This is a genomic window from Synechococcus sp. H55.10, assembly GCF_047502715.1.
In the GTDB taxonomy this organism is placed as follows: Bacteria; Cyanobacteriota; Cyanobacteriia; order Thermostichales; family Thermostichaceae; genus Thermostichus.
Map to the genome: position 1 here is coordinate 1 of NZ_JANSJJ010000040.1, position 113056 is coordinate 113056.

General features: G+C 61.0%; 105 protein-coding genes, 1 tRNA gene, 1 pseudogene and 1 riboswitch (1 of these 108 cut by a window edge). Of the genes and pseudogenes, 64 read left to right on the plus strand and 43 right to left on the minus strand.

Translation table 11 applies throughout. From position 1 onward, the window contains the following. Nucleotides 1-150: 150 nt before the first annotated feature. The 3 genes from NW858_RS03230 to ndhN form a co-directional block, all read right to left on the minus strand. Nucleotides 151-2043: a R3H domain-containing nucleic acid-binding protein gene (locus NW858_RS03230; RefSeq protein WP_414519774.1), complete on the minus strand. Its 1893-nt coding sequence runs from the start codon at nt 2041-2043 to the stop codon at nt 151-153. A gap of 15 nt (nt 2044-2058) precedes the next feature. After that, nucleotides 2059-3087 (minus strand): LdpA C-terminal domain-containing domain, encoded by a 1029-nt coding sequence (locus tag NW858_RS03235; protein ID WP_414333648.1) that lies wholly within the window; start codon nt 3085-3087, stop codon nt 2059-2061. Nucleotides 3088-3179: 92 nt separating this feature from the next. Then, a complete protein-coding gene (ndhN, locus tag NW858_RS03240; RefSeq protein ID WP_414333646.1) occupies nt 3180-3623 on the minus strand; it encodes an NAD(P)H-quinone oxidoreductase subunit N in 444 nt (147 codons plus the stop codon). A 428-nt stretch (nt 3624-4051) separates the two neighbouring features. Between ndhN and msrB the strand changes: the two genes are divergently transcribed. Both msrB and NW858_RS03250 read left to right on the plus strand, forming a co-directional pair. Continuing rightward, nucleotides 4052-4462, plus strand: coding sequence for a peptide-methionine (R)-S-oxide reductase MsrB (gene msrB, locus NW858_RS03245; protein ID WP_414333661.1), 411 nt, complete (start codon nt 4052-4054; stop codon nt 4460-4462). Between the two features lie 49 nt (nt 4463-4511). Next, the gene (locus NW858_RS03250) at nt 4512-5303 is read left to right on the plus strand and encodes an FTR1 family iron permease (RefSeq protein ID WP_414333644.1); all 792 of its coding nucleotides are present in this window, start codon (nt 4512-4514) and stop codon (nt 5301-5303) included. 219 nt (nt 5304-5522) lie between these two features. On the opposite strand, the gene NW858_RS03255 is transcribed toward NW858_RS03250, so the two are convergent. From NW858_RS03255 to NW858_RS03275, 5 genes are all read right to left on the minus strand, one after another. Beyond that, entirely contained in the window at nt 5523-5735 is a 213-nt protein-coding gene (locus NW858_RS03255) for a CP12 domain-containing protein (protein ID WP_414333643.1), read from the minus strand. A gap of 236 nt (nt 5736-5971) precedes the next feature. Then, the gene (locus tag NW858_RS03260; protein ID WP_414519776.1) at nt 5972-6664 is read right to left on the minus strand and encodes an energy-coupling factor ABC transporter ATP-binding protein; all 693 of its coding nucleotides are present in this window, start codon (nt 6662-6664) and stop codon (nt 5972-5974) included. 35 nt (nt 6665-6699) lie between these two features. Beyond that, nucleotides 6700-6969, minus strand: coding sequence for a hypothetical protein (locus tag NW858_RS03265; RefSeq protein ID WP_414333639.1), 270 nt, complete (start codon nt 6967-6969; stop codon nt 6700-6702). A gap of 115 nt (nt 6970-7084) precedes the next feature. Further along, nucleotides 7085-7543 carry an MAPEG family protein gene (locus NW858_RS03270; protein WP_414337694.1) on the minus strand — a complete coding sequence of 153 codons (459 nt, stop codon included), beginning with the start codon at nt 7541-7543 and terminating at the stop codon, nt 7085-7087. 118 nt (nt 7544-7661) lie between these two features. Next, entirely contained in the window at nt 7662-8090 is a 429-nt protein-coding gene (locus NW858_RS03275; protein ID WP_414509501.1) for an SHOCT domain-containing protein, read from the minus strand. 126 nt (nt 8091-8216) lie between these two features. Between NW858_RS03275 and glmU the strand changes: the two are divergent. From glmU to NW858_RS03305, 6 genes and pseudogenes are all read left to right on the plus strand, one after another. Beyond that, nucleotides 8217-9566 (plus strand): annotated as a pseudogene (glmU, locus tag NW858_RS03280) (bifunctional UDP-N-acetylglucosamine diphosphorylase/glucosamine-1-phosphate N-acetyltransferase GlmU); the annotation flags it as partial. Next, complete coding sequence (locus NW858_RS03285) at nt 9549-10082, plus strand: PPC domain-containing DNA-binding protein (protein ID WP_414519881.1); 534 nt, start codon at nt 9549-9551, stop codon at nt 10080-10082. The pseudogene glmU and the gene NW858_RS03285, both read left to right, overlap by 18 nt. A gap of 125 nt (nt 10083-10207) precedes the next feature. Further along, a complete protein-coding gene (locus NW858_RS03290; protein ID WP_414333636.1) occupies nt 10208-10675 on the plus strand; it encodes a pentapeptide repeat-containing protein in 468 nt (155 codons plus the stop codon). A 22-nt stretch (nt 10676-10697) separates the two neighbouring features. Beyond that, on the plus strand, nt 10698-10973 hold the full coding sequence (locus NW858_RS03295; RefSeq protein ID WP_414333634.1) for a lipopolysaccharide assembly protein LapA domain-containing protein: 276 nt from the start codon (nt 10698-10700) through the stop codon (nt 10971-10973). Nucleotides 10974-11137: 164 nt separating this feature from the next. After that, nucleotides 11138-12397 carry a 4-hydroxy-3-methylbut-2-enyl diphosphate reductase gene (locus NW858_RS03300; RefSeq protein ID WP_414519778.1) on the plus strand — a complete coding sequence of 420 codons (1260 nt, stop codon included), beginning with the start codon at nt 11138-11140 and terminating at the stop codon, nt 12395-12397. Nucleotides 12398-12446: 49 nt separating this feature from the next. Continuing rightward, nucleotides 12447-13409: an AEC family transporter gene (locus NW858_RS03305; protein ID WP_414333630.1), complete on the plus strand. Its 963-nt coding sequence runs from the start codon at nt 12447-12449 to the stop codon at nt 13407-13409. Here NW858_RS03305 and NW858_RS03310 read toward each other — a convergent pair. Both NW858_RS03310 and NW858_RS03315 read right to left on the minus strand, forming a co-directional pair. Continuing rightward, on the minus strand, nt 13406-13600 hold the full coding sequence (locus tag NW858_RS03310; protein ID WP_414333628.1) for a hypothetical protein: 195 nt from the start codon (nt 13598-13600) through the stop codon (nt 13406-13408). The genes NW858_RS03305 and NW858_RS03310 overlap by 4 nt on opposite strands. Nucleotides 13601-13841: 241 nt before the next feature. Next, nucleotides 13842-15368, minus strand: coding sequence for a hypothetical protein (locus tag NW858_RS03315; protein WP_414333626.1), 1527 nt, complete (start codon nt 15366-15368; stop codon nt 13842-13844). Between the two features lie 93 nt (nt 15369-15461). Between NW858_RS03315 and NW858_RS03320 the strand changes: the two genes are divergently transcribed. The 3 genes from NW858_RS03320 to NW858_RS03330 all read left to right on the plus strand — a co-directional run bounded on the left by NW858_RS03320 (nt 15462) and on the right by NW858_RS03330 (nt 18634). Continuing rightward, nucleotides 15462-16421, plus strand: coding sequence for a YgfZ/GcvT domain-containing protein (locus NW858_RS03320; protein WP_414519781.1), 960 nt, complete (start codon nt 15462-15464; stop codon nt 16419-16421). A 569-nt stretch (nt 16422-16990) separates the two neighbouring features. Continuing rightward, nucleotides 16991-17404, plus strand: a complete 414-nt coding sequence (locus NW858_RS03325) for a PH domain-containing protein (RefSeq protein WP_414333622.1) — start codon at nt 16991-16993, stop codon at nt 17402-17404. Between the two features lie 18 nt (nt 17405-17422). Beyond that, entirely contained in the window at nt 17423-18634 is a 1212-nt protein-coding gene (locus NW858_RS03330) for a glycosyltransferase (RefSeq protein WP_414337703.1), read from the plus strand. Here NW858_RS03330 and NW858_RS03335 read toward each other — a convergent pair. Further along, the gene (locus NW858_RS03335; RefSeq protein ID WP_414337705.1) at nt 18628-20223 is read right to left on the minus strand and encodes a hypothetical protein; all 1596 of its coding nucleotides are present in this window, start codon (nt 20221-20223) and stop codon (nt 18628-18630) included. The genes NW858_RS03330 and NW858_RS03335 overlap by 7 nt on opposite strands. Nucleotides 20224-20389: 166 nt before the next feature. Here NW858_RS03335 and NW858_RS03340 point away from each other — a divergent pair, with 166 nt between their 5' ends. Continuing rightward, the gene (locus NW858_RS03340) at nt 20390-20806 is read left to right on the plus strand and encodes a hypothetical protein (RefSeq protein WP_414333616.1); all 417 of its coding nucleotides are present in this window, start codon (nt 20390-20392) and stop codon (nt 20804-20806) included. Between the two features lie 42 nt (nt 20807-20848). Here the strand turns inward: NW858_RS03340 and panB are convergent, their stop codons facing one another. Continuing rightward, nucleotides 20849-21634, minus strand: coding sequence for a 3-methyl-2-oxobutanoate hydroxymethyltransferase (panB, locus tag NW858_RS03345; RefSeq protein WP_414333614.1), 786 nt, complete (start codon nt 21632-21634; stop codon nt 20849-20851). Nucleotides 21635-21754: 120 nt separating this feature from the next. Between panB and NW858_RS03350 the strand changes: the two genes are divergently transcribed. Then, nucleotides 21755-21841, plus strand: a tRNA-Ser gene (locus tag NW858_RS03350). Nucleotides 21842-22068: 227 nt separating this feature from the next. After that, on the plus strand, nt 22069-22818 hold the full coding sequence (locus tag NW858_RS03355) for a phycocyanobilin:ferredoxin oxidoreductase (protein WP_414519783.1): 750 nt from the start codon (nt 22069-22071) through the stop codon (nt 22816-22818). A 31-nt stretch (nt 22819-22849) separates the two neighbouring features. Here the strand turns inward: NW858_RS03355 and NW858_RS03360 are convergent, their stop codons facing one another. After that, a complete protein-coding gene (locus NW858_RS03360; protein ID WP_414509496.1) occupies nt 22850-23677 on the minus strand; it encodes a hypothetical protein in 828 nt (275 codons plus the stop codon). 425 nt (nt 23678-24102) lie between these two features. Here NW858_RS03360 and prmA point away from each other — a divergent pair, with 425 nt between their 5' ends. The 6 genes from prmA to NW858_RS03390 all read left to right on the plus strand — a co-directional run bounded on the left by prmA (nt 24103) and on the right by NW858_RS03390 (nt 31570). After that, nucleotides 24103-25038: a 50S ribosomal protein L11 methyltransferase gene (gene prmA / locus NW858_RS03365; RefSeq protein ID WP_414337713.1), complete on the plus strand. Its 936-nt coding sequence runs from the start codon at nt 24103-24105 to the stop codon at nt 25036-25038. Then, nucleotides 25011-25811, plus strand: coding sequence for a 16S rRNA (uracil(1498)-N(3))-methyltransferase (locus tag NW858_RS03370; protein WP_414509495.1), 801 nt, complete (start codon nt 25011-25013; stop codon nt 25809-25811). Before prmA ends, NW858_RS03370 begins: the two co-directional genes overlap by 28 nt. A gap of 95 nt (nt 25812-25906) precedes the next feature. Next, nucleotides 25907-27166 (plus strand): histidine--tRNA ligase, encoded by a 1260-nt coding sequence (gene hisS, locus NW858_RS03375; protein ID WP_414509494.1) that lies wholly within the window; start codon nt 25907-25909, stop codon nt 27164-27166. 6 nt (nt 27167-27172) lie between these two features. Further along, on the plus strand, nt 27173-28666 hold the full coding sequence (locus NW858_RS03380; protein WP_414333603.1) for a hypothetical protein: 1494 nt from the start codon (nt 27173-27175) through the stop codon (nt 28664-28666). Nucleotides 28667-28781: 115 nt separating this feature from the next. Continuing rightward, nucleotides 28782-30251 carry a glutamate-cysteine ligase family protein gene (locus tag NW858_RS03385; RefSeq protein WP_414519785.1) on the plus strand — a complete coding sequence of 490 codons (1470 nt, stop codon included), beginning with the start codon at nt 28782-28784 and terminating at the stop codon, nt 30249-30251. Between the two features lie 281 nt (nt 30252-30532). Then, nucleotides 30533-31570: a M14 family metallopeptidase gene (locus NW858_RS03390; protein ID WP_414347911.1), complete on the plus strand. Its 1038-nt coding sequence runs from the start codon at nt 30533-30535 to the stop codon at nt 31568-31570. Here NW858_RS03390 and NW858_RS03395 read toward each other — a convergent pair. Continuing rightward, nucleotides 31544-31639: a DUF924 family protein gene (locus NW858_RS03395; RefSeq protein ID WP_414335655.1), complete on the minus strand. Its 96-nt coding sequence runs from the start codon at nt 31637-31639 to the stop codon at nt 31544-31546. The genes NW858_RS03390 and NW858_RS03395 overlap by 27 nt on opposite strands. A 164-nt stretch (nt 31640-31803) precedes the next feature. On the opposite strand from NW858_RS03395, the gene recN reads away from it, so the two are divergent. Further along, on the plus strand, nt 31804-33531 hold the full coding sequence (gene recN / locus NW858_RS03400) for a DNA repair protein RecN (protein ID WP_414335653.1): 1728 nt from the start codon (nt 31804-31806) through the stop codon (nt 33529-33531). A 75-nt stretch (nt 33532-33606) separates the two neighbouring features. Here recN and NW858_RS03405 read toward each other — a convergent pair whose 3' ends face one another. Together NW858_RS03405 and NW858_RS03410 are read right to left on the minus strand one after the other, a co-directional pair. Further along, complete coding sequence (locus NW858_RS03405) at nt 33607-34314, minus strand: ABC transporter ATP-binding protein (protein ID WP_414335651.1); 708 nt, start codon at nt 34312-34314, stop codon at nt 33607-33609. Beyond that, nucleotides 34311-35129, minus strand: coding sequence for an ABC transporter ATP-binding protein (locus NW858_RS03410; RefSeq protein ID WP_414335650.1), 819 nt, complete (start codon nt 35127-35129; stop codon nt 34311-34313). Before NW858_RS03410 ends, NW858_RS03405 begins: the two co-directional genes overlap by 4 nt. 288 nt (nt 35130-35417) lie before the next feature. On the opposite strand from NW858_RS03410, the gene NW858_RS03415 reads away from it, so the two are divergent. From NW858_RS03415 to NW858_RS03430, 4 genes are all read left to right on the plus strand, one after another. Further along, nucleotides 35418-36671 carry an ABC transporter substrate-binding protein gene (locus NW858_RS03415; RefSeq protein ID WP_414335648.1) on the plus strand — a complete coding sequence of 418 codons (1254 nt, stop codon included), beginning with the start codon at nt 35418-35420 and terminating at the stop codon, nt 36669-36671. 158 nt (nt 36672-36829) lie between these two features. Continuing rightward, nucleotides 36830-37165 (plus strand): hypothetical protein, encoded by a 336-nt coding sequence (locus tag NW858_RS03420; protein ID WP_414335647.1) that lies wholly within the window; start codon nt 36830-36832, stop codon nt 37163-37165. A 181-nt stretch (nt 37166-37346) separates the two neighbouring features. Beyond that, nucleotides 37347-39233: a BamA/TamA family outer membrane protein gene (locus NW858_RS03425; protein WP_414519788.1), complete on the plus strand. Its 1887-nt coding sequence runs from the start codon at nt 37347-37349 to the stop codon at nt 39231-39233. Between the two features lie 64 nt (nt 39234-39297). Beyond that, the gene (locus NW858_RS03430; RefSeq protein ID WP_414336073.1) at nt 39298-39666 is read left to right on the plus strand and encodes a hypothetical protein; all 369 of its coding nucleotides are present in this window, start codon (nt 39298-39300) and stop codon (nt 39664-39666) included. Here NW858_RS03430 and NW858_RS03435 read toward each other — a convergent pair. Further along, nucleotides 39663-40745 (minus strand): Mrp/NBP35 family ATP-binding protein, encoded by a 1083-nt coding sequence (locus NW858_RS03435; protein ID WP_414336074.1) that lies wholly within the window; start codon nt 40743-40745, stop codon nt 39663-39665. The genes NW858_RS03430 and NW858_RS03435 overlap by 4 nt on opposite strands. Nucleotides 40746-40919: 174 nt before the next feature. Between NW858_RS03435 and NW858_RS03440 the strand changes: the two genes are divergently transcribed. The 6 genes from NW858_RS03440 to NW858_RS03465 all read left to right on the plus strand — a co-directional run bounded on the left by NW858_RS03440 (nt 40920) and on the right by NW858_RS03465 (nt 47779). Continuing rightward, nucleotides 40920-41204: a DUF6464 family protein gene (locus NW858_RS03440; RefSeq protein WP_414519791.1), complete on the plus strand. Its 285-nt coding sequence runs from the start codon at nt 40920-40922 to the stop codon at nt 41202-41204. A 163-nt stretch (nt 41205-41367) separates the two neighbouring features. Beyond that, nucleotides 41368-41631, plus strand: a complete 264-nt coding sequence (locus NW858_RS03445; RefSeq protein WP_414347920.1) for a CsbD family protein — start codon at nt 41368-41370, stop codon at nt 41629-41631. Between the two features lie 216 nt (nt 41632-41847). Further along, nucleotides 41848-43701, plus strand: a complete 1854-nt coding sequence (locus NW858_RS03450) for an alpha-amylase family glycosyl hydrolase (RefSeq protein ID WP_414519794.1) — start codon at nt 41848-41850, stop codon at nt 43699-43701. A 17-nt stretch (nt 43702-43718) separates the two neighbouring features. Beyond that, nucleotides 43719-44219, plus strand: a complete 501-nt coding sequence (locus NW858_RS03455) for an N-acetyltransferase family protein (RefSeq protein ID WP_414519796.1) — start codon at nt 43719-43721, stop codon at nt 44217-44219. A gap of 80 nt (nt 44220-44299) precedes the next feature. After that, complete coding sequence (locus NW858_RS03460; RefSeq protein ID WP_414334410.1) at nt 44300-45619, plus strand: competence/damage-inducible protein A; 1320 nt, start codon at nt 44300-44302, stop codon at nt 45617-45619. Between the two features lie 33 nt (nt 45620-45652). Continuing rightward, entirely contained in the window at nt 45653-47779 is a 2127-nt protein-coding gene (locus tag NW858_RS03465) for a M48 family metalloprotease (protein WP_414519798.1), read from the plus strand. A gap of 7 nt (nt 47780-47786) precedes the next feature. Here the strand turns inward: NW858_RS03465 and typA are convergent, their stop codons facing one another. The 4 genes from typA to glpX form a co-directional block, all read right to left on the minus strand. Beyond that, complete coding sequence (typA, locus tag NW858_RS03470; RefSeq protein WP_414509294.1) at nt 47787-49604, minus strand: translational GTPase TypA; 1818 nt, start codon at nt 49602-49604, stop codon at nt 47787-47789. Nucleotides 49605-49790: 186 nt separating this feature from the next. Then, complete coding sequence (psb30, locus tag NW858_RS03475) at nt 49791-49898, minus strand: photosystem II reaction center protein Ycf12/Psb30 (RefSeq protein WP_011433833.1); 108 nt, start codon at nt 49896-49898, stop codon at nt 49791-49793. Between the two features lie 104 nt (nt 49899-50002). Then, nucleotides 50003-51298: a glutamyl-tRNA reductase gene (locus NW858_RS03480; protein ID WP_414334406.1), complete on the minus strand. Its 1296-nt coding sequence runs from the start codon at nt 51296-51298 to the stop codon at nt 50003-50005. 314 nt (nt 51299-51612) lie between these two features. Continuing rightward, entirely contained in the window at nt 51613-52656 is a 1044-nt protein-coding gene (glpX, locus tag NW858_RS03485; RefSeq protein ID WP_414349313.1) for a class II fructose-bisphosphatase, read from the minus strand. A gap of 258 nt (nt 52657-52914) precedes the next feature. On the opposite strand from glpX, the gene NW858_RS03490 reads away from it, so the two are divergent. Next, nucleotides 52915-53190: a DUF1830 domain-containing protein gene (locus NW858_RS03490; protein WP_414338064.1), complete on the plus strand. Its 276-nt coding sequence runs from the start codon at nt 52915-52917 to the stop codon at nt 53188-53190. A gap of 6 nt (nt 53191-53196) precedes the next feature. On the opposite strand, the gene NW858_RS03495 is transcribed toward NW858_RS03490, so the two are convergent. Continuing rightward, nucleotides 53197-53460 carry a hypothetical protein gene (locus NW858_RS03495; RefSeq protein WP_414519801.1) on the minus strand — a complete coding sequence of 88 codons (264 nt, stop codon included), beginning with the start codon at nt 53458-53460 and terminating at the stop codon, nt 53197-53199. A 153-nt stretch (nt 53461-53613) separates the two neighbouring features. Between NW858_RS03495 and NW858_RS03500 the strand changes: the two genes are divergently transcribed. Continuing rightward, entirely contained in the window at nt 53614-54222 is a 609-nt protein-coding gene (locus tag NW858_RS03500) for a peroxiredoxin (protein WP_414334399.1), read from the plus strand. Between the two features lie 257 nt (nt 54223-54479). On the opposite strand, the gene NW858_RS03505 is transcribed toward NW858_RS03500, so the two are convergent. Further along, nucleotides 54480-54914: a photosystem I reaction center subunit II PsaD gene (locus tag NW858_RS03505; RefSeq protein ID WP_414334398.1), complete on the minus strand. Its 435-nt coding sequence runs from the start codon at nt 54912-54914 to the stop codon at nt 54480-54482. A gap of 222 nt (nt 54915-55136) precedes the next feature. On the opposite strand from NW858_RS03505, the gene NW858_RS03510 reads away from it, so the two are divergent. Continuing rightward, nucleotides 55137-56021 (plus strand): arginase family protein, encoded by an 885-nt coding sequence (locus NW858_RS03510; RefSeq protein ID WP_414334396.1) that lies wholly within the window; start codon nt 55137-55139, stop codon nt 56019-56021. A 76-nt stretch (nt 56022-56097) separates the two neighbouring features. Here NW858_RS03510 and NW858_RS03515 read toward each other — a convergent pair whose 3' ends face one another. Continuing rightward, nucleotides 56098-56418: a hypothetical protein gene (locus NW858_RS03515; protein WP_414367864.1), complete on the minus strand. Its 321-nt coding sequence runs from the start codon at nt 56416-56418 to the stop codon at nt 56098-56100. 510 nt (nt 56419-56928) lie between these two features. On the opposite strand from NW858_RS03515, the gene NW858_RS03520 reads away from it, so the two are divergent. Both NW858_RS03520 and NW858_RS03525 read left to right on the plus strand, forming a co-directional pair. Then, complete coding sequence (locus NW858_RS03520) at nt 56929-57429, plus strand: cytochrome c oxidase assembly factor Coa1 family protein (RefSeq protein WP_414509298.1); 501 nt, start codon at nt 56929-56931, stop codon at nt 57427-57429. A gap of 80 nt (nt 57430-57509) precedes the next feature. After that, the gene (locus NW858_RS03525; RefSeq protein ID WP_414519803.1) at nt 57510-59030 is read left to right on the plus strand and encodes a YcjF family protein; all 1521 of its coding nucleotides are present in this window, start codon (nt 57510-57512) and stop codon (nt 59028-59030) included. Here the strand turns inward: NW858_RS03525 and NW858_RS03530 are convergent. After that, entirely contained in the window at nt 59027-59350 is a 324-nt protein-coding gene (locus NW858_RS03530; protein WP_414334389.1) for a hypothetical protein, read from the minus strand. The two genes, NW858_RS03525 and NW858_RS03530, sit on opposite strands and share 4 nt — an antisense overlap. A 183-nt stretch (nt 59351-59533) precedes the next feature. Between NW858_RS03530 and rpsN the strand changes: the two genes are divergently transcribed. The 4 genes from rpsN to NW858_RS03550 all read left to right on the plus strand — a co-directional run bounded on the left by rpsN (nt 59534) and on the right by NW858_RS03550 (nt 62334). Further along, the gene (gene rpsN / locus NW858_RS03535; protein ID WP_414334387.1) at nt 59534-59839 is read left to right on the plus strand and encodes a 30S ribosomal protein S14; all 306 of its coding nucleotides are present in this window, start codon (nt 59534-59536) and stop codon (nt 59837-59839) included. Between the two features lie 59 nt (nt 59840-59898). After that, on the plus strand, nt 59899-60531 hold the full coding sequence (locus NW858_RS03540; RefSeq protein WP_414334385.1) for a ribonuclease D: 633 nt from the start codon (nt 59899-59901) through the stop codon (nt 60529-60531). Between the two features lie 99 nt (nt 60532-60630). Further along, nucleotides 60631-61491 carry an ABC transporter ATP-binding protein gene (locus tag NW858_RS03545; RefSeq protein WP_414519806.1) on the plus strand — a complete coding sequence of 287 codons (861 nt, stop codon included), beginning with the start codon at nt 60631-60633 and terminating at the stop codon, nt 61489-61491. Between the two features lie 69 nt (nt 61492-61560). After that, nucleotides 61561-62334 carry an ABC transporter permease gene (locus NW858_RS03550; RefSeq protein ID WP_414519808.1) on the plus strand — a complete coding sequence of 258 codons (774 nt, stop codon included), beginning with the start codon at nt 61561-61563 and terminating at the stop codon, nt 62332-62334. A gap of 33 nt (nt 62335-62367) precedes the next feature. On the opposite strand, the gene ald is transcribed toward NW858_RS03550, so the two are convergent. The 3 genes from ald to NW858_RS03565 form a co-directional block, all read right to left on the minus strand. After that, entirely contained in the window at nt 62368-63456 is a 1089-nt protein-coding gene (gene ald, locus NW858_RS03555; RefSeq protein ID WP_414519810.1) for an alanine dehydrogenase, read from the minus strand. A 176-nt stretch (nt 63457-63632) separates the two neighbouring features. Further along, nucleotides 63633-64769 (minus strand): LptF/LptG family permease, encoded by a 1137-nt coding sequence (locus NW858_RS03560; RefSeq protein ID WP_414519812.1) that lies wholly within the window; start codon nt 64767-64769, stop codon nt 63633-63635. Between the two features lie 149 nt (nt 64770-64918). Further along, complete coding sequence (locus NW858_RS03565; RefSeq protein WP_414519814.1) at nt 64919-66124, minus strand: pentapeptide repeat-containing protein; 1206 nt, start codon at nt 66122-66124, stop codon at nt 64919-64921. A gap of 163 nt (nt 66125-66287) precedes the next feature. On the opposite strand from NW858_RS03565, the gene NW858_RS03570 reads away from it, so the two are divergent. The 13 genes from NW858_RS03570 to NW858_RS03630 all read left to right on the plus strand — a co-directional run bounded on the left by NW858_RS03570 (nt 66288) and on the right by NW858_RS03630 (nt 84550). Beyond that, the gene (locus tag NW858_RS03570; protein ID WP_414519815.1) at nt 66288-68108 is read left to right on the plus strand and encodes a DUF1565 domain-containing protein; all 1821 of its coding nucleotides are present in this window, start codon (nt 66288-66290) and stop codon (nt 68106-68108) included. Between the two features lie 91 nt (nt 68109-68199). Beyond that, nucleotides 68200-68341, plus strand: a riboswitch (cobalamin riboswitch). Nucleotides 68342-68380: 39 nt separating this feature from the next. Continuing rightward, nucleotides 68381-70327 (plus strand): TonB-dependent receptor plug domain-containing protein, encoded by a 1947-nt coding sequence (locus tag NW858_RS03575; RefSeq protein ID WP_414519817.1) that lies wholly within the window; start codon nt 68381-68383, stop codon nt 70325-70327. Nucleotides 70328-70416: 89 nt separating this feature from the next. Further along, entirely contained in the window at nt 70417-70827 is a 411-nt protein-coding gene (locus NW858_RS03580; protein ID WP_414334715.1) for a DUF1636 domain-containing protein, read from the plus strand. A gap of 9 nt (nt 70828-70836) precedes the next feature. Continuing rightward, nucleotides 70837-71706 (plus strand): (2Fe-2S) ferredoxin domain-containing protein, encoded by an 870-nt coding sequence (locus NW858_RS03585; RefSeq protein ID WP_414519820.1) that lies wholly within the window; start codon nt 70837-70839, stop codon nt 71704-71706. Between the two features lie 3 nt (nt 71707-71709). Then, nucleotides 71710-72387 carry a hypothetical protein gene (locus tag NW858_RS03590; RefSeq protein ID WP_414338036.1) on the plus strand — a complete coding sequence of 226 codons (678 nt, stop codon included), beginning with the start codon at nt 71710-71712 and terminating at the stop codon, nt 72385-72387. A 26-nt stretch (nt 72388-72413) separates the two neighbouring features. Further along, nucleotides 72414-74507 carry an ArsA family ATPase gene (locus NW858_RS03595; protein ID WP_414519822.1) on the plus strand — a complete coding sequence of 698 codons (2094 nt, stop codon included), beginning with the start codon at nt 72414-72416 and terminating at the stop codon, nt 74505-74507. Between the two features lie 31 nt (nt 74508-74538). After that, nucleotides 74539-76575: an NAD-dependent DNA ligase LigA gene (ligA, locus tag NW858_RS03600; RefSeq protein WP_414519824.1), complete on the plus strand. Its 2037-nt coding sequence runs from the start codon at nt 74539-74541 to the stop codon at nt 76573-76575. Nucleotides 76576-77125: 550 nt separating this feature from the next. Further along, nucleotides 77126-78478, plus strand: a complete 1353-nt coding sequence (clpX, locus tag NW858_RS03605) for an ATP-dependent protease ATP-binding subunit ClpX (protein WP_414334720.1) — start codon at nt 77126-77128, stop codon at nt 78476-78478. A 77-nt stretch (nt 78479-78555) separates the two neighbouring features. Further along, nucleotides 78556-79215 carry a potassium channel family protein gene (locus NW858_RS03610; RefSeq protein ID WP_414334721.1) on the plus strand — a complete coding sequence of 220 codons (660 nt, stop codon included), beginning with the start codon at nt 78556-78558 and terminating at the stop codon, nt 79213-79215. A 95-nt stretch (nt 79216-79310) separates the two neighbouring features. Next, the gene (locus NW858_RS03615) at nt 79311-80684 is read left to right on the plus strand and encodes a TrkH family potassium uptake protein (RefSeq protein ID WP_414519826.1); all 1374 of its coding nucleotides are present in this window, start codon (nt 79311-79313) and stop codon (nt 80682-80684) included. A 65-nt stretch (nt 80685-80749) separates the two neighbouring features. Next, nucleotides 80750-81850: a phosphotransacetylase family protein gene (locus NW858_RS03620; protein ID WP_414334723.1), complete on the plus strand. Its 1101-nt coding sequence runs from the start codon at nt 80750-80752 to the stop codon at nt 81848-81850. Between the two features lie 441 nt (nt 81851-82291). Continuing rightward, on the plus strand, nt 82292-82795 hold the full coding sequence (locus NW858_RS03625) for a ribonuclease H family protein (protein ID WP_414519828.1): 504 nt from the start codon (nt 82292-82294) through the stop codon (nt 82793-82795). 108 nt (nt 82796-82903) lie between these two features. After that, nucleotides 82904-84550, plus strand: a complete 1647-nt coding sequence (locus NW858_RS03630; protein WP_414519830.1) for a DUF3352 domain-containing protein — start codon at nt 82904-82906, stop codon at nt 84548-84550. 45 nt (nt 84551-84595) lie between these two features. On the opposite strand, the gene NW858_RS03635 is transcribed toward NW858_RS03630, so the two are convergent. From NW858_RS03635 to NW858_RS03665, 7 genes are all read right to left on the minus strand, one after another. Further along, nucleotides 84596-85327: a response regulator gene (locus NW858_RS03635; RefSeq protein WP_414336233.1), complete on the minus strand. Its 732-nt coding sequence runs from the start codon at nt 85325-85327 to the stop codon at nt 84596-84598. 67 nt (nt 85328-85394) lie between these two features. Next, a complete protein-coding gene (locus NW858_RS03640) occupies nt 85395-86156 on the minus strand; it encodes a sensor histidine kinase (protein ID WP_414349328.1) in 762 nt (253 codons plus the stop codon). 102 nt (nt 86157-86258) lie between these two features. After that, nucleotides 86259-87770: a sensor histidine kinase gene (locus tag NW858_RS03645; RefSeq protein ID WP_414336157.1), complete on the minus strand. Its 1512-nt coding sequence runs from the start codon at nt 87768-87770 to the stop codon at nt 86259-86261. 98 nt (nt 87771-87868) lie between these two features. Further along, nucleotides 87869-88855 (minus strand): pentapeptide repeat-containing protein, encoded by a 987-nt coding sequence (locus NW858_RS03650; protein ID WP_414519832.1) that lies wholly within the window; start codon nt 88853-88855, stop codon nt 87869-87871. Between the two features lie 247 nt (nt 88856-89102). Beyond that, nucleotides 89103-90581 carry a hypothetical protein gene (locus NW858_RS03655; protein WP_414519834.1) on the minus strand — a complete coding sequence of 493 codons (1479 nt, stop codon included), beginning with the start codon at nt 90579-90581 and terminating at the stop codon, nt 89103-89105. Nucleotides 90582-90728: 147 nt separating this feature from the next. Then, nucleotides 90729-91646, minus strand: a complete 918-nt coding sequence (locus tag NW858_RS03660; protein WP_414347329.1) for a CoB--CoM heterodisulfide reductase iron-sulfur subunit B family protein — start codon at nt 91644-91646, stop codon at nt 90729-90731. A gap of 66 nt (nt 91647-91712) precedes the next feature. Next, entirely contained in the window at nt 91713-92165 is a 453-nt protein-coding gene (locus NW858_RS03665) for a hypothetical protein (RefSeq protein WP_414335488.1), read from the minus strand. A 164-nt stretch (nt 92166-92329) separates the two neighbouring features. On the opposite strand from NW858_RS03665, the gene NW858_RS03670 reads away from it, so the two are divergent. After that, the gene (locus NW858_RS03670) at nt 92330-93613 is read left to right on the plus strand and encodes a D-alanyl-D-alanine carboxypeptidase (protein ID WP_414347332.1); all 1284 of its coding nucleotides are present in this window, start codon (nt 92330-92332) and stop codon (nt 93611-93613) included. Nucleotides 93614-93668: 55 nt separating this feature from the next. On the opposite strand, the gene NW858_RS03675 is transcribed toward NW858_RS03670, so the two are convergent. Together NW858_RS03675 and hpf are read right to left on the minus strand one after the other, a co-directional pair. Further along, nucleotides 93669-94397, minus strand: a complete 729-nt coding sequence (locus NW858_RS03675) for an urease accessory protein UreF (protein ID WP_414335491.1) — start codon at nt 94395-94397, stop codon at nt 93669-93671. 12 nt (nt 94398-94409) lie between these two features. Continuing rightward, the gene (hpf, locus tag NW858_RS03680; RefSeq protein ID WP_414335493.1) at nt 94410-94982 is read right to left on the minus strand and encodes a ribosome hibernation-promoting factor, HPF/YfiA family; all 573 of its coding nucleotides are present in this window, start codon (nt 94980-94982) and stop codon (nt 94410-94412) included. Nucleotides 94983-95816: 834 nt separating this feature from the next. Between hpf and NW858_RS03685 the strand changes: the two genes are divergently transcribed. The 4 genes from NW858_RS03685 (at nt 95817) to NW858_RS03700 (ending at nt 99009) form a co-directional block, all read left to right on the plus strand. Beyond that, nucleotides 95817-97043, plus strand: coding sequence for an aminotransferase class I/II-fold pyridoxal phosphate-dependent enzyme (locus NW858_RS03685; RefSeq protein WP_414335499.1), 1227 nt, complete (start codon nt 95817-95819; stop codon nt 97041-97043). 78 nt (nt 97044-97121) lie between these two features. After that, nucleotides 97122-97928, plus strand: a complete 807-nt coding sequence (locus NW858_RS03690) for a PPC domain-containing protein (protein ID WP_414519837.1) — start codon at nt 97122-97124, stop codon at nt 97926-97928. A gap of 451 nt (nt 97929-98379) precedes the next feature. Continuing rightward, nucleotides 98380-98586, plus strand: a complete 207-nt coding sequence (locus tag NW858_RS03695) for a hypothetical protein (RefSeq protein WP_414335497.1) — start codon at nt 98380-98382, stop codon at nt 98584-98586. Between the two features lie 105 nt (nt 98587-98691). After that, complete coding sequence (locus NW858_RS03700; RefSeq protein ID WP_414347896.1) at nt 98692-99009, plus strand: TMEM14 family protein; 318 nt, start codon at nt 98692-98694, stop codon at nt 99007-99009. An 11-nt stretch (nt 99010-99020) separates the two neighbouring features. On the opposite strand, the gene hypA is transcribed toward NW858_RS03700, so the two are convergent. Genes hypA through argJ form a run of 3 tightly spaced genes read right to left on the minus strand, consistent with a single transcriptional unit; the run spans nt 99021 to nt 101804 of the window. After that, complete coding sequence (hypA, locus tag NW858_RS03705; RefSeq protein WP_414347894.1) at nt 99021-99389, minus strand: hydrogenase maturation nickel metallochaperone HypA; 369 nt, start codon at nt 99387-99389, stop codon at nt 99021-99023. Nucleotides 99390-99392: 3 nt separating this feature from the next. Continuing rightward, nucleotides 99393-100571, minus strand: coding sequence for an agmatinase (speB, locus tag NW858_RS03710; RefSeq protein WP_414347891.1), 1179 nt, complete (start codon nt 100569-100571; stop codon nt 99393-99395). A gap of 15 nt (nt 100572-100586) precedes the next feature. Continuing rightward, complete coding sequence (gene argJ / locus NW858_RS03715) at nt 100587-101804, minus strand: bifunctional glutamate N-acetyltransferase/amino-acid acetyltransferase ArgJ (RefSeq protein WP_414347946.1); 1218 nt, start codon at nt 101802-101804, stop codon at nt 100587-100589. A 249-nt stretch (nt 101805-102053) separates the two neighbouring features. On the opposite strand from argJ, the gene NW858_RS03720 reads away from it, so the two are divergent. After that, complete coding sequence (locus tag NW858_RS03720; protein WP_414333849.1) at nt 102054-102860, plus strand: ABC transporter ATP-binding protein; 807 nt, start codon at nt 102054-102056, stop codon at nt 102858-102860. Between the two features lie 64 nt (nt 102861-102924). Beyond that, entirely contained in the window at nt 102925-103911 is a 987-nt protein-coding gene (locus tag NW858_RS03725; RefSeq protein WP_414519840.1) for an ABC transporter permease, read from the plus strand. A 96-nt stretch (nt 103912-104007) separates the two neighbouring features. Here the strand turns inward: NW858_RS03725 and NW858_RS03730 are convergent, their stop codons facing one another. Continuing rightward, nucleotides 104008-105021 (minus strand): phosphate ABC transporter substrate-binding protein, encoded by a 1014-nt coding sequence (locus tag NW858_RS03730; protein ID WP_414333846.1) that lies wholly within the window; start codon nt 105019-105021, stop codon nt 104008-104010. Between the two features lie 92 nt (nt 105022-105113). After that, the gene (locus NW858_RS03735) at nt 105114-107165 is read right to left on the minus strand and encodes a ribonuclease catalytic domain-containing protein (protein ID WP_414519842.1); all 2052 of its coding nucleotides are present in this window, start codon (nt 107163-107165) and stop codon (nt 105114-105116) included. A gap of 515 nt (nt 107166-107680) precedes the next feature. Here NW858_RS03735 and NW858_RS03740 point away from each other — a divergent pair. Next, nucleotides 107681-108313 carry a response regulator transcription factor gene (locus tag NW858_RS03740; RefSeq protein WP_414337924.1) on the plus strand — a complete coding sequence of 211 codons (633 nt, stop codon included), beginning with the start codon at nt 107681-107683 and terminating at the stop codon, nt 108311-108313. A gap of 189 nt (nt 108314-108502) precedes the next feature. After that, nucleotides 108503-109711 carry a Coenzyme F420 hydrogenase/dehydrogenase, beta subunit C-terminal domain gene (locus NW858_RS03745; protein WP_414347951.1) on the plus strand — a complete coding sequence of 403 codons (1209 nt, stop codon included), beginning with the start codon at nt 108503-108505 and terminating at the stop codon, nt 109709-109711. Between the two features lie 109 nt (nt 109712-109820). Here the strand turns inward: NW858_RS03745 and NW858_RS03750 are convergent, their stop codons facing one another. Beyond that, nucleotides 109821-111017: an aspartate aminotransferase gene (locus NW858_RS03750; protein WP_414519845.1), complete on the minus strand. Its 1197-nt coding sequence runs from the start codon at nt 111015-111017 to the stop codon at nt 109821-109823. A gap of 163 nt (nt 111018-111180) precedes the next feature. Here NW858_RS03750 and der point away from each other — a divergent pair, with 163 nt between their 5' ends. Continuing rightward, complete coding sequence (der, locus tag NW858_RS03755; protein WP_414519847.1) at nt 111181-112557, plus strand: ribosome biogenesis GTPase Der; 1377 nt, start codon at nt 111181-111183, stop codon at nt 112555-112557. A 35-nt stretch (nt 112558-112592) separates the two neighbouring features. Next, nucleotides 112593-113056: the 5' portion of an SsrA-binding protein SmpB gene (gene smpB / locus NW858_RS03760; protein WP_414333835.1), read on the plus strand. The gene runs 1 nt beyond the window's last position; the window shows 464 of its 465 coding nt (coding positions 1-464); its start codon is at nt 112593-112595; the stop codon is cut by the window's right edge — 2 of its three bases fall inside, at nt 113055-113056.

A 113056-nucleotide genomic window follows, 5' to 3' on the forward strand; every position in this document is an offset into this window, starting at 1 on the left:
ATCCCTAACTCCCCTCTCCCTCAGGGAGAGGGGCCGGGGGTGTTCGCGCTAGCGGCGCGGAGCGCTTGGGTCGTTCCTCAGGGAGAGGGGCCGGGGGTGAGGGCAGCGGCGCAGAGCGCTTGGGCTAGCCGGCTAAGTTGTCGAGTTGCTCTAGTTGGGATAAATGCGCAAGCGGCGGTTGGGCTCTTCCCCAAAGCTTTGGGCCCGCAGGTGATAATGTTCCACCAACTGGTGTTGGAGCTTGCGGATCAGAGGCGAACGGGGCAAAAGTTCCACCGGCTGAGACTTGGGAATGACGATCTGCTCCACTGCCAAGCGGGCCTCTTCCAGAGCTTCCGTTTCGTCGCCCGAGCTGGCGCGAATGAACAGCTCCAGGTCGGAATCAGATCCGTCTTCGCTTTCGATGTTGAGGATGTGGCGCAGGGCGCGGGCCAGGGCGATCAAAGTATTGGCCTTAACAGTATGAATCGGGATCTGGCGGGAGTGGGCCAGTTGCTGGATCTTGGAGCGGCTGCGCACCTGGGATCGCAAAGCCAAGACAATATCTGCCCCATCCAGGTCTTTGGTGACCTCCGCCGGCAGTTTCAAAGTCTGGATCACCTGCTCCAGATGGAAGCGGCTCACTCCGTAGGGGTAGATCATCAGCGGCTCATCCGGATCCCACTGCCGCTCTGCTGGAGCCAGAGCGGATCCCTCCCAGTCCAAATCTTCTTCCTCTTCGGCTGCTCCGGATTCAGCCACGACCTGAACCGCAGGATGGGATCCCGCCGGCGTCGGCGGGACAGCGTCCTCCCGCTTGTCCAAGAGCAGGCTTGGCTCTCCTCGCTGTCGCGAACAACCTTCGAGCGGTTCTGATCGCGTTAGCGGGACGGAGTCCTTGGGCAGAGATTCCATCCGTCCAGAGCGCCGCCATCCACCTCGCTCCCGTGCTGCACCTGCAGGGGGCCATTGGGGGCCGGCTAGAGCCGGGCGCTCGATCACCACCTGGCCGTGTTCGTCCAGGCTGCGCGTTTGGGTCAGGGGCTCGCGGTTGCGCAGGAGGCGATCCACGGTGGCGGCCACATCTTCATGGATGACCCAGCGGGATCGCTCCAGCATTTCGACGGCAATCTCAAACGTGGGTGGGGCTTTGCGCTCCAAGACACTCTTTTGAGAGCCCCGTCGCCGTGCCTCCTCATCTCCCAAGGTGACGGATTGGATCCCGCCTACCAAGTCCGAGAGGGTGGGATTTTTGATCAGGTTGTCGATGCGGTTGCCGTGGGCGGTGGCCACCAGTTGTACCCCCCGTTCGGCGATGGTGCGAGAGGCCAAGGCTTCCAATTCGGTGCCGATCTCGTCGATGACCACCACCTCGGGCATGTGGTTTTCCACAGCCTCGATCATCACCTTGTGCTGCAGCTCTGGGCTGGCCACCTGCATCCGTCTGGCTCGGCCAATACCCGGGTGGGGCACGTCGCCATCGCCGGCGATCTCATTGGAGGTGTCGATAATAACCACTCGTTTGCCCAGCTCATCCGCCAGCACGCGGGCAATTTCCCGCAAAGCCGTGGTTTTACCCACCCCCGGTCGGCCCAGCAACAGCATGGAGCGACCCTGCTCCACCAAGTCGCGGATCATGCTGATGACGCCGATAACGCAGCGACCCACCCGACAGGTGAGACCGATGATCGTGCCTTGGCGGTTGCGAATGGCACTGATGCGATGCAGGGTAGAGGCGATGCCCGCCCGGTTGTCACCGCTGAACTCTCCAACCCGACTGATCACTTGATCCAAGTCGGCTCGGGTGATCACCTCTTCTGAGAGGTAATCGGCAAAGCCAAGGAAGCGGGCTTCGGGGCGGCGACCCAAATCCATCACCACTTCTACCAATCGATCCAGGTGGGGATGCTGCTCTAGGCGCTCGCGAATCGGAGCCGGCAGGATATCCAGAAGTTTGCTCAAGTCGTCGCTGTATTGAACCTGGCCGGGAAAGCCAGTGTGTTCGCGTAAGCGGTGCGGATCCGCCAACGGATTTGGGGTTGAGGGCTGTGCGGGAAAACTCATGGCTGAGCAAGGTCACTAAACGCAGGAAAAACAGGTTTGTTTGCAAGCAATGGATCGCCGCTTCACTTGCTGCACCAACTGCTTGGCCAACGGGATCCCCGCCGCCAATCCAGGATTGCATCCTGGCTCCGCTGGGCTCGGCCCTTCCAGATGGGCCGCTACCAACTGTCGTGCGTAGCTGCCAAAGGCCACCCCCGCCACCGGCCAATCGGGATCCAACAGCGACACCGTTTGGGCATTGGTTCCGCCCGCCAGTTGCACATAGCCGGGCAAACCCATGGCCAGCACCTTTTGGGCCAACTTCAGGGTGGCTTTGCCGGTGCCAGCGCCAATATCGCCACTCATGGGCCGGCCATCCACCTGCCAGATCAACACCTCCGGCAAGGGATCCATCAGGGCCAGCAGATCCCTCAAGTAGGCCTCCAGGCCCGGGCCATCGTTAAAGCTAATCGAGATTGCCTGGAGGTGAGGTAGCCAGGGCTTCAGGGATCCCCACAGTTGCTCGAATGACCTCTGACGACCGATGCAGGTGTGGATCTCCACTGCCTGAATGCCCAACTCGAGCAAAGGCGGCAACACCTCTGCCAAAGCAACTTGATAGCCGCAGGTGGCAATGCGCCGGTGGGGGCAAACCGGCTCACAGCGCCCACAGCCATAGCACAGCTCTGCCTGAATGTGGACTTGGGCAGGAAGGGCTGCCGGTGTCAAAGCATGGGGAGGACAGACGGCCAGACACGGCTGGGGGCAGTCGGCAGGACAGACCGGAGCCGTCAGCACCGCCTTACGGAAGTGCACATCTTCCCCGTCATTGACACTGACCATCACCCAAGGGGAGCGCGCCCGGGGATCTTCGGCTTGGGCCCATTGGATCCCTTGTTGAGCAGCCCGCACAATGGCGGGATCGGCAGCGACGTCAATGCAATCTGCCCCAGCCAGCGTGTAGAGAAAAGCCAGCTCGCGAACCGAGGGCAAGTGGTGAAAACTTGCGCCACAGATCAGCTTAAACCAAGTACCCTGTTGCAGCGAGGCGGTTGGCAAGGTCACAGGTGAGAGAAGCCGCTAGCAGGATGGTTCTGAGCTGCAGGCCATCTATCTGAGATGGTAGCAGAGAATTTTCCAGGATCCTGAGAAGATGCTCAGGCGCTTTGCAGAGGTTGCCAGCGAATGGAGCGCTCTCGGCCCAGCTCCACGACAAATTTGACCCCCTTGTCTTCCCGGCTCAGCTTCACCAGGTAAGAGAGTTCCTGTTGGCTGAGCACATGCCCCTCGTAAAACCAAAACACCAATCCTTTCGCCTTCGCGGGCAAGGTGGCTCGATACTGCTCGATCAACGCCGGGAAAAAATAGGTGCGCCGCTCCGATTTGCCCAGCGTGGCAGGCCGTACCCCATGACTGCACGTCAAATAGCTCGCCAGATCTCCGATTCCTTTGCTGGAGAGCGTGACCACCTCATACCCGGCTCCGCGCAGCCGCCGCAGGTAATGCCCTTCGGATCCCCCTTCTGGGGTCACAAAGATGGCCAGAGCCCCAGATTGCTCCAGTTGCTGCACAAACCGTGCGCCTGAGCCGACCAGCAGCATAGGAAGAACTCCATTACTCGTCTAGAGTTGGACAAGCAGCTTGCTCGAGCTTAATTGTAACGGGATTACGCCTCAGGCTGAGGATAAAAGCTGCCGATAGAACCCATAGATGGATACCTGCTCAGCTTTCGGGAAGAGGGGAAAAGGACTGGACACTCCCCCGGTTGGAAACCGGAGGCTTTACGCGGCTGTTCGTAAAGAAGAAGAGTTAAGATAAAGACAATCTGCTGGCAATCCTCCAACAACAGCCAGCGGACAAAAGCGGACAGATCCCCCTCAGCCAAGTAGAGAACGGGTTGGCGATGGCTTCTTCCGCTGTTTAGACGGTGAGGATGGATGAACCTCTCATGCGACGACGCAAGCTATTGACTTTGACCGTGGCTGGGTTCATCCCAGGATCCCTTAGCTTGGTAGGAGAGCAACGAGCAATGGCTCAACAGACCTATCCCGTCACCAAAACCGATGCCGAATGGCGGCAACTGCTCACCGAAGAGCAGTACTATGTGCTGCGCCAGGAGGGCACGGAGCCTCCTTTCCGCAATGCCTACTACGACAACAAGGCCGCAGGCATTTACGTCTGTGCCGGCTGTGGGCAGGAGCTGTTTTCCTCGGCAGCCAAGTACGACAGTGGCACCGGTTGGCCCAGCTTTTGGGAGCCGATTGCTCCCCATGTGATCGGTACCAAGACGGATTGGAAGTTGTTCGTGCCCCGCACAGAAGTGCACTGCTCTAACTGCGGTGGGCATCTGGGGCACGTGTTTCGGGATGGCCCCCCGCCCACGGGTTTGCGCTACTGCATGAACTCTGCTGCCCTCAAGTTCATTCCGGCCACCACCTAGAAACCCTCTTGGCTCCGGACAGAATCGAGCCGCCTGTCTGGGTGAACTGATGTCCGACTACACCTTCCTGGATGCCGCTTCGATTTTGCTGCGGGAGGGCCTGGAGGCTCTCCTGGTGTTGGTGGCGCTACTGGCGCTTTTGGGCAAGAGCGGGCAGTCGGCTCAGCAGCGCTGGGTGTGGCTGGGAGGATCCGCAGGCTTGCTGGCAGCGGTGATGCTGGGTCTGCTGGTGAAGCTGTTTTTCCAGCAGTTGCTCACCCACACGCGGCAAGAGGTGCTGGAGGGGATCACTGGGCTGGTGGCGGCAGGCTTGTTGTTTTCGGTCAGCCTTTGGTTGCACCGCCGGGCTGCAGTGGCTTCTTGGCAAACCTTTGTGCAAGAACAAGCGCAGGCGGCACTGGCCACCGGCCAGGTTTTTTCTTTGGCTTCCCTGGCGTTTATGGCGGTGTTTCGCGAGGGGGCGGAAACGGTGTTGTTTTATGTGGGGTTGGCCCCCGCCCTGCCGGCAAAAGAATTTTGGCTGGGGATCGGACTGGGATCCCTGATGTTGGTGGGGGTGGCGATCCTGCTGCTGCAGGTGGGGCTGAGATTGCCGCTGCGAGCTTTTTTCCGGGGCCTCAGTCTGCTGGTTTTCTATTTGGGCTTTAAGTTTTTGGGTAGTGGCCTGCACGCTTTGCAGGTGGCGGACTGGCTGCCGGTCACCCCTCTCATCGGGATCCCAAAGTTGCGCTGGCTGGGCCTGTATCCCACTTGGCAGACGCTGCTCCCCCAACTGGTGCTGCTGGCGCTAGCCTTTGTCTTGTGGGTTCGGGCTCATTCGGCCCAAAAACTTTCTTCGTGAAAAGACGCTCCTGCAAAGGCGGTGGGGATCCCATCGACCTTCTGGAGAGTTCCGATCCTAGCTTCGATGGATGGCAGCCAAAAGTGGCCTTCTAGCCGCGAAGGGCAAAGCCTACCGGCAAGGATCCGGCAGGCTGGTGAATCTGGCTAGGGATTCCCAGCAGCAAACCCCGTCGATCGCTACGCAATCAACCGAGATCATCTGCAGGGCTCCCAGGAACTAGGTGTCGTAAACCCGGCACTCGACGGCATCTGGGTTTTCGGCGCAGTGCTGCTCCAGGCTGCTGGGAGTTTTGGGCTGGTGGCTGCGGGCTGCCAGCACCTCCTCAACGGCATCCCAAGCGGCACGGCAGTGGGGATCCCCTTCGCCGTACTCAGAGCAGACGTTGCGAGCATTTTCCAGTTCTTTGGCGATGACTTCAGACAGTCCCATGGTCTCAAGGCTCCTTTAGACTAGATGGGGCCGATGGCCCGCTGGATAGCCGATTGACGCAGGTCAGCAGGGATCGGATGTGGCTGAGGATCAACTGGTGGGAACCAGCCAATCCAAGTGGGGAATGAGTCCAGGATAATGACCCTGTGTCAATCGAATTGAACACGTGCATACATTACCTATTCTAGACAGGGGCGCCGGCGAGGTGCAGCCACCCTTTTGCGATCTCTTCGGGATCAGTGAGACCTGAAGGCGCCGAACAGTTGTCCAAGCTGTTGCCGCACCTGCTCTGGGGATCCCTGATAGCGCACCCGTCCTTCGGAGAGGAAAATTACTCCGTCCGCCCACTCCAGTTCCGCCAGCCGATGGGTGACCCAGAGGGCGGTGATGCCCTCTTGATCCACCAGTTGACGGATGCAGCGCAGCAACTCCGCCTGGCTATCGGGATCCAACAGAGCGGTCGGCTCGTCCAAAAGCAGCACTTCGCTGCGTCGGGCCAAGGCCCCCGCCACCGCCACCCGTTGCTTCTGTCCGCCGCTGAGGCCGTGGATGGGCCGGCGGATCAGGTGCTTGAGTCCCACCTGTTCCAAGGCTGTTTCCACCCGCCGGTGAATTTCCGCCCAAGCCAGAGCCTCTGCCCCCAAGCCAAAAGCCACATCGGCCCCCACTGTGGGCATGAACAGTTGGTGATCCGGGTTTTGAAACACATAGCCCAGCCGACCACAAATTTCCAGGTGACCTGAAAGAGGCTGGGGATGGGTCAGGGATCCGGACAACAGTTGTAACAGGGTGGACTTGCCGCTGCCATTGGGCCCCAACAGCATCCACAACTGGCCCTTGGGAATGGCAAAACTGCACCCCTGCAAGACCGGCGGACGTTCCGGCCAGGCAAAGGTCAAGCTCTCCACCCGAATGGCCACCTCAGACATGGGGATCCCTGGCGGTAGAGAGAAAAGAGCCGTCCTCAGCCTTGCAACTGGGCCAAAAAACCGGGACGGGCTCCCATGGGGCTGGCGCCACCCGACTTAGAGGTCATTTGCACACCACACAGCTCGCCGGTGAGCAGGAACACCTTTTTGCCGGTGCGGTCGCAGGTCAGCTCCAAGCTCTGAGGGGAGCCGTTCTGCAAAGCATTGACTATGCTTTGGTAGGCCCGGTTGGCCGCTTCCTCCTCTTTTTGGTGGACAACGATGGGGGCAGGGTTCCCTTTCAGAAGCAATTCCAGAGTATACATGGCTGACCGTTGCGTAGTGGGCCGTGGATAGGGGACGCCATCCTTTTCCAGTATTGCAGGTTGAGCCAGGGTACCGGCAGGATCAAAAAATGACGGGGGAACTTCCCTCGCCAGCTTAGGCCAAGCTCCCGCCGAGAAAAGGCAGCAGGCTGATCAGCAACAGGCCCAAGGTGGCCAGGGATCCGGCCAAAAAGGAGAGGGATCGCCCGATGGGGATGTCAGCGATGTAGAAGAAGTTGTAGAGCAGCCGTGCCAGCAGAAACACCCCACACAGCACAGCTACCCCTTCGTCGCCGCTGAGGCCAAAAGACCAGGGATCCGGGTGAGGGCCGGTGATGTAGGCGATCAACGCCGCTGAGGCAAACATCCCAAAAGTCTCAAACCCGTTGGCATGGGCCCAGGTGGCCCGCTGGCCGTAGGGGGGTAGCCTATCGAACATAGCCCGAGGCGCATGCAGGTCGTAGCCGACGCGGGCCCGCGCATAGCCCACCACCCCCATGGGCAAGTAGACCAAGAGCATGGCTGCCGCGATGGAGAAGAGGGGAACGGCTGCGAGAGGAAGACTTGGCAACATACAGACAGGCAGAAGAGTGGAAAAAGCCCGACTTGGGTAGGGGCTACTGCTGAGAAAATAACACCCAGACGATTATCCTATCGGACTTGCGGCCTGAGCAGAAGCTGGAATGCTCGACCTAGGAGATCCTGCGGATTTGTCGGCGGCGCTCCTCATATTCAGCGCGGGTGATCAAGCCTTGCTGCAACTGACTTTGCAACTGCTGCTCGGGATCCCGGACTTCCCGATCTTGCGCACTGGTCCAGTCCAGCTCGATGAGATCCCGGTTGAAGCGAAAATCGAAGTCCTCATTGGTCATGGTGAGCAACCATAGCCCTTCCAGCAAACAAAGGGCGCGTACCCCGTAGCTGAGGATCTGCAGCGGGATGGAAGGAACGAACACCATCAACCCCAGCACCAAATAGCCCCAGCCCCAGCGTCGGTGGCCCATGTAAAAACGCTGCAGCCCTGGGATCAGCACCCCCAGCATCGCCAGCCAGCCGGCTGCCTCGCGAACCAAGCGCTGACGTTTTTGAAGAGGGGTATTGGAGCCTTCGCTCTCGGCCATACTCTGCCCTACCTACGCCTGGCCCCAGGCTAGCTCAAGTTTACGCAGCTCTGCAGAGGGGGAGGCAAGCTACAGTTGAGCAGGATTCTGCCGCATATACTTTATGGGGGCAGATCTGGGGGGAACATGGCGGAGCGGGAGCTGGCGGTGGCAATCTTGGCAGCGGGCAAGGGCACCCGCATGCGGTCGCAATTGCCCAAGGTGCTGCACAAGCTGGGATCCCTGTCTTTGATCGAGCGGCTGCTGCGCACGGTGCTGTCTCTGAAGCCCCAGCGCTGTCTGGTGATCGTGGGGTATGGGCAGGAGCAGGTGCGACAGACCCTGCGGGAGTACCCGGTCGAATTTGTGGAGCAGGCCCAGCAACTGGGCACCGGACACGCGGTGCAGCAGCTTCTACCCGTCCTGGACGATTTTCAGGGGGATCTGCTGTTGGTCAACGGGGATGTGCCTCTGTTGCGGGTGGAAACCCTGCAGGCGCTGGTGGAACGCCACCGCCAAGTCCAGCCGGATGTGACCTTGCTCTCGGCTCAGGTGGTGGATCCCTATGGCTATGGGCGGGTGTTTTGCGATGCTCAACAGCGGATCCTGGAGTTGGTGGAAGAGCGGGACTGCACCCCGGCCCAACGGCAAAATCGCCGCATCAACAGCGGCGTCTACTGTTTCCATTGGCCGGCCCTGGCCCGGGTGCTGCCGAGTTTGGAGCGGAACAACGCCCAGCAGGAGTACTACTTAACCGATGCCGTCAAGCGGGTGAGCAAAGCCATCGCCCTGGATGTTGCCGACCCGCAAGAAATTGTGGGCATCAACGACCGCCGCCAACTGGCCCAGGCCCACCAGATTTTGCAGGATCGCCTTAAGGAAGCTTGGATGGAAGCCGGGGTCACCTTTGTGGATCCCGAGAGCAGCAGCCTGGAAGAGACGGTGGAATTGGCCCCCGATGTGGTGATCGAAGCCCAAACCCACCTGCGCGGGAGGTGCCGCATCGGGCCGCGCACCCGCCTGGGGCCGGGCAGTTGGATCGAGTCCAGCACCATCGGCTCCGATTGCCACATTCTCTACTCGGTGGTCAGCCACAGCCAGATTGGGGATCGCGTCTGGGTAGGCCCCTACGCCCATGTGCGTCCCCACAGCCAGATTGGCGACGGCTGCCGCATCGGCAACTTTGTGGAAGTTAAAAACACCCAGATTGGCTCCCACACCAACGCCGCCCACCTGGCCTACCTGGGTGACGCCAAGCTGGGATCCCAGGTCAACATCGGCGCCGGCACGATCATCGCCAACTACGACGGCCAGCAGAAGCACTTTACCGAAATCGGCGATCGCAGCAAGACCGGCGCCAACTCGGTGCTGGTGGCCCCCCTCAAGGTGGGATCCGATGTCACCATTGCCGCCGGCTCCACCATTCCTGCCCGCTACCCTGTGCCTGACGACTGCCTGGTGATTGCCCGTGCCTACCCGGTGGTCAAGCCCGGCTGGCGACCGGGGAGCGCTGCTGCTGAGCGCCAACAGCCTCTACCCACGGGATCCCTCAAGATCTACCCCCTACGCCTGCTGCCCGGCCAAGACCTCAAGCAGGAGCTGGAGCGCTTTGCCCGCCAACAACCTTTGCAGGCAGCCTTTGTCCTCAGCGCCGTCGGCAGCCTCAGCCAAGCCACCCTGCGCCTGGCTGACCAAACAGAGGATCACCTCTTGTCGGAATGCCTGGAGATCCTGTCCCTGAGCGGATCCCTGTGCCCGGACGGCGTCCATCTCCATCTGGCTGTTGCCGATGCCCAAGGCCGAACTTGGGGAGGGCACCTGCGCCCCGGCTGCCTCATCTACACCACCGCCGAGATTGTCCTTGCCGACAGCCCGGAGTACCGCTTCTCCCGTCAGCCGGATCCGGCCACCGGCTACTTGGAGCTGCACATCCAAAGGGTGGCAGAAGCAACCCCGCCCTCTCCCCAGAGGGCAGATGAGACAACGGCGGGGATCCCTTCTTGCCCGCCGTGAGCCGCGAGCGGCTGTAGATAGACGGTATAATGGCCAACATCTAGCATTGAGTCATCAGCACCTCGTTTGGCAATCAAGGGTTGCTGAATAAACTCGGCGATTGGGGGTACCCGGCCATGCCCCGAATGACCACTGCAGATGAGCTGCTGGCAAACTATGCCGCCGGCGAGCGCAACTTTCAAGAATCCAACCTGGTGGGCGTGGATCTGGTACGCGCCACCCTGCAGGGGGTGAATCTGAGAGGGGCCAACCTTTCCTTTGGCAAGCTGAGCGGGGTTAACTTGCAGGAGGCGGATCTGCGTGGAGCCGATCTCAGCTCCGCCAACCTGATGGGGGCCAACCTGCGCGGTGCCAACCTTTGGGAAGCCAACCTCATTGGCGCCGATCTCAGCTTTGCCGATTTGCGGGAAGCCAACTTGCACGGGGCCTACCTGTGGGAAGCCAAGTTAACCCGTGCGCAACTGCAGGGATCCGACCTGAGCGGGGCAAAAATAGGCGGAGCGGTGCTGACCGGTGCCGACCTAAGCGGCGCCATCCTGCCCGATGGCACAGTGCGGCCCTGGCCTGCGCCGTCGGCCAGCAAGGCAGAATAGAACTGTTGCGACGGGATCCCTCATGTTGCTGCTGTTCCACTTGGTCTTGACGGTGCTGCTGGCTTTGGGAGTGGCAGTCCTGGCCGGACAAAACCCCACTCCCCTGACCGTCCATTTTTTAATGTGGCGCTCGGTGGAGCTGCCGCTGGGATTGCTCATCGCCGCGGCCATCGGCCTGGGGCTGTTGACGGCGGGGCTGGGCTCTCTTCTTTGGCCGGGGCGCAGTTTTTCTCTGACTGCCCGCCAGCTCCAGGAACGGCTGCAGCAACTGGAAAGGCAAGATCAGCCGCCTGCCTAGAGCGCCATCTTTCGGGAGTTGCCCTGGCCTTTGGGGTTTGAGTCCGGGATCCTGTCCGATTTGGGTAGGTTATCCGGCTGCCGGGTTGGCGCACGCCTTTAAGATAGGGCGTAAGCTGAGAAAGGATCCTTATGGCACCAGCGGCGCAAGCACGAGTAACCACCATGCCTCATTCTCAAGCTTCTTCTCCGAACACCTTCCCCGAAGATCCCCGCGCCCTGCGCAAGGCTCTGCGCAGCTCCAGCACCTACTTTGCCAAGGGGTTTGAGGAGCACAAAGACCAGGCCCAACGGGAGCTGCAAACCACCTACAAAAGCCCTCTGGTGGAGCAGATCCGCGCCCAATCTTACCGCTATCAACAGGGGGATATCACCATCCATCTGGCCAAGGCGTTTGGCTTCTGCTGGGGGGTGGAACGGGCGGTGGAATATGCCTACGAGGCGCGGCGCCGCTTTCCGGATCGCCAGATCTGGATCACCAACGAGATCATCCACAACCCTCTGGTCAACCGCCACCTGCAGGAGATGGGGATCCGCTTTGTGGAAAAAGGCCCCGACGGCAACAAGGACTTTTCCCAGATCCGGCCCGAGGACGTGGTGATCTGGCCTGCCTTTGGGGCCAGCGTATCGGAGATGGCGTTTTTCCGGTCGCAGGGCAATGAGATCGTCGATACCACCTGCCCCTGGGTGTCCCGCGTCTGGAACCAGGTGGACAAGCACCGCGCCGCCCAATTCACCTCTGTCATCCACGGCAAGTACAACCACGAAGAAACCGTGGCCACCAGCTCCTTTGCCCAAAAATATCTGGTGGTGCTGAACCTGGAAGAAGCGCAATGGGTCGCCCGCTACATTTTGCAAGGCGGAGATGCGGCAGAATTTCGGCGGCGCTTCGGCAAGGCCACCTCTCCCGGCTTCGATCCGGATCGGGATCTGGAGCGGATCGGCATCGCCAACCAAACCACGATGCTGGAAGGGGAAACCCGCGCCATTGCCAAGCTGTTTGAGACCACCATGCTGCGCAAATATGGCCCCCAGGAGCTGGACAACCACTTCATGAGCTTCAACACCATCTGCAACGCCACCCAAGAACGGCAGGACGCCATGTTCGAGCTGCTGGAGCGGACCTTGGACGTGGTGGTGGTGATCGGCGGGTTCAATTCCTCCAATACCACCCACCTGCAGGAAATTGCCCTGGCCAAGGGGCTGCCCTCTTTCCATATCGATGGCCCCGACTGCATCCAACCCCCCAACCGCATCCGCCACAAGCCCCTCCACCAAGACCCAATTGTTACCGAGGGTTGGTTACCCGATGGGCCGGTGCAGATCGGCATCACGTCTGGCGCCTCTACCCCAGACCGGGTTGTGGAAGCGGTGATTCTGCGCATCTTTGCCCTACGTGAAGAACCCCAGCGGATCCCTAGCTAACTGTGTGATGACGGGATCCCTTTCCTCTTCCCCCTAGAGCCACTTTGGCGTGCTCACCACCCTTTTTCAGGTTTATCTCCCCCTGCTGGGCTGGACGCTGCTGGGGTTTGTCCTCCAGAAAAGGCTGCCCACCGGCTGGAAGCGTTGGCTGGATCCCCACGTTCTGGGCCGGTTCATGTTCTGGGTGGGGGTGCCCCTGGGCACAATTGGATTTATCCAGAAGGCGGATCTCTCCGGCCAGATCTGGGTGGCCCCTTTGGTCTGCTGGCTGGCAACCGGGCTGGGGTTTGCCCTGGCCAACGCCTGGCTAAGATGGCAACACCATGCCTGGCAGGGAAAGAACGAGCGGGATCCCTGGCTTTGGAGCAGAGCACGGCGAGGAAGTTTTTATCTGGCGGCCACCTTAGGGAATAGCGGCTATTTGGGTTACCCCATCTGTCTGGCGGTGGCCGGGAGCGCCTACTTCGGCTGGGCTTTGTTCTACGATTTGTTGGGTACGCTCTTTACGGCCTATGGGCTGGGGGTGTGGGTGGCCAGCCGCCACAGTCCCTCTCGCCCTCGTCCCCGGCAAACAGCGATCCGACTGCTGAGCAGCCCCACCCTTTGGGCCTTCTTTGTCGGCTTGGCCTTGGCTCGCCAACCCCTGCCGGGGTGGCTCTCTCAAGGCTTGGTTGCCTTTGCCTGGAGCACGATTCCCCTGAGTCTGATCATCTTGGGAATGCGGCTGGCTCAAGTGAAGCGCTGGGGATCCTTTTTCCCTGCCGCAGTGGCCCTCTCGATCAAAATCCTGCTCGTGCCTCTTTTGGTAGGGATCGGCCTCGCCTTTACCCCTTATCCATCCTTGGCCAAGCTGGTGCTGACCCTGCAGGCGGGCATGCCCCCCGCTATCGCCACCCTGGTGCTTACGGAAGAATACAATCTGGATCGGGAGCTCACCGTAGCCGCCTTGGCCGTGGGCTACTTGGCGGCTCTGTTCACCTTGCCCCTTTGGCTGTGGTTATGGGGATTCTAGTAGGCCAAGTGAGAGAGGGTCTGCTCCAGGTAGCGATGCACCAGACGATCCAGCTCCGCCTCCTGGCTGGGCAGCTCCCGCCCCTGCAGCCATCCTCGAAACCCTGAGCTTTCCACAATGGCCTGCCGCAACGGCTTCCAGACGGCTTGCTCGCGCAGGGCTGCATCGGGTCTGAGAGTAGAACTGGTCATGAGAGGAAAGAGAAGAGGGTGAACAGGAGTGATTCACCTTCAGAATAGCTTGGATCCCGGTTGGCTTTGGCTACCTAGGATACAAATCTCCCCTCTCCCTCTGGGAGAGGGGCCGGGGGTGAGGGTCATCCCTCTGGGAGAGGGGCCGGGGGTGTTCGCGCTAGCGGCGCGGAGCGCTTGGGTCATCCCTCCGGGAGAGGGGCTGGGGGTGAGGGCAAAGAGCCCACAAGCCCAGGGATCCCTAAACAAACAATTGGCTGCGCTGTTCGACCCGCAAAGTTGGCCCCAAGGCATTGAGCAGCGAGACGCCGTAGCTACGGGTAATGATGCGGCTATCCAAAATGGCCACCCATCGGGTCGGCGAGCTGGAGTCTTGGCCCGCATGCAGGTTTTGCCGCAGGGGCGCGACGGCCCGTTGCAACTGGGCAGCGGCCACCGGCAAAAGGTACTGACGGAACCAGTCCTGCTGAGTGCGTTGCAGATGGTGCACCCGTCCGGCCACCCTGGGATCTTCCACAGAGGGAAAAGGCAAGGTGACGATGGCCAGCAGCTCCGGGCAGGGCAGGCTGGCCTTGTGGTGCAGCCAGTGGAGCCAGTCGCAGACCAAGATCCCTCTTTCTCCCGGAGATAGGCTGTTCACCCGCACCCGCGAGCCGAATTCGGCGGCCAAAGCCGCACCCACCTGTGCCTGCAGGGGCCGATCCGATACCAACACCGCCACAAAGCCTTGCGTCTGAGGGATCAGCTTTTTCAGCTCTTGCAGCAGGTGATCTCGAAATAGAGGGTTGTTGGGCAAAGGCAGGCGCGGCAAGTAGAGGCAAAGCTCCGCCTCGCCGGAACGTGACCAACTTTCGCCTGAGGCAAATCGCAACGGCGTCAGATCCGGCAAGCCCAACCGTTGCCGATAGGTTGCTGCCTGACGATCCAGATCCAGCGCTTCCCCAATAATGACCACCGGCTGTGTGGCCCAAATGGGTGCCAGCCGATCGTGCAGAGCTGTCGGGCTGTGGTGAAGGGTGAGGCGACCGGTTTCTCGGTCGGTTTCCGCCCACCAGATCCAACTGGAAACAGGATCCCTGAGCCGCCGGCGGATCTGATCCCAAGGATCCGGCAACCAGCCGGGGTAGCCCACCAGCAAAGACAGCGCAGCATCCAGGTGAACCTGTTCATCCGCATGCAGCAGGCAGCGGCAAAGCGGTCGCCGCAAAAGCCGCAGAGCCAAATTGACCTGCGCCTGAGAAAGCTGCTCAGCTTCGGCGGGGAAGATCTGCCGGAGCTGCTGCCAGTGGCTGGCTTCCAGGGTCACCGTCAGCGCTTGGTAGGCCCAATCTTCCAAGTCTTCGGCTCCATCGAGGATCAGAGGGATCCCCGTTGGCACTTCCGAGGTATCTTTTCTCAGGCGAGCCTGCAGCCAATCCAGGGGATCCACCAACAGCAGCCCCCGAAAATCGGGCTCCGGCCAGCGGTCTTTTTGCAGGACGGGCTTGTGCAACTGCAGGGTCTGTTGTAGCCAGGGGATCTCTTCCCCCAAGATTTGCGCCTGCACGGGCGCCGGAGCGCAGAGCAACGTGGCATCCGGCCACATCAGAGCCGGCAGCAGATAACTGAGGCGGTGCTGGCCCCCAGCAGGCACCTGAATCAAGGTGCTGCGACCCAACCGCAGCCCCCGCGCCACCATGCGGGCCATCGTCAACTGATGGGGCCACACAGCTTCGGGAGACTGCCGCAAAAGCTGCCGCAACTGTTGGTGAACCTCAACTTCGATCACAATCAGTACACCGGGGGTCTGCCACAGACGATAGGGTGAACTAGCCTATTCTAGGGTAGGAAAGAAAGCCAAATCCTATCTTTGGGGTGAGCGATGTCTGTCACACGGACGGGATCCCTGCTGTTGGATCGCTCTGACTGGGGCCGCCTGCGCCTGCAAGGATCCCCGGGCTTGGATTATTTGCACAGCCAGAGCACGCAAGATCTGAAAGCCCTTAAGCCCGGCCAAGGGGCGGATACGGTTTTCGTGACCTCCACCGCCGGCATTCTGGATTTGGCAACGGTGTACGTGGAAGAAGCAGACTGCTGGATCTGGACTTCACCCCAGCGGCGCAGCCTGCTGATGCAGAATTTGGGGCGTCTGTTGCCCTTTGTGCGGGGGGCAAAGTTGGAAGATGAGACCGACCAGACCTTTGGCTTTGGGTTAATCGGCCCGCAGAGCCAGGCCCTCTTGGAGCAGGTGTTGGGCCCAGAAGGGATCCCAACCAGACCTTATGAGCACCGCCGCGTGGAGATCCAAGGGATCCCTGTCCATCTGGCTTGTGGCACGGGCCTTGCCCAGCCGGGATTTACCCTCTGGGGGGCTAGCGAACACAAAGCTGCCCTTGCCGAGCGCCTGCTCCAAGCCGGAGCGGAGCTGGCCCCACCTGAACTTTGGGAAGTCCTGCGCCTGGAGGCCGGTCGCCCCGCCGCCGACCGAGAACTCACCCCCGACTACAACCCCTTGGAAGCTGGTCTGTGGCACGCCATTTCCCTCTCCAAAGGGTGCTACATCGGCCAGGAAGTCTTGGCCAAGCAAGTGACCTACAAACGCATCCGCCAAACTCTGTGGGGGATCCGCGTCCAAGGAGAAGTCCTGCCCGGCACAGCGATTTTGCGGCAGGGGGAAAAGATTGGGCTGCTGACCAGTGCCGGCCCCGCTGCAGCGGGATCCCTGGGATTGGGATATGTGCGCACCAAGTTCGAGCCTGCCGAAGGCTTGCCAGTGGAAGTAGGCCCTGTGCCAGGGATCCTCACCCGCCTGCCCTTTCTGAGCTTTCCGCCTGTTGTTTAACCTTCGAGGAGTTCAGCGGGGAGCTCCAAGTCCCGCGCTCTGCCCAAACAGTGAACGTCGAGATACCTGGACTCTGGCATTCCCCCTGGCACGCTAGGCCAACAAAGGGGTTGAGCCAGACTACATAGTCATTCAAATAGCAATGAAACCTTTCTCTACGTCGTTACTGCCGCGCAACGCTGTCGCGAACGCGCAGCTCCCCTCTCCCTCTGGGAGAGAGGCTGGGGGTGAGGGTGTCCCTCTGGGAGAGGGGCTGGGGGTGAGGGGCCGTTGGTTTACCAACTGCGGGGCTACCCAAAGCCCGCACTCATGCTGACGCCTAGAGTGCGGGTAGTTTACTTGCTTCCCCTGCTCGCCAACCCGGCGGGCGGCGGCTCGAATGGTGGGATTGGGCGGGTTGGGAAGTGCCCCGGGACAGCTAAGGGAAACTCCATCGTTGGCAATGGCCGGAAAAGCCCAACAGGGATGTGGGAAAGCCGGCGCCGTACCGCTTGCAGTCGGTGACGGGAGAATGTCACGATTGTTTTTAGGATCGTTCGGGTTGACGTGGGGCAGCAAGTGAGCTGGACATGGCTATAAAAGAAGAGGTTTTTTTTGAGGGTGGCCCTCACAGTGGCGATTTGGTGTTGAACTCCTTCATCGGGGCCACGCTGGTCGGCCTGCCTTTGTTTGTGGGAGCACTGGTGCGCAAGCTCTGGGTACACTACCGGATTACCAGTCGCCGCATCACGGTGATCGGCGGCTGGGGCGGCAAGGAGCGCTCTGACGTGATCTACAGCGAGATCGCCAAGGTGGTCATCGTGCCACGGGGCTTGGGCGTCTGGGGAGATATGGTGCTCACCCTCAAGGATGGCAGCCGCTTGGAGATGCGGGCCCTGCCTCGCTTCCGCGAAATTTACAACTATATCAACGAGCGGATCGACGAAAAAGCCAAGCAGGTGAGCGGCCCGATTGGCCAAAAACGCCGTCTTGTCAAGTCCTGACCGTGCCTATCCCTTCCCGTGGCCGTCGTCCCCACTCTCCCAAGCCGGGATCCTGCCTGGCCTGAGCGCCTGGCGCTGGTGCACGAGTACCTGATCTGGCCAGGAGGATCGGAAAAGGTTTTGCAGGAGCTGCTGACCTTTGCTCCGCAGGCACCTCTGTACGTCAGCCTTTTTTCGGCTCACACTTTGCCGCCGACTTGGCAGAAGCTGTCGATTCACACTTCTTTTCTGCAGGGCTGGGCCAGATGGCTGGGGGTGCTGCGCCGCAACTACCATGGTCGCCTCAAGTATCTGCTGCCCTGGATGCCCTTGGCCTACGAGAGCTTCGATTTCTCCGCCTATGACTGTGTGATCTCCAGCAGCCATGCCTTTGCCAAAGGGATCCTGACAGGGGCCTCAACGCTGCACCTGAGCTACATCCACAGCCCCACCCGCTATCTCTGGGAAAACCGGGAACTCTACCTGGAACGGGCGGGGATGCGGGCCCTACGTCCTACTTATGCGATCAGCCAATGGCTTTTGCACCGCTTGCGCCAGTGGGATTTTGTGGCGGCCCAACGGCCAGATCTGTTGATCGCCAACTCGCAGCACATCCGCCGCCGCATCGCCAAGCTCTACCGCCGCGAGGCGGTCGTTATCTATCCGCCGGTGCCGCTGCAGGGGTTCGAGCCGGTGGCGGATCCCAGAGCCGACTACGACCTGGTGGCGGGGCGGTTGGTGCCCTACAAACGGGTGGATCTGGCCATTGCGGCCTGTGAACGGCTGGGCCGCCGCCTGCTGATCGTGGGGGAAGGGCCGGAGCTGCCGCGACTTCAGCAACTGGCAGGGCCACGAGTCGAGTTTTTACCCCACCAGCCCCAAGACCGTCTGCAGGAGCTGCTGGCCCACTGCCGGGTGCTGCTGTTCCCGTGGGAGGAAGATTTTGGCCTGGTGCCGGTGGAGGCACAAGCCTGTGGCCGCCCCGTGGTCGCTCTCGACCGAGGCGGCACCCGCGAGACCGTCGTCCACGGCCAAACTGGGATCCTCGTTCCCGAGGCTAGCGTGGAAGCGTTGGTGGAAGGGCTGCGCCAGGCAGATCGTCGGGAATGGGATCCGCAACAGATTCGCGCCCACGCCCTGCAATTTGCCCCGCAGCGATTCCATGCCCAACTGGGATCCCTGCTGCGCTGGGCCTGGCCCCGTTTTCAGGCGGGAGAGCCGCTGCATCCCCGAGAATGGAGCGCTCAGTAGAGCCGCCGCTGCACAAAAGCCGGCAACTCGATGCGGCTGCGACTACCCCCTTCTCCCCCGGCCCGTGCAGAGGCCAAGGCGGAGCGTCTTAGGAGCTTTTCCGCCCGATCCTGCCGTTCCTCGAGGGTCAGAGTCGGGATCCCGCCGGCGGGCGTTCTCCCAGTTGTGGGGCGGACGGTGGTTGGGGAGGGAGCAGGCTGCTCAGGCGCCCGTTCCTGGTCGGGCCAGCGGTGCGCAGCACCAACCGGACGGCCAGACCTGGCCTCGACAGCCGCAGGTTGAGAGGGAGCCGACTGCCGCAGGGCGGCCAGTTGCTCCTCCAGCTCCTGGTTACGCTGCAGCAATAGGGCCACCTCTTTTTCCTGAGTTTGCGCGTAGGCGTGGGCCTGCACACACTCGGTTTTCAAAGCCATCACCTGCTGCTGCAACTTCTCGATCTGTTTTTGGCTGACCAGATGGTGGGCCTCGGCCAGTTCCCGCCCTCGCCGGAGTTCCTCCAGGGTTTCTCGAGTGGGTCGCTGGTCCAGCTCTTGCATAAGCTGATCCCGCTCGGCCCGCAGGGCGTCGAGCTCACGGGTGAGAGCCCGCACCTGCTCTTCTAGGGTTAGGATCCGCTGGGCCTGCAGAGGCTCTACCTCGCCGCTGGGATCCACCGGGGCTGCTGCCGAGGGTGGCTCTTGGCGCAAGGCCTGGAGTTCTGCTTCCAGCCTGGCAATTTGCTGGGCCTGCTCCGCCTGCCGCTGCTGGCTCTGCTGTAACTCTTCCAGGAGAGTGGCCCGCTCCGCTTTGGCAAAAGAGGCTTGTTGGCGCAGGTGCTCCAGCTCCGCTTGCAGGCGCGCCCACTGCTCCGGAGTAGGGCGTTCCTCCAACTGGCAAATCTGCTGCCGGGCCGTGGCCAGCTCGGCCTCGAGGTGGGCTTTTTCGCCCTCCAGATGGGTTTGCAGACGTTGCCACTCCGCTTCGGCCTGGCGGTGGGCAGCTTCCAGCTCCGTCCGCAGGGTTTCCAATTCCTGGGCAGAAGGCCGACCGGCCAGCTCCTGGATTTGCGCCTGCAACTGCGCCTTTTCCTCTTCCAGCTCTTGTACACGGAGCTGCAATTGGGCTTGTAAAAGCTGCACCTGCGGCAACTTGACGGCGTATTCCGCCAATTGGCCGGCCTGCTGTTTCAGCTCCAGGAGCTCCTGCTGCAGTTGGTAAAAGCGGGCCGGATCGACGCGCCGCTGCAATTCTGTCTTGAGGGTTTCGATTTCCGTCTGGCTGGTTTGCAACTGCTGCTGCAGAATGTGGTAGTGCTCCAGCGTTGGACGGCGCTCCATTTCCCACAGGAGATTCTGCAGTTCTTCGATGTGCTGTTGCTGCAGTTGAAAAGCCTCTAGGGTAGGACGTTGTGCCAGCCGCTCTCGCTCTTCTTGACACGCCTGCAAAGCTTGATCCCGCTCTTGAATCTGGGCCTGCGCTTCCAGCAGTTGACGTTCCAAGCGATGGGTACACTCAATCTGCTGCAACGACAGCGCCTCCGATTCTGCCAGGGATCGCTCCAGGCTGCGCACCCGCGCCCGCAAAGCCTTTAGCTCCTCTTCCCCTTCCATGACCACTGCTCGACAGGTTATGGGCCTTACTGTAGCAGATGGCCTGGGCGAAAATCCAGCTTGGCACTATATGTGGCGTAAATTTTTAGCTTTTTCCAAAACTGACGCTAAGCCTGTTGCCGCCGCTTCTATACTGGGGAGATGAGTTTTCGGGCTGAACCTTGTGATGAAGCTGGGATCCAAACCTTGGCTACTGCTGCTGGGTTTGCTGGGGACAACCCTGGCTAGTTGCGGTGCCGACGCGATCACCGCCAACACTCCTCTGCCACCTCTAATTACCAGCAGCGACATTCCGTCTGTAGTCAGCCGGGGCGGTTTTTTGGAGCTGGGGGTTTCCGTGTCGGTGCCGGGTCGGATCCCGGCGGAGCTGGCGTTTCAGGTGTCCTGGTCGGGGATCGAGGTTCAGACGCTATCGGCAGCCCAAGTCAATTGTGTGTCTGGAGAGGTGTCCTGTACAACCCGCTTCCGCATTCGCCCCCCCCTGAGCTTGACGCCCGGCTCCTACCTGCTCAGTTTGCGGGTCTTCGACCGGTTGGGGCAAAGTGCTGTGGTGAGCGGGACGGTGCTGGTGAGGGATCCCTGACAGAGGCTGCCAGCGGCCGCCCCAAGTTTGCAGGGGATCTCTTCAGGGGGGGGGAAACGCTTTGTTGTGGACATCCTCGGCGAACGCTTCCACCGCTTCTTGGATCGCCTGCCTCAAGTTGGCATAAGCCTTGGCAAAAGGTGGGATCCGCTCGCTCAGCCCCAGCAGGTCGTGGGTGACCAGAATCTGGCCGTCGCAGGCTGGCCCGGCCCCAATACCCAGGGTCGGGATCCCCACCTGGGCCGAGATTTGGGCAGCCAATTCCGCCGGCATGTGTTCCAGAACCAGGGCAAAGGCTCCGGCTTGCTCCAGGCTGAGGGCTTCCTGCCGCAGGCGCTCGGCCTCTGGAGTGGTTTTGCCCTGCTGGCGATAGCCCCCCAGTTGATGTTTGGCCTGCGGGGTGAGGCCGATATGGCCCAAAACTGGGATCCCTCGCTGTACGAGAAAGGCCACCGTTTCCACCATGTCGGGGTAGCCCCCCTCCAGCTTGACCCCGTTTACCCCTGCCTCCTTCATCAGCCGCCCTGCCGAGAGGAGAGCTTGTTCTTTGTGGACTTGATAGGTCAAAAAGGGCAAGTCGGCCACCAAAAAGGCCCGCTCCACCCCGCGACGCACCGCCTGGGCGTGGTGGATCATCTGTTCCAGGGTCAGGGGCAGAGTGCTGGTATACCCCAAGTTGGTCATGGCCAGGCTGTCGCCCACCAAGATCAAGTCGATGCCGGCCTGATCCAAAATCCGCGCCGTGGCGTAGTCGGCAGCCGTAAGGGCCACCAAGGGTTGGCCCGCCTGTTTGGCCTGGCGAAAGTGGTGAATGGATAGAGCAACCATATCCTCATGATCTCATCTGGGCTCCGCCGGTGCGGAGCACTTTCCCATCAACTGCATCCTGCGGGGGATTTGAGCAGGATATCCGGTTTGCCGCTAAGATGGTAAAGCCCTATGCAGACTGGAAGGGTGACAGAGTGGTTGATTGTGACGCTCTCGAAAAGCGTTGTGACTGCAAGGTCACCGTGGGTTCGAATCCCACCCCTTCCGTCTTCGAGCAATCCAATGGCGCTCAACGCTGCCAACGCCTGGTAGGGTCAGCACCCGGCCCTCTCAACCTCCGCCAAAGCCCCCGGCAGCCCTGGACTGGCTGGGATCCCTTGCTTTGTTAAGTCCCACCTCAGCTTACTGAAACCTGGGTTTCAGGAAGGCACCTTTGGGGATTGGCCCGGCGGGGCTTCCGAGGACTTGTCGCTTAACCAGTCTTCTTGGCTCCCATGTTCACCGCCCCTGCTCTGCAAACCCAACTGCACCCCCTTATCCGGCGTCTCTGCGAGGCGATCCTAGAGATCTGGGGATCCCACCTCGCCCTGGCTCCCTATGCCCTGCCGGAGGATCTGGGCTATGTGGAGGGCCGCCTAGAGGGGGAGAAATTGCAGATCGAAAACCGCTGCTACCAAGGGGATCCCTTTCGCAAGCTGCACCTGGAGCTGGCCCAGGCCGGGCAAAGCCTGGATATTCTCCACTGCGTCATGTTTCCGCAGCCGCAGTACCCGCTGCCGCTGTTTGGCTGTGATATTGTGGCCGGCCGCGGCCAGGTGAGCGCCGCCATCGTCGATCTCTCGCCGGTCACCCCCACTTTGCCAGATCCCTATGTCCAAGAGCTGGAAGCTTTGGGAGCTCATCTCGCCCCTTTCCAAAACCGGCGCCAGTTGCCGCCGTGGGGGACGATTTTTTCCCCTTACTGTCTGTTTATCCGGCCCGGCGATGAGGCGGAAGCCGACCGCTTTTTGGATTTCGCCTGCCGTTATCTGGAAATCCACTGCCGGCTGGCGCAACAGCTCCCCCCGCAGACGGATCCCGCACAGATCCTGGCCCACTACCAAGGGCAGCAGCGCTACTGCAGCCAGCAACAGCAAAACGACCGCACCCGCCGCGTTCTAGAAAAAGCTTTTGGCCCCGCCTGGGCCGAGCGCTACATGAGCACCGTCCTTTTTGACTTGCCCCCCAGTCCTATGCCCATCTAGTGCCGTTCGCGCTACTCGAACGGAGTCCTTTCTAGACGGGATCCCCTTGCAGCCGCTGCCGGATGCTCAACGCCAATTTTTGCCCTAGGAACTCTGGCATGGTTGGAGTTGCATCCGGCCCCAGCAAGTAGAAAATGAAGCGCGTCTGCTTGCGGCGGAGCATCAGATTGAGGTTAACCACAGTCAAATCCTCCTGCGCCAGAGCGGTCATCACCCGGTAAAACACGCCCGGCTGGTTGTCCACATCCACCAACAGCGTGGGCAGATGAAACACCGGGTCAAAATAAAAAGAAACCTGGGTGTCTTTCAAGCCGGCCTTGAGATCAAACTCCAGCGCCAAGGTTTCATGAACGGGAAACACTCCTGCCAAGCACTCGTGAATAGCCCGTTCTAGGTTGAGCTTGGTTTGGGCAGAAAGGCTGTGGCCATCGCGGGAGACAGTGACCCGAATAAAAACCAAGTGGGGTGCGTAGATCTGCCCGTAGAGATGGATGCCGTGTACCGAGAGATTGAATGCCGTGAGCACCCCAAACAGGTCGCTGAGCAGAGAAGGTCGGTTGCGATAGGCCAGACAAACCACCGTCTTGCCGCGCTCGTCCTGCATCTGTACCACGGCCTTGCGGGTTTGGTAGAGGGCATAGGCCAAGCGCAGATTTTGGGCCTGCACCTCGCTGCTGACAAACTGGCTATAAAAAGGCGGAAAGCTCTGGTTGAAGCGCTGCATGAGAGCCGTTCGCGTCAGCGGGACGGAGTCCTTGTGAGTGCTGACTTTGAGCGGCTGGGGATCCTCATGGGCAGCCCTTTCCCCTCTGGCAAGAGGAGCCACCTTCGGCTGCTGCGCTGACTGCTCGGTTGACATCGGCCTTGCCACCTGCATTGCTCCTTCTCCATCGTTCCTCAACACGCCCTAACCCAACCCCATCTATCCGTAAAATCACTGGGGCTCGAAGTGAACGTCAACGCTGTACCCAATTCTTGTTCAATACTTTTGGATTTAATCTATCTCATAAGGCTGAGCTGGACATCCAAGGAACCGCTGAGGGCCATCCCCCAATTGGGGGGAGTTGATCCCTGCGTCGCTGCTGAGCCAACAGCGTGCGCCTTCAAATCCCAGATTAACCAGGAACAATGGGGCAGGCTCTTAGAGCCTAAACGATGAATTGAGGGGAGGGCTCCAATTTCTGATGTAGAGTGCTGTATTAAGTGCTAGCCTGCTGGCGACTTGGATCACTATTCTGTTAGCCAACATTTCGGTTTTCCTTAGGTTTGTTGAAGGGATCCCTAGTGAGCACGACCGTTGCCAACCTCAGCCCGCTCTCGCCTGCCCAAGGGCCGGATCCGGCTGGGGCCTGGTGGGATCTCAACATCATTGCTGCCCCTGCCCAGGAGGATCAGATCTTTTGGCGGCTGGAGAGCTTTGGCTGTCAGGGCATGGCCAGCCAGGCCTACGGCGAAGATCGAATCAGCATTCACGCCTATTTGCCCTGGTTCCGCGCCACGCTTCTGGATTTGGCGGCTCTGGCGCTGCGCCTGCGGCAAGACGCCCTTGTTGCCGGCCAGCCCCTTCCCAAACTGCGCTGGGAACGCATAGAGGCAGAGGATTGGAGCAACAGTTGGAAGCAGCACTGGCAGCCCGAACCGGTCGGGGACAAGCTGCTCATCTGTCCGGCCTGGCTGGATCCACCCCCCCACCCCGGTCGTCTCTTGCTGCGGCTGGATCCGGGCATGGCCTTTGGCACGGGCACGCACCCCACCACCCAGCTCTGTCTGGAGTCTTTGGAGATGCGCCTGGAGAGCGGGGATCCCCTGGCGGTGACGGTGGCCGATGTAGGCTGTGGCTCGGGCATTTTGTCGGTGGCGGCGGCTCTTTTGGGGGCAAAGCGGGTGTTTGCGGTGGACATCGACCCGCTGGCGGTGCAGGCCACGCTCCAGAACCGGGATCTCAACGGCCTGACGGATCGCATTGTGGTGGCTCAAGGCAGCCTGGAGCATATTCCCGAGGTGGTGGACGGGCTGGTGTGCAACATCTTGACGGACGTGATCTTGGATATGATCCCGGAGTTTGGCCTGGTGGTGAAAAAGGGGGGATGGCTGATCCTCAGCGGTATCCTCATCGAGCAGGCCAAGTTGGTGGCGGAGATGTTGGAGGCCAATGAATGGGTGGTGGCAGCCCTCTGGCGACGGGGGGAGTGGTGCTGTCTGAACGCACGCACGACCTGAGTTCCCTGCCCCGCCTGGCCATCGACCCGGCGCAGCGGGATCCCGCTGGTGGGCTGCATTTGACCAGCCCGCAGCGGCACTACCTACAGCGGGTGCGCCGCCTCAAGCCGGGGGATCCGTTCTTGGTGTTGGATGGCTCCGGCAAGCTGTGGCTGGCCCATTGGCAGCCGCAGGGATCCCAAATTGCGGGCGAGGTGGAGACGCTGCCGCGGGAGTTGCCCGTTTACCTGCATCTGGGCTTGGCGGTGGTCAAGGGGCCGGGGTTTGATGAGGTGTTTCGCCAGGTCACCGAGCTGGGGGCAGCACGCATTACTCCTCTGCTGACGGAGCGCACCGTGGTGGAGCCGGGATCTGGCCGGCGGGAACGCTGGCAGAAAATTGTGCAGGAGGCCGCCGAACAATGTGAGCGGCTGCGCTGGCCCCAGGTTGATCCCCCGACCCCTTGGACAAGTTGGCTGGCCGAGCTCAGGGCCGACTGGTGGGGTATAGCCGTCGCTCGAGAGAACGTCCCCCTGCTGGTGCAAGCCCTGCCGAAGCTGGGGATGCCGCAGAAGGAGCTCGTCCTGGCTATGGCCATCGGCCCAGAGGGGGGCTGGACAGTTGCCGAACGTCGGCAGGCCGAGGAACATGGGGGAGTACCGGTCTCTCTCGGCCCCACCATTTTGCGGGCCACCACCGCCGCTGTTGTTGCCGCCAGCCAAATTGCTACCCCCTACCTGGGCTGGGATCTGCTTCCGCTCCTCGAACGGCATCCTCGCTCTGGGCGAGCTTAGCCTGTCTTGTTAGCAGTGCGGAGCGCTGTCGTCGATAATTGATGGATGGATAACAACAATCGCCATTGGCGCGGCTCCAAAAAGGGAGAGCAGGCATGGAGATGATCCAGGCGGTGCGGGGCACCCGCGATATCCTGCCGCCGGAGGTGAGGCTGTGGCAGCGCGTGGAGGCCAGCGCCCGCGAGATCTTGGGGCGGGCCAACTACCAGGAGATCCGCACCCCGATTCTGGAGCTGACGGAACTCTTTGCCCGTAGCATTGGCAGCGCCACCGACGTGGTGGGCAAGGAGATGTTTTCCTTTAGCACCCGCGGCGAGCAGGAGGTGAGCCTGCGCCCCGAAAACACCGCCGGCGTGGTGCGGGCCTACATCCAACACGGGTTGCAGGTGGCGGGCGATGTGCAGCGCCTCTGGTACTGTGGGCCCATGTTTCGCTACGAGCGTCCCCAGGCAGGGCGGCAGCGTCAGTTCCACCAGTTGGGGGTGGAGCTGCTGGGCAGCCGCGATCCCCGCGCCGATGCTGAGGTCATCGCCTTGGCCTGGGATCTGCTGCGGGCGGTGGGGGCGGAGAACCTCACCTTGCGGCTCAACTCCCTTGGGGATCCGCAGGATCGGCGGGCCTACCGCCAAGCCTTGGTGGACTACCTCACCCCCCTGAAGGAGGAGCTGGATCCCGACTCGCAGGAGCGCCTTGGCCGCAACCCGCTGCGCATCCTGGATAGCAAGGATCCCCGCACCCGTGCCATTGCCGAGAGGGCCCCCAAGCTGCCGGATTACCTCAGCGCCGACTCGCGGGCCTTCTTTGAGCAAGTGCAGGCCCATCTCCAAGCCCTAGACATCCCCTTTGAGCTGGATCCCTACCTGGTGCGCGGCTTGGACTACTACACCCACACCGCCTTTGAGATCATCTCGCCGGAGCTGGGATCCCAGAGCACCGTCTGCGGGGGCGGTCGCTACGACGGCCTGGTGGAAGAGCTGGGCGGCCCTCCCACCCCGGCAGTGGGCTGGGCCATTGGCCTGGAGCGGCTGGTGTTGCTGTTGCAAAAGAAGCAGCCAGAGGGGGTGGTAAGGCCGCTGGACATCTACGTGATCTCCCGCGGAGCCAAAGCCGAGGCTCAATCCCTTCAAATTGCCCAAGCCCTGCGCCAGGCCGGTTTTTGCACCGAGCTGGATCTCAGCGGCAGCGCCTTCAGCAAGCAGTTCAAACGGGCCAGCCGCGGCGGCGCCACTTGGGCTGTTGTGCTGGGAGATGCAGAAGCTGGGGCCGGAGAAGTGCAGCTCAAGCACTTGCCCACGGGGCAGCAGCAAACCCTCTTGCAAGCTGACCTGGTGAAGTATTTGGCGTCCCAGAGGTGATGAGCGATGTTGAGTTTTTGGGTGCGGCGTAACGGCCAAGAAGAGTGGCAGCCGGTACCAGCCGAGGGGGCCGTTCTAGAAGAGGACACCTACACCATCGTTGCCCGTTCCCCCCAGCCCCACTTCACCATTACGGTGGAAGTCCGACAGAATCCAGGATCCACTGCTGCCACTCCTGCGCAAATCCAAACCCGTTCAGTGCGCACCAACGAGGAAGGGATCGGCATCATTTTGCCGGCCACCCACCTCACCCCTGGCTTTTGGGAATTGCACTGTCGCGATGCCGATTTGATCGCCGAGCTGTTCGGTGAGACAGAGCTGAACAACTGCCTGCGTTTCCAGGTTGTGCCCGTCTCAGCTCAGCCGGAACCCGCAGCACCTTTGGCGGCCCAGCCAACGGGGCCCGAACCCTCTGCCCAGACCAAAGCGGCTGCCGTCCCACCAGAGCTGTTTTCCCTGATGCACAGCGAATTGGAGGGATCCCCCGATGAGGTGCTGGTGTTGACGGGGCGGATCGGCTGCAGCGGCGAGCTACGGGTACGGGTTTGGCAAGAAGGGGGAGAGAACCCAATTTTCCAAGGGCAACGGCTGATCCAATTTCCGGCAGAAGCTCGGACGGCGGTGTTCAGCATCCCCATCACTCTGCCGAGCCACGCTTGGCTCCAGCCTTTGCAGGGAGAACTGCGCCTCACCCCTTCCTCGTGGGGGGATCCCAACCGGCAACCCTTGACCATTCCTTTTTCCATCCGCTGCCGAAGCCAAGGTGGAGAGCTGCCTGCCTCCTCTTCGGGGATCCCGCAGTTGCGGGAAGCCTCCCCCCAAGCTGCAAGCAGCAGTCCCGCCCCGACGCCAACCTTGCTGTCTCCGGAACGCACCCTGCAAAAGTTGTTGCGCATCTGGCAGCACAGCGCCCCAGAAGAAGACTCCACCCTGCGACGGGAGCGCGAGACCCCCTCTCCCGAGGACGATCCCCTGCAATCTGCTCAACCTCTGTCTGTTCGCGACCCTTGGACGGAGTCCCCAGCGGAGACGGCAGAGTTGCCTCCCTCACCTGCCCAAGCTGAGCCACCCTGCCTAGAGTCCGTCCTGCCAACGCAGGCACGGGCTGGGATCCCGGAGGGCTCTGGTCGCGTAAGCGGAACGGAGTCCTCAAACTCGCTTTGTCCCACTCCTCAACTGGTGGTGCCGGAGCAACTCCGAGCCGGAGACAACTTCGATGTGGTGTTGCGCTTGCCCCCCATGGCCGACCCTGCCGGATCGCCCCATCAAGCTCCTTTTTGGATCAAGTTTTGGGTGAAGCATGGCCGCACCCGCTCTTTGGTGGATGGGCCCCGTTGGTTGCTGGACTTCTCCCGCGACGACCAAGGGCAGTGGCAAGCCCTCACCCGCCTGACGATCCCTCCTGGTGTCCCCGAGCTGATCTTCGAGGCTTGGGCCGTCAGCCCGGATCGCCAGCAGCAGAGCGACCGCGTGACGGAGCGCCGCTCTATCTTGCCCTAGGTCGGGGTGATCTTGTGGCTTAACTATCACGAAGTTCTTTCCTTCTCGTGCTCAAGTCGGGGCTGACAAGAGTAGTTACGATGTTCTCATCCAGGGGAGCCGCGGAGTTGTCTCGATGGGCCAGGAGATTGCCTCCTTCAGCTTTGGCGCAGAGGACTTTGCCGAGTTCAAAGCTCGGCTGCAGCAGGAGACAGATCTGCTGGACCGCTGGCTGGCCGCCGCGCCGGGGCTGGATCCCGCCTGTCAGCCTTTTGCCCAGGGATCCCCGGTGGGTGGGTTTGAGCTGGAGGCTTGGCTGGTGACTCCTCAGGGGGATCCGGCCCCGATCAACTCAGCCTACCTGGAGGCTGTCAACGACCCGCTGGTGGTGCCGGAACTGGCCCGCTTCAACATCGAGCTCAACAGCCGGCCCCAGGTTTTGGCTGCATCCGCTCTGCAGCAGCTCCGCCAAGAGCTGGAACAGACCTGGGATCGCTGCTGCCGAGTGGCCGAGCAACTGCAGGCGGGGCTGATGACCATCGGCATTTTGCCCACGCTGCAGCAGCAGCAGCTCACTTTGGAGATGATCTCCCCCCGCAAGCGCTACCTGGCCCTCAACGAGCAGATCCTGAAACTGCACCGGCGCGAGCAACCCTCAGGGATCCCGCCCCTGGGGCTGGCGATCGCAGGGCCTGCCACCCTGCTGCGCGTCACCCACCCAAACGTTATGCTGGAGGCAGCCACCACCTCTTTTCAAATCCATCTGCAGGTGTCGCCCCACCAGGCAGCCCGCTACTTCAACGCTTCCCTGCTCGTATCGGCCCCCTTGGTAGCCCTGGCAGCCAATTCTCCCTATCTGTTTGGGCACGACCTGTGGGCGGAAACCCGCATCCCGGTGTTTGAGCAAGCCTTGGATGGCCCACCCCCCCTCGCCCCCACCCACCAAGCTCGCGTTACCTTCGGGCAAGGCTATGTCCAGGGATCCCTAATGGAGCTGTTCTGGGAAAATCTGCACCGCTACCCGGTGGTGTTGCCGCAAAGGTTAGCCGCTGCTCCCTCGGAGCTGGCCCACCTGCGTCTGCACAACGGCACCATCTGGCGCTGGAACCGCCCCCTCATCGGCTTGGATCCCGTTCCCCACCTGCGCATCGAACAGCGGGTGGCTGCAGCAGGCCCCACCCTGCCGGACATGATCGCCAATGCGGCCTTTTACTTTGGCCTGGTGCAAGCTCTGGGATCCCGACCTCTTCCCCCGGAGCAGGAGCTGAGCTTTGCCCAGTGCCGCGCCAATTTTTATACGGCCGCCCGCTTCGGCCTCGAGGCCCCCATCACCTGGCTCAACGGTTGGCAGGGATCCCTGCGCCAATTGTTGCTGCAAGAGCTGCTCCCGCAAGCAGAGGCGGGCTTGGCGCAACTGGACTTGGCGCCCCAGGACATCCAGGAGTACCTGGGCATTCTCCGCGGCCGTGTCGAGTCGGGGCAGAATGGGGCCACCTGGCAGCGCCGCTACGTGGCCCGGCATGGTAAAGATATGCAACAATTGACCTGTGCCTACTGGGAACGGCAGCGGCAAGGTCAGCCGGTACACACCTGGGATCTCGGCTAGGGAAGCCGTCTCCCCATAGTTGCCGGCGGGGGGGATAGGTCACCGCTTGGGCATGCCTGCATCGGAAGGGATGCTTTCTCAAAGGTCAGGGCGGCGACCTAAGCCACAAGCACGACAGCCAGTTGTTTACCTCCAGCTAAGGATGAGACAGTTCGCTACCCCAATCTCCATCTCCCCTCTCCCAATGGGAGAGGGGCTGGGGGTGGGGGCCTGTTTCCCGGATCCCCTCCGCCCTTGAGCAGCCAAAAGGTTTGCGTTGAGGTGCTTGTCCAAAAAACCGTATGCTCACTGTTCTCGATCACCTGCCGGAGCAACTCCTAGATTTAGAAGCCCATCAACTCTACGACCGATTGGGCGGGCCAACCCTCATCCATCTGGCAGGACGACGGGATCCCCCCTTGTTTGTGTCCGTCCTGCTGCACGGCAACGAGGTCACCGGCTGGCAGGCGGTGCGACAGCTTCTGCGCCGCTACGTCCAGCGGGAACTGCCCCGTTCCCTGTCCCTTTTCATCGGCAATGTGTGGGCTGCTCGCCAAGGACAACGGCGGCTAGACGGCCAACCGGACTACAACCGCATCTGGGGCCCCGGCTCCACCCCCGAACACGCCATGGCCCAGGCCGTCCTGCAGCAGATGCAGCAGCGGGGCGTGTTTGCCAGCGTCGATATTCACAACAACACCGGCACCAACCCCCACTACGCCTGTGTCAACTACTTAGATGCTTCTACCCTGCACCTGGCCACCCTGTTTGGGCGCACCGTCCTCTACTTCACCAAACCGGAAGGGGTACAGAGCATGGCCTTTGGTCGCTTCTGGCCGGCGGTAACCCTGGAATGTGGCAAGCCGGATCAGCCCCACGGCACCCAACATGCCCGCGAATTTCTGGAAGCCTGCCTGCACCTGTCAGCAATCCCTCAGCGCCCCGTCCTTAGCCAGGATATCGACCTGTTCCACAGCGTTGCCATCGTCAAGATCCCAGACGAGGTGAGCTTCAGCTTTGGGGAAGAGGTGGACGACCCACACCTGCGCTTTCCCCCCGATTTGGATCTCTTCAATTTCCGGGAGCTCCCTCCCCACACCCGCATCGGCTGGACGAGCAACGGCTTTCACCTCGACGTGCAAGACGAGCAGGGCCAAAATGTGGCCGATCGCTTCTTCTATGCCCAAGATGGCGAAATTCGCACCCGCGTGCCCATTATGCCGAGCATGCTCACCCTCAACAGCCGCATCATCCGCCAAGACTGCCTCTGCTACTTGATGGAGCGCTACCCTCTGGCCGCTATCGCCCCCCCCTCAGACAAAAGACCCCGGCTGTTGTAGAAAATCCAGCTCTGCAGCTGTAGAGGGGCGACCGAGAACGGCATTGCGATGGGGGAAGTTGTTGATCAAACCCCTGGGCCACCCAAAGCCAAGGGATCCGTTGCAACGGCAGGGGGAGTGCCGCGAAACCCATTGCGGGGAAACCAGAGAACTCCGTCTCGCTGCGAGGGATGGCAGGTACGCTAACGTGAGACAGAATCCTCAAAACTGCCAACTGAGCACACGGGATCCCTATGTTGCGCCTGCTGCGGATCGAGAACTTTGCCCTGATCGAGCACTTGGAGATTCCCTTTCGGGCGGGGCTGAACGTGCTGACCGGAGAAACGGGCGCGGGCAAGTCCATCATTCTCGACGCCCTGGATGCCGCCCTAGGCGGGCCGGCGCGAGCCCTGCGCAGCGGCAGCGAGCGAGGTCTGGTGGAAGCGGTTTTCCATCTCAATCCCGAGCTGGCAGCCTGGCTAGAACAAGAACAAATCGACCCCCTAGAGGAGGGCTTGGTCTGTAGCCGCGAACTGCTGTTGCGCAACGGCAAACTCACCAGTCGTTCGCGGGTGAATGGGGTGCTGGTGAACAAAGCCCAGATGCTCAGCCTGCGCTCCCAATTGGTGGAGATCACCGCCCAGGGGCAAACGGTTCAAATCCAATCTCCGCAAACCCAGCGCCGTTGGCTGGACGATTTTGGCGGCGAAAAGCTGCTGCGAACACGCGCAGAAGTGGCCGCCCTCTACCAAACTTGGAACTATCTGAAAACAGAGACAGAATCCCGCCGGCAAAACCAGCAACTGCGCCTGCAACGGCTAGACCTGCTGCAGTTGCAAGCGCAAGAACTGCTCGCCCTGCGGCTGGAGGATCCCGACGAGCTGGCCAAACTGGAGCGGGAGCGGGATCGCCTGGCCCACCGGGTGGAGCTGCAGCAGCAAAGTTACGCAGCCCACCAACTGCTCTACCAAAATGACAGCGGCTCACCGGCCATCGCCGACCTGTTGGGCCAGGCCGAACGGTTACTGCAAGCTATGACCCAGCGGGATCCCGACCTGGCCCCTCTGGCCGAAATGCTCAGCAGCGCCCTCATTCAGGTAGAGGAGGTGGGGCGAGAGCTGCTGCGCTACGGCGAGACGCTGGAGGCGGATCCCGGTCGGTTGAATAAAATTGAACGGCGCCTTGCCCAACTCCGACAAGCCTGCCGCAAATACGGCCCCACCTTGGCCGAGGTGATGGCCCATGCGGAGCGGGTGCAGGCCGAGTTGGCCCAACTGCGAGGCGACAACACCGACCTGGAGGAATGGCAGGCACGGCTGGACAAAGCTGCCCAAGACTTGGAGTGCCATTGCCGAGTGCTCTCCCAACTGCGCCACCAGGCGGCCCGCCAACTGGAAGAGGCCCTTCTTGAGGAGCTCAAGCTGCTGGGGATGGGCGCAGTGCAATTCCAGGTGCGGATCCAACCCGGCCCCCCGACGGCAGAAGGGGTGGATCAGGTGAGCTTCTGGTTCAGCCCCAACCCGGGTGAGCCCCTACAGCCTCTGGCCAGCATCGCCTCCGGCGGCGAGATGAGCCGTTTTTTGCTGGCCCTGAAAGCCGTATTCAGCCGCATCGATCCGGTGACCACCATGGTTTTTGACGAGATCGATGCCGGTGTGTCCGGCAAAGTGGCCCAAGCCATCGCCACCCAGTTGCACAGCATCGCCCAAGATCACCAGATCCTCTGCGTCACCCACCAGCCCCTGATCGCTGCCTTGGCAGATCACCACCTGCGGGTTTACAAGGTGGTGCAGCAAAAACGAACTTCTGTGCGGGTGGAACTGCTAGGAGAACGGGAACGCCGCGAAGAATTGGCCCAACTGGCCGCCGGTCACTCCGCCCAAGAAGCGATGACCTTTGTAGAGGCTCTCCTCAAGCAAGCGGCTCAACTGCGCCAGCCCCGCCTAGCTCCCCTCTCCCTCGGGGAGAGGGGCTGGGGGTGAGGGTGGATCCCCTCGGGGAGAGGGGCCGGGGGTGAGGGTGGATCCCCTCGGGGAGAGGGGCCGGGGGTGAGGGCCTCAACCGCCCAAAAACAGCTCCAGCACCTCGGGATTGTTCAACAGGTTGGGGCCGGTGTCCTCGAAGCGGTTTTCTCCCATAGATAAGACGTAGCCCCAGTCCGCCATCTGCAGGGCCTGCTTAGCATTCTGCTCCACCATGAGGATGCTGACGCCAAGGCGGTTGATCTGCCGCAGGAGGGCAAAGGTCTGCTCGATGTACAGGGGCGACAGGCCGGCTGTCGGCTCATCCAGCAACAACAACTGTGGCTCTGCCATCAACGCTCGTCCCATAGCCAGCATCTGCCGCTGTCCGCCCGACAGGGATCCCGCCACCTGGCGCCGCTTCTCTTGCAGGGGCGGAAACAGCTCATAAACCCGCTCCAGTTGGGCGGCATAGCCATCGCGTCGGATGAAGGCCCCCATCTCCAAGTTTTCCTGCACGGTGAGGGAAGGAAAGACGTTGTTGGTTTGGGGCACAAAGCCGATCCCCCGTCGCACCAGTTGCTCGGCAGGGAGATGCGTGATGTCGGATCCCTGAAACAGCACCCGGCCTGTGCGGATGGTGGCTAGGCCAAACAAAGATTTCAGTACCGTCGATTTGCCCGCTCCGTTGGGGCCGATGATCACCACGATTTGGCCAGGGTTCACCTTCAAGTGGATCCCTTTGAGGATGTCCACCCCCCGGTAGCCACTGTAGAGATCTTGGATGTCCAGCAAAGGGGTCATGAGAGGGATCCCTCCGAAGGCAGAGAAGAGGGTTTGGATGGACTCAGGGAGTCGGCCAGCGCCACCGATCCCAGATAGGCCTCCCGCACGGCTGGGTTTTGTTTAATCTCCTCCATGGATCCCTGGGTCAACACCCTGCCGGCGGCCATAACTACCACGTGGTCGCAGAGACGGGTTACCAGATCCAAGTCGTGCTCGATGATGCAGAAGGTACAGCCGCGCTCGCGGTTGAGATACTCGATAAAGCGCATCAGATCCGCCAGCAACGTGCGGTTGACGCCGGCCCCCGGTTCGTCCAGTAGGATCACCCGCGCATCGGCCATGAGGGTGCGCCCCAGTTCCAGCAGCTTCTTCTGCCCACCGGAAAGGGTGACGGCCAGTTGATCCCGCAGATGGATGAGGTTGAGCCGTTGCAAAACCTCTTCGGCCCGAGCTTGCAGGTTGCGTTCTTGTCGTTGCACCTGCCGCCAGCGGAACCAGGCATTGAACAGGTTCTCCCCCACCTGTTGGGGCGGGACGACCATCAAGTTCTCCAGGACGGTCATGCGGCCAAACTCGCGCGGGATCTGAAAGGTGCGCACCAGGCCGCGCCGGAACAGATGGTGGGGGGGCAGGCCGGTGATGTCTTCCCCATCCAGCCAGATGCGTCCGCTACTGGGCCGAACGAACCCGGCGATGATGTTGAAAAGCGTGGTTTTCCCGGCCCCATTGGGGCCGATCAAGCCCGTGATCCGACCGGTTTCAATGCGGAAGGAACAGTGATCTACCGCGCTGATGCCGCCAAACCGTTTGGAGATGTCGTCGATAACAATCACGCTGCCCGATGAGTTCAGTATTTCAATATAATGAGCCCAATTGCCGAGTTTGCTTATTATCCTTCCCGGATCCCTCTGGGAGCAACTGCCCTTGGAGGTGGCAGCCAACCCTGCGGCAGCTAGGGAACGGGCGAGATACTGAGTCTGGCCCGCTTGTTTTCTGGAGCCATCTTTTTTGAGGGAGTGGGGAACGCTTTGAGGCGAGCCAACGTCTAACTGCTACAATTCAACACTTGGCTTTTGGGATCTGAGTTCTACTTTCTCTTGCCTCACAGGAGGTTGTTGGTTATGTCTCGCATGCACAAACTCACCCGACGCGCCTTTGCGGCGGCGGCTGCCCTGACGGCGGCTGCTCTGGCCACCACTTTGCTGCCCGGCACGGCCCAGCAGGCTGCTCAAACGCCGGTCAAGATTGGGGCTCTGCTGTCTTTGACAGGAGATCTGCAGGCCTATGGAGAAAATTGCCTCAAGGGCATCAAGCTGGCCCTCGACCAGATCAACGCTGCCGGTGGCATTTTGGGATCCCCTGCTCAGGTAGTGGAGGCCGATGACCAGACCTCGGCCCAGCCGGCTATCGACGCCGCTCAGCGGCTGGTGAATGTGGAGAAGGTAGCCGGTATTATCGGTGCCCTGGGCAGCGGCATCACCATCCCGGTGGCCACCACGGTGACAGCTCCCAACAAGATCCCGCAAATTTCCCCGGCTTCCACCGCTCCCACCATCACCACCCTAGAGGACAGCGATTTTCTGTTTCGCACCGTTCCTTCTGATGCTTTCCAAGGGGTAGCCCTAGCCCAGGTTACCCGCGAAGAGAATCTAGAGCGGCTGGCGGTCATCTACATCAACAACGACTACGGTAAGGGGCTGGCCGACAGCTTTAAGGCGGCCTTTGAAAAGCAGGGCGGCAAGATCACCAAAGCTGTTCCCTACGATCCCGGCAAGGCCTCCTACCGCAGCGAGCTGACCCAACTGAAGGAAGGGGATCCCCAGGCGTTGGTGCTGATCGGCTACCCCGAAAACGGCGTGGTCATCCTGCGGCAAGCTTTGGAAGAAGGGCTATTCGACCGCTTTGTCTTCACCGATGGCATGCGCTCTCCCGATCTGGCAGCCCAGGTGGGAGCCGATAAGCTAGAGGGATCCATCGGCACCTCGCCCCAGGCCCTCACCGACAGCAAAGCCTACCAGATCTTTGCCGACGCCTACAAAGCTGCCTACGGGGAGCTGCCTCCCACCCCCTACATCGACACCGCCTATGATGCCGCCTTCCTCTTAGCTTTGGCCATCCAAAAAGCCGGCAGCACCGATGGCACTGCCGTTCGCGATGCCTTGCGCCAAGTGGCCAATCCCCCCGGCACCGAGATCTTGCCCGGCGAGTGGGCCAAGGCGGTGGAGCTGCTGAAGCAAGGGGAGGATATCAACTACACCGGCGCTTCCGGCTCGCTGGACTTCGACGAGAAGGGGGATGTGGCTGGAACCTTTGCCCACTGGACTTTCCAAGGGGGGAAGGTAGTCGATCTGAAAGTGTTTGAGCCGGGGAGCTAATTTCCTTTGGGGGTTTTCTAACGGTTAAGTACAGTCAAATAAGCAACAGGGGCCTGCAAGGAGCACTCTTTGCAGGCTTTTTTGCGGCAAGTCAACAGAGCCTTCTGGACAAAACAGGCTAAAGTGTCGGCATCCTGGCGTCTTGTGGAGAATCCTCAATGTTGCCCACCCAACTTGTCGCTGCAATGGCAGCCCTGCTCAGCTTCGGGTTTGCTCCAGCCGCCCTAGCCCAGATCCCCCACCTTGAGCAGACGGCACTCCCAAACGACAGCGCCACCCTTTTGCAAAGCAATGTCCTACAAAACATCGTCTTCGTCGTGCCCAACGCCCCAACGCAGCACTACGCTGGCAGGTGGGGTTGGCGCAGCAGCCCCTCACCGCCCCCTGCCCCCATCACAATCCTGATCCTCAACTCCCAAGCCAACCTGTCCGCCGAGGCAGCCGAGCCGCAGACCTGTGGCCAGCGCTGCCAGGGATCCCTGCGCCTGCCGTAAAGAAGAGGCGGCTGCTTGCACCTCAGACTGCCCAAGCCCGCAATCCGGCTCGCGGCAATGCTCGGATCCGCAGGGATGGGGGTTGATATAATTCAGGGCAATTGTCCACCGCTGGGCGGCAGAGGGTTTTAGTGCAATCTTGGCCCAGCTTTCCAATCTTTGTGGTGTGCGAGGGATCCCTATGAATTGTTCCAGGCAACTCTGCCCTTGGCTAGCTTCAGCCCTGACCTGTGGGATGGTGCTACACACCGCTGCAGCTTGGGCACAGCCCCAACCCGGCACCCTGGATCTGCGCACCGGTGGCGATGCCCCCGCCCAACCCACCCCCATACCTACCCCCGCCGCCGGCGAGCCAGAAGTTGAAGTTTTGGTGGCAGAAGTGGTGGTCGAGGGTACCGACGACCCAGAGCTGATCGAGCAGGTTTACAAGGCTATTCGCACCCGCGCCGGCGAGGTCTCCACTCGTTCCCAACTGCGGGAAGACATCAACGCCGTGTTTGCCACCGGTTTTTTTGCCGATGTGCGGGCGGTGCCTTCCGATACGCCTCTGGGGGTGCGAGTCACCTTTGAAGTCAAGCCCAACCCCACCCTCAAAGCCGTGCGCACGGAAGGGGCAAAAGTTTTGGATCCGGAGGTGCTCCAGAAGGCCTTTGCCGACCAGGAAGGGCGGGTGCTCAACTTTGGCAAGTTGCAAGCGGCGGTGGCCGAGATTGAGCAGTGGTATGCCGACAAGGGCTACGTGCTGGCCAAAGTGACAGATGTGCGCTCCTCCGAAGATGGCACTCTCACCCTGGAAATTGCCGAAGGGGAGATCGAGGATATTCGCGTGCAGGGCAACACCAAAACCCGCGACTTCATCATCACCCGCGAGCTGAAGTCCAAGCCAGGGGATGTGTTCAACCGCAACCAAATCCAGGAAGACCTGCAGGCGGTTTTCAACCTCAACCTCTTTCAGGATGTAAATGTGGGGCTCAACCCCGGCCAGGATCCCGACAAGGTGGTGGTGGTGGTGAACGTGGAAGAGCGCCGCACCGGCACCTTGAGCGGCACCATCGGCGTCAGCTCGGCCACAGGGGTCTTTGCCGGCCTCAGCGTCTCGGAAGAAAACTTGGGCGGCAACAACCAGAGCGCCAGCTTCAATGTGCAGTTGGGCACCAACGAAACTCTGTTTGATTTGAACTTCACCGACCCGCGCATTGCCACGCTGGAGATCCCCACCTCCTACAACGTCAACATCTCCAACCAGCAGAGCTCCAGCTTTGTTTTCAACGAGGGATTGACCTTGCCCAACGGGGATCCCGTGCGCATCAACCGGCTGGGCGGCAGCGTCACCTTCTCGCGTCCCATTGGGGGCAATTGGCGGGCCAGCTTGGGCACCCGCATCCAATTTGTGGAAGCCCGCAACAGCAACGGCGAGCAGGAGCGCTTTGATGTGCTGGGCAACCCGATTACCTTCAGCGCCAGCGGCCAAGACAGCTACACCACCCTGCGGCTCGGCCTCGTCAACGACAGCCGCGACAACCCCAACAGCCCCAGCCAGGGATCCGTCTTTCGCATCTCCAGCGAACAGTCGGTACGTCTATTCGAGAATGGCCTCAACGCCAACCGCCTCGAGACCAGCTACAGCCAGTTCATTCCCGTCAAGCTGTTCGAGACCCGCAGCGAACGACCGCAGGTGCTGGCCTTTGACGTGCGGGCGGGCACCACGATTGGCGACTTGGCTCCCTACGACGCTTTCCCCATCGGCGGGGGCAGCTCGGTGCGGGGATTTTTTGAGGGTGGCGTCGGCTCCGGTCGCAGCTTTGCCACGGCGACGGCGGAGTTGCGTTTTCCCCTTTTCGACCCGGTGGGGGCAGTGGTCTTCGCCGACTACGGCACCGATCTGGGCAGCGGCGCGGCGGTCATCGGCAATCCTGCGGCGGTGCGCAACAAGCCGGGCAGCGGTTTGGGGCTGGGGGCCGGTATCCGCATCCAATCTCCCCTGGGGCCGCTGCGCATCGACTACGCAATCGGGCAAGGGGAGGCCGGCCAGGCCCAACTGCACTTTGGCATTGGCGAGAAGTTCTAGCTTGGCGGTGGATCTGCTGCCGGCTTGCTATGGTGGGAGCAAGTGCTCGTGAGGGAAGCAACCGATGAAACGGCAACTTGGCCAATCGTTCCGCGGCGGATCTTGGGTACTCTTGCTCTGCGTCAGCCTAGCCCTGGCAGGGTGTGGGCCGTTGGCGCGGCTGGGCATCGGCACAACCCCCATCGCCCAGATCGAACAAAATCCTTCCCGCTACACCAATGTGTACGTCCGCGGTCGTGTGGTCAATCAAATAGGCGTGTTTGGCCAGGGCGTGTACGAGATCCAAGACAACAGCGGCTCCCTCTGGGTCATCACCGACAGGGGCCTGCCGGCCATGAACAGCACCGTAACCGTGCGCGGCAAGGCCCAAGAGGGCATCGTGCTGGGGGGACGCAGCTTCGGGGTCTCGTTGGTGGAAGCAGAGCGCTTCTAGCCGGCCCCCAAAGCTAGCATGGAGACGCGGCCCGCCAAAGTTTTGGCAATTTGCCGCAGGGCTTGGGCCGAAGCCGACTCGGGCTGGCCGACCACAATCGGCTGACCCGCATCTCCCCCTTGGCGCAGGGCAATCTCCAACGGGATCCGCCCCAGCAGCGGGATCCCCAGCTCGCGGGCCGTAGTTTCTCCGCCGGCTGAGCCGAAGATATCGTACTGGCGATCCGGTAGGTCAGGTGGAATGAAGTAGCTCATGTTCTCCACAATGCCGAGAATGGGCACCCCTAACTGGCGAAACATGTTCAAGCCCTTGCGGCTATCCAGCAGGGCCACCGACTGCGGCGTAGTGACGATCACAGCTCCCGCCAGCGGCACCGCCTGCACCAGGGTCAGTTGCGCATCCCCGGTGCCGGGGGGCATGTCCACGATGAGATAGTCCAGCTCCCCCCACTGCACCTGGTAGAGGAATTGCCGGATGATGCCGTTGAGCATCGGCCCCCGCCAGATCACCGGCTGATCCCGCCCCACCAAGAGACCCATCGACACCATCTTGACGCCGTAGTTCTCCAGGGGGAAGATGTCCTCGCCGCCGTCTTCCCGCTTGCGCACCAACAGAGACTGATCCTGCAACCCCAGCATCAGCGGCACATTGGGGCCGTAGATATCGGCATCCAGCAGCCCCACCCGCGCTCCGCTCTGGGCCAGGGCAACCGCCACATTCACCGATACCGAGGTTTTGCCCACCCCCCCCTTGCCGCTGGAGATGGCGATGATGTTGCGCACGCCGGGGACAGACTGGCGATCCGGCAGGGAGGGCGAGCGGGGAGTTTCTGCTGTAACGGTGACCTCGATGGTTTCAACGGGAGCCAGGCGGCGGATGGCAGCCTTGCACTCCTCGACGATGAATTCCCGCAAGGGGCAGGCCGGTGTCGTCAGCACCAGGGTAAAGGCCACCCGCTCCGGCTCGACGCGAATGTCGCGGATCATGTTCAGTTCCACCAGGCTGCGGCGCAGCTCCGGATCTTGAACCGGGCGCAACGCCTCAAGGATGGCGGCAGCATCGAGGGTGGAGGTGGTCATGGCATCAAAAATGAAGTAACGGCTCTATTTTTCACTCTAATCGGTTTTTCTCCAGGGTCCTCGCCCGCTGGCAGGACAGTTGCGAAACTGTCTGCCAACCCTGGCCCTCTGTAGCCGACTGGCCTAGGCTGGCTCTGGTTGGAAGACAAGGCTGTTGGCCGACGGAGGAGGGCAATGGTGCAAGCGCTGATCATGGGAGTCGGTTTGTGGTTGGGACTGACGTTCTTGGCCCAGTTGATCCCTCTGCTGGAAAAGAGAGGCTCCTGCCGCCCCTCAAGCTGGGATGAGCCCACTCCCTCCCGCGAGCTGCAGCCCACCTTGGCCTGGGATCCCTCCTGCCGCTACTTTTCTCGCTCACCCTATCTGCCCTGTGCCGTGAACCCCCTGGGCCCCTGTCGCTGCCCTCATTACGTCGCGCTCTCAAGGGACTCCGCCCATCAGCTATCGGACAATCGGTAGTGCCTGGCCATTGGTGGATCGGGGAGTTTGTTACAAGCTGGAGTGGGTAAGCGCCCGCTGTAGCCCAACAGGTTGGAACGTTGCCAATGAGAGCAAGGCCAGTCTAAAAGTTCTGTGCTAGCATCTGCGTCGTGAGCCCTTGCGCAATTGAATTGCAGGTCTGTTGCAGGCTTCTCAATTCAAAAGAGTGCGTGGGCTGCTCGCTGTTGTTAAGACGCCAGGAGGTACATCTGTGAGTATTCAGGATCGGATTGAAGCCACAGCTAAGAATCTTGAGGGCAAGATCCAAGAGGCGGTGGGAGAGCTCACGGGAGATGAAAAGCAAAAACTGGAAGGCAAGGCCAAGCAAATGGAAGCTGCAGCTCAGCACGCCAAGGAAGATCTGAAAGATGCGGTGAAAGAAGGTGTAGACAACCTTTTGGGTTGATTGGGTTGAGCAGACTGAGTTGCTCAGCCAGAGTAAGCCTTCTGACGCGGGCGCACTTTTCGCAGTTTTACTCTGATAAAGGATGTTTTAAGGTTTGAGGATTAGGAGTATTCTCTTCATGGGCTAGAGGTAAGAGCTGGGTTTGCAGCAACCTCTAGCCTTTTTAAGTTTGTGTTTGTGTCTGTTGAGCTGCTTTAAGGTGGGAGGGCTGCCGTTATGGATCCACTGGATCTGGGGGTGGATATTGTAGAGTCTTTAGCATCCTCTGGGGATCTAGAGTTTCTCTACACCCGCGATATTGAATTTCGTCAGGAAACGATCTACTTCTTGGTGGTGGATCGCTTTTTTGATGGGGATCCCGAAAACAACGAAGGGCCAAACCCAGAACTTTACGATCCCCAAAAGCAAGATTGGGGCAAATACTGGGGCGGGGATTTGCAAGGGGTGATCGACAAGCTGGACTATCTGCAGCAGATGGGGATCACAGCCATTTGGCTCACGCCTTTGTTCGAGCAAGTGGAACGATTGTTTATTGAAAGTGCAGCGATGCACGGCTACTGGACAAAAGATTTTAAGCGCATCAACCCACGCTACATCGGCAAAGGGGAGGATCCCTCTCTCAACAATCCGGCCCCCACCACTTTCGATCGACTTATTGCGGAGATGCACAAGCGCAAAATGAAGCTGGTGCTCGATATTGTCTGCAATCACAGTAGCCCGGATACAGGAGGTGTCAAAGGTCAGTTGTTTGACGATGGGAAGCTCATTGCCGATTTCAACAACGATGTCAACAACTGGTACCACCACTACGGCGAAGTGACGAACTGGGAAGATGAGTGGCAGGTACAAAATTGTGAGTTGGCCGGGCTGGCAACCTTTAACGAAAACAATCCCGACTATCGCCACTACATCAAGTCCGCCATCAAGCAGTGGCTGGATCGAGGGGTGGATGCGCTGCGGGTGGATACCGTCAAGCACATGCCGATTTGGTTTTGGCAGGAGTTCATTGCCGATATCCAAACCCACAAGCCGGATGTTTTTGTTTTTGGAGAGTGGATCTACAGCGGCCCGGATGTAGAGGCTTCGGTGCAGTTTGCCAACCATTCCGGCATGACGATCCTGGATTTCGGCCTGTGCGTGGCCATTCGGGCGGCTTTGGGGCAAGGGGCTGCCGAGGGCTTTCGCCTCATCGACGACATCATTGCCAAAGACTATCGCTACAACGGGGCCACTGAGCTGATCACCTTCATCGACAACCACGACATGTGCCGCTTCCAAACGCTCAATCCGGATCCGGAGATGCTCGCGGTGGCAGTCGCCATCATCATGACCAGCCGGGGGATCCCTTGTATCTACTACGGCACCGAGCAGTACCTGCACAACGACACCGATGGCGGTAACGATCCTTACAACCGCCCGATGATGGAAAAGTGGGATCCGGACTCTCCACTCTACCGGCAGATTCGTCTCTTGTCGGGGTTGCGCCGTCTCAACCCGGCGGTCTCGTTGGGCAGCCAGTGGCGTAAGTACTTAACCGAGGAAGTTTGGTGTTACACGCGGCGCTATCGCGACAGCCGCTGTTTTGTCGCCCTCAACCGCGGCGAGGCCACCCGTCTGGAAGAAGTGGACACGGAGTTTCCCGATGGGGAGCACACCTGTATTCTGACGCGGCAGAAGTTTACGGTTCGAGAGGGGAAGATCCGCGATTTGGAGTTGCCCACCCGCGGCGTCATCGTGCTCAGCCATGTGGGAGAGCGGGTCAAGGGCCAGGTGATCGTGCGGGCACAGCTCAACGGAGTCAACACGCAGCCGGGGGAATGGATTGTGGTCATTGGCGATTGCCCGGAGTTAGGCTACTGGGACATTGCCCGTGGCTACCCGCTGGAATACATCAACGCCAACACGTGGTTTGGGGAGATCCCGTTCAACGAAAGCGCCGGTAAAGCCATTGCCTACAAGTATGTTCTGCTGCGAGAGGGTCGTTCGCCGATTCGGGAAAACTTGGTAGCCCGCCGCTGGTTGCTGGCCCCAGAGGGAACGGTCAAGTGGCGGGATCGGTGGGCCGGTTGACTTAGACTTAACTGGTTATGCAAGTTAAAATTCGTCCTGCCACGCCTGAGGATGTGCCCGTTCTGTTTGATCTCATCTGCGCTTTGGCCGAGTACGAGCACCTGAGCCACCTGGTAACGGGATCCGCCGAGCTGCTGCAACAGCATCTGTTTGGCCCCGAAGCCTTTGCCTCGGCCTTGTTGGCAGAAGTGGGGGGGCAAGCGGTGGGGTTTGCCCTCTACTTTCGCAACTTTTCCACCTTCCTCACCCGACCGGGGATCTACCTGGAAGACTTGTTTGTGCTGCCGGGGTTTCGCGGCAGGGGCATTGGCAAGGCGCTCTTGGCGCGGGTGGCCCAGGAGGCAGTGGCCAAAGGATATGGGCGGCTGGAGTGGATGGTTTTGGACTGGAACCAGCCGGCGATTGAGTTCTACCGGCGCCTGGGTGCCAAGCCACATCCGGAGTGGATCCTGCACCGCGTGGTGGGTGCTGAGCTGGAAGCTTTGGCTCGGCTGGCCGAGGATCCCTACCCCTCTTGAGCAAGAGATCCCAGGGATCCCTGCGCGAAAGGGGGATCCAGACCTCTATACTTAGCGGCTGAGCCGAGGTTGAGCCGAGCATGAGCCCAACGCAAACCGTCACTCCCCAGGGGGCTGAGATCCTCTGCATTGGCACAGAGTTGCTCTTGGGAGAGATCACCAACACCAACGCCCAATACCTAGCAGCCGAGCTGGCCAAGCTGGGGATCCCGCACTACTACCAAACGGTGGTGGGGGACAACGAAGCCCGCATCCACCATGCTTTGGAGGTGGCCTGCAACCGCTCCAGCCTGCTTTTAATTACAGGAGGGCTGGGGCCAACCCCGGATGATCTGACCCACGCGGCACTGGCCTCTTTTTTCGGCGTGGAGATGGTGGAGCACCCGCAGGTTTGGGAGGAGATTCTGCGAAAGTACGGCCAGCGAGGTATGGAGCCCTCGCCCAGTAACCGCAAGCAGGCCTTTTTGCCTCAGGGGGCAACCGTCCTGCCCAACCCCCTGGGCAGCGCCTGTGGCCTCATCTGGCAGCCCCGGCCCGACCTGCACATTCTCACCTTCCCCGGCGTGCCGCGGGAGATGCAGCAGATGTGGCAGGAGACGGCTGTGCCCTATTTGCGCTCCCTGGGCTGGGGCAAGGAAGTGTTTTACAGCCGCGTGTTGCGCTACTGGGGCATTCCTGAATCGACCTTGGCCGAACGGGTGGGATCCCTGCTGGCGGGGGAAAATCCCACCGTGGCTCCCTACGCCAGCCAGGGGGAGGTGCGCCTGCGGGTTACCGGACGCGCCCCCACGCGTGAGGCGGCGGAAGCATTGATTGCCCCGGTGGTGGAGCAGATTTTACAGATTTCCGGGGAAGACTACTTCGGCAGCGACGAGGCCACCTTGGCCAGCGTGGTGGGGGAGTTGCTGCTGCAGCGGGGGCAAACCCTGGCGGTGGCGGAATCCTGCACCGGTGGCCTGCTGGGGCAGTTGGTAACCGGGATCCCGGGCAGCTCCCGCTATTTTGTTGGGGGGATCGTTGCCTACGACAACCGCATCAAGGAGCAGCTCTTGCGGGTGGATCCCGCGGCGCTGCAGCAGCAGGGGGCCGTGAGCGAGCCGGTGGCGGCCCAGATGGCGCTGGGGGCCAAGCAAGTCCTCGGCTCCGACTGGGCCTTGAGCATCACCGGCATTGCCGGGCCAGACGGGGGTACCCCCACCAAGCCGGTTGGCCTTGTGTATCTGGGCTTGGCCGACCCGGAGGGGAACGTGGAAGTCCACGAGTACCGCTTCGGCAGCTTGCGGGGCCGCGAGGGGGTGCGCTGGTGGAGCGCCCAGACGGCGCTGGATTGCCTGCGGCGGCGCTTGCTCCGCTACCCCCTTTCGGGGGATCCACCTCAGCAAGGCCAGATCCTTGAGTAAGCTGGGGGAGCAGGCAGATCTCGGAGCAGGCTGATGATCCCCGATGCCCTTCAGGCCGGCAGGGAGGCGCTGCAGCAGGGCCGTTTCCAAGAAGCCGTCCAACTGCTAGAAGCCTACTTGGCGCAGTCCCGCCAGCAGGGCGAAGCAGCAGCGATCTCGGCAGACGCATCCGACAGCCAGGCCCTGGAGGCCCAGATGAACCTGGTGCGGGCCTACCATCTGGCGGGCGAGGCGGAGAAGGCGCGGGCGCTTTGTCTGGAACTGCTGCAGCACCCGGATCCCCAGGCGCGAGGCTGGGCCCAAAAAATCCTGCCCCGCCTGCCCCAAACGGTGGAAAAACCCGCTGCTTCCCCGCCCTCCCCAGAACCGGCTCCTGAAGCTCAGCCGCTCTCCAGCCGCCAACGGGCCGGTCAACTGGGCCTGAAGATCCCCCTGCCGGAGCGGGCCGGCTCTCTACGCTGGGCCAAGTGGGGATCCCTGGCTGTGGGCATCCTCTTCCTCTGGTGGCTGAGTTTTGTGTTGGTGGGCGCTCACCTAGATTTCGGATGGCTGAGTTTTCCGCGGCAGCTTTGGTTTTTGCAAGGGTTGCTGCCCTGGCTGCGCAATGGCCTGCGCTGGTTGGTAGCCGGCAGCCTGGCGGTCAACTTTGGCGTCGGCCTTTTGTTTTTTGCCCCCTGGCTGATGGATCACCTGCACCGGCGGCTGCACAAGCTGCGCTGGGCCACCTTGGGGGAAATTGAGCGCCACAGTCCCGAGGCGGCCCGCCTGCTGCAGCGCCTCTGCGCCCAAAAACAACTGAAACAACCCCGCCTGGGGGTGATCCCAGAAGGGGGGCCACTGGCCTTTGTTTACGGCACTTTTCCTGATGGCGGCCGCATTGTGGTCACCCAGGCTCTCTTGCAGCAGCTTGCCCCGGACGAGATTGCCGCTGTCTATGCCCAAGCCCTGGGGCGCATCGTCAACGGCGACATCCTGGTTATGACCCTGCTGGGATCCCCCCTTCAACTGGTTTACTTGGCTCTGGAGCAGGTGAGCCAACTGGGGAACAAACGGCGGGATCTCATCGGCCATGTGGCCCCACTGCTCTACCTGATCTACACAGTGCTTTCCTACCCGCTGTTTTTCCTCTCTCGCCTGGGCACCTACCACGCCGATCACTTTGCGGTGGAGGCCACGGGCAACCCCAACGGGCTGGTGGCTGCCCTGCTCAAGTCGGCTGCCGGCCTGCAGGAGGCCCACAAAAACGACCGCCGCCCCTCTTCGCTGCTGCACTGCACCCGCCTCTTCAGCCTCCTGGACTTCAAAACCACCACCGCCGCCAGTGCAGCCAGCCGTCTCCGGGATCCCGCCCAGGCTGGCCAAGTCTTTCTCTGGGATCAGCTCAACCCCTGGGCCCGCTGGATGCAGGTCAACTCCAGTCATCCGTTGCCGGGGCACCGCTTCCAGGTTTTGGCGGAGTATGCGCAACGGCTGCGCCTGCTGCCGGAGTTGCGCCTGGGATCTGGATCCAAGTTGGATGTGGTCCGTCTGCAAAGCCGCTTCTGGCTGGATCTGGCCATCTACGCTGCCGAAGTGGTCGGGATCCTCGTCGGTTGGCTGGTGGGGCTGATCCTCTACCTGCTGCTGCAAGATCGCCTCGATCCCAAGGTCATTGCTGCGGCAGCGGTGGTGGGCTGTGGCCTAGGCCTGGGATCCAAGGCGGTGTTGATGTACCGCGGATCCCTGTCGCCCCAGACAACTGATGTACTCCACTTGCTGGCTGACCCTGAGGCGGATCCCTGCCGTGGCCAGCCGGTGGAGCTGGAAGGAGAGCTGCTGGGCTTGGGACAAGCCGGCTATCAACTGGGGGCGGAGCCGAAGCTGCAAGATGCCACCGGGCTGATCCCGCTGCGCTTTACCTCTCCCCTGGGGCCGGTGGGCAATGTCTTTTCCGGCCTAAAGCAGCTCCGTGCCCTCATGGGCCGGCGGGTCAAGGTGGTGGGCTGGTTCCGCCGCGGCAACACCGCCTGGGTGGATCTGGCCTATGTGCAAGTGGGATCCGACCGGCTCCACAGCCGTCCCCGCCTGTGGCTGGCTTTGTTGGGTTTGGGAGTTGTCTTGCTGGGGATTTGGGGGGCCTTCTATTTCCCCAACCTGCGCTTCTACCTGCGACGGTGGTAGCCGACCACTAGCGACGAGAGGCCGTCAACTGCGCCTTGCGCAGCCGCACCGACTGGGGCGTGATCTCCACCAGCTCGTCCTCGCCGATGTACTCCAGCGCCCGCTCCAGGTTCATCTCCACCGGCGCCTGCAAATGCACCAGCTCTTCCCCGCTGGCAGCCCGGTGGTTGGTCAGTTGCTTGGTTTTGCAGACGTTCAACTCCAAGTCCTGTGGACGGTTGTGCTCGCCCACGATCATGCCCTTGTAGACGCGGGTACCTGGCGTAATGAAGAACACCCCGCGGTCTTCCGCATTTTTCAGGGCGTAGCTGGTGGCCACCCCTTCTTCAAAGGCGATCAGCACCCCGTTGCGGCGCATTTCCATTTCAGAGGTCAGGGGGCGATACTCCAAAAAGCTGTGGCTCATGATCCCCTCGCCGCGGGTGATGCGGACGAACTCGCTGCGGAAGCCGATCAGCCCTCGGGCCGGGATGACAAACTCCAACTGGGCCCGCCCGTCCGCGCCCACCATCAGGTTCTGCATCTCCCCCCGCCGCTGCCCCAGCCGTTCAATGCAGGCGCCCACCGTCGATTCCGGCACATCCAGCACCAAACACTCATAGGGCTCGTAGGGTTGGCCGTTAACCTCGCGGAAGATCACCTTCGGCTGCCCCACCTGAAACTCGTAGCCCTCCCGCCGCATGGTCTCCAGCAAAATGCCCAGGTGCAGCTCGCCCCGCCCCGACACCAAAAAGCGATCCGGGGAATCTGTCTCTTCCACCCGCAGCGCCACGTTGGTTTCCAGCTCCCGCAGCAGGCGCTCCCGCAATTGCCGCGAAGTAACAAAGGTGCCCTCTTGGCCGGCAAAGGGAGAGTCGTTGACGCAGATCATCACCTGCAGCGTCGGCTCATCCACCTTGATCAGCGGCAAAGCCTGCGGGTTCTCGGGAGAGGTGAGGGTGTGGCCGATGTTGGCCTCGGCAAACCCCGCCACGGCGACGATGTGGCCGGCAGTAGCCTCGGTGAGCTCGACGCGCTGCAGGCCCTGGAAGCCAAAGAGCTTGGTTACCTTGCCCTTGACGATCGACCCATCTTCTTTGACCACCGCCAACTGATCCCCAAGGCGGATGGTGCCGTTGTGGATCTTGCCGATCACGATCCGACCCAGGTATTCCGAGTACTCCAGCGTGGTAACCTGCAGTTGTAACGGCTTGGCCGGATCCCCAATCGGCGGCGGGACATGCTTGAGGATGGCTTCAAAGAGGGGCTTCATGTCCAGCGGGCCGCTGTACCTTCCTTCCAGAAAAGCTTTCAGGTCAGCTTCTTCCAGGGCAAAGCCCCGCAGCCCCGAGGCAAATAGGTAAGGGAAATCACACTGGTCTTCGTCGGCTCCCAGCTCCAGAAAGAGATCCAGCACCTTGTCGATGGCTTTGTAGGGCTCGGCACGAGGCCGATCGATTTTGTTGACCACCACGATCGGGCGCAGGCCCTTTTCCAACGCCTTGCGCAGCACAAAGCGGGTTTGCGGCATCGGGCCTTCGTTGGCGTCCACGATCAACAAGCAGCCCTCCACCATGCCCAGCACCCGCTCCACCTCTCCGCCGAAGTCGGCGTGGCCGGGGGTATCGACAATATTGATCAGGGTTTCGCCGTAGCGGACGGCTGTGTTCTTGGCCAGGATGGTGATGCCCCGCTCTCGCTCCAGGGCATTGAAGTCCAGCACGCAGGTGGGAATGTCCTCTCCCTCCCGAAAGGTGCCTGCCTGGCGCAGCAGGGCGTCCACAAGGGTGGTTTTGCCGTGGTCGACGTGGGCGATGATGGCGACGTTGCGGATGGGGAGTGACATAAGAAATAATCAACTCATAAAGTAACGCCCTATAGGCGAGCTTGCCCTAGGGCTGCTTCTATAACTGTAGCGCAAAGAAGCGTTACACTAAGAGATAGGGGAGCAACAGAGCGAACTCCCCCACCGACGCCGACAGGCCCTCCTCAGGGGATCCTGTTAACTGCGCCGGCAACCGGCCTAGGTTGCCTACATATCCGCGCCGCGTAGGTAGAGCAGCAGGATAACCGCCGGCCCTGCCAGAACGATCAAGGCCAGCAGCGCCAACTGCACGAACACTTCGTACTGTCCGAACATACCCCCAACTCCCAGAGCTTACGTTTTGTATCCTAAGGGCAGCCCTTCCCCTGAGATGAGAGAGCTGTTACAATTCTTTAATATTTGACACTGCCCAGGGATCCCTAGCGTTCCTGCTGCGCCTGAAACGGCATGGGATCGAGGTTAAACAGCTCCTGCAGGATTTGCATAGCCCTGCGCCGCGCCTCGATGTCCCGCTTGGCCCGCAGCTGCACCATGGGATCGTGCAGGATCTTGTTGACGATGCCGCGGGTGAGGGCGTCGATCACCTCCAGGTGCTTTTCGGCAAAGTCTTTGCCTAGGCGGGAGAGGGCTTTTTCCATCTCCTGCTCGCGTATAGACTCCACCTTGTGGCGCAGGCTGGAAATGGTGGGCACCGTCTCCAGAGAGCGCCACCACTCCATAAACTGCTCCACCTCTTCTTCCACCAAGTCTTCGGCATCCCGGGCCAGCTTTTGCCGCTGGGCGCGGTTTTCTTCCACAATGCGGGAGAGGTGATCCACGTTGAACACCTGTACCCCTCTTAGCTTTTCCACGTCGGGATCAATGTTGCGGGGCACCGAGATATCCACCAACAGCAGCGGCTGATTCGTCTGCAGCACCCCCGCCAGTTGCTCGTAGGTGAGGATCGGCTGGGTGGCGCCAGTGCTGGTGAAGACCAGGTTGGACTCGGCCACACTGCTCAACAGCGCCTCCCAGGGCAACACCTGGATCGGCTGCTCAAATTGTTTGGCCAGGGCCTCGGCTCGCTCCAAGGAGCGGTTGACCACGGTAATATCCACCGCCCCTTTGGCCAGGAGGTGCTGCACCAACAGGCGGGCCATCCTCCCTGCTCCCACCACGGTCACCTTGCCCTGGGAAAGGGATCCCTGCTCCTGCAAGGCCAACTCCACCGCTGCCGAGCTGATGGACATGGCGCCGGTGCCGATCCCCGTCTCGGTGCGGATGCGCTTACCGGCGGTGATGGCCGCCTTGAAGAGGCGGTTGAGGATGCGATCCATGCCGTTGCAGGCTTGCCCCAGTTGCTGCGCTTTTTTCACTTGCGACAGGATCTGCCCCTCTCCCAACACCAAGCTGTCCAGCCCGGCGGCCACCCGCACCAGGTGCGTCACCGCATCTTGGTAGAGCAGCGTAAACAGGTGCGGGCGCAGTTGGGGCAGCGGGATCCCTTTTGCCTCCGCCAAAAACTGCATCGTCTGCTGGACACCGCTTTCCATTTCTGGGGTGACAATGTAGACTTCCAGCCGGTTACAGGTGCTGAGGATCGCCGCTTCCTCAATGTGGGGGTGGGCACGGAGCTGCTGGATCCTCTCTCCCACCTCGGCCTCGGAAATGCTGAGGCGCTCCCGGATCTCCACAGGAGCTGTGCGATGGCTAAGACCGACAACCGCGATAAACATGCCTCTCCGTCGTCTGTACAGCAACAGTTATTAAAAGCAAAATCTCTGAACAAAAGCAAATCATCCCTTTTCGGGAAGGTTGAGCTGAGACCGGTGTCAAGGCAGTTCCTTGTCTCGGTTCCAGCAAGCTTAGGTAACTTTTCTCAGCCTACCTAAACCCTAAGACCAGTATCGAACCGGTTTCGCAGGATTTTGCTGAAGAGTTATTACGTTTTTTCGGGTTGCAACTTGATAGATTTTTTAACGTTCGACCAACGAGAAGAGCGACCTTCGCCAAGGGAAAGTCGCCCTCATCTTTTCGGCAGGGGATCTGTTTAGCGCAGTTGCAGGCTGCGGGGCTGTTGGCCGTCTTTCATGTGGATGGTATCCACGAAGCGCACCGTGCGCGACTGGCTGGAGATCACCAGGGTTTCGGTGCGGGCCCCACCGCCGAAGAAGCGCACCCCCCGCATCAGGTCGCCATCGGTAATGCCGGTGGCGGCAAAGAGCACTTCCTTGCCGCTGGCCAGCTCTTCGCATTCCCACACCTTGTCGGGATCCTCGATGCCCTTTTCTTTCAGTTCCCGCCGCGTTTCCTCCACCGGCGGCAGGTAGGTGCCCGCCTGCACCACTTCGGGATCGTAGATCAGCCGCCCCTGGAAGTGGGCGCCCAGGCAACGCAGCGCCGCTGCCGAGATCACTCCTTCGGGAGCCGCCCCGATCCCCATCAGGGCGTGGATGCCGGTGCCGTTGAAGCCTGCCGAGAGGGCCGCCGAGATGTCGCCATCGGTAATCAGCTTCACCCGCGCCCCCGCCTCGCGGATTTGGCGGATGAGATCGACGTGGCGCTTGCGATCCATGACCACCACCGTCAGGTCTGAGATCTCCCGATCCAGGCTTTCGGCGATGATCTGCAGGTTTTTCTCAGGGGGATAGTCGAGGTGCACCTTGCCCTTAGCCTGGGGCGGAGCCGCCAGCTTTTGCATGTAGATGTCCGGCGCGTGCAGCAGGCCGCCTTTTTCGGAGATGGCCAGCACTGCCATAGAGCCGTTTTGGCCTTTGGCCACCAGGTTGGTACCCTCGCAGGGATCCACGGCAATATCGATTTCCACCAGCTCTTCCACACGGCAGAATTGCTCCGCATCCGGGCGGGTACAGATGCCCACCTCTTCCCCGATGTAGAGCATGGGGGCCTCATCACGGGTTCCCTCCCCAATGACGATGCGACCGCGCATGAGGATCTGGTTCAGTTTTTCCCGCATGGCCTCGACGGCCACCTGATCGGCAGTCTTGTTGTCGCCTTTGCCCATCCAGCGGGCGGCGGCAATGGCAGCCTGCTCCACCACTTCGATGATCTCTAGCCCCAACTTGTTGTCCACGGTGTGCCCCCTTTGTGATGTCGGAACGGTGAAGGCCAACTTAAGGATATCTTCAGACTCTGCTCCTCAGTTTACCAGGGTAGGCTTCTTCTCAGGATCCCGTTCTCTCAACCCCAATAATCTGAGAGAACAAATCCCCCAAAGTCAAGCAGAAAGAGCGATCCCCGTCTTGGCTGTTGGCTATTGTCGGCTGGGGATCAAGGGTGATAGCCTGGCTTAAAGCCAATAAGTTTTTCTTAAGGACATTAAAAAAACGCGATGAGAAGATACGTTTTCGTCAACCGTTCCCGGCAGGTTCAGGTGATACGAACGATCCCCGGCCACTGGGAGCGTACCCTCTTCCCCGGCCAGTATGCCATTTTCGAGGCGGAGCCCGACGACTACCTAGAAGTGTATAGCTGCTGCTGCTCCACCACCCTTTTGGAAGAGCGCCGCCCCTGCCACTCGCTCTTGGATTCTTCGCTGCCTGAGGCCGATCCCCACTCCTGGCTGCCCCCCCACCTGGGCAGCTTGGCAGATGCAGTGAACGGATAAAGTGAATCAGCTTGAGGATCCCAGATCCTGAGGCCGATTCCCGATTTTGGGCAGCTTGGCAGAAGGGGCATCGGGGGGACGGTTGAGGCAACTGCCCCGTGCGGCGTCGCGAAAGGTGTCGATGCCTTCTATGCAATTTTGAAAGCCGCAATAGGGGCAATAGAGGCGATCCCCCGGCTGCGGCTCCACGTCAGCCTGGCTCCACCACCGCCGGCAGCGGTCACAGCAAAAGTGGTAGAGAAACTCCAGCGCCACCCTCATGGCAACCATCTCCCTGCCCTGGTAGAGTCCAGCGACGAGAAAGAAGGGGGATACCCTAGATCGCGGCGCTCCAGCTTAGCCGACCAGCAAGACAAAGTCATTATGAGTATGGTATGTTAGGTTTGGTTTACATTTGTACTTTACCGTAAGGAGCATCGACTGATGTCTCAGGAAGGATGTCTGCGGGTGGGGCAGCCCGCTCCCGATTTTTCGGCCACTGCCGTTTACGACATGGAGTTTAAGACGGTGAGGCTTTCCGACTACCGGGGTAAGAAGTACGTGGTGCTGTTCTTCTACCCCTTGGACTTCACCTTCGTCTGCCCAACGGAGATCACGGCTTTTAGCGATCGCTACGACGAGTTTGCCAAGCTGGACACGGAGATCCTCGGCGTCTCGGTGGATAGCGAGTACTCTCACCTGGCCTGGATTCAGACCGACCGCAAAGCCGGCGGGGTGGGCGAGCTGAGGTATCCGCTGGTCTCCGACCTCAAGAAAGAGATCAGCGCCGCCTACAATGTCCTAGATCCGGCGGCAGGGGTGGCTTTGCGCGGCCTGTTCATCATCGACAAAGAAGGGATCATCCAGCATGCCACCATCAACAACCTGGCCTTTGGCCGCAGCGTGGATGAAACCCTGCGCACCCTGCAGGCCATCCAGTACGTGCAAGCTCACCCCGATGAAGTTTGCCCGGCCAACTGGCAGCCCGGCCAGAGAACGATGAACCCCGACCCGGTGAAATCCAAGGAGTTCTTCGCGGCGGTTGCCAAGTAGGCTTGCCCAGGCCCTGTCAGGGTGCAGGTACAGCTCCAGCTTTGCTGGAGCTTTTTTGGCCAAAGGCAGCCCGACAAAAGATCCGACTCTTCCCAACATGACCTTCCGCCTCCTCTCTCCCTCGGGGAGAGGGGCCGGGGGTGAGGGCTAACAGCGCCGAACCCTTTCAAACCGGTTGCCAGCGGAGACGAATAAATTAAAGATCCCCTGAGCTGGCCAGGGGATCCGACAAGACAGAAAGACAAAGGCCGCCGGAATTAGTCCCAGGGCTTCCCGTCGGTGAATTTGTAGGTAACCGGCTCTTTGTTCTTGCCGATGTTGTGATCCACCTTGCCGACGGGCTGGCGCCCCTCGTTGACCTTCTCGGGAAAGACGCCATCTTTGGGATGCACCAGCTCCGGCTGTCCACCCGCCGGGATGCGGAAGATCTGGTAGTCCTTGATCTTGAACTCCGAGATCAACTGGGCGCCGAGAGCCAAGCACTGCTCCTTGCGGGCGAAGGTGAGATAGTTTTTGCCCTCCACCATCTCGGCAGCGCCGCCGGTGGGCATTTCAAACACCTGCCCCGGCTTGCCCGTCCAGGTGATCACGTATTTTTCTTCGGTTTCGGCTGCGCTCAACAGCCCTCCGGTGGATCCGCCAAACAGAGGCAGCTTCGCCCCCTGACGGGGATCGCCTTCCATCACAGCCATAGCCTACCTTCTCGTTTTTGTTTGCGTTGTCGGGCCGCGCTTGGAGTTGCGGCGCGGAGCACTTTGAATCTACCATCGGCCCAATTTTTGACCCCAGATCTGCCGGCGAACTGTAATTTTTCGTAGCAGATCCAGATCCGGCGCCGGCGGATCCCGGCTTACCCTGTGAGCCACTATAGAAGCAGGCCGCAGAGCTCTACCTTTGCAACAGGAACGACGTCCATGGCCCAGTGGTCCCTCCATCCCAGTTCGCAATCCAACGCCAGGGTCATTCTCATCCCCACTGCTTTTGGCCACGATACGCAGGCGCCGCTGGCCATTCTCAACGCTGGCGCCGAACTGTGTGCCTTCGAGCCTAGGTTGGGGATCGATGTGGATAAGCTGGCGGTGGCGCAGTTGCCGGGGCTGGTGGATGAGCCGCCCTACGGCATGTGTGAGGCGGCAGTGACGCAGGCTTGGCGACGACAACAGTGGCCGGTGTTGTTGCCTTCGGTCTTGGCGGCCAGTTGGGGGGCCATTCGTGCCCTTTGGAAGCACCACCCGGCCCTGAGTGTGGTGCATTGCAGTGCCCATGCCAACCTGATGCCTCCCGCAGAGATGACCCAGCCGGAGCAAGATATGGGCTATGGCAACGCCGCTTGGGTGGAGCGGCTCTACCAGCACAAGCTGCCGGTGGTGCATGTAGGGCTGCGCAGCGGCAGTGCCCGCGCCTACGCCTGGCTCAAAAAACACTCCAGCCCGATCTTCTGGGCCCAGGATGGCTGGGATCCGCAGCAGGTGGTGGAGGCTTTGCCGGAGCAGCCGGTGTTTTTGGTGGTGGACTGCAGTGTGCTGGATCCCTCTCTGGCGCCGGCGGTGCATTACCCAGAGCCGGGGGGGCTGGGCTGGTTGCGACTGTTACAAACCTGTGAGGCCATCTTCGCCGCTCGCCCGGTGGTCGGCCTTTCCCTGGGAGGGGTGGCGGTGGGATCGGCGACGCGGCCAACCGCCCGCGTGGTGGCCCGTCTGCTCAATTGGCTGCTGGCCTGCTACGGCCTCTACTCCCTGAAGCTGGATCCCGACCCCGCTATGCTCGAACGGCTGGAAAATAGATCGCGAACCTTTTGAGCCCAGCTTATGAAGTCTTTATCCGCATTCCTCTCGACCCTGACACTACGGGTACAAGGCGGGGTTCCTGCGGTTTCTAGCTGACCTTGGGGTTAGGCTGAGGCACCAGCTTCGGCCCAGAAGCTTGGGGCTGTGCGTCCTCGGCTCTGTCCGGCACCGGGCGCAGGGGTGGGCCGAAGCGGCCAACGACTATGGTGTTGTGCAAGGCCGGGATCTGGCGGATGGATCCCTGGCGTAGGCAGCGGTGCAGGCGGCGCAGCAGGAAGAGGTCGGCCTCGGAGCACTCCTCTCGGAACAGCCTCACGTTGAGCTCGTGTTCCTGAGCAGCGGTGAGCAGACCGGTGATCATAGCGGTTTGAATGATCTGCTGCACGGTCATGGTTGTCGCTTCATTCATAGATTCATGCTGCTAAATCGAGATTTTTTGCTGCTCTTATTCTCGACAAATCCCTCTGATATTGACTCCGCCAAATAGCGGATTCGAGAATGGGGGCTTTCGAGGTGTTCATTGACTGCTGATTCATAAGGGCTCCGTCCCGCTGATGCGACCAGATCCCATCCGAGGAAAAAGCCTAGAATCTTTGTGGTGCAAGCTTTTCTCGGCTAATCGGGAGCAAAGCCGGCAACTTGATACGTAGGGATCCAACCTTCGCTGCAGTGCGGAATTAGACTCAACAATGGGTTGCTTGAACTTGCCAAAGAGTGGCCGATTCCATGATTTTCCGAGCTGTTGTTTGAAGCTACAAACAGATGTCTGTAGCAATACGGAACTGGGAAGCGTCGCTCGTTACCGACAAATGGCGTAGGCTTGATTGGCCTTTTATCTGGGCTTTGTGGGACAGGAAGGCAACCAGGATGAGCGGCAACTTTGTGTTAGTGTAGGGGCACTCTGCGGTGGCGGTTGGCCATGTCGGAAAGTCCCCAACAAGTTGGCTGTGCTGTCCCGCTGGGCTGCTGCGGCTGTGGTTGTCTGGGTCTGCTGGCGGTGCTGGGCTTGGGGCTGGTGGGGGCAGGGATCCTGGTCTGGAATGGGATCCGCGCTTCGGGAGCCTATCGCACCTACCAGTTGGCGGTGGAGCAGCTCGAACAGAATGCGGTGGTGGTGGAGCGGCTAGGGGATCCCCTGCGTCCGGGCTGGCCCTCGCGGCTGCGCTTTCAGAAGGATGAGCAAGCCGGCTGGGCCTGTCTGTCCTTTTTGATCACAGGCTCCCGGCGCACCGGCGAGGTGGCTGTGGAGTCGGAGCGGGGGGTGGCCGGTAAGGACTCCGTCCCGCTGACGCGAACAGCCTGGCAGTTGCGCCATCTGCAGGTGAAGGTGGATGGGGATCCGCAGGCCATTCGGGTCATCGAGGGGGGATCCCGGTGTGAAGGGGAAGAGCCGCCCCTACAGCCTGAGGGCGAGATCTGAGTAGTCGGACAAGGGCAGCCACGGCTAGAGTCAAAAGGACTCCGTTCCGCTGACGCGAATGGTTGTGGCCCTGGATCCCTATGCGATCGGTTCCCTATCTGCGCTTGCTGCTGCTGTTGGCGCTGCTGGCCTCGTTCACGGGCTTGATTGTCTGGCTGATCCAATCGTTTTTGGATCTGTACTACGCCACCCGCTACCACCCGATTTTGGGGGGGCTGTTGATCGGGGTGCTGGTGTTGCTGCTGCTGGTGTTTTTGGCCGCTTCCATCTACTACTTGTTTCTGTTCCGCCCCGCCCCTAAAACCGAGAGGCTTCCCAGGCCGGCCCCCCCGGAGACCCCTGCCGAGAAGTGGGAGGCAGCCCGGCGCAACCTGGCGCAACTAGAAGCTCAGATGGCGCAGATCCAGGATCAGGTGGCGCGGGCGGCGCTGGCGGAGCGGTCGGCTCGGCTGGCCCAACAGTTGGCCCAGCCCCAACTGCAGGTGGTGGTCTTCGGCACCGGATCGGCGGGCAAAACCTCGCTGGTGAACGCGCTGCTGGGGCGGCGGGTGGGGGCGGTGGGGGCAACGCTGGGCACCACGCAGGCGGTGGCGGTTTACGATTGGGACTTGCCCGGGATCCCCCACCCGGTGCAGATCGTGGACTGCCCGGGCATTTTGGAGATCGGGCCGGCAGGGGCGATGCGGGAAGAGGAGGCGCAGGCCCAGGCCCAGGCCGCCGAGCTGCTGTTGGTGGTGGTGGATGGGGATCTGCGCCAGTCGGAGGTGGATCCCTTGCGCCGGTTGATCGCCCTGGGCAAGCGGGCTCTGCTGGTGCTCAACAAAATCGACCGTTACACCTCGGAAGAACGGCAGCTCCTCTTGCAGCGCCTGCGGGAACGGGTTTACCCCCTGATCCAACCGGAAGATGTGCTGCTGGCTGCTGCTGACCCGGCCCCCGTGCGGCTGGGATCCCAAACCTGGCAACCGGAGCCCGAGGTGGCAGCGGTGCGGGATCGCGTCCAGGCGGTGCTCTACGCCGAAGGGGGATCCCTGGCCTTGGACAATGCCCTGCTGCAATTGCAGCAGTTGGGGGAAGAGGCCAAGCGGATCATCCAGGCGCAGTTGCGCCGCCAGGCGGAGGAGGTGATCGATCGCTTTCAGTGGATCGTGACCGGCGTCGTGTTTGTCAACCCCATCCCGGCGCTGGATCTGCTGGCCATTGCCGCCATCAACGCCCAGATGGTGGTGGAGCTGGGATCCCTCTACGGCTGCCAGATGAACCTGCAGCAGGGGCGGGAACTGGCCCTGTCCCTGGCCAAGACCCTGGCTGGCCTGGGTCTGGTGGAAGGGGCGATCCAACTGACCACCGGGCTCCTGGCTACGGTGGCTGAGGTGAGCGTGGTCGGTTTTTTGGCGACAGCCCCCATCCAGGCGGCCAGCGCCGGCTATCTCACCCGCATTGCCGGCAAAAGCTTCATCGAGTATTTCCAGCGCAACCAAAGCTGGGGGGAAGGAGGGATGCAGGCGGTGGTCAGGGCCCAGGTGGAGAGCACCCAAAAATCGGGCTGGCTCAAGGAGTTTGTCCGCCAGGCCTCAGAACGGGTTTTTCGCCTGCGCTAGTCCCTGTTGGCGGCCTCGACAGCAATATCCGTCGGCAGGAAGGTCAGCTCCATCTGCGCCACATAGTCGGCGTAGCTCAGGGCGGGCACATCATCCCATTCCGCCAGGCCATGCATGCACTTCGACCATTGAATAAAAGTGGCCGGATAGATATAGGCCAAGCTGGGATCCTGCAAAACCTCTTTGGGCAGCGGCGGAGCCGACTTGAGCACCGCCAACAAAGCCGGGGGCTTGTGGAGGATCACGCGGGTGGCCTCGATCTGCTCTGGGGAAACCTTGAACTTGGCGGCGACAAACGAGATCACTTTGGAAAGGGTCATCACCCACCACCAACCTTGCCTACAGAAAGAGATTGCCCCCAAGCCAAGAGGCTGGCCTCAGGGATCCTACGGAGCCCAAGCAAGGGGAGCAGCGAGGATGGCCGGCTTTGGGATCCCCTTGCCTGAGGGGAGGGCTTCTCGCTATTCTAGATAAGCTGAAAAATTGGGAGAAACAGGTGAGCCGTGGCTAAAAAGAGCATGATCGAGCGGGAGAAAAAGCGCCAGCGCTTGGTCGAAAAATATCGGGAGAAGCGCCAACAACTAAAGGCGGCCATGGCCGATCCCAACATCGACCAGGTCACCCGCATGGAGCTGCATGCTCAACTGCAAAAACTCCCTCGGGCCAGCTCGCCCACCCGCCTGCGCAACCGCTGCTGGAAAACCGGGCGTCCCCGCGGCTATTTCCGGGATTTCGGGCTCTGCCGCAACAGCTTGCGGGAAATGGCCCACCGCGGCCTGCTGCCGGGCGTGGTCAAGTCGAGCTGGTAGTTTGCCTAAGCCGCCGTTGCTTGGTTCTACAGCCAAACCATTCTTTTGAGGGAGCCGGCGTGGGCCTGCAGCCTTTTCAGCTTTGTGATGAAGATCTCGCTCTAGAGGTTGTGGAGGCATTGGCCGGCGAATCCCAGTTGGCCGTGGATACCGAAACGATGGGCTTGATCCCGCAGCGGGACAGGCTCTGCGTCGTGCAAATAGCTAACGCTGCCGGCGAGGTGGTGCTGCTGCGGCTCAGCCGCGGCGTGAAGCAGGCCCCCCGTTTGGCGCGGCTGCTGACGGATCCCAACATCGAAAAGATCTTCCACTACGCCCGTTTTGACCTGGCCATGCTGCGCTACCACCTGGGGATCCAGGCCTGGCCGGTCTTTTGCACCAAGGTAGCCAGCAAGCTGGCCCGCACCTACACCAGTAAGCACAGCCTGAAGGACGTGGTGAGCGAGCTGTGCGGGGTGGAGCTAAACAAAGCCGCCCAAAGCTCCGACTGGGGAGCTGTCCAGTCCCTCTCGCCGGAGCAGTTGGACTATGCGGCCAACGATGTCCGCTATTTGATCCCGGTGCGCCACAAGTTGGCCCAGATGTTGCAGCGGGAGGAGCGCTGGGAGCTGGCGCAGCGCTGTTTTCAACACCTGCCCACCTTAGTGGAGCTGGATCTGCTGGGATATAGCAACGTCTTCGAGCACCAGTAGGCGACAGCCCCGAAGAACCGGCCTCGCCGCTGGCCGGCAGAGTATTGGGCAATACAGTTGGTTGCTCTCCTCTCTGGTGTAATGGGAAGGAGGCTGGCCGTGAAAACCACCGGAGTTGAGTCGATGTTGGAGTCGCAGCAGGTGGCCCAGAGCAGTGTCTCTCTTGGGCTCTTGGACAAGCCTATCCTGGAGCTGCGCCACGTCTCCCTGCAGTACCCCGGCAAGGGATCCCCGGTCACGATCATCCGCGACCTCAGCTTTTCGGTGGCCCACTCGGAGTTTGTCTCGATTGTGGGGCCGAGCGGCTGCGGCAAGACGTCTCTTTTGAAGATGATAGCCGGCCTCAACACCAACCACGGCGGCACCCTTTACTTTCGGTTGCAGCCCGTCACCGGCCCCCTCAAGAGGGTGGGCATGGCCTTCCAAAATCCGGTGCTGCTGCCCTGGCGCACTACCTTACAGAACGTGTTGCTGCCTCTGGAAGTGGTAGAGCCCTACAAGCGCACCTTCCGGCAAAACCTGGCTCAGCACAAAAAGTCGGCGCTGGAGCTGTTGGCCGCCGTGGGCTTGGATGGTTTCCAAAAAGCCTATCCTTGGCAGCTTTCCGGGGGGATGCGGCAGCGGGTTGCCCTCTGTCGAGCTTTGATCCACCAGCCGGAGCTGTTGTTGCTGGATGAGCCCTTTGCCGCCCTGGATGCCTTCACCCGCGAGGAGATGTGGGAGATGTTGCAGCGGCTGTGGCTGCGCACCGGCTGCACGGCTATTCTCATCACTCACGATCTGCGGGAGGCGGTTTTCCTCTCCGATACCATTTATGTCATGGGGTCGCGGCCTAGCGAGATTGTCTTTACCCTCAAGGTGGAGCTGCCCCGCCCGCGCCCGTTGGAGATCTGCCTGACGGACGAGTTTCACCACTTGGTTGCGGAAGTGCGCAAGCACATAAGGACTCCGTCCCGCTGACGCGAACGGCGCAGCAGCTAACCAAAGTTTTCTCGATAGATCGCCGCGCAACCCTGCCGAGGGATCCCGATGAAGAACTCCTTTGACCGATTTCTCCAGACGAAAGCGGCCTCGCTGCTCCTGCCGGTGGTCACCCTGCTGCTGACCCTTGCCCTTTGGGAGGCAGGGGTGCGGCTGTTGCAGGTTCCCCGCTTTGTTTTGCCTGCGCCCAGCGCGATCTGGCAGTCGATGCAGGAGTGGGACGAGGTGATCCTGGGGCACTCGCTGTTTACCCTCAGCTCAACCCTGCTGGCTTTTGGGCTGGCTTTGGTGGGCGGGATCTTGCTGGGATCCCTTATCGGCAGCTCCCGCCTGGCCCATCTGTGTCTGTACCCACTGCTGGTGGGGTTTAATACCATCCCCAAGGTGGCCCTGGTGCCGCTGCTGGCGATTTGGTTTGGCCTGGGCATGATCCCGGCGGTGATTACAGCTTTTTTGCTGGCCTTTTTCCCCATTGCCGTGAATGTGGCGGTAGGCCTGGAGACGGTGGAGCCAGAAATGCGCGATGTGCTGCGCTCCCTGGGGGCCAGCGGTTGGGAAATCTTCCTCAAGGTGGGGCTTCCCCACAGCTTGCCCTATCTGTTTGCCTCGCTGAAGGTGGCCATTTCGCTGGCCTTTGTCGGCGCGGTGATCGCGGAGACAGTGGCCTCTAACCGCGGGCTGGGCTACCTGATTGTGTCCGCCAGCTCTTCTTTTGATGTGCCCTTGGCCTTTGCCGGCTTGGTTGCCCTCGGCCTCATGGGTGTTCTGCTCTACTCTTTTTTCGCCGCTCTGGAGCGCTACCTCTTGGCCTGGCGGCAGTAGCGGGAGGGATCCCGACGGGAAAGCTGGCCCAAGCTAGCTCAAGTCGGGAAAGGTGGCCCGCACCGCCGGGTGGATGAGCTTTCCGCCCCGGATGTTGAGCCCCTTGGCCAGGCCCGGATCCTGCTCCAGGGCGGCGCTCAAGCCAAGGTTGGCCAACTTGAGGACGTAGGGGAGGGTGGCGTTGACCAGCGCCTGGGTCGAAGTCCAGGGGACGGCCCCCGGCATGTTGGGAACCCCGTAGTGCAAGACTCCGTAGGCTTCGTAAACCGGCTGGGCATGGGTGGTGACCTTGGTGGTGGCGATGCACCCCCCCTGATCCACGGCCACATCCACGATCAAAGAGCGGGGCCGCATCTGGGCCACCAGCTCTTCCTTCACCAAAACCGGGGCGCGGCTGCCCGGCACCAACACTGCTCCCACCACCAGGTCGGCCTCGCGGACGCACTCCTCGATGCTCTGGGCGGTGCTGTAGAGCAGCTCCACCCGCGACCCGAAGATCAGCTCCAGCTCGTTGAGGCGCTGCAGGTTGATGTCCAGAATCTGCACCCGCGCCCCCAGCCCGACGGCCATCTTGGCCGCCTCCGTACCCACCGTGCCCCCGCCCAGGATCACCACCCGCCCCGGCGGCACCCCTGGGATCCCGCCCAGCAACACGCCTCGCCCCCCCTGCTGACGGGTGAGGTAGTGGGCGCCAAATTGCACCGACAGCCGCCCGGCAATCATGCTCATGGGCATCAAGAGGGGCAGGGATCCGTCGGGCAGCTCCACCGTCTCGTAGGCCAGGCAGGTGGCCCCCGAACGCAGCAGGGCCTGGGTCAGCTCGCGGCTGGCCGCCAGGTGCAAGTAGGTAAACAGGATGAGATCCGGATGGAGCAAGGGATACTCGGCGGGCAGGGGCTCTTTGACCTTCACCACCAACTGCTGCCGGTAGATCTCCTCAGGGGTGGCGGCCAGCTTGGCCCCCGCTTTTTGGTAGTCTTCGTCGCTAAAGCCCGCCCCCTGGCCGGCTTGGGTCTCCACCCACACCTGGTGCCCCTGCTCGGTCAGGGCCCGCACCGCCGCCGGCGTCAGGCCGACGCGAAACTCCTGCTCTTTGATCTCTTTGGGCACGCCAATGCGCATAGGGATCCCCACAGGGCTGTTCTCCAGTCTAGACAGACCGGCGCTGGGATGGGATCCCTGGCCTGCGCAGACCGGCCAAAATCCCTACCTTTTCCCCGCAAGGGGACGGAAATTCTGTTGAGGGGATCCGGTGGATCCCTGGCTAGGTTGGGGGTTGCTCCACCCGGAAGGGATCCCTAGCGCAGGAAGCGGGCCAAGAGCAGCAGGCCGAGGCTGCCGAAGAGGAGGTTGAAGCTCCAGGCTGCTGCCCAGGGGGGAAGGGCTCCTGCTTCTCCCAAGCTGCGAGATACGCTCAGCACCACGTAGTAGGCAAACACCAACAGGATCCCGAAAACGACGCCGCCATAGCGGCCCACACGGCGAGCAGTGCTGGATCCCAGGGGAAGGGAAATCAGCACGGCAAAAAAGCTGGCCAGGGGCAGGGAAAAGCGCATGTGGAACTCGGTGCGCAAGGGCTGGGTATTGAGGTTGGAGCGGGCCAGGCGGGAGATGCGCTCCGCCAGCTCCGGTAGGCTGAGCTCGTTGGGGGGAACTGGCGGCTGCAACAGGGCGGCCAGATCTTGGGAGACCGCCAGCGGCTTGCGGTCGAAGGGCTCTTCGGCCAGGCTGAGACCATCGGGGCCGTAGCGGTGGGTCACTCCTTCGCTGAGGGTCCAGTTCAGGCCATTCCACACCGCCTGGGCCGCCAGCGTCACTTCCGCCAACTGGTACTTGCCCCCCGGCAAGGGATCCACCTGCAAGATGGTGACATCCTGCATGGTATTTAGCCGCGGATCCACCTGGCGGATGAAAAACCAGAGGTTGTCTAAGGACTCCGTCCCGCCAACGCGAGCGGTCTTGAAAAAGACGTCGTATTGCACCGGGCTTGTAGCCTGGGCCAGGAGCGCCTGCTGGTCAATGCGGCGGATTTCCCGTTTGCTGGCCGGCAAGAGCACGTTGCTGATTAAAAAAGCGCTCAGGCTCATGAGCAGTCCCACCAGCAACAGGGGACGAAAGATGCGCGTAAACGGGATCCCGGCTGCCCGCATGGCGGTAATCTCGCTGTTGCCGCTCAGCTTGCCCAAGGTGAGCATGGTGGCAAAAAAAGCAGCGATGGGCATGCCCAGCACCACCATCTCCGGCAGATCCAACATCAAGAGCCGCAACACCGTCAGGGGCGGTACGGATCCCTCGACCAGCCGCTCGGCCAGGGTAAAGAGCCGGCCCGCCAAAAGCAGCAGGGTTCCCCCAGCTATACCGGCCAAAAGGGGGGTGAGCATCTGTCCAAAGAGGTAGCGCTCCAGCAGCCAGAACTTGGTGAACAAGCGGGCCATGGGCAAAAGTTGAGGGATTAGGGCTATTTCAAGCTAGCGTGAACGGTTCTCCGGCATTCCCTCACCCCCGGCCCCTCTCCCAGAGGGAGCATTCCCTCACCCCCGGCCCCTCTCCCTCTGGGAGAGGGGAGCTGGTCATTGGCTCTGGATCAGGGCCGTAGGGAGGCTGGCGGTTCGGCGGGAGGGGGTAAGGGCTCGCTGCTGCCGCCGGGATCCAAGCGGGAATTGGGGGGCGAAGGGTCGGGATCCAGTTTGGCCCCCCAGGTGGCCAGGTAGGCTCTTTGTTCGGGGGAAAGGCGACGCACCCGGCGGAAGTCCGCGCCGGCCACGATGGCGCCGGCATAGGCTCCCGTTTTGAAATCGGGCTTTTGTCCTGGCTGGGCCGGGGAAGCGGTCTGCAGGGATCCCACAAACAGCAAAGCGCGGTAGAGATCGGCCCCGCGCAGGTCGGCATTGCGCAGATTGGCCCCGCAGAGGTTGGTGTGGCTGAGGTCGCAATCCTGCAGGTTGGCTCCTTCCAGGCTGGCCTCGCTGAAATCCACCCCCCGCAACAGGGTGCCATGCAGGTCGGCCCCTTCCAGCATGGTGCCCAGGTTAACCACGCGGATCCCGTTGAGGCGATCCCGCTGGTAGCCGCCTTTGCCGTCCAAAATGGGCCGGCCCAGGTGTTCGTCGCGGCGCAGGGGGCTGAGCAAATTGGCGGTGGAGAGGAAGCGCAGAATCTTGGCTTTGCCGAAGCGATCCACGCCGTTGAGGAGCGCCGCCGTGCGCCCGGCAGCGATGGCCCGCTCCAGGGGCCAGTCGTCCAACTGCCCATCAGGGGAGAGAACCAGGTTGGAGATGCCCTCGAAGTAGGCGTCGATGGTCTGCTGCTGAGTAATGGTGTTCTGCTGGATGGTGAGGTCGCGGGAGATAACGTACTGCCGCCAGGCAATATAGGCGGCCAGGAGAGCGATGAAGATCTGCCCGGTAGCGCCAAACACCTCCCCCAAAGCCCCAATCGCCTCCCAGCTTAGGGATCGCAGGGTTGAGAGAACCCCACTCCAGACCACTGCTCCTGCCACGGCCAAGCCGAGGGCTGCTGCCGCCCATCCCAGGCTGGGCCACGTGGTTAGCCACTGCCAGAGATCGCGCCCAATCTGCACCCAGAGCGGCTGCCCCCACCAGCCGGCCAAGCCCAGCCAAGCCAGCACCGCCCCCCAGCCCAAAACTGGCTGCCCTGTCAACCCCGCCAGCGCCAGCAGCCCCGCCGGGATCCCCAACAGCAGCAGATTAAGCAGGGGGCGCCCAGACGAGAGGGAAGCCAGCGGCAACTCTTGGGAGGAGCCTTCGCGGGCAAGGGCTTCTTCGGTCATGGCAAGGGTATACTCTAGGGGTAGCGTTGGATCTACAAAAAAAAGCCTGCGTCAGTCCGTATTTGGAGTTGGGGAAGAGGGCAGGATCCCGCCTCTTGGGTTTGGTAGGATAGCCTCGACCCTCCTTCCTTCTCTGGCCCAGCCTGGTGTGAGGATGACTCCTATGATCGCTTCCTTATCGTTTATCCGTCTGCAGAAATCCGGCGAACACCAATTTACAGCAGTCCTGCCTGACTTGTGGTTGCAGCGTCACGGCTCCGCAACCCTGGCACGACTGGCCGCCTCTCTGCTGTTGAGCACCAGCCTACTGCTGGCGGCAGGAAGGGATCCCAGTTGGGCGCAAACTTCCCTGGACACCGGCCTTTTGGAGAAGCAGGCCCTGCCCCAGGCGCCACCGCTGCCGGACGACCGCCCGGCCATTTTTGTCGATGCCGCCAACGGCAGCGATACCCAAGGGGATGGATCCCGCAACAACCCCTTCAAGACCATCACCCATGCCATTGGACGGGCGCCAGCGGGCAGCATTATCCAGCTTCTGCCAGGGATCTACAGCGCAGAAAGCGGCGAAGTCTTCCCCATCCGCCTCAAGGCTGGCCTTATCTTGCGCGGGGACGAGTCCAACCTAGGGGAGGGCTACCTGATCGATGGCGGCGGCACCTACATGAGCCCAACCCTGGCCCGGCAAAATGTTGCTCTGCTGGCCGAGACCGGCTCAGAGGTGCGCGGAGTTACCCTGCGCAACCAGGGGCGGCGCGGCTATGCCCTCTGGATAGAATCGGCTTCCCCCCGCATTCTCAACAACAGCTTTGTGGGCAGCATCCACGACGGCATTTTCATTGCTGGCGCTTCCAACCCCTGGATAGAGGGCAACCGCTTCTACAAAAATGGGGCCAACGGCATCTCCGTCTTGGGTACTTCCCAGCCCACCATTGTCAACAACCTCTTCCAAGAGACCGGCTTTGGCCTCACCATCGACCAGCGCTCGGCGCCGATGGTGCGCAACAACCGCATCCTGCAAAACCGCACCGGCATTGTGGTTGGCGGCAGCGCCCGGCCCATCTTGCGCAACAATCTCATTGCCCGCAACCTGGAGACTGGCCTGACAGCTATCACCAACGCCCAGCCCGATCTGGGCACGGCCTCGGATCCCGGCAACAACATTTTTGAGGGCAACGGCCAGTACGACATCCACAACGCCACCCGCGGCCTGCGCCTCAACGCCAACGGCAACCAACTGGCGGGCAAAACCAAAGGGGAGCTGGATCTAGCGGGCCAAACCACGGTTGCTGCTCTGCCCAGCAGCGCCCCACCACCCATTGTTGCCGGTGGCTTGACGCTGCCCAGCGCTCCCCCGGCTCCCAGCCGGGATCCCCAGCCGGCGGCGGCCAAGCCAGCCGAAACTTCCACAAACCTACCGGTGGTGGCGGTGCCGCAATCGACGGCCCCCCTTCCCCCTCCTGCAGCGGGCTCGGGGGGGCGTGTTTTGCCCAGCGGCCCCAGCCAGCCGTCAAGCACGCAACCCCAGGAGTTTGTTGCCGTCCCCTTCACCCCCGATGGCTCTACCACGCCTGCCCAGCCGGTTGAGCCGGCTCCTGCCGCCCCTGTCCGCCAGGCCTCTGCAGCTCCCCTTACCGACATCACCACCCTGCTGCCGCCGCCGGCCCGCCGCCAAGCCAGAGAAAACCCTCCTACCTCCTCCTCTGCACCCTCAAGCTCGGCCCCAGCTCCTCCTGCTCAGGCTGCCGACAAGGACTCCGTCCCGCTGACGCGAGCGGCAACCCAGTTTCGCGTCTTGGTGACCCCCAAGGGCAGCGACGACTTGCAGCGGCTGCGGCAGCTCGTCCCCGAAGCGGTGGAGACCGTGTTCAACGGCAGGACGATGCTGCAGGCCGGCCTCTACGACAGCCGCAGCCAGGCCCAGTCAGTCCTGGATCGCCTGTTGGACGCCGGCTTTGACGCAGTGGCGGAGATGATCTTCCGTTGATATTACTGCCCAGGGATCCCCCCCGGCAGGATAGGAACTCCCCAGCAGGGAATGTATGATGCCTAGCACGGCTTTTTCCAAAAGGACTGCGGAGAAAGCCGTGCCGTCGGGTTGCTCTGGGGATCAGCCAGGGCAAGCAATGGGGAAAGTCCGGTGCAAATCCGGCGCTGTGCCGCAACTGTGATGGGCTAAGGCCCTCAGTCAGGATGCCCGCCTGCGGCTTTGGCTCACAGCTTAGCTCTTCCGCGTCGCACGGAAGCAGGAGAAAGCGGATGAAAGTAATTGTTGTATGTCTCAGCCTTGGGCTGGGGAGCTGGAGTTTGGGGATCCCAGCCTGGGCGCAAGCGGTCTTGGACACCAGTCTTAGTGCCGAGATTTTCAATCAACCCGTCACCACACCGTTTCGCCGCCCTGGCTTGCTGCGGGACTCTTCGCGCCCAGTCTATGTCATCACCCGCCAGCAGATGCGCGAGCAAGGGGCAAGGACGGTGCAAGAAGCCCTGCGCTATCTGCCTGGGATCCTCAGCGATGGCACAGCGGGAACTCAGTTGGGAGCTCTTAGCTCTCAATTCATGCGAGGGGCGCGAACGGCGCAGGTGTTGGTGCTCTTGGACGGCCGCCCCCTCAACGATCTGGGCTTCTTTGGGGGGGTTGACCTCTCTCAACTCACCACAGATATTGTCGAGCGAATTGAAGTCTCTCCCGGCGGCGGCTCTACTCTGTATGGCTCGGATGCTGTTGGCGGCGTGATCAACATCGTTACGGTGGAGCCACAGCCAGAAACGGAGACGGTGCTGGAAGCGGCGGTCGGCAGCTACGGCCTCAATGAGCAAGGGATCCAAAGTCGGGGCCAAGCCCAGGATCTGGGCTGGGTGCTCAGCTATCGCCGTCTGAAAAGTAACAACGACTTTCCCTTTGCAATTGAGCGGCTGGGCAAGTCAGGCAAGCGGGAAAACTCGGCGGTGGAGTACCACAACTTGCAGGCCAAGCTTACCTGGCAACTGGCCAAAGACCAAGTCCTAACAGCCAACGCCCTCTACCTCAATAAAGCCTTTCGTGTGCCCGGCAGTGTGGAATTTCCCTCTCCCGATGCAGAGCAAAACACCAACGATCTGCTGCTGGATCTCAGTTGGCTGTGGACTCAGGCAACAGGATCCCTGCAGGCAAGAGTCTTTTTTGACGATCTCAACTACCGTTTCAGTGCTCCGCAAAGCCAGGGATCCCGCGACGTCATCCTGCGCAATGGCTGGGGATCCCAGCTGCAGTATGCTTGGCAAGCCGGCGAAAACCTAGAGGGAGCTTTGGGGGTAGATTATCGCTCCATCTCAGCTCGCAATACAACTTTTTCCTTTGCCAACGGTTCTGCCAATATCAACTACGACGATACGGTTAACCAGGGCGCCCTGTTTGCCCGCCTGGATTACAGCCCGGATCCCAACTTCCACCTTGATCTGGGCATGCGCCAGGACTTCAGCAGTTTGGCCAATAGCTCGGCCACCTCGCCGGCTGTGGGGATCCGCTGGACAGTGGCGGAAGGCACCACCTTGAGAGCCAACTACGCCAGCAGCTTTCGCACCCCCTTGATCTCGGAATTATTCTTTCGGCTGCGAGGCTTTTTTGAAGTGGATGGCAACCCCAATCTCCGCCCAGAGCGAGGGGAGAGCTTTGACGTTGGCTTGGATCAGAGCCTGGGAGATTTTGGCCTGCTGCGGCTAACGTTTGCCCACAACCGCATCCGCGATGGCATCACCTTTGTCAGCCTGGGGCCGCGCCAGGGAACCTATGAGAATATTGGGCTGGTCGAATACACCGGCCTGGAAGCGGCTTTGGATTTGCGTTTGGGGGAAAACTGGACGCTTTTTGCCAACTACACCCTCAATGATCCCATCATCCGCGCTGCACTTAACCCGGCCACAGTTGGCAAACAGCTAGCCTTTGTGGGAGCCGATAGCTTCAACCTAGGCCTAACCTATCGCTATGAGCAGGGCGGGTACGGCTCGATCTTGGTCCATCACATTGGGAGCTTTTTTACCAACAACTCCAATACGGAATCCCTGCCAGGCTATACCACCGTGGCTTTGCGGGGAGGGATCCCGTTGACTGAGGCCCTGAGCCTAGAGTTGGGGATCGACAACCTGCTGGATGAGCAGTATGAAGTTTTCCCCGGCTATCCCGGCGTTGGCCGCACGCTGAGGATGAACTTGCGGGGGCAATTTTAGCATCCTCTCGGGCTATTTTTGGCCAACTATCTAGAACAAGCTGTCCTGGTGGAATTGTCTGCTTTACAGTGGAGTTTGGATACAACTCTATGGTGAGCGCGACCAACTTTCCCTCTATTTCTCCATCGACAACTTTGGCTCAAGCTGAGTCTAAACATTGCCTTTGGGTTTGCACCACCTGTGGATCTCGCTGGGTCAACGGCCAAAAAGAAGGGATCAGCAAGGGAGAAATGCTCCTAGCTGCCTTGCAATCCCAAAGGCTCAATCCCCAACTGCAACTGAAGCCAGTTGCCTGTATGAGCGGCTGCAGCCACGCTTGTGTGGTTGCGCTGGCAGCCCCCCGAAAGATGACCTATGTCTTTGGCGATCTCGATCCAAAAGACGTGGAGCCAATCTTGCAAACGGCGGAGCTGTATTTGACAAAGCCCGATGGGATCCTGCCCTGGGCAGAGCGCCCCATCAAAAAGGGGGTGATTGCCCGCATTCCGCCAATCCAATAGGAGCAACCTATGGCTGTTTTCAATCCCTGGGTCCCACCCCTAAACCAAACTTGGCAAGAGGTTTCCCCCACCGGCTGGACAACCGTTTACGAAGGGATCCCGGCTCACATCGACTGTCTTGGGCCGCTGCTCTATGAGCTCTTTCAGGAGCGCTGGGCCGAGATCCAAGTGGGCCAGGTGGTGGAGGGTGGCGTCCTGGAAGCGGCCTTCAAGGATCCCCCTACTCTCTGTGTGCTCTACGACGGCTACTTGACCGTGGCCACGGAAACTTGGCATTTGCATCTGTGTTTGGAGGAACACCAGGGCGGCCCCTACCGCAGAACTCCTCCTGAGCTGCGCCGCAAAAGATTGGTCGGCCGCGCCGCCCTCTATCGCCGCCTCAATCCGCAGGGCCAGCCTCGCCAATGGGGGATCCAGTTTTGGAACGGGGCAGAGGAATCGCTGCTGCAGATCTTTTTGCCCAGTCCCTTTTTGGGGCCAGGAGAAGACTACCTGCCCGAAGGCAAAGCCGACTATCAGCAGCTTTCCCTTTATGAACGCCTGCGAGCCATTTACGTCGAGGGAAAAGAGCGGATCCCTTACGCAGATAACCCTCTCCAGCGGCCCTATTTGGCGGTTTGCCGTTCCAGCCGCTGCTATCCTTCTCGCCACTATCAGCCGGTGGTGGAAGCTTTGCAATCGGCCCTGCGCGAGGCCAATCTGGATGTTCCGGTTATCACCTCAGGATGCCTAGAAGTCTGCCAACAAGGGCCGGTGGTTTTCTACTCTGGTGACCGCACCTGGTACAAGCAAGTCACACCCCCAGTAGCGCGGCAAATTGTCCAGGAGCACCTGCTGAACAAGTGTCCCTTAAAAGCTCACCTTTTTCCTGGGGATTAGCCTATGGTCAGCCTACAAGCTCTTGTCCAGTCCATCCCCAAAACCCGCCGCGGGATCCCGGAGGTCATTTGGATCCAAGCCACCCGCGATCTAGCCCAAGGTCGATTTTGGCCCAGCCTATTGACCACCATCGGCTGCCTTAGCAACATTGCCTATACCTGTACACTGCCTTTTGTAACTGTTGGCATCGTCACGGGCACCACGTTAACTCGCCAAAGGGCAATCGTCAGCGCTTCGATGATTTGGCTGGCCAACCAAATCTTTGGCTACACCTGGCACAACTATCCCCGTACCCCTGATTCTTTGGCTTGGGGGTTGGTCTTGGGGATCGGCACGGTGGGGGTGGCGTGGCTGGCCAGCTATCGCCCGCTCTTTTTCCAGCCCCACCCTGTCCAACCTCGGCAATGGCTGCGCAATTACCTTTGGATCCTGGTCATGCTGATCCTAGGGTTCCTTGCTTTTGAAGGGCTAATCTTGGCAGCCGGCCTGGTGCTGGGCGGAACAGAGGGCTTGACCCTGCCCATCTTGGGCAAGATCTGGTTGCACAACTGGCTGTGGACGGGCTTTTGGCTTGGGATCCACGCGCTGCTGGCCTGGGACAGAGGACGCCGCCGACTGGAGTTGGCGAGAGCCCACCTCGGCGGGCTGGGGTATCCCCAAGGGAGATCCAGGCCAGAATAGGGGTGACCTGCGCGCGAGGGATCCCTTTGCAGCCCGCTCAGCTCGACAACTCCCCCTTTGACCGGCTCGTGGACTACGTCCCGCTGACGCGATCGGCTTCCTGCCGCTTGCTGCTGTTGAGCGGCAAGGGGGGCGTGGGCAAGACCACCCTGGCCTGTGCCCTGGCCCGTCACCTAGCCCAGAGGCAACCAGAGCGCCGTCTGCTGTTGCTGTCCACCGATCCGGCCCACTCCCTGGGGGATGTGCTGGGGATCCCGGTGGCCGACACCCCCCAACCCCTGCCGGAAAGTGCTCCGCACCGCTTGCACGAACGGCCCAACTTGCAGGTGCGGGCTCTCCAGGCCGAGGTGCTGCTGCAGTCTTTCAAGCAGACCTACGGCCCTGCTCTGGAGCTCATTGCCGAGCGGGGCAGCTGGCTGGGGCGAGAGGATCTGTTGCCCCTTTGGGATCTGGACTGGCCGGGGGTGGACGAGCTGATGGCCATCCTCGAGGTCAACCGCCTGCTGGCAGGCCAAGAGGTGGACACAGTCATCCTGGACACGGCCCCCACCGGCCACACCCTGCGGCTGTTGGAGTTGCCCGACTTTTTGGATAATCTGCTGGCGGTGTTTGCCACTTTTCAGGCTAAGCATCGGGAAATCGCCCAAGCCTTGATAGGCACCTATCGACCGGATGAGGCGGATGCCTTTTTGGCGCGGTTACAGGGAGAGCTGGAGGGAGGCAAAGCCAGGCTGACCGACCCGGAGAGCACCTCTGCTTGGCTGGTGCTGATCCCGGAGCCGTTGAGCGTGGCGGAGACCCGCCGCTTCTGTCAACAACTGCAAAGCCGCCGTGTGCCTGTGGGGGGTCTTCTGGTCAACCAGGTGCTGCTAGGGACGGTGGCGGCCGCAGGGGAAAAAGCGGAAGCAACCCCCAACCGCCCCTCGCCTCTCTACCTGGCCCGCCAGCAGGAGCAGTGGCGCTGGCTAAAAACACTCCAAGAGGAGCTGCCTGGCTATCCCATCTGGGTTTGTCCCTATCAACTGGAGGAGCCGATTGGGCCGACGGCCCTGGACAGGCTGGTGCAACAGCTTCGCCCCTTGCCAGAGGTGCTGCCGCAGTTGGAAGAGATCCCCGCCCCGGGGGAACTCTCCCCTTCGCCGCAGCGGGACGAAGTCCTTGGGATTGCTTCTGGGCAGAGCCAGGCTTTGGGCCTTCCAGATTTTTTGGCCCAAGGGATCCGCCTTGTGCTGGTGGGGGGCAAGGGCGGGGTGGGCAAGACCACGGTGGCCGGGGCCCTAGCCTGGAACTTGGCCCAGCGCCATCCCGACCAGCGGCTCTTACTGGTCTCCATCGACCCGGCCCACTCGCTGGGGGATCTGTTTCAGACGAAGCTGGGTCAGGAGCCGCTGCCGCTCTTGCCCAACCTGCTGGGCCAGGAGATCGAGGCGGCGGCAGTGCTGGAGCGCTTCCGCCAAGACTACCTGGAGGAGGTGGCGGCCATTTTGGCAGGCGAGGGGACGGCAGGGGTGGAGATCCAGTACGACCCCCAGGCTTGGCGGCAGCTTTTGCAGATGCCCCCTCCCGGTCTGGACGAGGTGATGGCCCTGCTGACGGTGCTGGAACAAGAAGCCAGCGGCCAGTTCAACCTGGTGGTGGTGGATACCGCCCCCACCGGCCATCTCCTGCGCTTTTTGCAGATGCCGCAGGCCCTAGAAGGCTGGGTGAGCTTGGCCCTGAAGCTGTGGCTAAAGTACCGCGACGTGGTGGGCCGGCCGGAATGGGCGCAGCGGCTGCGGGATCTCTTGGCCCAGGTGCGCCAGCTCCAGCGGCGGCTGCGGGATCCCCAGTTTGTTAGCTTTGTCCCCGTCTTCAACCCCGAACAGGCAGTTCTGGCCGAAACCGAGCGTCTTTTGGCGGAGTTGGATGCCCTGGGGATCCCCCATCCCTACGCCGTTCTCAATCGGGTTTGGCTAGAGGACTCCACCCCCTTGGGAGAGGCCCTCCGCCGCCGCCACCAAGCCCTTCTGGCCCAGCTCCCCCGGCGATTCTCCCAACAGGCCATCTTGATCATCCCCTTCGTGCATCCTCCCAGCTTGGAGAATATCGGCTCCTACTTATTTGCTCCCCAGGAGCCCTAACCTGGGGGTAGATCTTGCTCACCCAAACGGTATGGATCCCAGACTGGAAGAGCGCGCCCGCGAGCTGCGCGCCCTGCTGCAGAAGGCCAGCATCGCCTACTACGTCCACGATGCCCCCATCCTGGAAGACAGCGTTTACGACCGCCTCTACCGGGAGCTGCAAGAGCTGGAGCGGGCTTACCCCGAACTGGTCACCCCCGACAGCCCTACCCAGCGGGTGGGAGAAAAACCTGCAGAGCATTTTCCTACTGTCTTCCACCGCATCCCCCTCCACAGCTTGGAAAATGCTTTCAACCCAGAAGAGCTAGAGGAGTGGCAAGAGCGCCTGCTGCGAGTTTTGGGCCGCGACAGCGAGACAGAGGAGGAGCTGGAATACGTCTGTGAGCTGAAGATCGATGGCGCCGCCTTGGCCCTGACCTACCTCGATGGTCTTTTGGAGCGGGGCGCTACCCGGGGGGACGGTCAGGCCGGAGAGGACATCACCCCCAACGTGCGCGCCATTCGTTCCATTCCCCTGCGGCTGGCGACGGCAGATCCGCCTCCCGTTTTGGAGGTGCGGGGGGAAGTCTATCTGGCCCTGGCTGAGTTCGAGCGCATCAACCAAGAGCGCCGCTCCGCTGGGGATCCCCCCTTTGCCAACCCGCGCAACTGCGCCGCCGGCACCCTGCGCCAGTTGGATAGCCGCGTTGTCGCCGCCCGCAAGCTCAGCTTTTTTGCCTATGCCCTCCACTGGCCAGAAGGCTGGCCGAGCGGGGATCCCCCCCAAACCCAGTGGCAGTGTCTGCAGCAGCTCAAGGAACTGGGATTTCCGGTCAACCCCCTCTCCCAGGTGTGCCGGGGCTTGCAGGAGGTGATCCAATTTTACGAGCGGTGGCGGGGTGCCCAGCTCCCCTACGCCTGCGACGGCGTGGTGGTGAAGCTCAACTCCTTGCGGCTGCAAGAGGAGGCCGGCTTTACACAAAAATTTCCCCGCTGGGCCATTGCCCTCAAATACCCTGCCCAAGAAGTTCCCACCCGCATCCGCGCCATCTTTGCCAGCGTAGGACGTACCGGCGCCGTCACCCCGGTGGCAGAGCTGGAGCCCGTGCTTCTGGCCGGCACCACCGTCAGCCGCGCCAGCCTGCACAATGCCGATCGCCTCGAGGAGCTGGATGTGCACATCGGCGACACGGCCATCGTGCGCAAAGCCGGGGAGATCATCCCCGAGGTGGTGGGGATCCTCAAAGAGTTGCGCCCCCCCGACGCTGTTCCCTACCGCCTGCCCAGCCACTGCCCCGAATGCCACACCCCCCTGGTTCGCCCTGCCGGCGAGGCGATAACCCGCTGCCCCAACCCAGACTGCCCGGCCAAGATCAGGGGGGAACTGCAGCACTGGGCCAGCCGCGACGCTTTGGATATCGAGGGCTTAGGGGAAAAGCGGGTAGCCCAGTTGGTGGAAAAGCTGGGGGTGCGCACCGTGGCCGACCTCTACCGCCTCGCCCCGGAACAGTTGGAGAGTTTGGCAGGGATGGGATCCCGTTCCAGCCAGAAGCTGGTGCAGGCCATTCAGCGCTCCCGCCAACAGCCCTGGGAGCGGGTGCTCTACGGCTTGGGGATCCCCCATGTGGGGGTGGTGACCGCCCAGACTTTGGCCCAGCATTTCCCCGCCCCAGAACTCTTAGCCCAGGCCAGGGCTGAAGACATCGCCCAGATCTACGGGATAGGGGCGGAAATTGCCGAGGCGGTGGTGGCCTGGTTTGCCGATCCCGCCCACCAGAAGTTGTTGCAGGAGCTGGGGGAGCTGGGGATCCCTGCCCTGCCCCAGCAGAAGGCCCCTGCTGTTTCCCAGGTGCTGGCCGGGAAGAAGTTTGTAATCACTGGCACCTTGCCCACCCTCTCCCGCCAGCAGGCCAAGGCTTGGATTGAGAGCCGCGGCGGCAAAGTGACCGCCAGCGTCAGCCGCCAAACCGACTATGTGGTGGTGGGGTCGGATCCCGGCTCCAAGCTCAAGCAGGCGCAAGAATTGGGGATCCCCCTGCTGAGCGAAGCGGAGCTGTTGGCCCTGGAATCCGGTGATCCGCAGCCTTGACAGGGGTAGATCCCCAGAAAACTTGGGGAAAGTGGGTTGTTCTAACGGCAGGGATGATTTATGATTCAACTCTAGTGAGGAGTGGACGCCAATAGGGGGGAAGCGAACGAAACACGGACAGTTCCTTCCCCTTTTTGGTTGCCAACAAAGGCCGTCACACCCCCCCGAAAGCATCCAACTTAACTGAAAGATCCCTTGGCCTTCGATAGCCATCTTTGCCAGGGCCGGGTAAGTTCTACTATGATGGGATCAGCGGAGACGCATGTTTCCGTTCACTCCTCACACCATCTGCCGCTCGGCGTTCAGTCGGGCGGTTTTTCTGTAGACCTGTCTAGGGGGGTCACAGTTATCTCACAAGAATCTCTGAGCACTTCGCCTGGGAACAAGCCCAGCGGAGATGCTAGACTGATAGACCAGTGAGTTCCACCCGCCTCGGCATTCCTACACTCTCATAGCCGATTTGCCCCACGCTTTGATTTGTTTGAATGTCCAGTCTTCCTCTGGCTTTTGCCGGATAGGATAGCCAAGAACAAGCAGCAACGAGGATCCCATGGCCAAATATGACTCCCACTTAAGGTGCTCCTTCTGCAATAAGTCCCAGGATCAAGTGCGCAAGTTGATTGCAGGGCCGGGGGTCTACATTTGTGACGAGTGTGTGGAGCTCTGCAACGAAATTTTGGATGAGGAGCTCTACGACGGCAACCCTCCTGCTACTGCTGCCACTGCCCCTGCCCCCAGTCGTCGCGAAACCACCAAGAAATCTTTTCGCAGCCTGCCTTCTCTGGCGCAGTTGCCTAAGCCGCGCGAGATCATGCGTTATCTTGACCAATATGTGATCGGCCAAGAGAAGGCCAAGAAGGTCTTGTCGGTGGCGGTGTACAACCACTACAAGCGCCTAGCGGCCAAGGCCAACCCCAGCAGCCTCGGAGCTGCGGAGCTGGATGAGGTGGAGCTGCAAAAGTCCAACATCTTGATCATCGGCCCCACCGGCTCCGGCAAAACCCTGCTGGCCGAAACCCTGGCCCGCATGTTGGATGTGCCCTTTGCTGTTGCCGATGCCACCACCCTCACCGAAGCCGGCTACGTCGGCGAAGATGTGGAAAACATCCTGTTGCGCCTGCTGCAGGTGGCGGACATGGATGTGGAAGCAGCCCAGCGCGGCATCATCTACATCGACGAAATCGACAAAATTGCCCGCAAGAGCGAAAACCCCTCCATTACCCGCGACGTTTCCGGCGAAGGGGTGCAGCAGGCTTTGCTGAAGATGCTGGAAGGCACCATCGCCAACGTGCCCCCCCAAGGCGGACGCAAGCACCCCTACCAAGACTGCATTCAAATCGATACTTCGAATATCCTCTTTATCTGCGGGGGCGCTTTTGTCGGCCTAGAGAAGGTAATCGAGCAGCGCATCGGCAAAAAGTCGATGGGCTTTATCAAGCCAGGGGAGCAGCTAGCAGTTACCCGTGAGCAGCGCATGGCCAACGCCCTCAAGGCTTTGGAGCCGGAGGATTTGATCAAGTACGGCATGATCCCCGAATTCACGGGACGAATTCCGGTGGTGGCCACTTTGGATCCGCTGGATGAGAAGGCGCTGGAGGCCATCTTGACGCAGCCTAAGAATGCCATTCTCAAACAGGCGCAAAAGCTGTTGCGCATGGACGGGGTGGAGCTGGAGTTCGAGCCGGCTGCCATTTCTGCCATTGCCAAGGAAGCCTACCGTCGCAAAACGGGGGCGCGGGCGTTGCGGGCCATTGTGGAGGAGCTAATGCTGGATGTAATGTACGAGGCGCCCTCCCGCCGTGACCTAAAGTACATCCGCATCACCGCCGAGATGGTGGAGCGCCGTTCCACGCACGAGCTGATCCCTCACCCTTCCACCCTGCCCAAGCCTGAGTCTGCCTAGGATCTCAGCCCTGCCCGATCCCTGCTGCGTCAGCCTATGATTGGTGTTTGGTTTTGAAGTAAAGGGCAAGGGGGCGCATGGGGCGAGCGGATCGCGAGTATGCGGTGATCGGTCTGGGACGCTTCGGCACGAGTTTGGCCCTCACGCTGATGGAGCGGGGGCACAATGTTTTGGGGATCGACCGCAGCCGGGAGATCGTGCAGCGTCTGGCGGATCAACTGACGCAGGTGGTGGCGCTGGATTCCAGCGATGAGGATGCGCTGCGAGCGGTGGATATTCTCTCCTTCGACACGGTGGTGGTGGCCATCGGCAGCGATTTCGAGAGCAATTTGCTGACGACGGTGGCCCTCAAGAGCTTAGGGGTGCGCAACGTGGTTTGCAAGGCTTCGACGGAGCGGCAGCGCTCGATTCTCTTGCGGGTGGGCGCCGATCGGGTGGTGTTGCCGGAGCAGGAGGCGGGCCGGCGTCTGGCTCAGGTGTTGACGGCACCAGGGATCCTGGATCAATTGGAGCTGGAGCCGGGCTACGGCATTACCGAGCTGGAGGTGCCGGAGGCGTTGGTGGGCCATACGCTGGCGGAGTCAGACTTGCGTCGCCGCTTTGGCATCACGGTCTTGGTGGTGAAGCGAAAACAATCGTTGGTGGTCTCACCGCCAGCAGACTACCTGTTGGAGAAGGGAGATCTGCTGGTGGTGCTGGGGGCCAATACCAATATCTCGCGGCTGAACGAGATGTAAGGGGGGATCCGATGAGAGAGGGTTGTGTCCCGCCGTCGCAACCCGAGGGGGCTGGGGGCTGGGGGTCTGCCCGAGCTGCGGGAAGCCCTCGCCTGATGCTGCCTCAGTCCTCTTGGATCCCGGCCAACCGCTTGCATCGGCTCGTTTTTGGGGACAGGCGTCGCCCGCTGCCGCCGCCTCTGCGCCTGGTCGCAGGGTTGGGCCTGCTGGCGGTGGTGGGAACTTTGCTGCTGATGCTGCCGGGGATCGGGCGCGGAGATCCCTTGAGCTGGAATGAGGCGCTATTCACGGCCATGTCCGCCCTGAGCGTAACGGGGCTCTCGACGATTGTGGCGGCGGAGGATCTCACTCTGCTTGGCCAGATCGTCTTGCTGCTGTTGATCCAAATTGGCGGGGTGGGCTTCATGGTTTTGGCGGTGGTGGTGTTCCAACTGATCGGGCGGCGCATCTCCCTGCTCAACCGCTTGGCGCTGTGCAATTCGCTGGGCCTGATCGATCCGGGGGCCATTCTGGAATTGACGCGGCGGGTGTTGATCGGGGTCACCCTGATCGAGCTGGGAGGGGCCCTGCTGCTCTGGGTGCATTGGCGGGATCTCTACGGGCCAGGTCGGGCGGTTTTTCTGGCCATTTTTCACGCCGTGTCAGCTTTCTGTAATGCGGGGTTCGACCTATTTGGGCAGGAGGGGATCCCTACGGATGGCCTGTCGCTGGCGATCTTGGGCGCTCTGATTTTTATCGGCGGCTTGGGCATCCCGGTTTTGTCGGATTTGTTAACTTGGCCGCGGGGCCACCGTCCCTCTCTGCACACCCGCATCACTCTGGTTGTGGTAGTGGCCTTGCTCTGCACAGGCGGCTTGGGGATGTTCTTGGCCGAGAGTTTGCCCGAGGGATCCCTGCGGGAGCTGAACTGGCCCCGCCGCTTGGGCCTGACGTTTTTTCAATCGGTTTCGGCTCGTACCGCCGGGTTCGCCGGGATCCCCATTGAGGATTTGACCCCGGCAAGTCGGTTGTTGCTGATGGCTCTCATGTTTATCGGGGCAGCTCCGGCTTCTATGGGGGGTGGCATCACCACCGGAACCTTGGCGGTGTTGGTGCTGGCCCTGTGGGGCTATGCCCGCGGCCTGCCCAGCGCCCAGATTGCCGGGCGCAGTTTGGATCCCTCGATGGTGCGCAAGGCGGCGGCGGTGCTGACGGTTTCTCTGTTTGTGGTGCTGTTGGCGGCCTGGCTGATCTTGATTTCCCACGGCAACAGCAGGCTGGATCCGGTGTTGTTTGAAGTGATCTCCGCTTTTGCCACCTGCGGTCTCTCGACGGGGTTTACCGGGGAGCTGAACTTGTTTGGCCAACTGATCATCGTTTTGGTGATGTTCTGGGGCCGCTTGGGGGCACTGACCATCGTCTTGGCTTTGGCCCAACAGCAGCCCCGCCCGTTGGTGACCTACCCTGAAGAGTCGATCTTAATCGGTTAGCTAAGGCAGTCTTCGTTAGACTGGGTATCGGAGTTCTCTGTCTCTCGCGTTGCCAGGAGCCATCCGTGTCCAAGTTCCTTCTCATCGGTTCTACTGAGCCCTTCAGCGGCAAGTCGGCAGCCATCTTGGGTTTGGCCAAGCATTTGCAGCGGCAGGGGGTGCAAGTTACCTACAGCAAGCCGATTGGATCGTGGGCTAGAGAGGATGGCTCCCCGGAAGGGATGGATCCGGATATGCGCTTTGTAGCGGAGACGCTGCGGCTGACTCAGATGCCTCCCATGCTTCTCCAGCTCAACGAAGAGGCGTTGCTGGCTCACATCCAGCAGTCGCTGGAGAAGCTGGCCCCCGCCTGCTCCGTTGCCCCTCTGCTGGAGTTTGCCGAGGGATCCGCTGCGGATTTGATCCTGCTAGAGGGCCCCGCCGATCTCTACGAGGGAGAGTTGTTTGGCCTCTCCTTGGCCAAAATGGCCCAAGCCCTGGATGCTCAGGTACTGCTGATCAACCGCTACCACTCCCCTTTGGCGGTCGATTCTCTTCTCTTTGCCCACCGCCAACTGGGATCCCATTTGGCCGGCGTGCTGCTCAACGATGTGCCGCCCGACCAGATGGAGCCCACCAAGACCACCGTTCGACCCTTCCTGGAGGCGAAAGGGATCCCGGTTTTGGGCATTTTGCCCTCCCACCGCATTTTGCGCAGCATCAGCGTCGGCGAGCTGGCGCGGCAACTGGAGGCCGAGGTGCTCTGCTGCCCAGATCGCCTGGATTTGATGGTAGAAAACATCGCCGTGGGGGCGATGAACGTCAACTCGGCCTTGAAGTACTTCCGCAAGCTGGAGCACAAGGCGGTGATCACCGGCGGAGACCGCACCGATATTCAACTGGCCGCCCTGGAAACTTCCACCCTCTGCCTGATCTTGACCGGCAAGCTGCCTCTGGATCCCCGCATTCAATCTCGAGCAGAAGAGCTGGAAGTGCCGATCCTCTCGGTGGATCTGGACACTTTCACCACCATTAACCGCATCGAACGGGTTTTTGGCCAAATTCGCCTCCATGAGGAGGTGAAAGTCCGCTGCATCCAGGAGCTAATGTCAGCAAATTTTGACTTTTCTCGCCTCTATGCTCATTTGGGCTTGACACAACCCCTAGTGTCAGCGGCGGGCACCTAAAAAAATCATTATCAGACCTCTCTACCCCTAGTGCTTAATTAGATATTTTTCCAAAACTAAGCACTATACCTGATCAAGATGAAAATAAGCTCTGTTCTGGTGCGCTGGCTTCTAGTGTCTGATGCTTTCCAGCATCTGCAATGATTTCTGCAAAAAAACGCAGAGATCTCTCGCCGAGTTGGCCTACTCGCTGAATTGGGGGGATATCATGCGAGTATTCATCACCTCAACACACCACTCCTCCCCCAGGTTTTCTGGGGGTTTTTGTTTGCGCTGTTTTGGCAGGAGTTCCCTATCTCTATACCCTAACGGGGCTTATGCTGCTGATGGTGTGAAATAAGGCTTCGCTGACGCTGTTTCCACTAAATATCTACTAAGTAGTGGCGCTGACAGGCCTGGGGGGGTTAAGATCCAGTGTCTGTTGTCGAGCAGGGATCCTGAATGATGGCCCAAGTCTCACGGATTCACAACCGTGGAGGAGCGCGCCCTAGCCGTCCGGTTGCTTGCCCCCACAGCGGCATCTTCACTGACGGGGGCTGTTCCCCCAATCCGGGGCCAGGGGGATGGGCGGTGGTGGTGGTTGAGGATGACCAGATTGTGGAAGAGTTTTGGGGAGGGGATCCCGCCAGTACCAACAACCGCATGGAATTGACCGGTCTCATTCGGGCCTTGCAATACTGCCGCGATACCCAGGACAACCGCATGGACACTATCTACAGCGACTCCCATCTCTGTGTGCAGACCTACAACGATTGGATGGAGCGCTGGGCAGCGCAGGGGTGGCGACGGCGTACGGGGCCAGTGGAAAACCTGGACTTGGTGCAAGAGCTGTATCAACTGAAACGGCAGTGCCCGCAGGTGCGGGTGGCCTGGATCCCGGCCCACCGAGGTCTGCGCTGGAACGAATATGTGGATGGGCTGGTCGCGCGCGCCCGATCCCGGTAGGCATTTCAAGTAACAATTTCTACATATTTTGGTGGGCGGGCCTGGGATCACAGACAGCCTTCGAGTTTATCGCTTATGCTCAAGAGGACGGCTCGTTGCAGGTGTGGTATGCAGGCCCAACTTTATCGTCGCCCCCGTCCGTTCTCCCTGACATTGATGGCGGTGGGGGGCTCTTGGCTTTTGGGCTCCTGTCAGCTCAGGGCACCCCAGGTGCAGTTGCCCGGCGATGTTCTGCCGGAGACGGCGCTGGTTCCCCAATCGGCACTCCTAGTGTTGGCCTTTTCCACCAAACCAGAAGAGGCGCTGCGTACCCACCCTGACCTTTTGGCCCGTTGGGAGAGCTGGACGGCAGAAGCTTGGGCCAGCACCGGCCAGGAGTTCTCCCGCGAGGAGATCCAGACCTGGGCCGGGGATCAATTCACGCTGGCGGTGGTGATCCCCAACCTGGTGCCGGGGGCTGCGGAACCGATGCCTGGGATCCTCTTTGGAGCCAGCACCCGCAACGCCGATCTGTCCAGGCAATTCCTGGCCCAAGTGCGGCAACAGGCAGAGGCGGAAGGGGCCAACTTCGAGCAGCGCCAGGAGCAAGGGGTGACTCTCTACGTGCAAACCAATGGGGAGCCGGGCGAACGGTGGGTGACGGCCGAGTTTGGCAGCCGTTTCGTGGCCCTGGCCAACGATCCCAAGGTGATGGAGCAGGCAATTGCTGTCTATCGCGGCCAGGCGGAGCCCATTAGCCGCGCCGAAGGCTTCCGCACTGCCGTGGGCGATCTCTACCAGAAGCCGGGCACCTTGGCTTTTGCCTACTTCAACTTCCAGGCTTTGCAGGAGGATCCCGAGTCTTTCCGAGATTGGACGCGGGACTGGGATCCGGCAGAGCTGGGATCCCTGCAGCCGCTGCGCTCTTTGGCTATGGCTGCCCACTGGCGGGAGCAGGGCCTGCAGACGCGCCTACTCACCCAACTGGATCCCCAAACTCCCCTGCTGCGCAGGTGGCAGACTGCCCGGGGCGAGCTGATCCAGCGGCTGCCCGGCAGTGCCCTGGCGGTGATCACCACCCAGCAGGTTGCCCAACGCTGGCAGGCGGCTGTGGCGGAGCTGGAAGAGGATCCCCAGGCCAAAGAGTCCCTGGATGAACTGCGGGCCGAGTTCCGCACCAACACCCGCCTGGATCTGGATCGAGACCTGATGGCTTGGCTGGATGGGGAGATAGCCTTGCTGGTGGCGCCCGATGCCCAGGCCCACCCCCTCTTGCAAGGCATGGGGGCGGCTTTGATCATCGAGAGCAGCCAAAAAGACAAAGCCAACGCGGCCCTGGCCCAGTTGGATCGGCTGGCTCAGGAGTCGGGCGCGCGAGTAACGGAAGCCGATGGCCAGGTAACCTGGGCGGATCCCTTGTTTAACCGTCCGCTTCTAACCCGTGCCTGGGAAGGCAACTACCTGATGGTTACCACCAGCACGGCGGCGCTGCAAAGCCTTGCCCAGCGCCAGGGCCATCTGCTTCCTCAAACCGAGCCGCTGAAAACCCTCTACAACCAGTTGCCCAAGCCCAACTACGGCTACTTTTTGCTGAATTGGCGAGGCCTCCGCACGGTGCTAGAAGCCGCCTTGCCAGGTGGGCTGGCCAGCGTAGAGCCGGAAGCCCGCGAGCTGCTGACCCGCATCGATGGGGTGGGGATCACCAGCTACCCCGCCGGGGAGCATGCTTTTGGGCTGGAGCTGCTGGTTACCGTTCCGCCCAAGCCACAGCCGTAAGCCCCTTCTCCCCTCTCCCAGAGGGAGAGGGATCGGGGGTGAGGGCTACAACCGGATCAGGCCGTAGGTGAGGGCGTAGCGCACCAGCTCGGTGCGGCTGCTGGTGCCCGTCTTGTTGAGGAGGCGGGTGACGTATTTTTCCACGTTGCGCACGCTGGTTTGCAGTTGTTTGGCAATTTCTTTGTTCATCAGACCTTCTGCCACCTTCTCCAACACCTGCTGTTCCCGCGGCGTCAGCTCCACCTTAATCGGTGGGGGCAAAGGAGTTGGGGTGAGGGGCTGGGAGGGACTGGTTGGGGGGAGAGTTCGCTCCGACAGCAGGGCGCGAATCGAGGCCAGCTCGCGGGCCACCACTTCCGAGGGGCTAGCCGCGCGCGAGCGCTCGATGAGATTGGAGACAATGGCCACCAGCTCTTCCGGATCGAAGGGCTTGGGCAAGTAGGCATCGACGCCGGCCCGGTAGCCCTGGATGCGGTCGGCAGTCATGCCTTTGGCGGTGAGGAACACCACCGGCAGATGGCTGTAGGGCTCGAGTTTTCGCACTTGCGCCAAAAATTGGTAGCCGTCCATGCCCGGCATCATGATGTCGGAGATGATCAGTTGCGGTTGGGCCGTGCCGAGAAGCTGCAGAGCCTGCTGGGCGTTGGCAGCCGGGATCACCTCAAAGCCGCTGTCTTCTAGGTAGGCTTGCACTGCCTCCCGCAGACCTGGCTCGTCATCTACCAACAAGATGCGGGCCAAGGCAGGTTCGGGTTTGGCTTGAGCGGAGGGGGCCATTGGGCAGCTCCTGGATAGCTTTCAAGATTTTGGCTGGGAGAAACACCCTTGCTCACATTTTCAAGCTCTACTGGGCCGTGGGCAATCTGAGGCGAAAACAAGAGCCTTGGGGGGAGCTGTCCACGCGAAGGTCTCCTCCCATCTGGGTGGCCAAGTCGCGGCTAATGGCCAACCCCAGCCCCTGTCCTGGCTTAGAAAGATCCGCCCGAAAGAAAGGGTCAAAGATCCGCTCCAGGTTCTCGGGGTGGATGCCGGGGCCATTGTCACAGACGGCGATGGCTACTGACCGCTGCGAGTCAGGTGAGCAATCCTCAACCAACTCCACCTTCAGCCAAATCTGACCTGGGGGCGGGGTATATTTGCAGGCGTTGTCGATTAGGTTATCCAGCACCTGCCGCAGGGCGCGCGGATCGCCTTGTACAGGGGGCAGCGAAGGGGGCAGAACGGCCTGAAAGCGGTGTCCCTGGGTTTCCGCCAGGGCTTGATAAATAGGGATCCACTCCCGCAGCAGGTCAGGCAAGGAGAGGGACTGAAGTTGGAGAGGAGCCGGGATCCCGTCCAAACGCTCGAACTCCGCCAGCAGATCTTGCAGATGCTTGCACTCCTGTTCAATGCTCAGGCCAATCCAGTGGTTGCGATCTTCTGGGGGCAAGCGTTTTTGTAGTAACTTGGCCAACGTGCTCAGAGCGGTGAGAGGGTTGCGCATCTCGTGGAGCAAGGTGGAGAGCTGCTGCGCAGAGAGAGTTACCCCCTTGACTCTGGGATCCCCAGCTCCACAGGCAGGCTCTGGCTCTGGATGGTGTTCGGCAACTTTTCTGGCTCTCGGCATGGATCCAATCTCTAGACTCTCCCGGCGCTGGCAGATCGATCCTAGCCCCATCTCCCCTGCGATCCGCCATAAGGATATCGGGATGAGAGCGGGATCGGTGGCTCATAGCTGGCGGGGCAGGTAGATGTTGAGAATTTCCCCCCGGTGGGCGCGGTGGCGCACGGTGAGGTAGCCCCCCAAGGCGCGGAACAAGGTTTGGGTGACGGGAAGGCTGAGGCTCACTGCACCCGTATCCGGCTGCACGACCAACAACTGCCCAATGGCTTGGGGAGATTTGGGCTCTGAGTCGGCAGCGGCGTTGCTGGCCTCAGGTGTGTTGACCTGAAACTGGAGTTTGACCAGCTCGCCAGCGCTGACCAGCTGGGCGCGAATGTGGCTGCCGGCCGGTGTGCTGCGGGCAATGCGATCCACCATGCCGAACAGCACCGCTTCCAGCGCCTTGGGATCGCTGACCACATCCGGCAGCTCGTCGGGGATCTGCAGCTCCAGTTGGGATCCCCGTCGTTTCACCTGCTCCTGCCAGCGAGGTAGGTTTTGCCGCACCAAGTCCACCAACGCAATGGGCTCTAGCTGGAGCCGACGCCCTTCGCCGGGAGTGGCAGCGGGCATCACCGTTTCCGTGGCCTGGAAGAACAGCCCGAAGCGGTTGATCTGCTCGGTACATTCGCGATCGATTTTCTCTACGTATTCCCGTACCCGTGGCGGCAGGTCGCGCCGCTTCAGAATGAGACTGACCAAGGTGCGGATGGTGCTAAGGGGGGTCTGGATCTCGTGAATGAGAGCCCGCAACAGTTCTGCCTCCGAAAGGCTGCTCTGTTGACCAGAGGACTGGCTCTGGGGAGAGGAATCTGTGGGGGAAGGGGGAGAGGAAGCTGCCGAGAGCCGCCCCTTCTTGGTGTCTTCTGGCCGGGTTGGGGGCGCAGGGGAGTTCTCCACCTCAGCTCTGGCAGGGGGCAGGCAAGCGGGCGAGGAGCCCGATTCGGCCAAGTTCCCTAACAAAAGAAGGCTGCTGAAGCGGGCCAGCACCCGCACATGCGGCTGCATCAGTGGATAGTGGATGGCCAACTCTCGCCAAGCAGCAAGCTGATCCGGCCTGCCCTGTTGAACCCGCTGCTCCAGGCTTTGCCAAGCCCGATGCACCACCTCCGGCTCAAAAGACACCATCATGCCTCTTTGCCGCGTGTGGGGGTGATACCCTTGGGCGGCCACCGCCGAAAAAACAGGGGTGAGCACCAGCAAAAAAGGCTCCTCCACCAAGGGATCCCGCGGCAGGAGAGGGATCACCGTCTGGCCAGGGGTCAGGATCGACTCCGGCGACAGATCGGGGGTAAACAGCCAGGGGGCTTCGCGGGCCGGCTCTTGCAGCTTCAGGTTGGGTTCTGGGGCGTCGATGGGCAGCGGCAGCTGGGGCAGCGGATCCCGCACCACCCAGGGGGGCCACCAAGACACCGGCCCACCGATCACCACGCCAAACCGTCCCACCTCTTGCCATAGCTGGAGCAGGGCTGCCACCGTCTGCTGCCACGAGCGCTCCCCCGCCCCCGGCAACCATTCCGGCAAAGGCAGAGCAGCCCACAAGGCTTCCATCAAGGACAGAAATCGGCGGCTGTTCACGGATCCCTTTGTCCCACCCTTCCCCTGTAGGCTAGCGGTTGTGGTGCTCCCAGGACAGCGGAAAACCTCACCTGCTCCAGGGCGGATCCCCGCCTTGCTCACCCAATCCGTCCATCCGGCAGGGTTGCCCCGCGCAAATTGGCCCCGCTGAGGTTAGCCGTGCTTAGATCGGCTCGGGTCAGGATCGCGTCGCCGAGATCGGCGTTTTCCAGGTTGGTGCGCCCCAAGTAGGCGTCCACCAGGTTGGCATGCCTCAAATCGGCCCCGGCCAGATTGGCCCGACTGAGATCCGTCCGCGCCAGCTTGGCCGAGCGCAGGCAACTGGCGGAAAAATCGGCCCCGGCCAGATCTGCCTCACTCAAGTTGGCTTCTGTCAGATTCACCTGGCGCAGTATCGCCTCCTTCAAATTGGCCCGCATCATCTGCACTCCTTGCAGGTTTGCCCCTGTAAAGGCAGCCCCCCTCAGGTCGGTCTCGCTCAGGATGGCTCCCTGCAAACAGGCCTGCTGCAGATTGGCCCCTTGCAAGTTGGCCTTGAGCAGGCTGGCCTCTTTGAGATTGGCCCCGCTCAGGTCGGCCCGCGTCAAATCCGCTCCCGCCAGGTTGGCTCCGCTCAGGTCGGCGCGGCTGAGATTGGCGTTGCGCAACACCGCTCCCCGACGACTATCGAGTCGCAAGTTGGCCCCCCGCAGACAAGCCCCCCCCAAGTTGGCGCTGGTGAGGTTAGCCCAGCGCAGATCCGCATCCAGCAGATTGGCATCCAGCAGCAGGGCCAGGGTCAGGTTGGCCCCATGCAAATCTGCCCCCTGCAAAGTGGCGCCGTGCAACTGAGCATCTCTGAGATCCGCCTCGCTCAAGTCCGCCTGGCTGAGGTTGGCCCCACCGAGGTTAGCCCCAACAAGGTTGGCCTTCTGCAGCTTGGCCCGCCCCAAAAAAGCAAAAATCAAATTGGCACTGCGCAGGTTGGCTTGCGAGAGATCCACCCCGATTAAATCGGCCCGGCTTAGATCCAGGGCGGCTAGGTTTTCGCCCGCAAAGTTAGTGCGTCCTGCCCGGTAGAGGCGGAGCAGCTCCTTGGCATCCATAGATAGAGAGGGGGAGCTCAGATGAAGCAGTGAGGGGGGATCTAACTGGTGGCCATTCTAGAAGAAAATCACGACGTTTCCCTACCGCTCTGCGCCGCCCTCACCCCAGCCCCTCTCCCAGCCCTCACCCCCAGCCCCTCTCCCAAAGGGAGAGGGGAGTTAGAGCGGCGCGTTGGCGACAGCGTATGGAATTCGAAGGCGATGGCTATGAGTGCTAGACGGGATTCCCAAACAGGGGGGTTGGCTCTCAAACCAGTCCGAACAGACGGCGCTCTGCCTCTTCCATACGTTCCAACAGAGCAGCAAATTTCGTAGAGATCTCCTCCACTTCCTGCAAAAAGGCGCGCAACGCCTGGTACTTGAGAACCAAGGCTTCTTCCAGGCTACAGGTTGGGAACTGCTCATCCAACGCCTGGCCCAACTCGCTCAGGGCCTGTTCGATAGCCGCTTTAACCGAGCTGACGCTGCGCCGCACCAGACGCATCACCTCCTGCTCTAGCTGCGGCTTTTGCCGAGTTAGCTCGCTGCTGGCCAACACCTGTCTCAGGGAAGCATAGGGATCCACCAGCTCGCCAGGCACTTCCGGCAGAGCGTGTTCTCCACCGCCGCCGCGAAGGGGCTGCACCAGGCGCCACTCCGATTGCTCCAGCTTTTTCAAAATCCCCCTGAACATTGCGGCGGATCCCTCGACATCCCTCAAGAAGCCGCGCAGCACCTGGTGTTTGAGCGTCAGATATTGGGCGGGATCCTCATCCTGTAGTCCTTCGTCCAGAGCATTGCCCAACTCGCTCAGGGTGTTCTCGATGGCCACCATCAGGGATCCGGCGCTGCGATGGAGCAGTTGGCGGCAGGACTCTGGGATCGCCTGTCGGAGGTCAGAAGAGGGGTTGGGCGATGTTGCCAGAGCTGTAAGAGCCGGAGACCCTATAGAGGGATCCTCCCCATCCTCGACCCAAGTCATGGGGGCGCCAACAGCATCTTCTGTATCGAGCCAATCGAGAGCGACAGAGGCGGGCTCGGCAGCTAACCCTCCACTAGCGGCGGTTTCTGGGGGCACAGAAACGTAAAGAGGCTTCAGCATCTGCAGCACGGCATTGGCAGCTTGGCCATCCTGATCAGGCTCCTGCGACTGTTGCACCGCCTCCTTCAGCCGAGTTTCCAGCTCTTGGGGGGAATTGCAGGCCCTATAAAGGGCTGTGAGCAGCTCATCCAGGCTGTAGCGCCGTAGGGCCGCCAACCCCTGCAGAGTGGGCTCTACTTTGTGGTACAAAGCCGTGAACAGAACCAGCTTGACCCGCAAAGGGCTGGCTTGCCGCATCACCCCTGCCCGCAACTCGAAGGGATCGTAGTCTTGCTTTTGCAGTTGCAAACCCCCGTACTTCAAAGACAAGACAGGCGAGGGCTGAGCCCAAACCGATGGATCTGCTTGCGGCTGTTGATACAAAGGCTCCAGCTTGCTCAGCAGCATCTTGGCGATGCGGGCATACTCGGCTTTTTTGTTGATGCGGCTGATGGCATCTCGAAAGCGCTGGCCCAGAGCATCAAGGGTTGCGTGCTCACGGCAGAGCTGCTCCAGGAGTGCCTTCAGGTCTATTTGGCTCAACTTGCCGATATCGCCTTCCCAGGTGCTGGTGCAGGCAAAGTAAACCAGCTTTTTGACTCGGTCTGCGTACCCGCCCCGCTGCACTTCTTGCACGACAAGGCCCAGGGGATCCGAGACTACCATAGGGAGCTGCCAAGCAGGAGTATGCCGAATCTAAGCTTACGAGGGTCTTTGCGGTTTTTGAACAGGGCTGGGTATCTTGCTGGGCAGAATAGCATATCCTTCCCAGGCAGAACCCACCTGTGTTTGCCCAGGGATCCCCCCTGGAGTTTAGCGGCCTATTTTTTGCAGGGCTTTTTCCACCCGCACCACATGGCGGTTCAATCCCAGGTTTTCCGCCGGGATCCCCAGGGCCAGGCCCACCAATTGCGGCACATGCAGGATCGGGATCCCCAGCTTGCGCCCGATCACCTGCTCCACCTCCGGCTGGCGCGAGTCCAAATTGAGGTGACACAGGGGACAAGGAGTCACCAAACAATCGGCTCCCGCCTCGATTGCTTCGAGGAGGTGCCGGCCTGCCATCGAGAAAGACTGCTGCGGGGCATAGCTGGAAAGGGGCCAACCGCAACACTGGGTGCGCCCGCGATACCAAACAGGGGTGGCCCCCAAATGCTCGAAGAGATCTTCCAGCAAACGGGGATCCCGCGCCACGTCAAAGCGGGAGATATCGTAGGCCCGCAACAGATAACACCCGTAGAAGGCGGCGCAGCGCAGCCCCCACAGAGGCCGTTTCACCTGTCGGGCCAATCGCTCCAGGCCGTAGTCATGAACCAGCACCCACAGCAAATGGCGCACATCGCCGGTGCCTTCGTAGCAGCTCTCACAGCTTCCTTGCTGGCACAGGGTTTGCACCCGGTGAAAGTACTCAGGATCCGCGGTTTTCGCAGCTTTCAACTTTTCATTCACGCGGCCCAACACCCCCTGGCAAGTGCTGCAGTGGGTGAGCATCGGCAACCCCAATGCCTCTGCCAAAGCCAGGTTGCGGGCATTCACCGTATCTTCCAGCAGCTCCGATTCTTCCTTGAAGGTGCCGGAACCACAGCAGGAAGCTGCCTCCAGCTCCACCAGTTCGATGCCCAAATGCCGCGCGATCCGGTTGGTAGAGTCGTACAGCTCGCGACAAGCCCCCTGGGCCACACAGCCGGGGTAGTAGGCGTAGCGCCAGGATGAAGGGAGGGCCGCAGTCATGAGAAGAAGCGAAAGAGCACTGGGTTTGCGATTGAGATGGGGGCTCTGGTGAACAGAGGCTAGCGCCTATTCCCCTTCAGGGGGCGCTGCTGTCTTGGCATCCCAAGCAGCCTCTGCCCCGTAAGAGTCGATATCAATGGCCTGGGAGCCCCCCATAGCCAACAGGGCCAGTAGGGATCCCAACTGCCACCACACCAAGCCTGCCGTACTCAGCACCAGGATTCCACCCACCCAACTGGCCAGAGTCAGAGACAGGCCAAAGACGTTCAAACACGCCACCACAAAACCAAGGGTAAACAAACAGCAGAGACCGTAGGTGAGGATCACCCCAGGAGTCCGGTAGCGAATTGTTGCCTGGCTATCTCGGTTGAGCTGCCAAAGGGCTACCTGGTATTCCAGCTTATCTTTGAAAATGATGCCGAAGATAAGAGCAAAAAAGCTAAGCAGGGCAATGGCGGAGTAAATGGGGGGATTAACAAAAGAACTGGAGAAGTTGCCGCCAGCGTAAAGGGGTTCCATGGGCCTCACCTCGGTTCGGGATCCAGGCTTTTAGCTTAACATTTCTTAGTACTAAAGATATCTAGGCTGCAACGAAGATTTGCCAAGGCGGTTCGGATGGCACTAGAGTAGCGTCAAGTCTTGCCAGCCCGTCGTCTTTTGCAAGTGTCTTGGGTGAGGTCATCATGCCGCTTATCCCACAGGGGTTGCTTCCCCATGGTCGTCTCCTCTGGGCAGGGATCCCGTTGGTTGGTGCTTTGGCTTTGGGGGCCTGCTGGAGCAACCGCATAGGTGCCGAGTTGCCCACATCGGCTCAGAATCCTTTTCCCCCCATCCCCACCCCACCACCGCCCCTGCCTTCCCCCAGTGGGACTCCGGGCCTTCCCCCCTGGTGGCCCCGCGCACAATCGCCGGGGTGGAAAGATTCTCCCTATGCGGGGGTCTTGTCCGGCTTTTTGCAGGGATTGGCGGCCCAAGGGGGAGCGCTCTCACAACAGGGGATCCTGCTGTGGACGCCGCAGGGGGAGCTGTTGGCGGAGCACCTGCTGGATCGGCCTTTGCCGGTGGGGGCCTTGGATCAGTTGGCCATCAGCTTGATGGCTCTGGAGACTTGGGGCTACGAGCATCGCTTTGAAACCCGGTTCTACACCACAGGCCATCGGTCAGGCCACCGCCTGACGGGAGATTTGATCCTCGTGGGCAGCGGGGATCCCTATTTCACAGAGGCAAATGTGGCCGAGCTGGCCCGTCACTTACACAGCCTTGGGATTCGCCAGATCGACGGGGATGTGAAGGTGGTGCCCCCCTTCCGTTTGCTGGGCCAGCCCGATCCTGTAGCCGGCGCCCGGCGTCTGGCAGAGCTTCTCAGCGGTACCCAACAGCCCCATCCGGTTGCCATTGGCGGCTCTGTGTCGCTCCTGAGGGATTGGCCTGCAGATGCCCATTGCCTGGCCGTCTACACCTCGCTGCGCCTGGGATCCCTGCTGCAACTCCTCAACGGCAGCAACGACCGGGCCATGGCAGAAGCCCTGTTGGCGGAGCTGGGGGGCAAAACGGCCCTGCTGGAGTACCTGCGGCAGCGATTGGTGGCTCAGCCCATTGCCCGCCTGGATCCCCAAATGGCCCCTGCTGAGCAAGACATCCGCCTTGGAGAAGGAGGGCAAGCACTGTACCTCTCCCCTCGCGCCCTAGCTCATCTCTGGGAACACCTGCTGGATCTCACAGATGGGGATCCGACTCGGATCCTGCCCAGAGCAGGCATCGGCCACAGCACCCTGAGGGCGCGCACCTTGCCCCCAGGTACGACTGCCCAGGTGGGATCCGCTGCGGAGCGGCTGATGCTGATGGGGCAGTTGCCCAATGGCCACAACTTCATCTTGCTCAACCACAGTCCCGATCTGGGCGTTTTGCGCCGGCAACAGGATCAGTTCTTGCAGCAGGTGCTGGCCGTTGGGGAGCCTCTCCGCTGAACTGTGCCCCGCCCTCACCCCCAGCCCCTCTCCCAGAGGGAGAGGGGGGCAGCGTTCAGGACTGAAAAAGGCGGGAATAGAGCTGCTGGTGGGCTTGGCAATCGCGCTCGTTGAGGGGGGCGAAGCTGCTCAGGGCAGGCCAATTGAGAGCAGGATCCCGCCGGACAACCGGCAGGATCTCCTGCTGCACCACGGTCTCAATCGGCTCATACAATTGGGCCAGCAGACTTTGCCCCTCGCTATGCCCCAAAGGCACCAAGCGCACCGCCGCCGAGACCCACCCGGTGAGGGAGGCAAACAAAAAGGCCCGTAGGGTATCTTCCAGCCCAATGCCTGCCTGAGCACAGATCCAGCCGAAGGCCAAGGGATGATGCCACGGCTCCCCCACTGCTTGGGGGACGGAGATTCCCCAGGTGCGTTCTGCCAGTTGAGTCAAACGCTTCCCCAGATCCAAGCTGGCTTGCCGCGGCTCCGCCGCCCAACGGGTGGCTTGCAATTGCCGCTGCAGCTTCTCTACTCCCGACGGGGATCCCGCTTGCGCCAAACGGTGGGCCAGGGCACAGGCTCTGCCCTCAATGGGGGCCAAGCTCATGTGCAAAACCCCCAGCAGATACTGCTGCACCCCGACCCGATCCCGAAGTTGACCCGCCTGAACCGCCGTTTCCAAACCCCACGAGTGGCAATAACCACCAATCGGCAGGGCAGAATCGGTAAGCTGCAGCAAAAGATAGAAAGCGTTGCTCGATCCCCGCGAAGCAAGTTGGGAGAAAGGTTCGCCGCGCATCTTCACGAAGCTTTAGCGGGGGCGGATCAGGCCGTAGCCGCCGTGGTTGCGGACGTAGATGACGTTGATCTCGCCGTTTTCGATATTGCGGAAAACATAGAAGTCGTGATCCACCAGCTCCAACTGGTGCAGCGCTTCTTGAACTGACATGGGAGGCATGGCGAAGTATTTGGTGCGCACCACCTCAGCCGGCAACTCCGGCTGCCGTTCGGTATTAAGCGGATCGGTAACAGGCTGCTGGGACACCGCCCAAGAGGTTTTGGGGGCGTGGCGGGTGCGGTGCACGCCATTGCGTTCTTTGTATTTGCGCAGCTTGCGGGCCAGCTTGTCGGCCACACGATCGATGCTGGCATAGAGATTTTCGCTGCTTTCTTCCGCCCGGATAACGGTGCCATTGGCGTAGACGGTCACTTCGGCAGATTGGCTGGCACTGATACGGGGGTTGCGGGCTACCGATAGATTGACATCAACCTCACTGGTGATCTGGGCAAAATGGCTGACAGCACGCTCAATTTTTTCTTGAACGTAGCTGCGGATGGCGTCGGTAATCTCGACGTTCTTCCCTTGGATCACAAGCTTAGTCATGGAGACTCTCCCAGTTGTATCGGTTTACGCCTAAAGTTAGCGCCTTACCCTCGCAAAGGATCCCTAGAAAACAGCCCCCACCTCAGGCATGATCGCGGCCCGGCAACTTGCGAAAAGGGGCCATGCAAGCGGCACTAACCTCTTGGGTTAAGTCTAAGTTAACACCTCCCCTCGGGTTCCCGACCAGGAGTTAAGAATAAATTTAGGCTGTCTTAACTCTTGATGGCTCGCACACCAGTGCGATTGCTCGGGCAAAGAGGGATCCCTAGAATTCAGAACCCTAAGTTAAGTTAGGTGGAGAAGGTATGAAGCAAAGGGCTGGAGAGAGCAATCTTGCCGGCGAAACTTGAAATACTTTCTTTTGCTAACACTTGAATTCGACTCTGCGGATCGGAGAGGTGAAGGATAGATGGGTAAAACTCTCCCAACAACGCTCGCTATTGTCAATACCTAAAAGAGGGAGCCGAGTTGTTCAAGGAAACTCCCATGCAGTCGAGAAAAGCAGCGGCTGCTGAACCGGCACCTTCCCCCAGTCCGAATATCCCTCTATTCTTCCCGTCAATATCCCTCTATTGGGTCATTATACAACCTGGTGTGGGCCGCAGCGGCAGGGGACGCTTTGTCTGGCCGGGGCAGAAACTGACAGAGAAGATGAAGAAGTGCTAACTGAAATTAAGGTTTTTATCAAGATAGAGTTTCTGTGAAGCCATCGTTCCCAGAAGTAGCAGGTCTGAGAAGCTGTTTTTGGCCTCTGGGTTGGTGGCCGGTTCTGCTAGGGTTAAGGCCGGTTTGTGGGCAAGAAGTGGGGTGAACTCGGTGGGCAAAGGGATCCCGTTGCAGGCGGCGGCGCTGTTGGACAGAGCAGAAGCGGCTCTGCAGGAGCGGTTTCAGGCGATGGACCAGGTTCTCAGGGAGAACCTGGCGCGGGTGTTGCGGGCCTTCCACGACCAGCAGGTGGGATCCCACCACTTTGCCGGCGTATCGGGCTACGGCCACGACGACCGGGGGCGAGAGGTGTTGGATCGGGTGTTTGCCCAGATCATGGGCTGTGAGGCGGCGCTGGTGCGGCTGCAGATGGTCTCCGGCACCCATGCCATTGCCTGTGCTTTGTTCGGGGTGCTGCGCCCGGGGGATGAGCTGTTGGCCATCACCGGCCCCCCCTACGACACTCTGGAGGAGGTGATCGGCCTGCGGGGATCGGGGCGGGGATCCCTGCGGGAGTTCGGCGTTACCTATCGCCAGTTGGATCTGCGGAAGGGCGATGTCGATTGGCAGGCCCTGAAAACCGCTCTCAGACCGCAAACCCGCCTGGTGCACATCCAGCGCTCCTGTGGCTACAGTTGGCGGCCCAGCTTCTCCATTGCCCAGATTGCCGAGATGATCCAGATCGTCAAAGCACAAAACCCGGAGGTGGTGGTCTTGGTGGACAATTGCTATGGCGAGTTTGTGGAAACCCAAGAGCCAACCCATGTGGGCGCCGATCTGATCGCCGGATCCCTGATCAAAAATCCAGGCGGCACCCTCGTCCCAGCGGGGGGCTATGTGGCGGGGCGGGCCGAGCTGGTGGAGCAGGCTGCCTGCCGGCTGACGGCGCCGGGGATCGGCTCGGAAGGCGGGGCCACCTTCGATCTCAACCGGCTCCTGTTTCAAGGGTTGTTTTTGGCCCCGCAGATGGTGGCCGAAGCGGTCAAGATTGCCCACCTGGCCGCCCAGGTGTTTCACGATCTGGGCTACCCGGTCTCGCCTCTGCCACAAGCGCCCCGCACCGACATCATTCAGGCCATTCAACTGGGATCCCCGCAGAAGTTGCAGGCTTTCTGCCGCGCCATTCAAAGTAGCTCACCGGTGGATTCCTACCTCACCCCGATCCCAGAAGTGATGCCCGGCTATGCCGATCCGGTGGTGATGGCGGCAGGCACTTTTGTTGCGGGCAGCAGTGCTGAGCTCTCTGCCGACGGGCCGATGCGGGATCCCTACACCGTCTATTTGCAGGGGGGAACCCATCTTGGCCACGGGCGGCTGGCCCTGGAAGCCGTCTTACAAGCTTGGGATTCCCTGTGAAGTTACCCACCCGCCCCGGCAAACCAATGGATAAAATTGAGGCGTGGTTTTGGCTCATAGGGGCGGGGAGTCTTGTCGATGTTGAGCTTGTGTCGTTCTTTCGCACTTCCCCGCCGCTGGGGATCCTGTTTGGCCCTGAGTCTGGTGGCGCTGGGGCTGTCCAGCAGTTGTCGGTGGTTGGATCTGCTGCAAGAGAGGAGCGCGCAGGTGGGATCCTCCCTTGCTTCTTCTCCCCTGTGGAGAGATGGCCGAACCCTGGCGGGAACCCTCAGCCCTGAAGATCTGAGCAACCCTCAGGATGGCAGCTTTTGGGATGAGATTTCGATTACATCTCAGCCGGGGCAGATCCTGATTGCGGCCCTGGAGAGCGAAGATTTCGATGCTTACCTGGAGCTGGTGGATGGCCAAGGATGGGTGATCGGCTTTGACGATGACTCCGGCCCAGATATAAATGCCTTGTTGGCGGTGCGTCTGCCAGAGGGCGGCACCTACACCCTGCGAGCCACCAGCTTTGAGCCAGAATCCACCGGCAACTACCGGCTGACCTATGTCCTCACCCAGATCGATTGGCAGCAAACTCCATCAGGCCGTCTGCAGGAGGGATCCCTGCAGCACCCCGAGGATGGCAGTTGGATGGACGAATATCCCATTGCCGCTCGCGCCGGCCAGATCCTGATCGCCTCCCTAACCAGCGCCGACTTCGATGCTTTTTTGCAACTGTTGGATCCCAGCGGAGAAGTCGTGGCTTGGGATGACGACCAAGGCGGCGGAACCGATGCTCTGATGATTGCCTTTCTGCCCCGCACCGGCACCTATACCCTGCGGGCCAACACCTATGGGCCAGGAGAAAAAGGGGCTTATGAGCTGCAGTACACCTTACGCTAGCACCCAGGCTCGTCAAGGTTCTTCCTCTTCTGGTGAAGGAGAGCGGGCAGCCTTTACCTTAAGGCCGATAGGGTGATGACCAGATTTTGACGGGAATCGTTGTTTTTTCTATAGTTATGCTAAGTAGCGGTGAAAACCTTGCGAATTTTGCGCTCCCCTCTCCCGCTCCAAAGGGGAGGCTACTCATCTATGGCGGTGCAGGGCGCTGCGGAGATGTTTTAGACCGGCTTGAAATGGCTATGGCTAAGGTTAGCAACCTCTGGTTTTCTTCAAGCTTTCTGAACAAGGATGGTCGGCACTTACTGAGGTTTATGGGAAAGCATGACATCTTATCCTAAGTTGTGACGGAGCTGAAATATTGCTCTCACAGGTGAGGTCTTTTTTCTAGAATCAGGTCAATGGCCTAGACCATTCTTTTGCAGCTAGCCCCTATCCCCACAAAATGGATGCCATGACTCCTGAAATGGTACGCCAGTTTTGGTCTTTGGTCAGCGAGATTGGCAGGCCAGATTGGCTCACAAAACGCGATGACGACTTGGTGAATCTGCTTCTGAGCGCCTGCCAGAGAAAACATGTCCTCAGCAGTGTCGATGCCTCGGTGCTCAATCGCTACATCAGCATTCGCTTGCCCTTGATTCGCGATATCCTCGTTGAGTGAACGACTCCCGGCACTCATCTTCGTTGAGTAAACACAATTCACAAATACAGTGCGGGGCTTCCCGCCGATTAAGCTAAACCGAGAGAGGACAAGGCTTTCCCAATCATGCTGACCGCGCAAATCACCTTGCTGGTCTATGGAGCACTGCTTCTAGTGGGCGGAGTAATTGGCTACGTGAAAGGCAAAAGCTCTAAGTCTTTCATCGCGGGACTGGTTGGGGCTGTACTCAGTGGAGTGAGCCACTGGCTGCTGGGGGTGGATCCCCGCTGGGGGCTGGGCCTAGGCTTGGGGACAACGGTGTTGGGATCTGTCGTCTTCGCCCTGCGCTATCGCAAAACCCGAAAGGTTATGCCCGCCGGCTTGATGGTGATCCTGAGTTTGGGAGCGGCTGTCCTCCTGGGATTGAGCCTTGCATCGGCCTAGGCGACTTCTGGTCACGCTGCTGGGTCAGAGTCGATTAAACATTCGATGTGGTCGATCTTCAGCTCTCGCCCCGAGCGAATCTCTTCCATCGGGGATCCACAGTGGGGGCAAGCGTAGCGACGGCCCATTTCTGGCTTGTACTCTTGGCCACAGGGATGGCAATAAGCAATCAGCGGTGTTTCCCGGATGATTAACTGGGATCCCTGCAGGAAAGTGCCCTGGGTTTGGGCAGCATAGGCAAATTGCAGGCTGGCCGGCTCCACGCAGGTAAACTGTCCCACCACCAGATGCACCCGGGCGATCTGGGGCTGCCCGGGCTGACTTTGCCACCAGTCGCGCAGCGTTTGGATCAAGGCGCGCGTCATGTCGGTTTCATGCATCCCCTACCTCCAGTCGCCGACCATTTCCGGTGTCGCCTCCGGGTGGATGTAGGCGGGCTTTTCCCGGCGCGGCAGTTGTCCGGATACCACCAAGTGGGCCAGCGTATCGCAAATCACTCGGGTGGCCATCAGGGCTGTGATGTCGCTGATATCGTAAGGGGGAGAAACTTCCACCACTTCTAGGCCACAGACGGGTGCTTCCCGGACAATGCGCTTGAGCAAGTAAAGGGCCTCCCGCGGCAGCAGCCCACCGGGTTCCGGCCAGCCGGTACCCGGCACAAAGCCGGCATCGATGCAGTCGATATCGAAGCTGATGTACACGCAATCGGTGCCGTCTAGGGCTTTTTCGAGGGCAAAATCGGCGGCTGCATCCAAGCCCATTTCGGTGATATCGGTAACGGTAAGGATATGAGTGGCCCGCTCCCGGCAGACCTTCACCCCTTGCCGGGGCACTTGCCAGCCGCCAATGCCCAGTTGCACGAGGTTGTGGGCAGGCGCATTGCGGATATTTGTGGCATGAAACCAAGGACAGGTGTGCATGCGCTCATCCAAGTCGGTTTCTTGGGTGTCCACGTGGCGGTCGAAGTGGATGATGCCCATTTTTTTGTCCCCCAGGTGCCGACAGATGCCGCGCACTGTGGGAAAGCCAATCGAGTGATCTCCGCCCAGGATAACGGGAAAAGCCCCAGACCCGAAAATATGAGCTACCCCTTTGGAGATTTGGTCGAAGGATTTTTCGTTGTTGGCCGGGATCGTAAAAATATCCCCGACATCGCAGAGGGTGATCTGCTCCCGCAAATCGACGCCAAACTCAAAGTTATAGGGTGTGTATAAAGCGGAAATGCGCCGGATCCCCTGCGGGCCAAAGCGGGTGCCGGGCCGATAGGTGGTGCCGGAATCGTGGGGTACGCCCACCACCGCCACATCGTATTCCCCAACCTTGCGCACATCCTCCAGGTATGGAGCCTTGAGAAAGGTATTGATGCCGGCATAGTGGGGCAATTCGCCCCGGGAAAAGGTGGGGATCGAGCGATCGCCGATACTGGCTGCCGCTTCTAGGCCAAACTCTAAGCCGCGACTCACCTCTTGCTGCCAGCCGGAGAGAGAAAGCCCCGCCTCCTTGGCCAGAGCGGCCTGGGCTTCGCTGGAAAAGTCGTTATTCGCGTTCGATTCGGTGGTCATAATGGGATCCCTCCTTTAGGTGGTGTATTCGGCGTTGATGCGCACGTAATCGTAGCTGAGATCGCAGCCCCAGGCCATGCCCTGGCCGGATCCCTGGTGGAGATCCACCGTGAAGGTTACCGGATCCCCCTTCAAGTACTCAGAAGCCGCCTGGCGATCAAAATTCAGGGGCATGCCCGCCTGCATAAGCAGAAAATCTCCCAAGCGAATCTCCAAGCAGCGGCTGTCAAAAGGGATCCCGGCCCGACCGGCGGCGGCGGCCACCCGTCCCCAGTTGGGGTCGTTGCCAAAGGCTGCCGCCTTTACCAAGGGAGAGCTGGCGATCACACGGGCCATCTGCCGAGCCGACCTGTCGTCGGGGGCGCCTTGGACGCGGATTTCCAGCAGCTTGGTCGCCCCCTCCCCGTCGCGGGCAATGGCCTTGGCCAGATGGACGCAAACTTGGTTGACCATCTCCGCCAAAGTTTGGGCGGCTGCTGTGCCGGCTTGAATAGCCGGGATCCCGCTCCGGCCATTGGCCAGGGCCAGGAGCATATCGTTGGTGCTGGTATCCCCATCCACGGTGATTTGGTTAAAGCTGAGGTCGGCAGCTTGCTGGAGGATCTGCTGCCACAGATGGGGATCTACAGCCGCGTCGCAGGTCAAGAAAGCCAGCATCGTGGCCAAGTTGGGATGGATCATGCCGGATCCCTTGGCAATGCCCCCCAGCCGGACGGTGTACCCGTCGATCTCAGCCTCTAGGGCAACGCTTTTGGTCACCAGGTCGGTGGTGAGGATGGCACGGGCAGCACTCTCCCCTCCTGCTGGCGAGAGGCTGTCGATCAGGCGGGGCAGGGCTGCCTCAATTTTGGCCATTTCCAATTGCCGCCCGATCACCCCCGTCGAGGCCGTGAGCACCTGTTGGGCCGGGATCCCCAACCGTTCTCCCACCCAGAGGGCCAGTTGGGCGTTGTTGCGTTCCCCTTCTTCTCCGGTACAGGCGTTGGCTTGGCCGGCATTGCAGAGAATAGCCTGCACCGGCTGCCCTTGGGCGAGGATCCCTTGGTTGTAGGTAACACAAGCGGCCTTGACCTGGTTGGTGGTAAAAACACCCGCCCCCACCGCCTCGCAGTCAGCAACGATCAAGGCCAGATCCGCAGCTCCTGAGGGCTTGAGGCCAGCGGCCACTCCAGCAGCTCGAAACCCTTGTGGGGCAGTGACGGCACCTTCAACCGGTTTAAATTGGGATCCCATGCGTTCCTCGGCCAGGTGAGGGTCGGCAATATCATAGCGGCTTGCGGCTCGGGTTTGGGTTCAGGGCAAGTTTTGCCTGAGAAACCTTCTGAAAACCCGTCCTGAGGGCAAAAGTTGTAGTTCTACTAACCAAGCAGAGGCGGCAGAGAGGGTTATTTTTAAAGTATGGGGTGTGCCTGTGTAACCTTCTCTCCTCTTTGCTGGATTTGCAAGGTACCCTCTTGTCCCCTCCCCTAGGAACTGCAAGCCATGCCTGCCCCTGTCATTACCCTTAGCCATGTCAGCAAGGCCTATGCCAATGGCACGGTGGCTTTGCAAGACATGAACATGACCATCCAAGAGGAGCAGTTTGTCAGCTTGGTGGGGCCATCTGGCTGTGGGAAAAGCACGGTGCTGCGGCTGATCGCAGGGCTGGGTGACCTAACCACCGGCTCTATCGAATGGGGGCAAAACACCTCCCAAGGAGAGCCCAAATTGGCCTTTGTGTTTCAGGAGCCGGCCCTCATGCCCTGGGCAACGGTGATGGACAACGTGCGCCTGCCCCTGAAGTTGGCCGGTGAGCCCAAGCCAAAAGCCGATCGAGATGTTCTGGAAGCTCTAGAACTGGTGGGCCTACGGGGGTTTGAGCGCCATTTTCCCCGCGAGCTGTCCGGCGGTATGCGCATGCGGGTTTCCATTGCTCGCGCCTTGGTAACCAAGCCGCAGGTGTTGCTGATGGACGAGCCTTTTGGTGCTTTGGACGAGATCACCCGCAGCAAGCTAAACAGCGAGCTGCTGGAGTTGTGGCAAGAAAAGCACTGGACGGTCATCTTTGTTACTCACAACATCTATGAGGCTGTCTATCTTTCCAACCGCGTGGTGGTGATGGCGGCTCGTCCGGGCCGGGTGGTAGCCGATATTCCCATCGATGCCCCCTATCCCCGCTCGGAAGAGTTTCGCACCTCAACCCTTTACAACGACTACTGCCGTGAAGTGTCGGCTCGTCTCCAGGAAGCCATGTATGGCGCGGCTCAGGAGCCTTATCTGCGTCCCCTCTCGGCCGGACGTTCGCGCTGACGGGATCCCTTCCTTGACGGTGTTCCCTGTTGTGTAGAGCCCCCTTCCTCATCAACCTCAGGATATGTTCGATGCTTTCCTCTCCCTTTTCAGTTGGCTGTATCGCCGGCTGGGATCCCTTGGCGCGGCGGAGCGCTTGTCTCTGCCTTGGCCGGATTGGGCTCCGCCCAGGCTGACCGGAGCGGTTAGAGAACAACTCAGGTTCCAACCCACGGCTGCCGCTGCTGGGCCGAGTGCTGCGCCGGCAAAGGGGTTGGATCTGGGCCGCTGGTTCAATCTGGAGGTGATGGCCCCCGTTATTGTCGGGATCCTCTTTTTGGTGGGCTGGGAAGTGGCGGTGCGGGTGACAGGAATGCCCCACTATCTCTTGCCGGGGCCGATTTTGGTGGCGCAAACCCTTATCCGCGACTGGGGAACGCTTTTTCCTTCTCTGTTGATTACTCTGCAGATCACGGTGGTGGCCTTTTTGGCCGCCACCGTATCCGGGCTTGTGCTGGCGATTGTGTTCACCCAGAGCAAGTGGATCGAGCGCAGCTTTTTCCCCTATGCGGTGCTTTTGCAAACAACGCCCATTGTCTCCATCGCGCCGCTGATCATCATTTGGCTGCGCAACAACACCTTTGCCGCGATGGTGGTCTGCGCGTGGATTGTGGCTTTTTTCCCGATTCTTTCCAACACCACTCTGGGGTTGAACAGCGCCGATCACAACCTGCTCAACCTGTTTCAACTGTACAAGGCCAATCGTTGGCAAACCTTGATCTACCTGCGGCTGCCCAGCGCCATGCCCTATTTCATGGGGGGCCTGCGCATCAGCGGCGGCCTTTCTTTGATTGGGGCGGTGGTGGCGGAGTTCGTGGCTGGTACCGGTGGGCAGCGAGCTGGGATCGCCTACCAGATCTTGATCTCCAGCTTCAACCTGCAGGTGCCGCGCATGTTTGCAGCCTTGATCTTGGTTACCGGCTTGGGGATCCTGATCTTCATTTCCCTAGGCGCCTTATCGGAGAGGGTATTGGGCAAGTGGCACGAGAGCGCCATGCGCCGAGAGAATTGAACTGTGACATACTCCTGCTGGCGCCTAGAGTGCAGGCTTTGCCAATAGTGACTCCTGCCATCGCAACCGGCTCCGCGCCGCTGCCGCTGTGGGTTGCTATCGAAGGGGGATGAACTCGGTGCGGCCAATGATTTGTTGGCCTTGATCCGAGAGGGCATAGTTGATGAAATCGGCCACCGCAGGGCTGGTTCTCTGAGGTGCCACCAAAAACACGTTGCGGGCCAGAGGATAGCGGCCACTTTGGATAGCCTCGCGGGTGGGCATCTGGCCGTCGATGGGCACCATCCTCACCGTTTGCTGGTTCTGCACCTGATCCACGGTGCTGTAGGTGATGCCGTCTTCTCCCAAAGCCCGCAGGAGAGGGGTGGTGACATCTTCGGTGGCGGTGGTGAAGTAGGGCGGGTTGTCGGGAGCAAAGGGCAGCCCCAGCAACACCAGCTCTTGGAAGACAGTGTAGGTGCCGCTCTGGGGGGCGCGGTTGAGAACGCGAATTGGGCGATCCGGGCCGCCCACCTGACTCCAGTTGGTGATCCGACCCTGGAAGATATCGGCCAATTGCTGCAGCGTCAGGCCGCCTTTGTAGGGGTTGTTCACCCCCACCGCCACCGCCAGGGCATCTTTGGCCACCGGGATCGCCTGCAAACCGGCCTGCACTTCGCTGGCATTGAGGGGGCGGGAGCTGGCGGCCATCTGGATGCGCCCTTCCATCAGGGCCTTGAGGCCGGCATTGGAGCCGTTGGGTTTGCCATCCGGGATCCCGTAGGTGAGGGGAATGCCGGGGTTGCGCTGGCTGTAGCCTGACTTCAAGGCCAAGACAAGGCGAACCATGGTGACGCTGCCATCCATCTGCAGCACCGCCGGGTTGGGCAGGGAAGTGTCCAGCTTAACCGGGCCGGCAGGCAGATTGGGGGCTTGCGCCTGGGGAAGGTTGGGTGCCGTCGGTGCCTGTGGCTGGGCAGCCGGAATCTGGCTGGGGACAGAAGGCACGTTCCCTCGATTCAGGAAAGAGTCAAGCAGGCCGGAGCGATAGGCATACCAGCCGCCTCCCCCCAGTATCGCCAGCAAAAGAATGTAAACAATCGGAGGCGGGCCAGAGCTTTGTGCGGTCATGGGATCCCCCCAGAGAAATTCGCAGTCCAGACATTATGAGACCTTCCCCCTCCGTTGTATCAATTGCCTGGGGAGATTGGGTAAGCGTCAGGTTAAGGGGCATCCCGTCCCACCTCGCGCAGCTCGATCACATCCGCGCGGGGATCCGCCTGCACGACTTCCAGTTCAATCCAAGCTGCTAGAGGAACCTGGCGTTCTAGGCGTACCGGCACCCGAAAAGCGATCTCATCCAGCAGGGCCAGCACCAGGTTTTCTTGCTCGCGCAGATAGCCCAAGACCAAGGCCCGCCAAATCTGCCCCGGTCGCTGGCGCAGGTACTCAATGCTCCAGTAGCGCTTGGACTTGCGCTCCACTTGAACCGCTTCTGCAGTGCCCGGCTCAATGGCCAGCAACAACTGCTGCACCTCGGCTTCGGTCAAGGGCAAGGGATCCCCGCGCAAGAAAGCCTTGATCTGGTAGTGGGCCACCAGATCCAGGTAGCGGCGAATGGGGGAAGTTACTTGACAGTAGGCATCGAGACCCAGCCCCGTATGTCGCCCCGGTTGGGTAGCCACCTCTGCCCGCGATAGACAGCGCATGATGGCAAAAGATCTCACCGGCCCCTGGGGATACAGATCCAAAACCTCCGGCGGGGGGAGCTCAGGGGCCGGCTGCAGGCGATAGGGCACCGGGATCCCGTTTTGGCAAGCAAAGCGAGCAGCCACCTCACCGGCCAGCACCATCATCTCCGCCACCATCTGCCGCGCCGGCGTATCCTCAATAACACGCAGGTGGGGGATCTCGTCCATGACCTTGATATCTTGCTCCGGCAGGCCGATCTGGATGGCCCCTTGAGCCAGGCGCCAGGCGTAGCGCCAGCGAGCGGCCCGGGCAATGGCCGTCAGTTGTGCCTCTGCCCCCAACTCCAGCATCTCGTCGGCATCGTCATAGGTGAGGCGGTAGTTGACCTTGATTTGGCTAAGGCAGATCTCGTAGTTGCGCACGACACCGTCGCATCCCAGCCGGATGCCGAAGCTGAGGGCAGGCCGCACCTCCCCCTGCACCAAGCTCATCAGGCCGGTGGACAGCTCCGGTGGAAACATCGGGATCACCCGCTCGGGCAAATAGACGCTGGTGCCCCGCCGGCGGGCCTCCAGATCCAAAGGATCCCCCCACTGTACCCAGCAACTGGGATCGGCAATGTGGATCCAGAGCTTGATCTCCTCATCCGACCAAAACTCGACGCTGAGGGCATCGTCGATATCGCGGGTGCTGGCGTCGTCGATGGTGTAGGTGTGGAGATGGGTGAGATCGCGGCGCAGATGGGGATCCAGGAAGGGAGGAGGGCCGCCCAGCAAAGTTTGGGTGTAGCGCTCCACCTCCTTGGGAAATTGGGTGGGGATCCCGGTGAGGCGCAGAGCCAGGTTCTCGTGGCGGCTCCACAGGCCCAGGGCCACCAGGGCGTCAAAGGCTCCTTGGGGAGTGTCGGGAAATCCCGTCAGTTGCAGCAGTTGCGAGGCCCGTTCCCGATCCGAGGGGGTGAGGTTGTGGGAGAGATCCTCGTGGCTGCGAATGCTGGCCGCCGCTCCCTGCAGAGCTAGGCGCTCCAGCAGCTCCAGACGGGCTCGCTCCGCTGGGGTCCAAGTGTACTTTTGCCCAGGCTGGGCCACCGCTGCCCTCAGGCGGGCCTCAAACTCGGCCTGTTCCTGCTGCCGCTGCTGGGTAACGGCAATTTGATGGCGGATTTCCTTCACCTGCGCCGGGGTACGCGGCTCGTAGCCTTCCCCCTTTGCCTTAAAGTAGATGAAATCCTCACTCAAAAGGCGGTAAGCAGCATAAGTAGAGACCGGGGAATCGTCGGAAAACAACAACTGGGCCATCTCCGACAGGCTCAGGAGCCGGCGCTCCTCCTGAACCAATTCCCAGGCCAAAGCTAAGCTTTCGGGATCCAACTTCGCCTGCACCGCCTGCCAAAAGCCGGGAATGTCGGAAGCCGTGAAACTGGATCCCCCATTCAAGGCAAAGGTAATTTGGCGAGGGTGAACGCTGTGCACCTGCCCCGAAGCCACGCCCAGCAGTAGGTTCTTTTTGCCCTCGGTGCCCTGAACCACGGCCAACACACGGTCGTTATTGTGGCGAAACTCCACCAGCGTGCCCTTTTCCACCCTCTCTCCCCATGTCGGCTGTCGTTGAAGTGCAGGCTCTCCTCCATTTTCCACCAGCTCTGCCCGCCTGCCCACGCGGAAACCCCGGCCAGAAGACATGCAGACACGAGAACTGGCAATCTTTGCACATCAATACTTAAAGAGAATATGGGTATACGGTACTATGTATACATGAGACACCTATGGGATACAGGCCTTCCGGTAGATTGTGGTTACGTATTCCACACTGCGATTCCAAGGGAGGGGCAAGTTCTGACAAGTTTCTGGGATCAAGTTACCAATTGAGATCCCCAAATTGCGTAGAGATACTGTTGCCAGCATTTCTCAAGCATGCAGTTTCCACTTCCATATGGTATTCTGAGCTCTGAGGGTAGGATACAGTTACCCCAGGCTGCTACTTAGTTAAGCTAGGGGTGTGCCATAGGAAGGCACCCATCGTGGTTTGTTTTCCCTAGACAAAGGTTAGGGAAGCAGATCCCTGCTTTTTCCCTCTTCTAGCGCTCAAAAGGTCAGCCGTGGACAACCCAAAGCGACTGTTGCTTGTCGATGACGATCCCAACCTGATCCTGCTGGTAAAGGACTACCTGGAGTTTCGCGGTTACGAGGTGGTGGCGGCGAGCAACGGTCAAGAAGGGTTAGAGGCGATGCGCCATTTCACGCCGGATTTGATCATCTGCGATGTGATGATGCCGGAGATGGATGGCTACACGTTCGTCCAGACCATTCGCTCCAACAGCGCGACGGACTGGATCCCGGTGATTTTTTTGTCGGCGCGCGGGCAAACGGCGGATCGGGTGCGCGGGCTCAATACGGGGGCAGATGTTTACCTGGTCAAGCCCTTTGAAGCGGAAGAGCTGGTGGCCCAGGTGGAGTCGGTTCTCAAGCACACGGAGCGCCTGTTGCAAATGCAAAGTGTCGGCATTCAGCCGGTCATCAAGCTGGAGCGGGAAATTGAGCTGACCCCGACGGAAACCAAGGTGCTCCAGCATGTGGCCAGGGGGATGTCCAACCGCGAGATTGCCGAGGTGATGGGGGTGAGCCAGCGCACCGTCGAAAGCCACGTCAGCAACATGCTGAGCAAAACTGGCTTGCACAACCGCACCGAGCTGGCCCGCTGGGCCCTCGAAAGTGGTTTGGGCAGGGGCTGAGGGGCCGCCGAGAGAACTTCTGCTGTCCAGTGGGGTGGTCGAGCTGTGGGCCTCACTGGGCGGCGGTGAAGGTGGCCAGGAGGATGGGGGATCCCTCAACTTTTCTGCCCTTGTCCGTCGTTTTGGCAGCAAACTGAAGAAAGTGAGGTAACCGGTCAGGGTGCCTCTGTCCACTACGGTCTAGAACCCATGGGATCCCGTTTACCGCGTCCGGCCCGGCCCATCCGCTCCGGCCACTACCCGGCCAAAGAGCTGTGCAGCCAGTGCGGCCTCTGCGATACCCGCTATGTTGCCTACGTCAAAGAAGCCTGTGCCTTCTTAAACCAGCAGTTTACCCACCTGGAAGAGCAAACCCACGGGCGATCCCGAGAGTCGCTGCGCTCAGAGTCGGCTGCCGTCAGCGACAGCGACTACTTCGGCGTCTACGAGGCAATGTACACGGCCCGCAGGCGGGATCCAATCCCCGGTGCCCAGTGGACGGGCATTGTCAGCAGCATCGGCATGAAGGCCCTCAGCAGCGGCCTAGTAGAAGGGGTGGTGTGCGTGCAGGCGGATCCCCAGGATCGCTTTCAGCCGCGGCCTGTCTTGGCGCGTACTCCGGAGGCGGTTTTGGCGGCGCGGGTTAACAAGCCAACCCTATCCCCCAATCTCTCCGTGCTGGAGCAGGTGGAGCAAAGTGGTCTCAAGCGCCTCTTGGTTATCGGGGTGGGCTGTCAGATCCAGGCTTTGCGGGCGGTGGAGAAAAAGTTGGGCCTAGAGAGGCTCTACGTGCTGGGCACGCCCTGTGTGGACAATGTCAGCCGCGCCGGCCTGCAGAAGTTTTTGGAAACCACCAGCCGCTCCCCGCAAACGGTGGTGCACTACGAGTTCATGCAGGACTTCCACATCCACTTCAAACACGAAGACGGCTCGGTGGAAAAGGTGCCTTTTTTTGGCCTTAAGACCAAAGAACTCAAGGACGTGTTTGCCCCCTCTTGCCTTACCTGTTTCGACTACGTCAACGGCCTGGCAGATCTGGTGGTGGGCTACATGGGATCCCCCTTTGGCTGGCAGTGGCTGCTGGTGCGCAACTGGCGCGGGCGGGAGCTCTTGGATCTGGTTTGGGAAGAGCTGGAAACCCAAGCGGTGATCTCGCAGGGATCCCGGCGAGCGGCAGTGCAGCAGGGGATCCAAGCCTACGAGCAAGCCCTGAGCTTGCCCATGTGGCTGGCTCGGATCCTGGGGGCAGCAATCCAGCGCTTTGGGCCCCGTGGCCTGGAATATGCCCGCTTTTCCATTGATTCCCACTTTGTCCGCAACTATCTCTACCTGCGCCGCCACTACCCCCACAAGCTGGAGCAGCATGTCCCTCCCTTTGCCCGGCGCATTGTAGAGCAGTACCAACTCCCCTCTCCCTAAGGGAGAGGGGTTGGGGGTGAGGGCAACTCCCTAAGGGAGAGGGGTTGGGGGTGGTCGCGTTAGCGGCGCGGAGCGCTTGGGCAACTCCCTTGGGGAGAGGGGTCGGGGGTCAGCAATAGCGGATCCCGGCTTCCGCCCAGCGGTCGATGGCCTGGCCCAAGCGCTCGCAATCGGCAATCAGGCTAATTCGCACATAGCCTTCCCCCCCTTCCCCAAAGGCGTTGCCGGGGGTTACGACCACGCCCGTAGATTCCAGCACCCGCAGGGCAAACTCCGTCGATCCCTCGGGAGTGCCGTCGGCAGCGCGGGGGGTCGGGATCCAGAGGTACATCGTTGCCCGCGGCGGCTCAATCTGCCAGCCCAGCTCCGCCAGGCGGCTAATGAGATAGTCGCGCCGGCGGCGGTAGCGCTCCTGCACCTGCTGTAGGTAGCTCTCTGGCAGGGCCAAAGCCGTCTCGGCCGCCTTTTGCAGTGCGCCAAAAATGCCGTAGTCGAGGTTGGTTTTCAGGGTGCGCAGGCTCTGGATGATCTGGCGGTTGCCCACCACAAAGCCCACCCGCCAGCCGGCCATGTTGTAGGTTTTGGAGAGGGTGTGGAACTCCACGGCCAAGTCCTTGGCGCCGGGGATCTGCAGCAGGCTGGTGGGCCGATAGCCGTCAAAGGCCAGCTCCGCGTAGCACAGGTCGTGCACCAGAATCAGCTCATAGCGGTGGGCAAAGGCCACCACTTCTTCAAAAAAAGAGCGGGGCGCCACCGCCGCCGTTGGGTTGTTGGGGTAGTTGAAGTAGAGCACCCGCGCCTGCTTGGCCACCTCCGGCGGGATCTCCTGCAGGTCAATTAGCCACTCCTTCTCGGGGCGTAGCAGCAGCGGGTAGATCTGCCCGCCGGCAATCATGGGCCCGCGAAAATGGGCCGGGTAGGCGGGGCTGGGCACCAGCACCAGATCCCCCGGATCCACGTAGGCCAAGGCCAGGTGGGTCAGGCCCTCTTTGGATCCCAAAAGAGGTAGCACCTCCCCATTGGGATCCAGCTCCACTCCATAGCGGCGCCAGTACCACTCAGCAATTGCCTGGCGGAAGCTGGCCGTGCCCTCGAAGGGTGGGTAGCCGTGGTGGACGGGATCGGCGATGGCCGCCTGGGCCGCCTCCACCACCGGCTGGGGGGTGGGGCCATCGGGGTTGCCCATGCCCAGATCGATCAAATCTAGCCCCTGCTGGCGGGCGCGGGCCTTCAGCTCATCCAAGCGGGCGAAGACGTAGGCAGGCAGCTTGTTCAAGCGTTGGGCGGGGACGAGAGCGCGGTTCATACAAATAGAAAGGCAAGCCGACACCTGGCTCACTTGGGGTTAACTGCACAGCTTACCGCCAGACCCGCACCTGAAGCAATGCGAAGCAGGGCCGAGCTTGGGTATCTCGGATCCCAAAGGCTAGGATAGAAATCTAAGTTCGGTTTTGTGGCAAGGCAGAGCAGTGGCTTTACCCCTTGTGGCCGTTGTGGGTCGCCCCAACGTGGGCAAATCCACCCTCGTCAACCGCCTGGCGGGGGTGCGTTCGGCCATTGTCCACGATGAGCCGGGCATCACGCGGGATCGCCTCTACCAAGAGGTGGAGTGGAACGGGCGCCGCCTGCAGGTGGTGGATACCGGCGGCCTGGTCTTTGGCGACGACAGCGAGTTCTTGCCCCACATCCGCCAGCAGGCCATGGCGGCGATGGCGGAGGCGCACGCTGTGATCTTTGTGGTAGATGGCCGTGAGGGACTGACCCCCGCCGATCGGGAAGTGGCCGATTGGCTGCGCAAACAACCCCTGCCGGTGGTGGTGGCCGTCAACAAGTGCGAGTCGGGGCAACTGGGCCTGGCCCAGGCGGCGGCTTTTTGGGAGTTGGGGCTGGGGGAGCCGATCCCCTGTTCCGCCATCCACGGCAACGGGGTGGCCGAGCTGTTGGAGGCGGTGCTGCCCCATTTGCCTGAGGTAGACGAAGCTGCAGCAGCAGCGGATCCCATCGCCGTGGCCATTGTGGGCCGGCCCAACGTGGGCAAGTCCAGCCTGCTCAACCGCTTGGTGGGATCCCAGCGGGCCATCGTCAGCCCCATTGCCGGCACCACCCGCGATGCCATCGATACCGTCGTTACCTGGGAAGGGCAGCCCTACCGTCTCATCGACACCGCCGGGATCCGCAAAAAAAACCGGGTGGAATATGGAGTGGAGTTTTTCAGCATCAACCGCGCCTTCAAAGCCATCCAGCGCTCGGACGTGGTGCTGCTGGTCATTGACGCCCTCGAGGGAGTGACCGAGCAGGATCAGCGGTTGGCCGGCCGCATCGAAGAAGAAGGCCGCGCCTGTATCGTCGTCGTCAACAAGTGGGATGCCGTCGAAAACAAAGATACCTACACCCTCAACGAGTTCACCCGCGAGATTCGCGACAAGCTTTACTTTATCGACTGGGCGCCGCTGCTGTTCATCAGCGCCCTCACCGGGCAGCGCACCCACAAGATCTTTGCCCAGGTGAATACGGTGGTGGCCGCCCATCGCAAGCGCATCGCCACCGCCGTGGTCAACGAGGTGCTCCAGGATGCCCTCGCCTGGCAATCGCCCCCCGCCAACCGCCAGGGCAAGCAGGGCAAAATCTACTACGGCACCCAAGTGGCGGAGCAACCTCCCACCTTTCTCCTGTTTGTCAACGATCCCGATCTCTTCAAAGAGAACTACCGCCGCTACTTGGAAAAGCACTTCCGGCAAAACCTCGACTTCACAGGCACCCCCATTCGCTTTCGTTGGCGCGGCAAAGCCGAGCGCCTCGTGGGACGGGCAGTGCAAAAATTAGAGGGATCCCTGGCCTCTCGTTAGGCCCTCTGGAGGACGGAGCTCTATTCTGAAAGCCTATGGCTGTGGATCCCAACGTCAAAACCCTGGTGGAGAATCGTCGCGCCCGCTTCGAGTACGAAATCTTGGAGACCTACGAAGCCGGGCTGCAACTGACCGGCACAGAGGTGAAATCGATACGAGCGGGCAAAGCCAACTTACAAGACGCTTTTGCCCTCTTTCGCGATGGCGAGGCCTGGCTGCACAACCTGCACATCTCCCCCCATGGCACCGCCAGCAAGGTGTTCAACCACGATCCCACCCGCCGCCGCAAGCTGCTGCTGCACCGCCGCGAGATCGACCGGCTGCGGGGCCTGGTGGAGCAAAAGGGCCTGACCGTGGTTCCCCTCAAGCTGGTGCTCAACCGCGGCTGGATCAAAGCGCATCTGGGCGTGGCCCGCGGCAAGAAGCTCCACGACAAGCGGCAGGCCATTAAAGAGCGGCAAACCCAGCGAGAGATCCAGCGAGAGCTCAAGGGGCGCTA

Excerpts from the sequence above, each read along its gene's own strand:
- NW858_RS03230 (WP_414519774.1), bottom strand. The coding sequence starts at position 2,043 with ATGAGTTTTCCCGCACAGCCCTCAACCCCAAATCCGTTGGCGGATCCG.
- ndhN (WP_414333646.1), bottom strand. The coding sequence starts at position 3,623 with ATGCTGCTGGTCGGCTCAGGCGCACGGTTTGTGCAGCAACTGGAGCAA.
- msrB (WP_414333661.1), top strand. The coding sequence starts at position 4,052 with ATGGCTCAACAGACCTATCCCGTCACCAAAACCGATGCCGAATGGCGG.
- NW858_RS03250 (WP_414333644.1), top strand. The coding sequence starts at position 4,512 with ATGTCCGACTACACCTTCCTGGATGCCGCTTCGATTTTGCTGCGGGAG.
- NW858_RS03255 (WP_414333643.1), bottom strand. The coding sequence starts at position 5,735 with ATGGGACTGTCTGAAGTCATCGCCAAAGAACTGGAAAATGCTCGCAAC.
- NW858_RS03260 (WP_414519776.1), bottom strand. The coding sequence starts at position 6,664 with ATGTCTGAGGTGGCCATTCGGGTGGAGAGCTTGACCTTTGCCTGGCCG.
- NW858_RS03265 (WP_414333639.1), bottom strand. The coding sequence starts at position 6,969 with ATGTATACTCTGGAATTGCTTCTGAAAGGGAACCCTGCCCCCATCGTT.
- NW858_RS03270 (WP_414337694.1), bottom strand. The coding sequence starts at position 7,543 with ATGTTGCCAAGTCTTCCTCTCGCAGCCGTTCCCCTCTTCTCCATCGCG.
- NW858_RS03275 (WP_414509501.1), bottom strand. The coding sequence starts at position 8,090 with ATGGCCGAGAGCGAAGGCTCCAATACCCCTCTTCAAAAACGTCAGCGC.
- NW858_RS03290 (WP_414333636.1), top strand. The coding sequence starts at position 10,208 with ATGACCACTGCAGATGAGCTGCTGGCAAACTATGCCGCCGGCGAGCGC.
- NW858_RS03295 (WP_414333634.1), top strand. The coding sequence starts at position 10,698 with ATGTTGCTGCTGTTCCACTTGGTCTTGACGGTGCTGCTGGCTTTGGGA.
- NW858_RS03300 (WP_414519778.1), top strand. The coding sequence starts at position 11,138 with ATGCCTCATTCTCAAGCTTCTTCTCCGAACACCTTCCCCGAAGATCCC.
- NW858_RS03310 (WP_414333628.1), bottom strand. The coding sequence starts at position 13,600 with ATGACCAGTTCTACTCTCAGACCCGATGCAGCCCTGCGCGAGCAAGCC.
- NW858_RS03320 (WP_414519781.1), top strand. The coding sequence starts at position 15,462 with ATGTCTGTCACACGGACGGGATCCCTGCTGTTGGATCGCTCTGACTGG.
- NW858_RS03325 (WP_414333622.1), top strand. The coding sequence starts at position 16,991 with ATGGCTATAAAAGAAGAGGTTTTTTTTGAGGGTGGCCCTCACAGTGGC.
- NW858_RS03335 (WP_414337705.1), bottom strand. The coding sequence starts at position 20,223 with ATGGAAGGGGAAGAGGAGCTAAAGGCTTTGCGGGCGCGGGTGCGCAGC.
- NW858_RS03340 (WP_414333616.1), top strand. The coding sequence starts at position 20,390 with ATGAAGCTGGGATCCAAACCTTGGCTACTGCTGCTGGGTTTGCTGGGG.
- panB (WP_414333614.1), bottom strand. The coding sequence starts at position 21,634 with ATGGTTGCTCTATCCATTCACCACTTTCGCCAGGCCAAACAGGCGGGC.
- NW858_RS03355 (WP_414519783.1), top strand. The coding sequence starts at position 22,069 with ATGTTCACCGCCCCTGCTCTGCAAACCCAACTGCACCCCCTTATCCGG.
- NW858_RS03360 (WP_414509496.1), bottom strand. The coding sequence starts at position 23,677 with ATGTCAACCGAGCAGTCAGCGCAGCAGCCGAAGGTGGCTCCTCTTGCC.
- hisS (WP_414509494.1), top strand. The coding sequence starts at position 25,907 with ATGGAGATGATCCAGGCGGTGCGGGGCACCCGCGATATCCTGCCGCCG.
- NW858_RS03380 (WP_414333603.1), top strand. The coding sequence starts at position 27,173 with ATGTTGAGTTTTTGGGTGCGGCGTAACGGCCAAGAAGAGTGGCAGCCG.
- NW858_RS03385 (WP_414519785.1), top strand. The coding sequence starts at position 28,782 with ATGGGCCAGGAGATTGCCTCCTTCAGCTTTGGCGCAGAGGACTTTGCC.
- NW858_RS03390 (WP_414347911.1), top strand. The coding sequence starts at position 30,533 with ATGCTCACTGTTCTCGATCACCTGCCGGAGCAACTCCTAGATTTAGAA.
- recN (WP_414335653.1), top strand. The coding sequence starts at position 31,804 with ATGTTGCGCCTGCTGCGGATCGAGAACTTTGCCCTGATCGAGCACTTG.
- NW858_RS03405 (WP_414335651.1), bottom strand. The coding sequence starts at position 34,314 with ATGACCCCTTTGCTGGACATCCAAGATCTCTACAGTGGCTACCGGGGG.
- NW858_RS03415 (WP_414335648.1), top strand. The coding sequence starts at position 35,418 with ATGTCTCGCATGCACAAACTCACCCGACGCGCCTTTGCGGCGGCGGCT.
- NW858_RS03420 (WP_414335647.1), top strand. The coding sequence starts at position 36,830 with ATGTTGCCCACCCAACTTGTCGCTGCAATGGCAGCCCTGCTCAGCTTC.
- NW858_RS03425 (WP_414519788.1), top strand. The coding sequence starts at position 37,347 with ATGAATTGTTCCAGGCAACTCTGCCCTTGGCTAGCTTCAGCCCTGACC.
- NW858_RS03430 (WP_414336073.1), top strand. The coding sequence starts at position 39,298 with ATGAAACGGCAACTTGGCCAATCGTTCCGCGGCGGATCTTGGGTACTC.
- NW858_RS03435 (WP_414336074.1), bottom strand. The coding sequence starts at position 40,745 with ATGACCACCTCCACCCTCGATGCTGCCGCCATCCTTGAGGCGTTGCGC.
- NW858_RS03440 (WP_414519791.1), top strand. The coding sequence starts at position 40,920 with ATGGTGCAAGCGCTGATCATGGGAGTCGGTTTGTGGTTGGGACTGACG.
- NW858_RS03450 (WP_414519794.1), top strand. The coding sequence starts at position 41,848 with ATGGATCCACTGGATCTGGGGGTGGATATTGTAGAGTCTTTAGCATCC.
- NW858_RS03455 (WP_414519796.1), top strand. The coding sequence starts at position 43,719 with ATGCAAGTTAAAATTCGTCCTGCCACGCCTGAGGATGTGCCCGTTCTG.
- NW858_RS03460 (WP_414334410.1), top strand. The coding sequence starts at position 44,300 with ATGAGCCCAACGCAAACCGTCACTCCCCAGGGGGCTGAGATCCTCTGC.
- NW858_RS03465 (WP_414519798.1), top strand. The coding sequence starts at position 45,653 with ATGATCCCCGATGCCCTTCAGGCCGGCAGGGAGGCGCTGCAGCAGGGC.
- typA (WP_414509294.1), bottom strand. The coding sequence starts at position 49,604 with ATGTCACTCCCCATCCGCAACGTCGCCATCATCGCCCACGTCGACCAC.
- psb30 (WP_011433833.1), bottom strand. The coding sequence starts at position 49,898 with ATGTTCGGACAGTACGAAGTGTTCGTGCAGTTGGCGCTGCTGGCCTTG.
- NW858_RS03480 (WP_414334406.1), bottom strand. The coding sequence starts at position 51,298 with ATGTTTATCGCGGTTGTCGGTCTTAGCCATCGCACAGCTCCTGTGGAG.
- NW858_RS03490 (WP_414338064.1), top strand. The coding sequence starts at position 52,915 with ATGAGAAGATACGTTTTCGTCAACCGTTCCCGGCAGGTTCAGGTGATA.
- NW858_RS03495 (WP_414519801.1), bottom strand. The coding sequence starts at position 53,460 with ATGGTTGCCATGAGGGTGGCGCTGGAGTTTCTCTACCACTTTTGCTGT.
- NW858_RS03500 (WP_414334399.1), top strand. The coding sequence starts at position 53,614 with ATGTCTCAGGAAGGATGTCTGCGGGTGGGGCAGCCCGCTCCCGATTTT.
- NW858_RS03505 (WP_414334398.1), bottom strand. The coding sequence starts at position 54,914 with ATGGCTGTGATGGAAGGCGATCCCCGTCAGGGGGCGAAGCTGCCTCTG.
- NW858_RS03510 (WP_414334396.1), top strand. The coding sequence starts at position 55,137 with ATGGCCCAGTGGTCCCTCCATCCCAGTTCGCAATCCAACGCCAGGGTC.
- NW858_RS03515 (WP_414367864.1), bottom strand. The coding sequence starts at position 56,418 with ATGAATGAAGCGACAACCATGACCGTGCAGCAGATCATTCAAACCGCT.
- NW858_RS03520 (WP_414509298.1), top strand. The coding sequence starts at position 56,929 with ATGTCGGAAAGTCCCCAACAAGTTGGCTGTGCTGTCCCGCTGGGCTGC.
- NW858_RS03525 (WP_414519803.1), top strand. The coding sequence starts at position 57,510 with ATGCGATCGGTTCCCTATCTGCGCTTGCTGCTGCTGTTGGCGCTGCTG.
- NW858_RS03530 (WP_414334389.1), bottom strand. The coding sequence starts at position 59,350 with ATGACCCTTTCCAAAGTGATCTCGTTTGTCGCCGCCAAGTTCAAGGTT.
- NW858_RS03550 (WP_414519808.1), top strand. The coding sequence starts at position 61,561 with ATGAAGAACTCCTTTGACCGATTTCTCCAGACGAAAGCGGCCTCGCTG.
- ald (WP_414519810.1), bottom strand. The coding sequence starts at position 63,456 with ATGCGCATTGGCGTGCCCAAAGAGATCAAAGAGCAGGAGTTTCGCGTC.
- NW858_RS03560 (WP_414519812.1), bottom strand. The coding sequence starts at position 64,769 with ATGGCCCGCTTGTTCACCAAGTTCTGGCTGCTGGAGCGCTACCTCTTT.
- NW858_RS03565 (WP_414519814.1), bottom strand. The coding sequence starts at position 66,124 with ATGACCGAAGAAGCCCTTGCCCGCGAAGGCTCCTCCCAAGAGTTGCCG.
- NW858_RS03570 (WP_414519815.1), top strand. The coding sequence starts at position 66,288 with ATGATCGCTTCCTTATCGTTTATCCGTCTGCAGAAATCCGGCGAACAC.
- NW858_RS03575 (WP_414519817.1), top strand. The coding sequence starts at position 68,381 with ATGAAAGTAATTGTTGTATGTCTCAGCCTTGGGCTGGGGAGCTGGAGT.
- NW858_RS03580 (WP_414334715.1), top strand. The coding sequence starts at position 70,417 with ATGGTGAGCGCGACCAACTTTCCCTCTATTTCTCCATCGACAACTTTG.
- NW858_RS03585 (WP_414519820.1), top strand. The coding sequence starts at position 70,837 with ATGGCTGTTTTCAATCCCTGGGTCCCACCCCTAAACCAAACTTGGCAA.
- NW858_RS03590 (WP_414338036.1), top strand. The coding sequence starts at position 71,710 with ATGGTCAGCCTACAAGCTCTTGTCCAGTCCATCCCCAAAACCCGCCGC.
- ligA (WP_414519824.1), top strand. The coding sequence starts at position 74,539 with ATGGATCCCAGACTGGAAGAGCGCGCCCGCGAGCTGCGCGCCCTGCTG.
- clpX (WP_414334720.1), top strand. The coding sequence starts at position 77,126 with ATGGCCAAATATGACTCCCACTTAAGGTGCTCCTTCTGCAATAAGTCC.
- NW858_RS03610 (WP_414334721.1), top strand. The coding sequence starts at position 78,556 with ATGGGGCGAGCGGATCGCGAGTATGCGGTGATCGGTCTGGGACGCTTC.
- NW858_RS03615 (WP_414519826.1), top strand. The coding sequence starts at position 79,311 with ATGCTGCCTCAGTCCTCTTGGATCCCGGCCAACCGCTTGCATCGGCTC.
- NW858_RS03625 (WP_414519828.1), top strand. The coding sequence starts at position 82,292 with ATGATGGCCCAAGTCTCACGGATTCACAACCGTGGAGGAGCGCGCCCT.
- NW858_RS03630 (WP_414519830.1), top strand. The coding sequence starts at position 82,904 with ATGCAGGCCCAACTTTATCGTCGCCCCCGTCCGTTCTCCCTGACATTG.
- NW858_RS03635 (WP_414336233.1), bottom strand. The coding sequence starts at position 85,327 with ATGGCCCCCTCCGCTCAAGCCAAACCCGAACCTGCCTTGGCCCGCATC.
- NW858_RS03640 (WP_414349328.1), bottom strand. The coding sequence starts at position 86,156 with ATGCCGAGAGCCAGAAAAGTTGCCGAACACCATCCAGAGCCAGAGCCT.
- NW858_RS03650 (WP_414519832.1), bottom strand. The coding sequence starts at position 88,855 with ATGGATGCCAAGGAGCTGCTCCGCCTCTACCGGGCAGGACGCACTAAC.
- NW858_RS03655 (WP_414519834.1), bottom strand. The coding sequence starts at position 90,581 with ATGGTAGTCTCGGATCCCCTGGGCCTTGTCGTGCAAGAAGTGCAGCGG.
- NW858_RS03660 (WP_414347329.1), bottom strand. The coding sequence starts at position 91,646 with ATGACTGCGGCCCTCCCTTCATCCTGGCGCTACGCCTACTACCCCGGC.
- NW858_RS03665 (WP_414335488.1), bottom strand. The coding sequence starts at position 92,165 with ATGGAACCCCTTTACGCTGGCGGCAACTTCTCCAGTTCTTTTGTTAAT.
- NW858_RS03670 (WP_414347332.1), top strand. The coding sequence starts at position 92,330 with ATGCCGCTTATCCCACAGGGGTTGCTTCCCCATGGTCGTCTCCTCTGG.
- NW858_RS03675 (WP_414335491.1), bottom strand. The coding sequence starts at position 94,397 with ATGCGCGGCGAACCTTTCTCCCAACTTGCTTCGCGGGGATCGAGCAAC.
- hpf (WP_414335493.1), bottom strand. The coding sequence starts at position 94,982 with ATGACTAAGCTTGTGATCCAAGGGAAGAACGTCGAGATTACCGACGCC.
- NW858_RS03690 (WP_414519837.1), top strand. The coding sequence starts at position 97,122 with ATGTTGAGCTTGTGTCGTTCTTTCGCACTTCCCCGCCGCTGGGGATCC.
- NW858_RS03695 (WP_414335497.1), top strand. The coding sequence starts at position 98,380 with ATGACTCCTGAAATGGTACGCCAGTTTTGGTCTTTGGTCAGCGAGATT.
- NW858_RS03700 (WP_414347896.1), top strand. The coding sequence starts at position 98,692 with ATGCTGACCGCGCAAATCACCTTGCTGGTCTATGGAGCACTGCTTCTA.
- hypA (WP_414347894.1), bottom strand. The coding sequence starts at position 99,389 with ATGCATGAAACCGACATGACGCGCGCCTTGATCCAAACGCTGCGCGAC.
- speB (WP_414347891.1), bottom strand. The coding sequence starts at position 100,571 with ATGACCACCGAATCGAACGCGAATAACGACTTTTCCAGCGAAGCCCAG.
- argJ (WP_414347946.1), bottom strand. The coding sequence starts at position 101,804 with ATGGGATCCCAATTTAAACCGGTTGAAGGTGCCGTCACTGCCCCACAA.
- NW858_RS03720 (WP_414333849.1), top strand. The coding sequence starts at position 102,054 with ATGCCTGCCCCTGTCATTACCCTTAGCCATGTCAGCAAGGCCTATGCC.
- NW858_RS03725 (WP_414519840.1), top strand. The coding sequence starts at position 102,925 with ATGTTCGATGCTTTCCTCTCCCTTTTCAGTTGGCTGTATCGCCGGCTG.
- NW858_RS03730 (WP_414333846.1), bottom strand. The coding sequence starts at position 105,021 with ATGACCGCACAAAGCTCTGGCCCGCCTCCGATTGTTTACATTCTTTTG.
- NW858_RS03745 (WP_414347951.1), top strand. The coding sequence starts at position 108,503 with ATGGGATCCCGTTTACCGCGTCCGGCCCGGCCCATCCGCTCCGGCCAC.
- NW858_RS03750 (WP_414519845.1), bottom strand. The coding sequence starts at position 111,017 with ATGAACCGCGCTCTCGTCCCCGCCCAACGCTTGAACAAGCTGCCTGCC.